Annotated in this window: 91 protein-coding genes and 2 riboswitches (2 of these 93 only partly in view); of the genes, 34 read left to right on the forward strand and 57 right to left on the reverse strand. The window is 63.7% G+C overall.

What is annotated here, in order from left to right; genetic code table 11:
* Positions 1-805 carry the 3' portion of a rhodanese-like domain-containing protein gene (locus tag ABNP31_RS23655; RefSeq protein WP_085663537.1) on the forward strand. The gene continues 5 nt to the left of window position 1, outside the view, so 805 of the gene's 810 nt are visible here — the last part of the coding sequence; its start codon lies beyond the left edge, outside the window; its stop codon occupies positions 803-805.
* 9 nt (positions 806-814) lie between these two features.
* The gene (gene asd, locus ABNP31_RS23660) at positions 815-1,678 is read left to right on the forward strand and encodes an archaetidylserine decarboxylase (protein ID WP_350012823.1); all 864 of its coding nucleotides are present in this window, start codon (positions 815-817) and stop codon (positions 1,676-1,678) included.
* A 131-nt stretch (positions 1,679-1,809) separates the two neighbouring features.
* Here the strand turns inward: asd and serB are convergent, their stop codons facing one another.
* Positions 1,810-3,024: a phosphoserine phosphatase SerB gene (serB, locus tag ABNP31_RS23665; RefSeq protein ID WP_025340836.1), complete on the reverse strand. Its 1,215-nt coding sequence runs from the start codon at positions 3,022-3,024 to the stop codon at positions 1,810-1,812.
* A 135-nt stretch (positions 3,025-3,159) separates the two neighbouring features.
* On the opposite strand from serB, the gene ABNP31_RS23670 reads away from it, so the two are divergent.
* Positions 3,160-4,617 (forward strand): AhpA/YtjB family protein, encoded by a 1,458-nt coding sequence (locus ABNP31_RS23670; protein ID WP_238066987.1) that lies wholly within the window; start codon positions 3,160-3,162, stop codon positions 4,615-4,617.
* Between the two features lie 159 nt (positions 4,618-4,776).
* On the opposite strand, the gene ABNP31_RS23675 is transcribed toward ABNP31_RS23670, so the two are convergent.
* The 9 genes from ABNP31_RS23675 to ABNP31_RS23715 all read right to left on the reverse strand — a co-directional run bounded on the left by ABNP31_RS23675 (position 4,777) and on the right by ABNP31_RS23715 (position 14,197).
* Positions 4,777-5,487 carry a PqiC family protein gene (locus tag ABNP31_RS23675; RefSeq protein WP_025340838.1) on the reverse strand — a complete coding sequence of 237 codons (711 nt, stop codon included), beginning with the start codon at positions 5,485-5,487 and terminating at the stop codon, positions 4,777-4,779.
* A 172-nt stretch (positions 5,488-5,659) separates the two neighbouring features.
* Positions 5,660-7,918 (reverse strand): DNA topoisomerase IV subunit A, encoded by a 2,259-nt coding sequence (parC, locus tag ABNP31_RS23680; RefSeq protein WP_085663535.1) that lies wholly within the window; start codon positions 7,916-7,918, stop codon positions 5,660-5,662.
* A gap of 10 nt (positions 7,919-7,928) precedes the next feature.
* Positions 7,929-8,447: a retropepsin-like aspartic protease family protein gene (locus ABNP31_RS23685; protein WP_025340840.1), complete on the reverse strand. Its 519-nt coding sequence runs from the start codon at positions 8,445-8,447 to the stop codon at positions 7,929-7,931.
* Positions 8,444-9,430, reverse strand: coding sequence for an esterase-like activity of phytase family protein (locus ABNP31_RS23690; protein ID WP_025340841.1), 987 nt, complete (start codon positions 9,428-9,430; stop codon positions 8,444-8,446). Before ABNP31_RS23690 ends, ABNP31_RS23685 begins: the two co-directional genes overlap by 4 nt.
* Complete coding sequence (parE, locus tag ABNP31_RS23695) at positions 9,427-11,331, reverse strand: DNA topoisomerase IV subunit B (RefSeq protein WP_015272020.1); 1,905 nt, start codon at positions 11,329-11,331, stop codon at positions 9,427-9,429. The genes ABNP31_RS23690 and parE overlap by 4 nt, the downstream gene beginning before the upstream one ends.
* Before the next feature lie 35 nt (positions 11,332-11,366).
* Positions 11,367-11,975: a YqiA/YcfP family alpha/beta fold hydrolase gene (locus tag ABNP31_RS23700; protein WP_238066989.1), complete on the reverse strand. Its 609-nt coding sequence runs from the start codon at positions 11,973-11,975 to the stop codon at positions 11,367-11,369.
* Positions 11,976-12,250: 275 nt separating this feature from the next.
* Entirely contained in the window at positions 12,251-13,051 is an 801-nt protein-coding gene (gene cpdA / locus ABNP31_RS23705) for a 3',5'-cyclic-AMP phosphodiesterase (RefSeq protein WP_085663534.1), read from the reverse strand.
* Positions 13,052-13,136: 85 nt separating this feature from the next.
* Positions 13,137-13,589, reverse strand: coding sequence for a DUF1249 domain-containing protein (locus tag ABNP31_RS23710; protein ID WP_016501905.1), 453 nt, complete (start codon positions 13,587-13,589; stop codon positions 13,137-13,139).
* Positions 13,580-14,197, reverse strand: a complete 618-nt coding sequence (locus ABNP31_RS23715) for an NUDIX domain-containing protein (protein WP_015272022.1) — start codon at positions 14,195-14,197, stop codon at positions 13,580-13,582. Before ABNP31_RS23715 ends, ABNP31_RS23710 begins: the two co-directional genes overlap by 10 nt.
* 185 nt (positions 14,198-14,382) lie before the next feature.
* Between ABNP31_RS23715 and ABNP31_RS23720 the strand changes: the two genes are divergently transcribed.
* Positions 14,383-15,129, forward strand: a complete 747-nt coding sequence (locus tag ABNP31_RS23720; protein ID WP_025340845.1) for an RsiV family protein — start codon at positions 14,383-14,385, stop codon at positions 15,127-15,129.
* Here the strand turns inward: ABNP31_RS23720 and cytX are convergent.
* Together cytX and thiC are read right to left on the reverse strand one after the other, a co-directional pair.
* Positions 15,098-16,381 (reverse strand): putative hydroxymethylpyrimidine transporter CytX, encoded by a 1,284-nt coding sequence (gene cytX, locus ABNP31_RS23725; RefSeq protein ID WP_350012824.1) that lies wholly within the window; start codon positions 16,379-16,381, stop codon positions 15,098-15,100. The genes ABNP31_RS23720 and cytX overlap by 32 nt on opposite strands.
* A 173-nt stretch (positions 16,382-16,554) precedes the next feature.
* On the reverse strand, positions 16,555-18,435 hold the full coding sequence (gene thiC, locus ABNP31_RS23730) for a phosphomethylpyrimidine synthase ThiC (RefSeq protein WP_025340847.1): 1,881 nt from the start codon (positions 18,433-18,435) through the stop codon (positions 16,555-16,557).
* Between the two features lie 154 nt (positions 18,436-18,589).
* Positions 18,590-18,696, reverse strand: a riboswitch (TPP riboswitch).
* A gap of 160 nt (positions 18,697-18,856) precedes the next feature.
* Between thiC and ABNP31_RS23735 the strand changes: the two genes are divergently transcribed.
* Complete coding sequence (locus ABNP31_RS23735; RefSeq protein ID WP_025340848.1) at positions 18,857-20,293, forward strand: TolC family outer membrane protein; 1,437 nt, start codon at positions 18,857-18,859, stop codon at positions 20,291-20,293.
* Between the two features lie 115 nt (positions 20,294-20,408).
* Here ABNP31_RS23735 and ABNP31_RS23740 read toward each other — a convergent pair whose 3' ends face one another.
* The 6 genes from ABNP31_RS23740 to ABNP31_RS23765 form a co-directional block, all read right to left on the reverse strand.
* Positions 20,409-25,178 carry a S8 family serine peptidase gene (locus tag ABNP31_RS23740; protein WP_433916064.1) on the reverse strand — a complete coding sequence of 1,590 codons (4,770 nt, stop codon included), beginning with the start codon at positions 25,176-25,178 and terminating at the stop codon, positions 20,409-20,411.
* Between the two features lie 644 nt (positions 25,179-25,822).
* Positions 25,823-26,626: a hypothetical protein gene (locus ABNP31_RS23745; protein WP_139832720.1), complete on the reverse strand. Its 804-nt coding sequence runs from the start codon at positions 26,624-26,626 to the stop codon at positions 25,823-25,825.
* Between the two features lie 544 nt (positions 26,627-27,170).
* Positions 27,171-28,589: an HlyD family type I secretion periplasmic adaptor subunit gene (locus ABNP31_RS23750; RefSeq protein WP_085663532.1), complete on the reverse strand. Its 1,419-nt coding sequence runs from the start codon at positions 28,587-28,589 to the stop codon at positions 27,171-27,173.
* Entirely contained in the window at positions 28,586-30,733 is a 2,148-nt protein-coding gene (locus ABNP31_RS23755; protein WP_330872936.1) for a type I secretion system permease/ATPase, read from the reverse strand. The genes ABNP31_RS23750 and ABNP31_RS23755 overlap by 4 nt, the downstream gene beginning before the upstream one ends.
* Positions 30,734-30,971: 238 nt before the next feature.
* Positions 30,972-32,243, reverse strand: a complete 1,272-nt coding sequence (gene waaA / locus ABNP31_RS23760; protein ID WP_085663531.1) for a lipid IV(A) 3-deoxy-D-manno-octulosonic acid transferase — start codon at positions 32,241-32,243, stop codon at positions 30,972-30,974.
* An 11-nt stretch (positions 32,244-32,254) separates the two neighbouring features.
* Positions 32,255-33,145, reverse strand: coding sequence for a LysR family transcriptional regulator (locus ABNP31_RS23765; RefSeq protein ID WP_025340850.1), 891 nt, complete (start codon positions 33,143-33,145; stop codon positions 32,255-32,257).
* A gap of 87 nt (positions 33,146-33,232) precedes the next feature.
* Here ABNP31_RS23765 and ABNP31_RS23770 point away from each other — a divergent pair, with 87 nt between their 5' ends.
* The 4 genes from ABNP31_RS23770 (at position 33,233) to ABNP31_RS23785 (ending at position 36,768) form a co-directional block, all read left to right on the forward strand.
* On the forward strand, positions 33,233-33,565 hold the full coding sequence (locus ABNP31_RS23770; RefSeq protein ID WP_008095055.1) for a DMT family transporter: 333 nt from the start codon (positions 33,233-33,235) through the stop codon (positions 33,563-33,565).
* Positions 33,566-33,764: 199 nt separating this feature from the next.
* Positions 33,765-34,940, forward strand: a complete 1,176-nt coding sequence (locus tag ABNP31_RS23775) for an NAD(P)/FAD-dependent oxidoreductase (RefSeq protein WP_238066993.1) — start codon at positions 33,765-33,767, stop codon at positions 34,938-34,940.
* A complete protein-coding gene (locus ABNP31_RS23780; RefSeq protein WP_350012826.1) occupies positions 34,937-35,749 on the forward strand; it encodes an aldo/keto reductase in 813 nt (270 codons plus the stop codon). The genes ABNP31_RS23775 and ABNP31_RS23780 overlap by 4 nt, the downstream gene beginning before the upstream one ends.
* Positions 35,750-35,799: 50 nt before the next feature.
* Positions 35,800-36,768 (forward strand): metal ABC transporter ATPase, encoded by a 969-nt coding sequence (locus tag ABNP31_RS23785; protein WP_075046548.1) that lies wholly within the window; start codon positions 35,800-35,802, stop codon positions 36,766-36,768.
* Between the two features lie 136 nt (positions 36,769-36,904).
* Here ABNP31_RS23785 and hldE read toward each other — a convergent pair whose 3' ends face one another.
* From hldE to ABNP31_RS23800, 3 genes are all read right to left on the reverse strand, one after another.
* Positions 36,905-38,326, reverse strand: coding sequence for a bifunctional D-glycero-beta-D-manno-heptose-7-phosphate kinase/D-glycero-beta-D-manno-heptose 1-phosphate adenylyltransferase HldE (gene hldE / locus ABNP31_RS23790; protein ID WP_061550410.1), 1,422 nt, complete (start codon positions 38,324-38,326; stop codon positions 36,905-36,907).
* Positions 38,327-38,456: 130 nt separating this feature from the next.
* Entirely contained in the window at positions 38,457-40,265 is a 1,809-nt protein-coding gene (gene msbA / locus ABNP31_RS23795; protein WP_025340855.1) for a lipid A export permease/ATP-binding protein MsbA, read from the reverse strand.
* A 15-nt stretch (positions 40,266-40,280) separates the two neighbouring features.
* A complete protein-coding gene (locus ABNP31_RS23800) occupies positions 40,281-41,456 on the reverse strand; it encodes an O-antigen ligase family protein (protein ID WP_085663528.1) in 1,176 nt (391 codons plus the stop codon).
* 101 nt (positions 41,457-41,557) lie between these two features.
* On the opposite strand from ABNP31_RS23800, the gene ABNP31_RS23805 reads away from it, so the two are divergent.
* A complete protein-coding gene (locus ABNP31_RS23805; RefSeq protein WP_015272032.1) occupies positions 41,558-42,163 on the forward strand; it encodes a toluene tolerance protein Ttg8 in 606 nt (201 codons plus the stop codon).
* Between the two features lie 3 nt (positions 42,164-42,166).
* On the opposite strand, the gene ABNP31_RS23810 is transcribed toward ABNP31_RS23805, so the two are convergent.
* The 9 genes from ABNP31_RS23810 to putP all read right to left on the reverse strand — a co-directional run bounded on the left by ABNP31_RS23810 (position 42,167) and on the right by putP (position 53,042).
* Positions 42,167-43,258, reverse strand: a complete 1,092-nt coding sequence (locus tag ABNP31_RS23810) for a glycosyltransferase (RefSeq protein WP_085663527.1) — start codon at positions 43,256-43,258, stop codon at positions 42,167-42,169.
* Between the two features lie 33 nt (positions 43,259-43,291).
* The gene (locus ABNP31_RS23815) at positions 43,292-44,065 is read right to left on the reverse strand and encodes a glycosyltransferase family 2 protein (RefSeq protein WP_085663526.1); all 774 of its coding nucleotides are present in this window, start codon (positions 44,063-44,065) and stop codon (positions 43,292-43,294) included.
* A gap of 66 nt (positions 44,066-44,131) precedes the next feature.
* Positions 44,132-45,088, reverse strand: coding sequence for a glycosyltransferase family protein (locus ABNP31_RS23820; RefSeq protein ID WP_085663525.1), 957 nt, complete (start codon positions 45,086-45,088; stop codon positions 44,132-44,134).
* A 48-nt stretch (positions 45,089-45,136) separates the two neighbouring features.
* On the reverse strand, positions 45,137-46,540 hold the full coding sequence (locus tag ABNP31_RS23825) for a PIG-L deacetylase family protein (RefSeq protein WP_350012827.1): 1,404 nt from the start codon (positions 46,538-46,540) through the stop codon (positions 45,137-45,139).
* Positions 46,537-47,433, reverse strand: coding sequence for an antimicrobial resistance protein Mig-14 (locus tag ABNP31_RS23830; protein WP_085663523.1), 897 nt, complete (start codon positions 47,431-47,433; stop codon positions 46,537-46,539). Before ABNP31_RS23830 ends, ABNP31_RS23825 begins: the two co-directional genes overlap by 4 nt.
* Positions 47,433-48,563: a glycosyltransferase gene (locus ABNP31_RS23835; RefSeq protein WP_085663522.1), complete on the reverse strand. Its 1,131-nt coding sequence runs from the start codon at positions 48,561-48,563 to the stop codon at positions 47,433-47,435. The genes ABNP31_RS23830 and ABNP31_RS23835 overlap by 1 nt, the downstream gene beginning before the upstream one ends.
* Positions 48,547-50,304 carry a carbamoyltransferase family protein gene (locus tag ABNP31_RS23840; protein WP_013974482.1) on the reverse strand — a complete coding sequence of 586 codons (1,758 nt, stop codon included), beginning with the start codon at positions 50,302-50,304 and terminating at the stop codon, positions 48,547-48,549. The genes ABNP31_RS23835 and ABNP31_RS23840 overlap by 17 nt, the downstream gene beginning before the upstream one ends.
* A gap of 237 nt (positions 50,305-50,541) precedes the next feature.
* Positions 50,542-51,378, reverse strand: coding sequence for a 23S rRNA (adenine(2030)-N(6))-methyltransferase RlmJ (locus ABNP31_RS23845; RefSeq protein ID WP_085663521.1), 837 nt, complete (start codon positions 51,376-51,378; stop codon positions 50,542-50,544).
* A gap of 185 nt (positions 51,379-51,563) precedes the next feature.
* Positions 51,564-53,042 (reverse strand): sodium/proline symporter PutP, encoded by a 1,479-nt coding sequence (gene putP, locus ABNP31_RS23850; RefSeq protein ID WP_015272040.1) that lies wholly within the window; start codon positions 53,040-53,042, stop codon positions 51,564-51,566.
* A 74-nt stretch (positions 53,043-53,116) separates the two neighbouring features.
* On the opposite strand from putP, the gene ABNP31_RS23855 reads away from it, so the two are divergent.
* Entirely contained in the window at positions 53,117-53,305 is a 189-nt protein-coding gene (locus ABNP31_RS23855) for a hypothetical protein (protein ID WP_139832719.1), read from the forward strand.
* A gap of 94 nt (positions 53,306-53,399) precedes the next feature.
* Positions 53,400-57,353: a trifunctional transcriptional regulator/proline dehydrogenase/L-glutamate gamma-semialdehyde dehydrogenase gene (gene putA / locus ABNP31_RS23860; RefSeq protein ID WP_238067000.1), complete on the forward strand. Its 3,954-nt coding sequence runs from the start codon at positions 53,400-53,402 to the stop codon at positions 57,351-57,353.
* 101 nt (positions 57,354-57,454) lie between these two features.
* On the opposite strand, the gene ABNP31_RS23865 is transcribed toward putA, so the two are convergent.
* The 3 genes from ABNP31_RS23865 to ABNP31_RS23875 form a co-directional block, all read right to left on the reverse strand.
* Complete coding sequence (locus ABNP31_RS23865) at positions 57,455-57,706, reverse strand: DUF3077 domain-containing protein (RefSeq protein WP_238067652.1); 252 nt, start codon at positions 57,704-57,706, stop codon at positions 57,455-57,457.
* Between the two features lie 268 nt (positions 57,707-57,974).
* Entirely contained in the window at positions 57,975-58,412 is a 438-nt protein-coding gene (locus ABNP31_RS23870; RefSeq protein ID WP_350012828.1) for a hypothetical protein, read from the reverse strand.
* Between the two features lie 105 nt (positions 58,413-58,517).
* Positions 58,518-59,081, reverse strand: a complete 564-nt coding sequence (locus tag ABNP31_RS23875; RefSeq protein ID WP_350012829.1) for a hypothetical protein — start codon at positions 59,079-59,081, stop codon at positions 58,518-58,520.
* A 373-nt stretch (positions 59,082-59,454) separates the two neighbouring features.
* Between ABNP31_RS23875 and ABNP31_RS23880 the strand changes: the two genes are divergently transcribed.
* The 7 genes from ABNP31_RS23880 to yccS all read left to right on the forward strand — a co-directional run bounded on the left by ABNP31_RS23880 (position 59,455) and on the right by yccS (position 70,770).
* On the forward strand, positions 59,455-61,257 hold the full coding sequence (locus ABNP31_RS23880) for an acyl-CoA dehydrogenase (RefSeq protein ID WP_350012830.1): 1,803 nt from the start codon (positions 59,455-59,457) through the stop codon (positions 61,255-61,257).
* Positions 61,258-61,289: 32 nt separating this feature from the next.
* Positions 61,290-62,732 carry a TldD/PmbA family protein gene (locus ABNP31_RS23885; protein ID WP_350012831.1) on the forward strand — a complete coding sequence of 481 codons (1,443 nt, stop codon included), beginning with the start codon at positions 61,290-61,292 and terminating at the stop codon, positions 62,730-62,732.
* Positions 62,732-64,051, forward strand: a complete 1,320-nt coding sequence (locus tag ABNP31_RS23890; protein WP_350012832.1) for a TldD/PmbA family protein — start codon at positions 62,732-62,734, stop codon at positions 64,049-64,051. Before ABNP31_RS23885 ends, ABNP31_RS23890 begins: the two co-directional genes overlap by 1 nt.
* 127 nt (positions 64,052-64,178) lie before the next feature.
* On the forward strand, positions 64,179-65,606 hold the full coding sequence (mdtD, locus tag ABNP31_RS23895) for a multidrug transporter subunit MdtD (protein ID WP_085587851.1): 1,428 nt from the start codon (positions 64,179-64,181) through the stop codon (positions 65,604-65,606).
* A gap of 112 nt (positions 65,607-65,718) precedes the next feature.
* On the forward strand, positions 65,719-67,056 hold the full coding sequence (dbpA, locus tag ABNP31_RS23900; RefSeq protein ID WP_230396947.1) for an ATP-dependent RNA helicase DbpA: 1,338 nt from the start codon (positions 65,719-65,721) through the stop codon (positions 67,054-67,056).
* Positions 67,057-67,193: 137 nt separating this feature from the next.
* Positions 67,194-68,375 (forward strand): NAD(P)/FAD-dependent oxidoreductase, encoded by a 1,182-nt coding sequence (locus tag ABNP31_RS23905; RefSeq protein WP_039612469.1) that lies wholly within the window; start codon positions 67,194-67,196, stop codon positions 68,373-68,375.
* A gap of 211 nt (positions 68,376-68,586) precedes the next feature.
* Positions 68,587-70,770 carry a YccS family putative transporter gene (gene yccS, locus ABNP31_RS23910; RefSeq protein ID WP_085614703.1) on the forward strand — a complete coding sequence of 728 codons (2,184 nt, stop codon included), beginning with the start codon at positions 68,587-68,589 and terminating at the stop codon, positions 70,768-70,770.
* Positions 70,771-70,901: 131 nt separating this feature from the next.
* On the opposite strand, the gene ABNP31_RS23915 is transcribed toward yccS, so the two are convergent.
* On the reverse strand, positions 70,902-71,639 hold the full coding sequence (locus tag ABNP31_RS23915; RefSeq protein ID WP_085614701.1) for a substrate-binding periplasmic protein: 738 nt from the start codon (positions 71,637-71,639) through the stop codon (positions 70,902-70,904).
* A 155-nt stretch (positions 71,640-71,794) separates the two neighbouring features.
* On the opposite strand from ABNP31_RS23915, the gene ABNP31_RS23920 reads away from it, so the two are divergent.
* Positions 71,795-72,247, forward strand: a complete 453-nt coding sequence (locus tag ABNP31_RS23920; RefSeq protein WP_085663514.1) for a GNAT family N-acetyltransferase — start codon at positions 71,795-71,797, stop codon at positions 72,245-72,247.
* 86 nt (positions 72,248-72,333) lie between these two features.
* Here ABNP31_RS23920 and ABNP31_RS23925 read toward each other — a convergent pair whose 3' ends face one another.
* The 9 genes from ABNP31_RS23925 to tkt form a co-directional block, all read right to left on the reverse strand.
* Positions 72,334-72,630, reverse strand: coding sequence for a winged helix-turn-helix domain-containing protein (locus ABNP31_RS23925; protein ID WP_013974495.1), 297 nt, complete (start codon positions 72,628-72,630; stop codon positions 72,334-72,336).
* Between the two features lie 12 nt (positions 72,631-72,642).
* Complete coding sequence (locus ABNP31_RS23930; protein ID WP_085614697.1) at positions 72,643-73,143, reverse strand: M48 metallopeptidase family protein; 501 nt, start codon at positions 73,141-73,143, stop codon at positions 72,643-72,645.
* A gap of 39 nt (positions 73,144-73,182) precedes the next feature.
* On the reverse strand, positions 73,183-75,315 hold the full coding sequence (locus ABNP31_RS23935; RefSeq protein WP_085663513.1) for a putative bifunctional diguanylate cyclase/phosphodiesterase: 2,133 nt from the start codon (positions 75,313-75,315) through the stop codon (positions 73,183-73,185).
* A gap of 309 nt (positions 75,316-75,624) precedes the next feature.
* Positions 75,625-76,689, reverse strand: coding sequence for a class II fructose-bisphosphate aldolase (gene fba / locus ABNP31_RS23940; RefSeq protein WP_016712383.1), 1,065 nt, complete (start codon positions 76,687-76,689; stop codon positions 75,625-75,627).
* A 100-nt stretch (positions 76,690-76,789) separates the two neighbouring features.
* The gene (locus ABNP31_RS23945) at positions 76,790-77,119 is read right to left on the reverse strand and encodes an MliC family protein (RefSeq protein WP_013974499.1); all 330 of its coding nucleotides are present in this window, start codon (positions 77,117-77,119) and stop codon (positions 76,790-76,792) included.
* Positions 77,120-77,182: 63 nt separating this feature from the next.
* Positions 77,183-77,434: a hypothetical protein gene (locus ABNP31_RS23950; protein ID WP_238067007.1), complete on the reverse strand. Its 252-nt coding sequence runs from the start codon at positions 77,432-77,434 to the stop codon at positions 77,183-77,185.
* Positions 77,434-78,597 carry a phosphoglycerate kinase gene (locus tag ABNP31_RS23955; RefSeq protein ID WP_024087831.1) on the reverse strand — a complete coding sequence of 388 codons (1,164 nt, stop codon included), beginning with the start codon at positions 78,595-78,597 and terminating at the stop codon, positions 77,434-77,436. The genes ABNP31_RS23950 and ABNP31_RS23955 overlap by 1 nt, the downstream gene beginning before the upstream one ends.
* 12 nt (positions 78,598-78,609) lie before the next feature.
* A complete protein-coding gene (epd, locus tag ABNP31_RS23960; protein ID WP_013974502.1) occupies positions 78,610-79,671 on the reverse strand; it encodes an erythrose-4-phosphate dehydrogenase in 1,062 nt (353 codons plus the stop codon).
* A gap of 180 nt (positions 79,672-79,851) precedes the next feature.
* Complete coding sequence (gene tkt, locus ABNP31_RS23965) at positions 79,852-81,849, reverse strand: transketolase (RefSeq protein WP_085614690.1); 1,998 nt, start codon at positions 81,847-81,849, stop codon at positions 79,852-79,854.
* A gap of 344 nt (positions 81,850-82,193) precedes the next feature.
* On the opposite strand from tkt, the gene ABNP31_RS23970 reads away from it, so the two are divergent.
* The 4 genes from ABNP31_RS23970 (at position 82,194) to ABNP31_RS23985 (ending at position 86,766) form a co-directional block, all read left to right on the forward strand.
* The gene (locus tag ABNP31_RS23970) at positions 82,194-83,186 is read left to right on the forward strand and encodes an ArsR/SmtB family transcription factor (RefSeq protein WP_025340884.1); all 993 of its coding nucleotides are present in this window, start codon (positions 82,194-82,196) and stop codon (positions 83,184-83,186) included.
* 18 nt (positions 83,187-83,204) lie between these two features.
* Positions 83,205-84,395: a methionine adenosyltransferase gene (gene metK, locus ABNP31_RS23975; RefSeq protein ID WP_015272060.1), complete on the forward strand. Its 1,191-nt coding sequence runs from the start codon at positions 83,205-83,207 to the stop codon at positions 84,393-84,395.
* Between the two features lie 145 nt (positions 84,396-84,540).
* Positions 84,541-86,241: an NAD-dependent DNA ligase LigB gene (gene ligB, locus ABNP31_RS23980; RefSeq protein ID WP_350012833.1), complete on the forward strand. Its 1,701-nt coding sequence runs from the start codon at positions 84,541-84,543 to the stop codon at positions 86,239-86,241.
* Between the two features lie 132 nt (positions 86,242-86,373).
* Positions 86,374-86,766, forward strand: coding sequence for a DUF1090 domain-containing protein (locus ABNP31_RS23985; RefSeq protein ID WP_085614684.1), 393 nt, complete (start codon positions 86,374-86,376; stop codon positions 86,764-86,766).
* A gap of 157 nt (positions 86,767-86,923) precedes the next feature.
* Here ABNP31_RS23985 and ABNP31_RS23990 read toward each other — a convergent pair whose 3' ends face one another.
* On the reverse strand, positions 86,924-87,370 hold the full coding sequence (locus tag ABNP31_RS23990; RefSeq protein ID WP_085663508.1) for a c-type cytochrome: 447 nt from the start codon (positions 87,368-87,370) through the stop codon (positions 86,924-86,926).
* Between the two features lie 119 nt (positions 87,371-87,489).
* On the opposite strand from ABNP31_RS23990, the gene mltA reads away from it, so the two are divergent.
* Positions 87,490-88,641: a murein transglycosylase A gene (mltA, locus tag ABNP31_RS23995; protein WP_085663507.1), complete on the forward strand. Its 1,152-nt coding sequence runs from the start codon at positions 87,490-87,492 to the stop codon at positions 88,639-88,641.
* A gap of 126 nt (positions 88,642-88,767) precedes the next feature.
* Here mltA and ABNP31_RS24000 read toward each other — a convergent pair whose 3' ends face one another.
* Positions 88,768-89,154 carry an MAPEG family protein gene (locus ABNP31_RS24000; protein ID WP_085663506.1) on the reverse strand — a complete coding sequence of 129 codons (387 nt, stop codon included), beginning with the start codon at positions 89,152-89,154 and terminating at the stop codon, positions 88,768-88,770.
* 28 nt (positions 89,155-89,182) lie between these two features.
* On the reverse strand, positions 89,183-90,016 hold the full coding sequence (locus ABNP31_RS24005; RefSeq protein WP_025340890.1) for an EamA family transporter: 834 nt from the start codon (positions 90,014-90,016) through the stop codon (positions 89,183-89,185).
* Between the two features lie 320 nt (positions 90,017-90,336).
* Here ABNP31_RS24005 and ABNP31_RS24010 point away from each other — a divergent pair, with 320 nt between their 5' ends.
* Positions 90,337-91,572 carry a cation:proton antiporter gene (locus ABNP31_RS24010; protein WP_085663504.1) on the forward strand — a complete coding sequence of 412 codons (1,236 nt, stop codon included), beginning with the start codon at positions 90,337-90,339 and terminating at the stop codon, positions 91,570-91,572.
* Positions 91,573-91,688: 116 nt separating this feature from the next.
* Here ABNP31_RS24010 and ABNP31_RS24015 read toward each other — a convergent pair whose 3' ends face one another.
* Positions 91,689-92,090, reverse strand: a complete 402-nt coding sequence (locus ABNP31_RS24015) for an acyl-CoA thioesterase (protein ID WP_003257757.1) — start codon at positions 92,088-92,090, stop codon at positions 91,689-91,691.
* A gap of 178 nt (positions 92,091-92,268) precedes the next feature.
* Positions 92,269-92,365, forward strand: a riboswitch (S-adenosyl-L-homocysteine riboswitch).
* 20 nt (positions 92,366-92,385) lie between these two features.
* Here ABNP31_RS24015 and ahcY point away from each other — a divergent pair.
* The 5 genes from ahcY to ABNP31_RS24040 all read left to right on the forward strand — a co-directional run bounded on the left by ahcY (position 92,386) and on the right by ABNP31_RS24040 (position 99,043).
* The gene (ahcY, locus tag ABNP31_RS24020; RefSeq protein WP_025340892.1) at positions 92,386-93,795 is read left to right on the forward strand and encodes an adenosylhomocysteinase; all 1,410 of its coding nucleotides are present in this window, start codon (positions 92,386-92,388) and stop codon (positions 93,793-93,795) included.
* 166 nt (positions 93,796-93,961) lie between these two features.
* Positions 93,962-94,807: a methylenetetrahydrofolate reductase [NAD(P)H] gene (gene metF / locus ABNP31_RS24025; protein WP_025340893.1), complete on the forward strand. Its 846-nt coding sequence runs from the start codon at positions 93,962-93,964 to the stop codon at positions 94,805-94,807.
* A 92-nt stretch (positions 94,808-94,899) separates the two neighbouring features.
* Positions 94,900-95,976, forward strand: coding sequence for a hypothetical protein (locus ABNP31_RS24030; protein WP_085614672.1), 1,077 nt, complete (start codon positions 94,900-94,902; stop codon positions 95,974-95,976).
* Positions 95,977-96,142: 166 nt separating this feature from the next.
* Entirely contained in the window at positions 96,143-96,931 is a 789-nt protein-coding gene (locus ABNP31_RS24035) for a substrate-binding periplasmic protein (RefSeq protein WP_085663502.1), read from the forward strand.
* Positions 96,932-97,150: 219 nt separating this feature from the next.
* A complete protein-coding gene (locus tag ABNP31_RS24040; protein WP_350012834.1) occupies positions 97,151-99,043 on the forward strand; it encodes a DEAD/DEAH box helicase in 1,893 nt (630 codons plus the stop codon).
* A gap of 139 nt (positions 99,044-99,182) precedes the next feature.
* On the opposite strand, the gene ABNP31_RS24045 is transcribed toward ABNP31_RS24040, so the two are convergent.
* From ABNP31_RS24045 to ABNP31_RS24055, 3 genes are all read right to left on the reverse strand, one after another.
* Positions 99,183-99,761, reverse strand: coding sequence for a YceI family protein (locus tag ABNP31_RS24045; RefSeq protein ID WP_350012835.1), 579 nt, complete (start codon positions 99,759-99,761; stop codon positions 99,183-99,185).
* A gap of 34 nt (positions 99,762-99,795) precedes the next feature.
* A complete protein-coding gene (locus ABNP31_RS24050) occupies positions 99,796-100,347 on the reverse strand; it encodes a cytochrome b (protein WP_025340898.1) in 552 nt (183 codons plus the stop codon).
* A 273-nt stretch (positions 100,348-100,620) separates the two neighbouring features.
* Positions 100,621-102,495, reverse strand: coding sequence for a flavin monoamine oxidase family protein (locus tag ABNP31_RS24055; RefSeq protein ID WP_085663501.1), 1,875 nt, complete (start codon positions 102,493-102,495; stop codon positions 100,621-100,623).
* Between the two features lie 265 nt (positions 102,496-102,760).
* Here ABNP31_RS24055 and ABNP31_RS24060 point away from each other — a divergent pair, with 265 nt between their 5' ends.
* Positions 102,761-104,167 carry an adenosylmethionine--8-amino-7-oxononanoate transaminase gene (locus tag ABNP31_RS24060; RefSeq protein WP_085663500.1) on the forward strand — a complete coding sequence of 469 codons (1,407 nt, stop codon included), beginning with the start codon at positions 102,761-102,763 and terminating at the stop codon, positions 104,165-104,167.
* A 129-nt stretch (positions 104,168-104,296) separates the two neighbouring features.
* Positions 104,297-105,016: a 16S rRNA (uracil(1498)-N(3))-methyltransferase gene (locus ABNP31_RS24065; RefSeq protein WP_025340901.1), complete on the forward strand. Its 720-nt coding sequence runs from the start codon at positions 104,297-104,299 to the stop codon at positions 105,014-105,016.
* Here ABNP31_RS24065 and trhA read toward each other — a convergent pair whose 3' ends face one another.
* The 7 genes from trhA to ABNP31_RS24100 form a co-directional block, all read right to left on the reverse strand.
* Entirely contained in the window at positions 105,017-105,634 is a 618-nt protein-coding gene (gene trhA, locus ABNP31_RS24070; RefSeq protein ID WP_013974522.1) for a PAQR family membrane homeostasis protein TrhA, read from the reverse strand.
* A 158-nt stretch (positions 105,635-105,792) separates the two neighbouring features.
* Entirely contained in the window at positions 105,793-106,266 is a 474-nt protein-coding gene (locus tag ABNP31_RS24075) for a chemotaxis protein CheW (RefSeq protein WP_039612487.1), read from the reverse strand.
* Positions 106,259-111,211 (reverse strand): hybrid sensor histidine kinase/response regulator, encoded by a 4,953-nt coding sequence (locus tag ABNP31_RS24080; RefSeq protein WP_238067014.1) that lies wholly within the window; start codon positions 111,209-111,211, stop codon positions 106,259-106,261. The genes ABNP31_RS24075 and ABNP31_RS24080 overlap by 8 nt, the downstream gene beginning before the upstream one ends.
* A gap of 48 nt (positions 111,212-111,259) precedes the next feature.
* Positions 111,260-113,314: a methyl-accepting chemotaxis protein gene (locus tag ABNP31_RS24085; protein ID WP_025340904.1), complete on the reverse strand. Its 2,055-nt coding sequence runs from the start codon at positions 113,312-113,314 to the stop codon at positions 111,260-111,262.
* Positions 113,315-113,325: 11 nt separating this feature from the next.
* The gene (locus tag ABNP31_RS24090) at positions 113,326-113,880 is read right to left on the reverse strand and encodes a chemotaxis protein CheW (RefSeq protein WP_025340905.1); all 555 of its coding nucleotides are present in this window, start codon (positions 113,878-113,880) and stop codon (positions 113,326-113,328) included.
* Positions 113,877-114,242, reverse strand: a complete 366-nt coding sequence (gene pilH, locus ABNP31_RS24095) for a twitching motility response regulator PilH (RefSeq protein WP_025340906.1) — start codon at positions 114,240-114,242, stop codon at positions 113,877-113,879. Before pilH ends, ABNP31_RS24090 begins: the two co-directional genes overlap by 4 nt.
* Positions 114,243-114,289: 47 nt before the next feature.
* Entirely contained in the window at positions 114,290-114,691 is a 402-nt protein-coding gene (locus ABNP31_RS24100) for a response regulator (RefSeq protein ID WP_003257770.1), read from the reverse strand.
* A 297-nt stretch (positions 114,692-114,988) separates the two neighbouring features.
* Between ABNP31_RS24100 and gshB the strand changes: the two genes are divergently transcribed.
* Positions 114,989-115,343: the beginning of a glutathione synthase gene (gshB, locus tag ABNP31_RS24105; RefSeq protein ID WP_085663498.1), read on the forward strand. The gene runs 599 nt beyond the window's last position; the window shows 355 of its 954 coding nt (coding positions 1-355); it begins with the start codon at positions 114,989-114,991; its stop codon lies beyond the right edge, outside the window.

Raw genomic sequence — 115,343 nt, forward strand, 5'->3', positions numbered from 1 at the left:
TGACTTTTCCGGCCTGCCCCTGGTGATCGAAGCCGCGGACCTGCTGCCGCGCCTGGATTCGCCACAGCTGATCCTGGTCGACCTGAGCAGCGCCAACCGCTATGTCAGCGGGCATATCCCCGGCGCACGCTTTGTCGAAGGCAAGCGTACCCAGCTCGGCCAGCCCCCCGCGCCCGGCCTGCTGCCGGCCCTGGGCGAGCTGGAAAAGCTGTTCAGCGAACTCGGCCACCGCGACGATGCCGTGTATGTGGTGTATGACGATGAGGGCGGCGGCTGGGCCGGGCGCTTCATCTGGCTGCTCGACGTGATCGGCCACAAGCGTTACCACTACCTCAATGGCGGCATCCAGGCCTGGCCCGCCGACAAGCTCTCCACAGAAGTGCCCGCCAGCGGCAACACGCCGGTGCGCCTGCGCATCGACAGTTCGCCCACCGCTACCCGCGAGTACCTGCAAAGCCGCCTGGGCGCCGACGACCTGGTCATCTGGGACGCCCGTGGCCCGCAGGAATTCAGCGGCGAGAAAGTGCTGGCAGCCAAGGGCGGCCACATCCCCGGCGCGATCAACTTCGAGTGGACCGCCGGCATGGACCTCAACGACCACCTGCGCATCCGCCAGGACATCGCCGAAGTCCTGCAGAAGCTGGGTATCACCCCCGACAAGGAAGTGATCACCCACTGCCAGACCCACCGCCGCTCCGGTTTCACCTACCTGGTGGCCAAGGCCCTCGGCTACCCGCGCGTCAAGGCCTACGCCGGCTCGTGGAGCGAATGGGGCAACCACCCGGACACGCCTGTAGAAGTCTAAGGAACCTGCATGAAATCCCGTTTGTTCATCATCAGCCAGTACCTGCTGCCGCACCACCTGCTGTCGCGGCTGGCCGGCTGCATCGCCGAGTGCCGCGTGCGCTGGTTCAAGAACGCCTTCACCGCCTGGTTCGCCAAGCGTTACCAGGTCAACATGAGCGAAGCGCTGGTCGAGGACCTGAGCGCCTACGAGCACTTCAATGCATTCTTCACCCGCGCCCTGAAGCCGGGTGCCCGCCCGCTGGACGAGACCCCGGGCGCCATCCTGTGCCCGGCCGACGGTGCCGTCAGCCAGCTTGGCCCGATCGAGCACGGCCGCATCTTCCAGGCCAAGGGCCACGGTTTCAGCGCGCAGGAGCTGCTGGGCGGTGACCCGGCCATGGCCGCGCCGTTCATGGGCGGCGAGTTTGCCACCATCTACCTGTCGCCCAAGGATTACCACCGCGTGCACATGCCGCTAGCCGGTACCCTGCGTGAAATGGTCTACGTGCCGGGCCGCCTGTTCTCGGTCAACCAGACCACCGCAGAGAACGTCCCCGAGCTGTTCGCCCGCAACGAGCGTGTGGTATGCCTGTTCGATACCGAGCGCGGGCCGATGGCCGTGGTGCTGGTTGGCGCGATGATCGTCGCTTCGATCGAAACCGTGTGGGCCGGGCTGGTGACGCCACCCAAGCGGGAACTGAAGACCTTCCGCTACGACGAAGCCAGCCGCGCGCCGATCCACCTGGAGAAAGGCGCCGAACTGGGCCGTTTCAAGCTTGGGTCGACTGCTATCGTGCTGTTCGGGCCGGAGCAGGTGAATTGGGCGGAGAACCTGGGTGCTGGTTCCGCAGTGCGCATGGGGCAGCAGTTGGCGGTGCCTGCGCAGGCTTGATTGCCTGATGGAACCTGGGGCCGCTTTGCGGCCCTTTCGCGACACAAGGCCGCTCCTACAGGAGATATGCGATTCCCTGTAGGAGCGGCCTTGTGTCGCGATGGGCTGCGAAGCAGCCCCGGATTCTCAGATCAGCCGCGCGCGTCGCGGTCCCGCAGGCCCAGCAGATACAACACCCCATCCAGCCCCAGGGTAGAAATCGCCTGCTTGGCCGACTGGCGCACCAGCGGCTTGGCGCGGAACGCCACGCCCAGGCCGGCCAGCGACAGCATCGGCAGGTCGTTGGCACCGTCACCCACGGCAATGGTCTGCTCCAGCTGCAAGCCTTCTTCGCTGGCCAGCTTCTGCAGCAGCTCGGCCTTGCGCTGGGCATCGACGATCGGCTCCACGGCCACGCCGGTAACCTTGCCATCGACCACTTCCAGCTCGTTGGCGAACACATAGTCGATGCCCAGGCGCGCCTGCACCTGGCGGGCAAAGTAAGTGAAGCCACCGGACAGGATCGCCGTCTTGTAACCCAGGCGCTTGAGCTCGGCAAACAGGTTCTCGGCACCCTCGGTCAGGCGCAGCGACGCACCGATCTCGTCCAGCACGCCCACATCCAGGCCCTTGAGCAGCGCCATGCGCTCCTTGAAGCTGGCACGGAAGTCCAGCTCGCCACGCATCGCGCGCTCGGTGATCGCGGCTACCTGCTCACCCACGCCAGCGGCCTTGGCCAGTTCGTCGATGACTTCGGCTTCGATCAGCGTCGAGTCCATGTCGAACACCGCCAGGCGGCGGTTGCGGCGGAACAGGTCGTCCTTCTGGAAGGCGATGTCGATGCTCAGCTCTTCAGCCAAGGCGAAGAAGTCGGCACGCAGCGCCTGGGCATCGCTCGGCACGCCGCGTACGGAAATCTCGATGGCCGCCTTGCCCTTGTCGGTCTCGGCATCCAGCGCCACACGGGCCGACAGGCGCTCGATGCGCTCGATGGTCAGGCCGTACTGGCTGATCACCGCACTCACCCGCTGCAGCTGCTCGGGGGTGATCTTGCGGCTGAGCAAGGTGACGATGTGGCGCGCCTCGCCGTGGCCATCGGCCCAGTGCTGGTAGTCCGCCTCGGAAATCGGCGTGTAGCGGGCCTGCAGGTTCAGTTCGTGGGCCTTGGCCTGCACGCTCTGCAGCAGGGAGGTAGCCACTTCGTTGTCCGGGATATCGACCAGGATGCCGAACGACAAGGTACCGTGCATGACTGCCAGGCCAATGTCGAGGATGCTCACACCGCCCTGCAGCAGGACGCCGGTGATAGCCGCAGTGAGACCGGGACGGTCCTCACCGGTGATGTTGATCAGGACGATTTCGCGCACAACCTGGCTCCGACTTCGATGAAAAATGCGCATTCTACCGATTTTCAGTGACCGTCGGGCGCCAACGATACTTTGCCGACAAAACCCGGCTCGCTATACTGCCCCACACTTTCATGCCATTAAGAGCCGAGCTCAGTGAACCGGCCCACGCCCGTCAAAGCAGACAACTTCTTCCTGATGATCTATCGCGCCCTGAGTCAACGTCGCGTGCCGCTGGCACTGCGCATCGCCTGCACCAACATTTTCCTGGTGGCGCTGGCGTTGGTGATCTACGCCTGCGTGATGGGCCTGCAGTTCAAGCAGGCCATGCACGAGCAGGCCGATGCCCTGGGTCAGAGCCTGACCACCCAGACCGCCACCTCGGCGACCGAGCTGCTGGTGGCCAACGACATCCTCAGCCTCAACGTGCTGCTCGGCAACCTGGTGAAAAACCCACTGGTGGCCCATGCAGCGATCTACAGCGTGGACAACCGCATCCTCGCCGAGGCCGGCCAGCGCCCGCGCAACAGCCTGCTGGGCGAGGCCGAAGGCCTGTACCAGACCAAGATCACCTTCCAGGACGTGACCGCCGGGCAACTGCGTATCAGCCTGGACATGAGCCAGTTCCAGCAGCCGATGCTGATCAGCCTGCAGAGCATGGGCATACTTGCCGCCATCCTGCTGGTACTGGCGCTGACCCTGAGCCTGCGCCAGGGCCGCTTCATCACCCTGCCGCTGCTGCAGCTGCGGGTGTGGCTGCGCGACCCGCAACCCTATACCCCGGCCACCGACCGCCAGGACGAGATCGGCGACATCGCGCGCCAGCTGCACGCGCGCCTGGCCCCGCCGCCGCCACCTGAGCCGGAGCCCGAAGAAGAGGACGACGAGCAGTTCGACGACCTGCACGACGCCTCCCCGGCAGCCAAGGCTGCACCGCGCGCCAAGCTGGCCGCCCAGGCGGACGAGGATGACGATGAAGCCTTCGCCGGCCTGCTGGACGACGAAAGCGCGCCCAAGGCCGCCGTGGTCGAATCCGACGAGCCGCAGTACAGCGCCGTGCTTGCCGTGCAACTGGGTTCGCAGGAGCAGCTGCGTCGCCTGCCGCGCACGCGCCTGACCGAGCTGACCGAGCGCTACCGCGATTGCCTGGAGCACGCCGCCTCGCTCTACGACGGCGAAACCCACACGCTCAACGACGGCAGCACCCTGGTGCTGTTCCACAGCCGCGACTGCGGCGAGGACTACCTGACCAACGCCATCTGCTGCGGCGAGCTGTTGCGCGCCCTGGGCCATGCCCTGCAGATCGAGGTGGCAGACAGCGGCATTACCCTGCAGCTGCAACTGGGCCTGGCCCTGGGCAACGACCTGCAAGGGCTGGAGCTGGTAGACCTGCTGATGGCCGAAAAGGCCCAGGACGCCCTGGCGCTGTCGCAGCACAGCCGCAACCTGTTGCTGGTGGAGCGGCAGATCAGCGATGACACGCTGATTCGCCAGCGCGCCCGCATTCGCCCGATTGCCAGCCCCGAGGGTGCCTGCTGCGTGGAGCGCCTGATGGAGCCCTACCCGTCGATGCTGGAGCGGCAGTTGGCGCGGATGCACGAACGCCGGGTCTGATACCGGTCTGGCCTCTTCGCGGGTAAACCCGCTCCCACAGGGCCTGCACCAACCTGTGGGAGCGGGTTTACCCGCGAAGAGGCCAGCACAGACAGTACAAAAATTGCAGATACGAAAAAGCCCGCATCGTTGCGGGCTTTTTCGTATCTGGCAGTTGGATCAGAACCGATAGACTTCCATATCGGTTCGAATCGGCGCAGCCATCGGGATCTTGGATTTCTCCGGCGTCTTTTTCACCTGCACCGGAGCAGCCGGCTTTTTTGGCGACTCTTCGGCAATCGCCGGCTGGTTGGCCAGCGGCTTGACCGCAGTGCTCAGCTGTTCGGCCAGCTTCTGCAGCAACTGGCCCTGGGCCTGTACCTGCGACGCCTCGCTGCCCGCGTGTGGCTGCTCGAGGTGAACGATGCGGTTGTCACGCACATGACCACGGCGGTCCAGCAGGCGCCACTGGGCATCCAGGACGGCCGGCTGGTCCTTGCCCGAGTCCAGGCGAGTAATCGACAGCAGTACTTGTACATCCGGGTTGAAACCGGTCGCCGCCGGGGCCAGCACCACGCGCTGGCTGTCCAGGCGCCAGGCGAGTTGGCGCACCAGCAGCTGGTCGATATCCGACGAAAGGCTGCCGGCCCAACGACCGTCGGTCGCCGAACTCAGGCTGCCATCGGCCTGACGTTGCAGGAACGTTTCACGTTGCAGGTAATCGGCAACCGATACCGGGCCGAGCACCACGGCCATGCCCGCACTCTGCGAAGGCTGGCCAGGATCACCACTGTCGAGCTGGTACAGGGCAACCGGCTGGTGCATGGTGCACCCGCCAAGGCCCAGCAGGCCAGTCATCAACAGCGCAAATGGAAGGCGCAGAAATTTCATCATCCCATCCAGGCGGTCGCCAAAAGGCCAACCGCAGTGATACACATAGATTCAAACGGGCACACGGCCACGCCGGCACCGCAAGGGCCATATCATCCGCGAAATAACCGTCCGACTCCAGCATTTCTGCCCGGAACGACGCTGAAATTGCCGTTCCAGACATTTCAACCGGTTACGCCGGCACTTCCACCTGCAACCCATCGACCCGCTGGAACCCGCGTGGCAGCTTGCTGCCGCGCCGTCCGCGCTCGCCCTTGTAATGCTCCAGGTCGTCCGCTTTCAGAGATAGGGTACGCTTGCCGGCTTGCAATACAAGTGTCGCGCCATCGGCAATCACAGCCAGATCGGTAACAAATTCTTCACGGCTGGCTACCCGGTCGCCCGGCACCCCGATGATCTTGTTGCCCTTGCCTTTGCCCAGCTGAGGCAGGTCGCTGACCTTGAACACCAGCAGACGGCCTTCGGTGGTCACCGCCGCCAGCCAGTCCTGCTCGCGGTTGGCCACCGGGCGCGGGGTCATGACCTTGGCACCGTTGGGCAGGCTGAGCAAGCCCTTGCCGGCCTTGTTCTTGGCCTGCAGGTCTTCACCCTTGACCACGAAGCCATAGCCGGCGTCCGAGGCCACCACGTACAACGCATCGTCGTCCGGCAACAGCACGCACTCGAAGGTGGCCCCCGGTGGTGGCGTCAGGCGACCGGTCAGCGGTTCACCCTGCCCACGCGCCGACGGCAGGGTGTGGGCGGCCAGCGAGTAGCTGCGGCCAGTGGAGTCGATGAGCACGGCAAACTGGTTGGAGCGCCCGGCGGCGGCGGCCTTGAAGCCATCGCCGGCCTTGTACGACAGGCCGGTGGCATCGATGTCGTGGCCCTTGGCGCAGCGCACCCAGCCCTTCTCAGACAGCACCACGGTGACCGGCTCGGTCGGCATCAGTTCGTTTTCCGACAGCGCCTTGGCCTCGGCACGCTCGACGATCGGCGAGCGGCGGTCGTCGCCATAGGTTTCGGCATCCTTGATCAGCTCGCTGCGTACCAGTTTGCGCAGCTTGGCATCGCTGCCCAGCAGGGCGAGCAGTTTGGCCTGCTCTTTCAGCAATTCATCCTGCTCGCCGCGGATCTTCATCTCTTCCAGGCGCGCCAGCTGCCGCAGGCGGGTCTCGAGGATGTAGTCGGCCTGGATTTCGGTCAGGTCGAAACGGGCGATCAGGGCTTGCTTGGGCTGGTCCTCGGTACGGATGATGTGGATAACTTCATCCAGGTTGAGGAACGCGGTCAGCAAACCTTCCAACAGGTGCAGGCGCTTCTCCACCTTGTCCAGGCGGTGCTGCAGCCGGCGACGGACGGTAGTGGTACGGAACTCCAGCCACTCCAGCAGCAGCGCTCGCAGGTTCTTCAGCTGTGGCCGGCCGTCCAGGCCGATGATGTTGACGTTGACCCGGTAGCTGCTTTCCAGGTCGGTGGTGGCGAACAGGTGCTGCATCAGTTCATCGGCATCCACGCGGTTGGAGCGCGGAATGATGACGATGCGGCACGGGTTCTCGTGGTCCGACTCGTCACGCAGGTCGGCGACCATCGGCAGCTTCTTGGCCTGCATCTGCGCTGCGATCTGCTCCAGCACCTTGGCCCCGGAGACCTGGTGCGGCAGCGCGGTGACGACGATGTCGCCATCCTCGACGCGGTACACGGCGCGCATGCGGATGGAGCCGCGGCCGCTTTCGTACATCTTGAGGATTTCTGCCCGCGGCGTGACGATCTCGGCCTCGGTCGGGTAGTCCGGCCCCTGGATGTGCTCGCACAGCTGCTCGATGGTGGCCTTGGGCTCGTCGAGCAGGCGCACACAGGCCGTGGCCACTTCACGCAGGTTGTGCGGTGGCACGTCGGTGGCCATGCCCACGGCGATACCAGTGGTGCCGTTGAGCAGGATGTTGGGCAGGCGCGCCGGTAGCACGGCCGGCTCCTGGAGGGTGCCGTCGAAGTTGGGCACCCAGTCCACGGTGCCCTGGCCGACTTCGCTGAGCAGCACTTCGGCGTAGCGCGAAAGACGCGCTTCGGTATAACGCATGGCGGCGAACGACTTCGGATCGTCCGGCGCACCCCAGTTGCCCTGGCCGTCGACCAGGGTATAGCGGTAGCTGAACGGCTGCGCCATCAGCACCATGGCCTCGTAGCAGGCCGAGTCGCCATGGGGGTGGAACTTGCCGAGCACGTCACCGACGGTACGCGCCGACTTCTTGTGCTTGGCATCGGCATCGAGCCCCAACTCGCTCATGGCGTAGACGATGCGTCGCTGCACCGGCTTCAGGCCATCGCCGATGTGCGGCAGGGCGCGGTCCATGATCACGTACATGGAGTAGTTGAGGTAGGCCTGTTCGGTGAAGTCAGCCAGCGAGCGGCGTTCCACGCCGTCCAGGCTGAGTTCCAGTGAGTCGCTCATGCGGGCCTCGTCATTTCAGGTTCTGGCGCAGCAGCATGGTGCCGCCGCGCTGGGTAAATTCAAGTTGTTTCAGGGCACTCATGCCCAGCAATACGGTCTGCCCGTCCAGGCCCGGCACCACGATGGCGCGCACGTCCTGCAGGCGGATATCCCCCAGTTGCAGGCTGGCCAGGCGCGTGCGGTAGCCTTCTGTACGGCCGTTGGCGGTACTGAGCTGCACCGGGCTGCCACGCTCCAGGCCCAGCTCGCGGCCCAGCGCCTCGGGGATGGCCACGTCGGTGGCACCGGTGTCGAGCATGAAATGCACCACCTGGCCGTTGATTGCGCCATCCATCACGAAGTGGCCCTGGCCGTTGCCCAGCAGGCGCACCTCGATAAAGCCTTCGCCATGCGACGACTGCACCTGGGCATTGGGGTTGCGCTGGCTGTCTTCCCATTGGCCGAAGAAACGCGTGGCAAGGAACAGCGCCGCCGCCCAGGCGACGATCATCAATACCTTGCCAGCCCGCTTGCCCGGTGCCTGGCTCATGGCTTGGCGCTCCATCCGCCTTCCGGCGCATCGAAGCGCCAGACGATCGGGCGTGCCTCGCCATCGGCGCGGGCGCCGTTGTTGTTGTCCACACCGATCCAGGCGCCCTTGGCATCGATCACCAGGGCCTCGGCCAGGCCGAACGGCTGTTGATAGCGGCGCGACTCGACCAGGGCATCGGCAGCGAACGACCAGCAGCGCTCGACCTTGCCACTGTCGGTATCCCGACGACAGACCCGGTAGGCGTTGCGTTCGAGGGTGAACAGCTTGCCTTCGAACCAGGCAAGGTCAGCGAAGTCGCGCGACAGTGCCTGGGCATTGGGCATCTGCGCCGGCTGCATTTCAACGCCAGCCTCGCTCAGCAGCACGCAGCTGCGGCCACAGGTCCACACCGATTGCTGGCGCTCGATGGCCACCAGGCCCCGCCGCTCGCGCTCGGCGGCCAGCCACAGGCGGTCACCCGCCGGGTTGATCGCCAGGCCTTCGAACAAGGCGTTGAAGTTCAGCAGCATGCCGCTGGCCCGGGCCTGACGAACCATGGCCGGGTCGATCTTCAACCAGTCCGCTTCGCCTTCCAGCGGCAGTTGCAGCACCGCGGCATGCGCCTCGCTGACCAGGTACAGGTTACCCGCCTGGTCACAGCTGATACCTTCGAAATCCAGCTCGCCACCACGAATATACGACGCCGCCCAGTTGCGCGACTTCAGGCCCCACGGCAGGCCACTTTCCGGCACCGCTGGCGGGGTGAAGGTGAGCGGCTGCGCGCGCCAGGTCGGGTTTTGCTGGTCGAAGCGGTAGATACGGTCGTCGTCGCGGTCGGACACGCCCCACAGCCCGCCCCGGCATTCCACCAGGCCAGACAGGTTGCCACCGCGCATGCCTTCGATCGGGTGCTCGGCGCTCAGCTTCAACTCTGGCCAGTTGCCCGCCAGGCTCGGCAGGGCAACCAGCGCCAGGCAGGCAGCCAGAAGCCGCCGAATCAAACCATGACCTCGGCCAGGTTGCCCTTGGTTTCCAGCCAGCTCTTGCGGTCACCCGCGCGCTTCTTGGCCAGCAGCTTGTCCATCAGCTCGCAGGTGGCCTGCACATCGTCCAGGGTCAGCTGCACCAGGCGCCGGGTGTTCGGGTCCATGGTGGTCTCGCGCAGCTGTGGCGGGTTCATCTCGCCCAGGCCCTTGAAGCGGGTGACCTGTGGCTTGCCGCGTTTCTTCTCGGCCACCAGGCGATCGAGAATACCGTCGCGCTCGGCCTCGTCGAGGGCGTAGTAGATTTCCTTGCCCAGGTCGATGCGGTACAGCGGCGGCATGGCCACGTACACATGCCCGGCCTCGACCAGCGCGCGGAAGTGCTGGACGAACAGCGCGCACAGCAGCGTGGCGATGTGCAGGCCGTCGGAGTCGGCGTCGGCGAGGATGCAGATCTTGCCGTAGCGCAGCTGCGCAAGGTCAGTGGCCCCCGGGTCGACGCCAATGGCCACGGCGATGTTGTGCACTTCCTGGCTGGCCAGGACTTCGCCACCGTCCACTTCCCAGGTGTTGAGGATCTTGCCACGCAGCGGCAGGATCGCCTGGAATTCCTTGTCGCGTGCCTGCTTGGCCGAGCCACCGGCCGAATCACCCTCGACCAGGAACAGTTCGGCGCGCATCGGATCCTGGCCGGCGCAATCGGCCAGTTTGCCGGGGAGTGCCGGGCCCTGGGTGATGCGTTTGCGTTCGACCTTCTTGCTGGCCTTCAGGCGGCGCCCGGCGTTGCTGATGGCCAGCTCCGCCAGTTGCATGCCCAACTCGGGGTGGGCGTTGAGCCACAGGCTGAAGGCATCCTTGACCACGCCGGAAACGAAGGCCGCCGCCTCGCGCGACGACAGGCGCTCCTTGGTCTGCCCGGAGAACTGCGGGTCCTGCATCTTCATCGACAGCACGAAGGTGATGCGTTCCCAGACGTCTTCCGGCGCCAGCTTCACGCCGCGCGGCAGCAGGTTGCGGAACTCGCAGAACTCGCGCATGGCATCCAGCAGGCCCTGGCGCAGGCCGTTGACGTGGGTGCCGCCCTGGGCGGTAGGGATCAGGTTGACGTAGCTTTCCTGGATGCTGTCGCCGCCTTCTGGCAGCCACAGCAAGGCCCAGTCCACCGCCTCCTTGTTACCGGCCAGGCTGCCGCAGAACGGCTCGTCGGGCAGGCGCTGGAACTCGTTTACCGAGTCCACCAGGTATGAGCGCAGGCCGTCCTCGTAGTGCCATTCGACCTTCTCGCCGCTGGCCTTGTCCTCGAAGCTGACCAGCAGGCCCGGGCACAGCACGGCCTTGGCCTTGAGCACGTGCTTGAGGCGGCTGATGGAGAACTTCGGCGAATCGAAGTACTTGGGGTCGGGGCTGAAGTACACGCTGGTACCGGTGTTGCGCTTGCCGACCGAGCCGACCACTTCCAGCTCGCTGGCCTTGAAGCCATCGGCGAAGGTCATCTGGTATTCGTTGCCGTCACGTTTGACGCGCACGCGCACCTGGGTCGACAGGGCGTTGACTACCGAGATGCCCACGCCGTGAAGGCCACCGGAGAACTGGTAGTTCTTGTTGGAGAACTTGCCGCCGGCGTGCAGTTTGGTGAGGATCAGCTCGACCCCGGAAACGCCCTCTTCCGGGTGGATGTCCACCGGCATGCCGCGGCCATCGTCGCTGACTTCCAGCGAGTGGTCGGCATGGAGGATGACCTGCACCGAACGGGCGTGACCGGCCAGGGCTTCGTCGACACTGTTGTCGATGACTTCCTGGGCCAGGTGGTTGGGGCGGCTGGTATCGGTGTACATGCCCGGCCGCTTGCGGACCGGGTCAAGGCCCGAGAGGACTTCGATGGCGTCTGCGTTATAGGCGCTAGCGCTGGGAGTGGCCATAGGGTCTCGTCGTCAGTCTGGTGAATGCAAAAAAGTCAAAATACAGAAAAATCGAGCGCTGCGTACTGCCCACGGGCAATGCCGGCAAAGGCCAGCAGTGCCGGCAGGCGCTCGGCGAAGCCCTGGAAGCTGTGGTCGCCACCGGCCTGGATGCGCAGGGCACAAGCACGGTAATAGCGCTCGGCGTGGCGATAGTCCAGGGTTTCATCGGCGGTCTGCAGCCACACTTGATAGCGGCTGGCGTCCACCGGGGCTGGTACTTCCAGCTCGGCCAGGGCCTGCACGTGATCGTGGGTCAGCTCCCAGGCTTCACCGGTGTAGTGATTGTGCTGGGGACCCAGGTAGCCGTCGAAATGCTTGTGCGGTGTTACCGCCGGGTTCACCAGCAGGGCCTTGAGGCCGTGGCGCTCGGCCAGACAGGTGGCATAGTAGCCGCCGAGCGAACTGCCCACCAGCAGTGGCGCGCCCAGCTCGGCGATGGCCGCTTCGAGCTGGGCGATGGCCTGCCGTGGGTGGTGGTGCAAGGCGGGCACCCGCAATTGGGCCGACAGGCCCAGTTGCTGCATCACGGCCTCGAGTTGGCGCGCCTTGGTCGAAAGTGGCGAGCTGTTGAAGCCATGGATATAGAGGATGGAACCCGACATGCTGCCCCCGGAATCTGTGGCTTCGCGCCCGGTGATATGGGCGCAGGGACGCGCAGTGTAGCGCGTTCGCCGGGTTTTGACGCAGTGTCACGGGTTTCGCAACAATTTCTTCACCGAAGTCGCAACCACAGTTCCCTGTAGGAGCGGCCTTGTGTCGCGATGGGTCGCGAAGCGGCCCCCGGGTTTCAGCTGCGCCACAAATATTGCCGGGGCCGCTCTGCGGCCCATCGCGACACAAGGCCGCTCCTACAATTGACCGCGTCTGCAGCCGCAGCTCAATAGCCAGGGCTATCGAAGTCGAGCTTCACTTCGAAGTCCAGTGCCCGCTCCACACCGGTCTCCAACCGCCCGTCGGCGTGCAGGCGCAGCCAGCGGTATCCAGGCTGCTCCTCGCTCACTTGAAAATCCTCGCTACGCGCCGCGAACTGGATACAGGTCGACGGAGTGGCCAGCAGGCGCAGGCCGTCGCGCACTTCATCCCATTCCTGGTGCACATGCCCCCACAGCAGCGCCCGCACCTGTGGATAACCCTCGACGATATCGAACAGCGCCTGGGCATTGCGCAAGCCGATCGGCGCGATCCAGGCACAGCCGATATCCACCGGCTGATGGTGGAAGCACACCAGGCAATGCCGTTCACCCGCCTCTCGCAAGGCCGTTTCCAGCGCTGCCAGCTGATCACCCTCCAACAGCCCATGCGTCGCCCCGGGTACGGCCGTGTTGAGCATGACGATGCGCCACGCACCGATATCGGTCACCGCCTGTACCAGCTCCGGCGCCACTTGCGCCATGACTCGGGCCTCGTCATGGTTGCCAGGCAACCAGCGGGTGGGTACGGCAAATGGCGCGGTCAGCTCACGGAATGCTTCATAGGACGCCACGCTGGCGTCCTGGGACAGGTCGCCAGTGCACAGCAGCAGGTCGACAAGCGGTTGCTCCCGCCGCACCTGGGCCACTACATGGCGCAGGCTGTCACGGGTATTGAGGCCCAGCATGCTGCCGGCCGGGTCGGCGAACAGGTGGGCATCGGTCAGTTGCACCACATGCACGGGGCGCGATTGGTCTGGCTGCGGCAACGGCCGTCTCCTCGAACGGATTCAGCGCGAATTATGGCTGCACAACGGGTGCTAGCAAACACCCACGAACGACCTGCGTCACACTTCAGCGAACGCTCGCCAGTTCGTGACCACAAGCCAGGCAGTGGCTCAGCCATTCACCGAGGAACAGGTTGAGCTGGGCCTTTTCGTCCGGCTGGTGCATGGCCTCGTTCGGATACGGGTAGATGCTGCGCAGGCGCCGGGTGTGTTCGGCACTGACCACTTCGGCCATGCGCGCATCGTGGTACACCTGCACTTCCAGGTGCGGCACCGGCAACCATGGCAGGCTGTGCTCCTGGCGCACGTGCAGGGTGGTGGTATACGGGCAGGCCAGCACCACGTCGAGCACCAGCACGCCGAGCATCTGGTCGCCCTGGGTCATGCCGATGCGGCGCGAGCTCTGGGTGGTGCGCATGTCGGGCAACAGGCGCATCAGCCGGGCGTAGTTGGCCTCGCAGGCTGCCTGCAGCCCGACCAGGTCGACCCGATAACGCTCGCGCAGCAGGTTCACTTCCACATACCTCGTACTTCGTCACGGTTCAGCGCCAGCCATTGCAGGCCGATGATGGTCGCCGCGTTGCAGATGCGCCCGTCGCGCACCGCCTGCATGGCATCCTCGAACGACCACACGCGCACGCGAATGTCCTCGCCCTCTTCTTCCAGGCCATGCAGGCCGCCCGCCCCTTCACTGCTGCAACGGCCGAGGAACAGGTGAACGTATTCGTCACTGCCGCCGGGCGACGGGAAGTAACGGGTCATCGGCCACAGGGCGCTGAAGGCCAGGCCGGCTTCTTCTTCGGCTTCGCGGTGGGCGACTTCCTCGGGTTGCTCGTCCTTGTCGATCAGCCCGGCCACCATCTCGATCAGCCAGGGGTTGTCGACCTTGTCCAGTGCACCGACACGGAACTGCTCGATCAGCACCACTTCATCGCGCAACGGGTCGTACGGCAGCACGCACACCGCATCATGGCGCACAAACAGTTCGCGGCTGATCTCGCGGCCCATGCCCCCGGCAAACAACTCGTGGCGCAGGCGTAGCTTGTCGAGCTTGTAAAAGCCCTGGAAGCAGTTGGCCCGCTCGATGATTTCGAAGCCCTTGGGCACTGAGTTCAACGCGTCTGACATGGAAATCCTCATTACCTCGAATACCGCATCGCGCCATCCTACTCTGCACGCCTGCCGGTTTCATCCCTTTCCGGCAACCGTTCGCGCACTCGGGACAGCGCGCCTTCTCTCTGTTAGCTTAGTGGCGAACTGAAGGCCGCGCAGACGGTCAAAGGCCGACTTTTCCCTGTTCTGCAAGGATCCTCATGACACTTGTCAAACTGACTTCCGTGGCTGTGCTGGCCCTGGCCCTGGGTGCCTGCCAAAGCCTGTTCACGCCCAACTACCGGGCGCCGCTCGAGGTCAAGCGTGATGCCTGGGAGCATGTCAAACCCGGCTGCAGCGAAAGCGACTGCCCACTGGTGAACATCGACATGATCCACTTCCCGGCCTTGCCCAAGCTCGATGGCATCGTCGAGAAACGCCTGCTGCAACTGACCGAAGACAACCAGCGCGGCAACGCACCGACCAGCCTGCAAGCCTACGAGCAGCAGTACCTGGCCAGTGCCGACAAGCGCAACAGCAGCTACCTGCAGGCCAAGGTACGCGAGCAGCATGACGGACTGGTGATCATCGAACTGTCCAGCTACCTGGACAGCGGCGGCGCCCATGGCATGCCCGGGCGTGGTTTCATCAACTATTCGCGCAAGCTGGACAAGGTGCTGACCCTGCAGGACATGCTGGTGCCTGGCCAGGAAGACACCTTCTGGAAAACAGTCGAGGAGTCGCACCGCGCCTGGCTGATCAGCGTAGGCATGGACAAGGACGCCGAGTTCATCAAGACCTGGCCGTTCAAGCAGTCGCCGCACGTCGCCCTGACGTACGGCGCGGTGGTGGTCAAGTACGAGGTCTATTCAATCGCGCCCTACTCCATGGGCCACGTGGAGTTGAAGATCCCGTACCCACGCCTGAATGGCGTGCTCAAGCCCGAGCTGTTTCCCGGCCGCGGCTGAAGCTCAACAGCCCGTGCAGTAGCCCTGCCAGTAGCAATGCTGGCAGGGTCGCACCCAGGTCGGGCGCTTGCGCGGCGATCAGATGGTACGCGGCAACGCCCACCGCCCAGGCCAGCAGTGCCTGCCAGTGCAAGCCATGCACCTGTGCCGGCAAGCGACGGCGACGGATCACGTAATGGTCCATCAATACCACACCGAACAGCGGTGCAAACACCGAGCCGATCAGCAGCAGGAAGTTCTCGTACTGTGCCAGTGGCGCCAGCAAGGCGATCAGCGTGCACAGCACGCCAATGGCCAGCGCCAGGTGCTCGACCTTCAGGCGCACCAGCACGCCGGTGGAAACGGCTGCCGAGTGAATGTCGGCAAAAGCCTTTTCCGACTCGTCCAGCAGAATCAGCAGCAGTGGAATGCCCATGCCGGCGCCCGCCAGGGCCAGCAGCAGGGCGTTGGCTTCGCCACTGCCGGCGAAGGCCAAGGTGTAGCCCACACCCAGGCTCATCAGCCAGGTGTTGCCGATGAAGTAGCCCAGCACCGTACCGCCGAATACATGTTTGCCGTTACGGGCAAAACGCGAGTAGTCGGCGATCAGCGGCAACCACGACAGCGGCATGGCGATGGCGATGTCGAAGCCCACGGCCAGCGACATCGAACCGTCACCGGCACGGTCCCACAGTGCCGCCAGGTCGGCCTTGGCGAACAGATTCCAGGTCAGCCACAGGCAAGCGCCCAGCAGCAGCCAGATGCCCCAGGTGCGCAGCACCTTGCGCACGAACGCCAGCGGCCCACCGACCGCGAGCAGGGTGGCCAGGGCGCCAAAGCACAGGGTCCAGAGCACAGGGCTGTTCCAGGCGCTGGCTTCGCCGAACGCCCGCGCGCCCAGCAGGCTGGCGGCATCGCGCATGACGATGATCTCGAACGCGCCCCAGCCCACCAGTTGCAGCAGGTTGAGCAGCGCCGGCAAACGCGCGCCGTGGCCGCCCAGGCTCAGTTTCAGGGTGCCCATGGCCGACAGGCCGGTATCGCTGCCGATGACACCGGCAGCCCCCAGCAGCAGCACACCCACACCGGTGCCCAGGGCGATAGCCAGCACCGCGCCGGCAAGGCCCAGGCCAGGGGCCAGCATGGCGCCGACCTGCAGCACCATCAGGCCGATGCCGAGGGAGAACCATAGCGAGAACAGGTCGCGGGCGCCGAAGATGCGCTGGGCGGTGGGGACCGGGTGGTCGGGGGAGAATTGGCTGGGGGTGGTCATGCTTTGACACTCGGCAAGGTATTGGATTAGACGCGGTCGCTGTAGGAGCGGCCTTGTATCGCGAAAGGGCCGCAAAGCGGCCCCAGGCTTTCAGCTTCGCGGCTGAAATTGCCGGGGCCGCTTCGCGGCCCATCGCGACACAAGGCCGCTCCTACAGAGGGCAGCGCTGCGACTTAGACTTTGTGATACAGCTGGCTGCCTTCCTGGCGGAACCGCTCGGCCTGCTCACGCATGCCTTGCTCGACCGTCACATCCACGGTTTCGATCTTGGCGGCGTATTCGCGCACTTCCTGGGTGATCTTCATCGAGCAGAACTTCGGCCCGCACATCGAGCAGAAGTGCGCGACCTTGGCCGATTCCTTCGGCAGGGTTTCGTCGTGGTAGGCACGGGCAGTGTCCGGGTCCAGGCCGAGGTTGAACTGGTCTTCCCAACGGAACTCGAAGCGTGCCTTGGACAAGGCGTTGTCACGAATCTGCGCACCCGGGTGGCCCTTGGCAAGGTCGGCGGCATGAGCGGCGATCTTGTAGGTGATGATGCCGGTCTTCACGTCATCCTTGTTCGGCAGGCCCAGGTGCTCCTTGGGCGTGACGTAGCAGAGCATCGCGCAACCGAACCAGCCGATCATCGCCGCACCAATGCCCGAGGTGATGTGGTCGTAGCCAGGAGCGATATCGGTGGTCAGCGGGCCGAGGGTGTAGAACGGCGCCTCGTCGCAGCACTCCAGCTGCTTGTCCATGTTCTCCTTGATCAGCTGCATCGGCACGTGGCCGGGGCCTTCGATCATGCACTGCACGTCGTGCTTCCAGGCGATCTTGGTCAGCTCGCCAAGGGTTTCCAGCTCACCGAACTGCGCGGCATCGTTGGCGTCGGCAATCGAGCCGGGGCGCAGGCCGTCGCCCAGCGAGAAGCTGACGTCGTAGGCCTTCATGATTTCGCAGATTTCGTCGAAGTGGGTGTACAGGAAGTTTTCCTTGTGGTGCGCCAGGCACCACTTGGCCATGATCGAGCCACCACGGCTGACGATGCCGGTGACGCGCTTGGCGGTCAGCGGCACATAGCGCAGCAGCACACCAGCGTGGATGGTGAAGTAGTCCACGCCCTGCTCGGCCTGCTCGATCAGGGTGTCGCGGAACAGCTCCCAGGTCAGGTCTTCGGCCACGCCGTTGACCTTTTCCAGGGCCTGGTAGATCGGCACGGTACCAATCGGCACCGGCGAGTTGCGGATGATCCACTCACGGGTTTCGTGAATGTGCTTGCCGGTGGACAGGTCCATGACCGTGTCCGAACCCCAGCGGATGCCCCAGGTCAGCTTGGCCACTTCTTCCTCGATCGAGGAACCCAAGGCGCTGTTGCCGATGTTGCCGTTGATCTTCACCAGGAAGTTGCGGCCGATGATCATCGGCTCCACTTCCGGGTGGTTGATGTTGGCCGGGATGATCGCGCGGCCACGGGCGATTTCCTGGCGAACGAACTCGGGGGTGATTTCTTTCGGAATGTTGGCCCCGAAGCTGTGGCCGGCGTGCTGCTCGTCGAGCAGGCCGGCGGCGCGTGCCTCTTGCAGCTTCATGTTTTCGCGGATGGCCACGTATTCCATCTCGGCGGTGATGATGCCCTGGCGGGCATAGTGCATCTGCGAGACGTTGGCGCCCGCCTTGGCACGGCGCGGGTTGCGCACGTGGGCGAAACGCAGCTTGGCCAGTTCGGCATCGTTCAGGCGCTGCTGGCCGAAGTCGGAGCTCAGGCCGGCCAGGCGCTCGGTGTCACCGCGTGCCTCGATCCACGCCGAACGCACGTCGGCCAGGCCCTTGCGCACGTCGATGACAACGTTGGGGTCGGTGTACGGGCCGGAAGTATCGTAGACCAGCACCGGGGCATTGGACTCGCCACCGAAATCGGTCGGGGTGTCGTCCAGGCTGATTTCACGCATGGGCACGCGGATGTCCGGGCGCGAGCCTTCGACATACACCTTGCGCGAACGCGGGAACGGTTGCACGGACTGCTGATCGACTTGTGCCGATTCGCTGAGGTTGATCGCTTTTTCTTGTTTGGTCATCACAGGCTCTCCAGACGGCTTCCTAGCAGTGGAATGTCGGGGTGAACCTGAAAGGCGCGGACGCACCCTTGATGGGTGCAGTGCCGGATATGGGGGTGCCTGAAGCTGCATGCAGCTGCGACATTCCCGGACCTGGCACAAGAGGCTCCCCGGGAAGGCGAGCAATCTTGTTCCCTACGCAGGCGCTAACCTGATCAGGTTCAACGGGATCCGCAACTTTGCGATCTCAGCCTTTGCTTCAAGGCACCCCGACAAGAACATGCGCAGTCTAGACTGGAGTGGTCGGCAAAGCCAAGCAGGTAAATGCGCGGATGATGAAAGGCACCCCGAGCGATTGTTGCCGGGTGCGCATGGCACTACACTGGCCCATCGCTCGATACTCAACAGTTCAGTAATTCAATTTCGTACAAGGATTGCCTCTATGCTGCGCAAACTCTCACTGGCAATAGCCGTGTCTTGTGCGTCCAACGGAGTGGTCTGGGCAGCGGACGTGCCCACTACAGTGAAAACCGACCTGGTCAGCGTTTATCAGGAAGCGGTCGACAACAACGCTGACCTGGCTGCGGCCCGCGCCGATTACGGCGCCCGCCGTGAAGTGGTACCGCAGGCTCGCGCCGGGTTGCTGCCCAACCTTTCGGCCGGTGCCGAAATGCTGAACACCCGCACCAAGCTGGACGAACCATCGGCCACCAGCAACCGCAGCGGCAATACCTGGAGCGCGACCCTGGCGCAGCCTATCTTCCGCGCTGACCGCTGGTTCCAGTTGCAGGCGGCCGAGGCGGTCAACGAACAGGCGGCGCTGGAGCTGTCGGCGACCGAACAGAACCTGATCCTGCAAACCGCGCAGAATTACTTCGCCGTGCTCCGTGCCCAGGACAACCTGGCCGCGACCAAGGCCGAGGAAGCTGCCTTCAAGCGCCAGCTGGACCAGTCCAACGAACGATTCGACGTCGGCCTCTCCGACAAGACCGACGTGCTGCAATCCCAGGCCAGCTACGACACGGCGCGGGCCAACCGGATCATTGCCGAGCGCCAGGTACAGGATGCCTTCGAGGCCCTGGTGACCCTGACCAACCGGGAGTACACATCGATTCAAGGCGTGGTCCATACCCTGCCGGTGCAGGTCCCTACGCCCAACGACGCCAAGGCCTGGGTCGAAACCGCCGGGCGCCAGAACCTCAACCTGCTCGCCACCAACCACGCGGTCGTCGCTGCCGAGGAAACCCTGCGCCAGCGCAAGGCCGGCCACGCGCCGACCCTGGACGCAGTTGCCAAGTACCAGAAGGGTGACAACGACAACTTCGGTTTCACCAACCCCGCACCGGCCCCCGTTTCGCGCTATAGCGGCGACGTGGAGCAGACCAGCATCGGCCTGCAGCTGAACATCCCGATCTACAGCGGCGGCCTGACCAGTTCGCAGGTGCGCGAGGCCTACCAGCGCCTGAGCCAGAGCGAGCAGCAGCGTGAAAGCCTGCGCCGCCAGGTGGTGGAAAACACCCGCAACCTGCACCGCGCGGTAAACACCGACGTGGAGCAGGTGCAGGCGCGCAAGCAGTCGATCATCTCCAACCAGAGCGCGCTGGAAGCCACCGAGATCGGCTACCAGGTGGGTACCCGCAATATCGTCGACGTGCTTGACGCCCAGCGTCAGCTGTACACCTCGGTGCGCGACTACAACAACAGCCGCTATGACTACATCCTCGACAACCTGAGCCTGAAGCAGGCGGCCGGCACCTTGAGCCCGCAGGACCTGCAGGACCTCAAGCGGTACCTGAAGCCAGACTACAACCCGGACAAGGACTTCCTGCCGCCGGACCTGGCGGCTGCAGCGGCGAAGAACTTCGAGCGCAGGCCTTGAGATAGGTGTTGGACCAGTCGCGGGCAAGCCCGCTCCCACCGCGGGGTAACCTGGGGGAGTTGGCGTGCCGGCGATAGGGCCATCAAATATCACTCCAGCCGCTACAGGACAGCGACTAGGCCGCTACGGCAATCGTCGAGTCGATGCGTTGAGCCGACATATCCCCGATCAGCGCAGAGCCAGCCGGCTCAGGGGCAAACGCAGCCATTGCATCCACAAGATTTCCCAGGCTCGGCAGCGAGTGCTCGACAGCAAACAGAGATGCCCCCGCTGAAAGGGCCAAGGCCTCAGACATGGCAACCATTTCAGAGGTGACTATTGCCGGCTGCGCAAAGATGAAGTCCTCCGCTGTCACTTGCGCAACTTCGAGCGCATCCAGGTACAGTATATTCACGATACCTTCCTGCCCCGGCACTGCCTGGGTATCAACGGCCACACCATGAATCTGTGCAAAGTCATTTAGCATGAAGCGCTCGACTTTGCTGACCTGCAGATCCTCGAAGCGACTGATGCCTACCTGGCTGAGGTCAATCTTGTCGATACCGTGCCGGAACCCCCGCAGGGTGTTCTTGTAATCGCTCACACCTTCTTGTTTTGTCACCAGGAACACGCTGGGCGCAACCGTTGGCGGGGCATAGATCGTGCCTGTCAGAGAAGCCACCAACTGCCCCGATTCGTCGCTGGCAAGCGACACGCCATCTGCACCACCGGTAAGCAGAACATTCGCGTTGGCAGGCGGCGACGTCTGCACTTCAGGGTTGCCCTCGAAGTAACCTGGCGCAGCAGTGAATGCGTCAAGGAAGCGAAAGTTCGCTGGCTGCAGTTCGGCGATCGGTTTGTCCGCAAGCGTGAGCTTCTGCCCATCGCCAAGGTCTAGCACAGCCGCATTGCCGTCCTGTCGCATCTGCAGGTCAGCAAACCCTAAACCACCAAAACCGACCAGATCGATCACTTCACGCGAAGTTTCGAAGTGCTCGAGTACATCGTTTCCGGCTGCACGCCTGTGGATAACATAGCGGTCAGTACCCTCCCCGCCCTTGAGCAGGTTGTATCCACGGCCACCATCCAGTAATGCCCCGGCGGGCCCAGCGATCAAGGTATCGTCGCCGTCGCCACTGATGAGGTTCTGCACCGAACCAGAGGCTATGGTCAGCGCCACTCCGGCGATATTGGCACTGCCACTGGCCAAATCCACCGAAATACTGCGACTTACCGCAGCCGCATTCAACGTATTACGCCCGCCAGCGGTGCCGCTGATTGCGTCGTCAAGCAGCGCTCGCCCGGCGTTTTCTGCCACCAGGTTCGCATAGTCATCGGTGAAGTAATAAGTATCATCGATGGTGCCGGGGCTGCCAACGAGGCGCAACGTCCAGCGATCGAGTGTCAACGGCAAACCAGCATCGGCATTGCGCACCTCGAGTTTCCACTCCCCTGCTGAGCGCTCTGCGCGATGATGGGTCGACATGAACCCATATTTGAACGCTCCTGAGCGCGAATCGCCCAGATCGTCATCACCGGAGCCCGGTGCCTTGCCCGTACGATCGAGCAGCACGCTCCTCGTGCCGCCAGGCGACACCAGCGTGAGCGTCATGTCACCCAGACGGCCCACCATCGAATGGATATCGACCTCCACATGCTCCACCAGCACATCAGCCGGCAGGGTCAAGGACAAAGTCGCGACCTGCCCCGCCGCAACTTGGTGGGCAAGCGGCTCACTGGCAGCGGTCAGCACCCGTTCATTGGCCTTGGTCGCCTGGCTACCCCATGACTCGGCAAGACGCACAGCCGCACGGGCGTCGACCATACCAAAACCGTAGTCGTGACTGGTGTGCATGCCACCGCCATTCCAGTTGCGCCCTGCGTTGTAGGCCCATTGGGTGGATGCGTCATCCACCTTGCGCGCAGACAGTGCGAGGATCTGCTGGACGTCCCGATAACCGAGCCCCAGATTGGCCTGCAGCATCAACGCCACCACGCCTGATACAATCGGCGCAGCGAAACTGGTGCCTTGGGTCGTGCTATAGGCGCTGCCCACCGATGCACCGCGCTCCGCTTCAAGGCTGACGCCAGTGGACAACACATGGCTTCCTGGTGCGGCGACCAGCAAGCTGGAACCTGGGTTGGAAAAGGGTGCAGTGGCAGCTTGCAGCACCGAGAGGTCTGCCTTTGCATTGATCGCCGCTACTTCGATGGCGTGGCGGTTGTTGTTGGTCAGCGAGCCCTGGGCACTACCACCTTTGTCGCGCTGGTTGCCGCCAGAGGCGACGACGATGGTGCCAAGCCCGCCACGACCATTGGTGGCCGCAAGCGTAGTACTGAAAGCGAGCGCCAGAGCGGTATCGACCTTGCCTTCCGGAACATTCCCCAATGCGAAGTCCTTTTTGAACCCCCAACTGTTGTTGGCAATGTCGTAGTTGACCATTTGCCCCAGGTTGGTCAGGTCGTCGCCTTTGTTGGCCAGGTAGTGCCCGCCGATCTTCGCATCGTATGCAATGCCGATTCCCCCTTGATCATTGCGCGCTCCAACCATGACACCCGCCACTTGGGTGGCATGATTGGACGCCAGGGCAGCCAGCGTGCCATTGGTACGTTGGGTTTGCAGCCAGATGGGGTCGATATTCGCCTTGAGATCGGGGTGCTCGATATCGAAGATTTCCGGCGCGACGGCAAATTCACCGCCAGGCTCGAACTGCCCGATCCTCACGCCCTTGCCCGTGAAGTCACGCCATACTGGCGCGACATCGATCTCGTCCAGATACCACTGCCGCCCAGAGAGCGGGTCACCAGGTGATCGCTCATGGCGCAACGTTACCGTCGCGCGCAAGGGTGCCGATGCACCGCTGCCCACCTCGGTAACACTCATGGAGGCGTTGCCGGCCGCATCGACCAGGTCGTAGCGGAAACTGACATCACCGTCATGGCCAGGCAACGGCGTGACCTCCACATCACCCTGCTCGTTCAGCCGCACTGTAGCGCCCTTGCCCGTACTGACCGACGCGATGCGCAACGGCCCACTGCTGTTGAATGGCTGGTCGTTGGCCAGCAGCGCCGTCGCAGGGACTATCAGCGCGGTGTCAGTGGTGGTGAAGGTAGCCAGTTGCTCAGGCGACAGCCTGTCGCCGATTGGCATGGCGCCCGCGCCGAGAAGATCGATAGCGGCAATATCGGCGAAGCTGAGCTTCTGGATGTTGCTCAGGGTCAGGCGGCCGTCTCGCCCCGTTACGGTGTCGGTGATCTGGTGACCCGATTCGGTACGCGTGATCAGGTACTCGTCGTGTGCACCATGCAAGCTGACCAAGTTGGTTCCCGCGCCTCCATCGATCGTGGCATCGCCCCGACCGGCTTCGATCACGTCATCGGCCGCCCCACCCGTAATCCGATCCGCGCCACCACCAGCGTAAATAATGCTGCCGCCCGCCGAGGCCTGGATGCGATCACCATTTGGGCCTGCGTAGATAACGGACTTGCCGGTACCACCAATGATGTCGTTGCGGCCGCTGCCACCGACAAGCACATCGTCGCCACCGCCACCGATCAGCAAGCTATCGCCCGAGCCGCCCTTGATGAAAACTCCGCGTTGACCGCCGCTGGCGATGATGTCCCTACCCCGCCCTCCTTGCGCGATGGTCAACCCGGCCTTGGCCATGTTCAGCCCAACGCCCTGCTCCCCCACGATCAGCGCCGTGTCACGCCCGCCATTGCCGTGCATGTTCGCCCAGTCGTCACTGGCACTGATCACGAATACATCATCGCCCGCCCCGCCGCGATAGGTATTGCTGCCAGCGCCGCCGACCAGCCAGCTGCCACCCGGGGCTGCGGTCAAGACATCATCGCCTGCGGCGCCGTACAGCGTGTCCACGCCGAGCGCGGCGGCGTCCAGAGTGCTGCCTTGAGGACTCTGGCTGATGTAAGCCCGCCGCGAAGTGGGCCCGCTTGATGAAGTCAGTACCGTACCGCCCCCTTGGGCCTCGATCCGATTGCCGACGGTATCAGCGAGGAACTTCACCGCCAGTACTTCCCGGTCCTCGCCATTGATGGTGAATGCACTGCGGGAGAGGACCTGGTTACCCTGACGTGCTTCCCCCACCGGCTCGACCTGACCGAGCTTGATTTGGCTGATGCCATGCTCCTTCAATGCCTTCAATTCTCCGGCATCGGCACGCCCGTCATGGTTGCCATCGACCCAAACCTTCAATTGTGCCCAGACAGCATCTTCAACGTTGATAGCGCCATCGGCGTTGGCGTCCACGCTTGCCAGGGCGGCGAAGCCATCTTTGAACGGTGTTTCGCCGGAGTTGCCATCGCTACCGGCTTTGCCTCCGTAGTATTCGGAAAACAGTTGGCTGATGTTGCTCACCTGCCCGGTGCCTTTGTCATGTACCAGCATGCCGGTCACACGATCTGCCCAGCCTGTACGACGTAACGTACCGCTGTTATCGACATCGAACAGCACGCCGTCCTCGATACCGGCCAAGCCCACACCTTGCCCGCTCAGATCGAGTAACAGAGGGTCGACGAAGGTGTTCACCGTGGTCATCGCCGCCAGCCCGTTGAGCACCACTGCGTTACGCAGGCTGAAGTCAGGCTGTTCGCTACCCTCCCGATAGAACTGGGCGAGGTGCTGGTTCGGCCGCACGTTGGGGTCGAGCTGGATCTCGCCGGGGCGGATACCACCGGTGGCCAGGCTGCCCAACTGGGCGGAGGTGAAGTCGGTGTTGTCGAGGGTGCTGTCGGTGAAAGCGATGCTGTGGGTCAGGCGGCGGTTGACGTAGCCGCTGGAGACGTCGTTGCGGATGTCGTCTTGGCCTTGGAGGTCGCGACGGGATTCAGTTGCGGGGGTAATTTCGATTTTGAGCGTTTCATTTGAAATAGGCTCAGAGACCATCAAAGCTGAGAGGCTGGCCTCGATGGAATTGAAAACCGCATTGGCCGTAGCGTTTATCAAGTCAGGGACCCCTGAGGGTGACTCGACTCGGGAGATCCACTCTTTCGCAAGTAAGCGATTCTCGGCATCTGTAATTACTGATGCCATTGCCATCATTCGATGAGTACGTAAAGAAAGCAGCCCTTCGTCTATAAAATTACCTGACGAAGAAAGCACGATCCGCCAATAGTCTTCTTTGCTAGCATCCGCCATCACATTGAATACTGGGTGCAAGGTCCAAGCCTTCTCGGGGTACCCCAGAGAAGTGAAGGTTTCAGCGTGAAAAGCTGACACTTCACTTTGCCGAACTTGCTCAACTATAGGACCATCAGCAACCTTATCCGCTAGTATCCTTAAGTACCCCCGCGCCATTGCGACTCTAATCGTATTCACATCACTATCTGACATTGGCCGCCCTGCATCCGCAGCCACCATCTTCATATAGTTTATTGCCGCAACACCTGCAACTGAATCGCCACGAGCAACGCCATTTGCGAGAACTGCATATTTATCCCCCTTAGCAGCCAACAGGTCGTACATCGCTGACGGCCCCTTACCCTCAAGAGCGACACTTGCCTCTTCAATATCTGCAACCTCGAGCCTGATCATTTAACTCCTCCTTGTTTTACACTTCGTTTTAGAAATTCCTCAACTCTATTTACCATACTCCTCCACCCCCCTAGCTTACCCCGCAGAAACTTAACACTCACAAGAGCATCCCCACCAGAAAGCACAAACTTCAAATCGCAGTAAGAATTATCTTCATCATATGCCCTTACACAATAAACTATGTATTGCATGCGCCCATCCTTTTCCAGCCAGAAAAAGTCCTGCTTATCTCCAGGAAAAACTCTACTGACACCCTCTACATATGTCATTCCAATGTCTGGTTCGTAACCTGCCTGTTCAACCGCCGTTATCGGGGTTGCCCGAAGATAACTTTTGAGTCTCTTTTCTAACCCGGTCGCCCCATGAACCCAGGGCTCGACGGCAACGGTCACGCCGCCAAAACTGAAAGATGTTGCCTCACCGTAAGGGACAGGCTGCATCTCCGGCCAACTCATTGCCATATAGAGCGAGACCAAATTTGCACCACAGCCTTTTTTGTTGTTTACGAAACCCGGCTCCCAGGAACTCTCACCTTCATATTCTGGCCAATAGATTACATATTTCCTAGGAAGCTCATAAACAACACCTGAGATCTTTCCACACACCATTGGACTAGGGGCAGTGAATTTCTTGGGCGCCCAATTCGAGGTAGTAGCAACGACAACTAACAGCCAGGCGATACATAGAAATAACAATAGCTTGCTGAGGCGCCACAGCACACGACCAAAAAATCTGCCCATCGCACTCAGATTCCCGAGTAGCATCTTCAAAAAAAACAAAAAATATTTGAACGTAACCATCACTCCCCCTAGAGCCAGCCTACCTATATCAGGCACTAGGCCAACTGAGCTTCAGACAATTCATAAGCGACTTTGAAATTCCTTTCGCACAGCACGGATATCCTGCCCCTAGCTCCGAAAGTATCTGAACCCATGAGTCCACCAGCATGAAAACCTGCTATAGCAGCCAAAATTACTGCGCAGGGTACATCGCCGACAGGCCTTCATTTTTCAGCAAGACCCTCGCAAGTTCTATATCAGAATGGCTTAGCCTCGTCACCCCCCCTATTTTTCATTAAACTTCAAGAAATTCTTGGATTGCAAAGCTATTTCATTCCATTTATCTAGCTTATCCCACCCACATTCGATCTTCACAATACTTTGCCTGTCCTCAGATGGTGCAATTGGCCTTGGTTTTTCACTGATCATGACATATCCGAAAGCCAGCCCCGCACAACCAGCAGGAACACATAAAGCGACTGCAGCACTAACTCTAAGTGCATTCCATACAATCTCGTATAGCATTATCCAGCCGCCTTTTTTTGCGCTCGCTCCGAACTCATTTTTATCGCTCCACTAGACTTTCATTCATATGCCGCTGCAGCGGGCTCAGGAAATAACTTATAACTTTCCGCCTATCTACAATTACTTCCGCACGCACAGACATTCCCGCTGTCAACGGCATATCCTTTTCCCCTATGCGCAACGTTTCCTTACCCAATTGGACCCGAGCGCTATAGACCAAGCCCCGCCGCTCGTCCTCAATGGCGTCATGTGAAATGCTCTGAACTACACCAGGCACAACCCCGTACTTGGTAAACGTGAACGTCTCGACTTTCACTTCCACCGGCTGCCCCGGATACACAAAGCCGATATCCTTGTTCTCGACTTTCACTTCCACTTCCACCGGCTGGCCCGTTGGCACAATGACCATCAATGTCTGCGCGGGCGTAACCACACCACCTTGGGTATGGATGGCCAGTTGCTGGACGGTACCGTCAACGGGTGATGTCAGAACCTTGAGGCGATGGCGCTGCTCGGCCTTGTTCAATTCTTGTTCAAGGGTTGCAATGCGCCGCTGCGCATCACCGTGAAGATCGAGCATGGCTCTGCGCAGCTGGGCAATGGCACCGCTTCGACGGTGCTGAGCAGCAAGCCGTGCAGCGTTCAACTCGTCGATGCGTGAGCGCTGGAGTGCCAGTTCGCGCTCTTGCTCCAGGCGGGCCTGTTCCTTTTCCAGGTAGGTGTGCTTGGCCACGGCCGATTCACTGAACAAAAGCTTGTAATCCGCCGTCAGTTGGCGGGTGATAACCAGCAGTTGCCGGAGCGCGTCAGCCCGGCCTTGGGCAGAACGGATTTCGGCAGCGCGTTGACCGATTTCGGCATCAGCCTGTTCCAACGTGGCCTGAAGCTCGAGGTACTGCCCTTCCAGCCAGCGTTGCGCGCTTGCCTGCTGCGCGGCCGTGGCCTGCGGTATCAGTGGTGCCAGGGAAGCAGGCGCGTCATCGCCGTCCAGCGCACTCAGCAGTGTGCTGGCTCGTGCCTGGTCGATCCGCGCCGCCAGCAGTTCGCTGCCCAAGCGCTTTACATCGGCCTCGGTCAACTGCCCTTCCAGCTCGACCAACGCATCGCCTTTGCGCACTGTCTGGCCATCGACGACGTGGATCGCCTGCACAACCGCGACCTCGCTGGCCTGGATCAGCTTGCTCCTGCCGCTGGGTACGATCTTGCCCTCGGCACTGGCAACGACGTCGATCTCACCGATACAAGCCCAGACAAGTGCCAGCCCGATGAACGTCAGCAGGCTCCACTGCAGGTAGCGCGGCAAGGGATGTACTGGTGTTTCCTGCAGGGACAGTGCCGCTGGTAAAAAGGCCAGCTCATCCGGCTCATGGATGGGGCCATCCATGCGTCGGCGCTGTCGCCAGGCCCCTCGCCACGCTTCCCGATAGCGCTCGAAAAGCTCCTTGAAGGCCGTGCTCATACGGCAGCCCCAAGTTGCAGCCGATACAGATAGGCGTAGGTGCCTTGTGGCTTGCCCACCAACTCGTCATGAGGCCCTTGCTCGATGATCTGCCCGCGCTCCATGACCACGATACGGTCGGCGTGACGTACAGCCGAAAGCCGGTGGGCAATTATGATCACCGTGCGCTGCGCGCAGATCCGCGCCATGTTCTGCTGGATGATCCGTTCGGACTCATAGTCCAGCGCACTGGTGGCCTCGTCGAAAATCAGGATGCGTGGGTTGCCGAACAGCGCCCGGGCGATGGCAATGCGCTGTCGCTGGCCACCTGACAGGCTGGCACCGTGCTCGCCGACCAAGGTTTCATAGCCATCCGGCAATTCGAGGATGAACTCGTGGGCCCCCGCCAGCGTCGCTGCGGCGATGACCTCTTCAAGCGGTGCCGCCGGGTTGCCAAGGGCGATGTTCTCGCGCACGGTGCGCCGAAAAAGCACGTTCTCCTGCAGCACCACACCGATCTGCCGACGCAGTGAAGCCACATCGGCTACCGCCAAGTCGGCACCGTCGAGCAATACCCGCCCCCGCTCGGGTGAGTACAACCTCTGGATCAGGCGTGTCAGCGTGCTCTTGCCTGACCCCGAGCGACCTACAATGCCAACCACTTCTCCGGCAGCAATCTTCAGGCTGACATCGCGCACGACTTCGCCCCCGTCCGGCCGGTAGCGAAAACACACACGATCGAGCTCGATCTGCCCGACTAGTGCTGGCAGCACCGTACCCTTGCCCTGGTTGACCTCGGTACGGGTGTTGAGAATGTCGCCCAGGCGTTGAATCGATACGCCTGTCTGCTGGAAGCTGGTCCAGAGTTGAGCCAGCCGGATAATGGGTTGCGAGACGCGCCCTGCCAGCATGTTGAAGGCGATCAGTTCGCCCACCGTGAGTTCGCCGTCGATGACCAGGCGAGCCCCCAGCCACAACGTGGCGACCGTGACCAGCTTGCCGATCAGGCCTACGCTCTCATTCGCGAGGTTGGAAAGGTTCTGGGTCTTGAAGCTGGCCGATACATAAGCAGCCAACTGATTGTTCCAGCGCCGGGTAATCTGCGGTTCCACGGCCATCGACTTCAGCGTATCGATGCCGTTCACCGCCTCCACCAGAAATGCTTGATTCTCGGCGCCGCGCTGGAAACTCTGATCGATCCGCGCCCGCAACAGTGGGGTAACGACCAAGGATACGAGAAAATATAAAGGCAATGAGCCGACGACCACCAACGTCAACCAGCCGCTATAAAGGAACATGACAGCGATGAAGACCACCGTGAACACTACATCCAGCAACAGCGTGACACTGTTGTTGGTCAGGAAACTTCTGATGTTCTCCAGTTCTCGTACTCGGGCAACCGAGTCACCGACTCGCCTGGCCTGAAAGTAGGCGGCGGGAAGATCGATCAAGTGCCTGAACAGTCTTGCACCTAGTTCGACATCAATCCTTGACGCTGTATGAGCTGCCACATAAGTACGCAAACCACTCAGCAATGTTTCAAATAGAACCACGACCAACAAGCCCAGGGCGATAACATCCAGTGTGGTCAACCCACGATGCACCAGTACTTTGTCCATTACCACCTGGAAGAACAGAGGTGTCAGCAACGCCAATATCTGAATGACCAAGGAGACAACAAGCACTTCGCCAAATAGCCGCCTGTACTTCACCACGGCCGGAATGAACCAGGTCAGATCGAAACGCGACAGCCCATGCGGCAACTGGGCATCGGAGCGAACCAGAATGAGTTCTCCCGACCAGCGCATGGCAAGTTCTGCCAAGGTCAGCGCTTGTGGTGCACGGGAACCTGGGGCTTGCACCAGAACCTGCTCACCTTCCGCGCGAGCAATGATGAAATACTCACCACGCGTATCCACGGCTATGGCAGGCAATGGCGCATGCTTAAGCCGATTCGGATCGATGCTGCGATGCTTGGCCTTGAGACCTAGTTGCTGAAATGCCCGGAGTATTGCGCCAGTCGAGAATCGCTCACCCGCTGGTGCATGGTCGTGCTGCAACTGCTCGGCAGAGACGGCTATATCATGATAACGCGCCAGCGTGATCAGACAGACCAGCCCACTTTCAATAGCGCTGGTATTACACCCATAAGACAAATCAGGCACCACGCCACCTCATATAAAAACTGAACATGAGGCGATACTAGCCTGAAGCAATAGGACAAGCGTCCTACAAGGCTCCGACAGATGCGTGGGACACTTCTGACTTTAAAGCAATATTCGTAGGAAATTTCCTATCGACAATAGATTCAATGTAGGACGTTATACCTAGCGTCGTAGGAAAGAATGACTAAAATTAATCATATCCACTCTAGAATGGGCATTTGAGTGGATATGTCGGTAATCAACGGATCAAGGCACCCAGCCCATCGAGCAACCGCTGCAAAGCCCCTTGATTGGCCCGCATTACCGCCCTGCCCGCCTCGCCCATGCGCTGCGCGTCCTGCGGCAACTCGACCAGCCGCCGCACCGCTTCGGCCAGCCCGTCGGCATCGTCCACCTGCTGCAACGCCCCCGCCTCTCGCAGCATCGCGCTGATTTCGAGGAAGTTGAACACATGCGGCCCCATCAGTACCGGCAAGGCCAGCGCCGCGGGCTCCAGCGGGTTGTGCCCGCCGGTCGCCACCAGGCTGCCACCGACGAAGGCAATGTCGGCCAGGGCATAGAGGAACAGCAGTTCGCCCATGGTATCGCCGAGCAATACGCGAGTCTGCGCATCAACCGGCGTGCCGGCAGAGCGCCGCACGGTGGTGAACTGTTCGCTGCACAGCGTATGCACCGCTGCGAATCGCTCGGGGTGGCGCGGCACCAGGATCAGCAGGGCATCGCCATGCACCTGCAACAACTGCCGATGTGCCTGCAGGATCAATGCATCTTCACCTTCGTGGGTGCTGGCGGCGATCCACACCGGGCGCTGTTCGGCCCCCCACTGTTCACGCAATGCCTTGGCACGCGGCAACAGTTGCTCATCGATCTTCAGGTCGAACTTGATCGAACCGGTGACCTGCACGCACTCCGGACGCGCGCCCAGGTCACGAAAACGCTGGGCCTCGGTTTCGGTCTGCACGGCAATCAGGCTCATCTCGGCCAGCATCGGCCGGGTCAGCCTGGCAAAGCGCCCATAGCCACGGGCCGAGCGCTCAGACAAGCGTGCGTTGGCCAGCGCTACTGGAATGCCGCGCTTCGCACACTGGTGAATGTGGTTGGGCCACAGCTCGGTTTCCATGATGATGCCCAGCTTCGGCTGCACATGGTCGAGAAAGCGCCCTGCCGCCCAAGGCAGGTCGTAGGGCAGGTAGCAATGCTGCACGCGAGGTTCGTCGGCGAACATGGCGCGAATACGCTCTGAACCGGTGGGGGTCATGCAGGTAAGCGTGATTGGCAATTCCGGGTAGGCCTTGAGCAAGGCGCGCACCATCGGTGCCGCCGCAATGCTCTCGCCCACCGATACCGCGTGTACCCAGATGCCGCCCCGGCGCATGGCCGGCAGCCTGAAAGCAAAGCGCTCGCCGATGCGTTGGCCATAGGCCGGCGCCTTGCGCGCGCGCAGGTAAAGGCGCAGCGCAACCAGCGGCAGGCCCAGGTGAAACAACAAGGTATAGAGAGTTCTGTTCATGGCCGCGGAGTTTACCCGATCGCGCGCAGGTGCACCGCAAAGCGCTCGGCCAGCCACTGCGCGGCAGGCCCCAGTGGCTCGTCGCGGCGCCAGGCCAGTTCCACCACCAAGGCCGGTGGCCGCCACTCGCTGTCCAGTTCGACCATGTGCGCCTGGTAGGTCGGATACTGCACCACGTGCCGCGGCAGCCAGGCCCAGCCCAGGCCGCGCATCAGCAGTTCGGCCATGGCGTAGAAGCTGTCGGCGCGCCACACCTGCGGGCTGATCGCCTCGCCGCCGGGATAGCCGCTTTGCTGCGGGGCAATCAGCAATTGTCGGTGACGCGCCAATTGCTGCCGGGTAACCCGGCCTTCGCCGGCAAGCGGGTGACCGACCGCGCACACCGTGACCATTTCCACACTGCCCAGGGCGCGCCGCTCCAGCGAGGCCGGGATGCTCTCGTGGTGGAAGAACAGGCCAAGATCAGCGCGCCGCTCCACCAGCTTGCGCGCCACGTCGCCCTGGGCACCGCTGGCCAGCTGCACCTCCAGGAATGGGTAGCGGCTGGCCAGCTCGTCGAGGCTGTCGATGACCGGCTGGTAGGGCATGGCTTCGTCCTGGGCGACCCGCAACAAGGCCTCCTGCCCGCGCATCAGCGCCAACGCACGGCCATCCAGACGCTCGCACTGGCGCAACAGTTCGCGGGCATCTTCCAGCAGGGCGCTGCCGTTCTCGGTCAGCTTGGGTTGTCGGCCACTGCTGCGCTCGAACAAGGTGACCCCCAGGTCGGTTTCGAGCAGGGCGATCGCGCTGCTGATCGCCGACTGGGCCTTGCGCTGTTCGCGGGCCACGGCAGAGAACGAGCGCAGTTCCGCAACGCGCAGGAAGGTACGCAACTGTTCAAGGTTCCACTGCTCGGCCATCGACCTATCTCCAATAGTGATAGGTAATGACTTTACCCCATCCAGGTTACGTCTAGAATGCCCGACCAGTTACCGGAGGATCCCGCCATGAATGCCTACACCTACCTCGCGATCGCCATCTGCGCCGAAGTCATCGCCACCGCTTCCATGAAAGCGGTGAAAGGCTTGAGCACGCCCTTGCCGTTGCTGCTGATGGTGGTTGGCTATGGCATTGCGTTCTGGATGCTGACCCTGGTGGTTCGCAGCATTCCGGTGGGGATCGCCTATGCCATCTGGTCGGGGCTGGGGATTGTACTGATCAGTGTGGCGGCGCTGGTGATCTATGGGCAGAAGCTGGATGTGCCAGCGATGCTGGGGATGGCCATGATCGTGGGTGGGGTGGTGGTGATTCAGCTGTTTTCGAAGACTGCTGGGCATTGATGTTTGCCTGATGGATTTTGGGGCCGCTTCGCGGCCCTATCGCGACACAAGGCCGCACCTACAGGGACCGAGGCATACGCGGGGCCTGTAGGAGCGGCCTTGTGTCGCGATAGGGCTGCGCAGCAGCCCCAGGATCGCAAAGCCCACATCGGCCCGACCCTGTATACTTGCCAGCTGTCCCAGTCTTCGAGGTACCGCCATGCCATCCGCCATTTCCACTGACGTGCTGATCGTCGGCGCCGGGGTCGCAGGCCTCTGGCTCAATGCCCGCCTGCGCCGGCTGGGCTACTCGACAGTACTGGTGGAACGCGCCAGCCTTGGCGGCGAGCAGACCATCAAGTCCCAGGGCATCATCCATGGCGGCACCAAGTACGCCCTGCACGGTGCCCTGACCGGCGCCTCGGAAGCCATCGCCGACATGCCGCGACGCTGGCGCGAAGCGCTGAGCGGCAGCGGCGAGCTGGACCTGACCCGCACCCACCTGCTGTCCGACGCCCACTATCTGTGGTCACCAGGCACCCTGGCCGGCAACCTCACCAGCTTCTTCGCCAGCAAGGCCGTGCGCGGCCGGGTCGACCAGGTGAAGGGCGAGCAACTGCCGCCGGCGCTGCAGGACCGCGCCTTCAAGGGCAAGGTCTATCGCCTGGCCGAACTGGTCATCGACGTACCCAGCCTGCTGGCCAACCTGGCCGAACTGGCAGGCGACAGCCTGCTGGCCGGTGAGCGCATCGAGCCACTGCGCGAGGGAGACGACCTGGTCGGCCTGCGCGTCGACGAGCGCGACATCCGCGCCCAGCGCATCGTGCTCAGCGCCGGCGCCGGCACCGAAGAGCTGCTGCATGCCCTGGGCCTGAACCAGCCAGCCATGCAGACACGCCCGCTACATATGGTGATGGCCAAGGGTGCCAACCTGAAACCGCTTTACGCCCATTGCCTGGGTGGCGGGCCAAAGCCACGGGTGACGGTTACCACCCACCCCGCCGCCGATGGCCAGTGGGTCTGGTACCTGGGCGGCGACCTGGCCGAAGCCGAAGGCGTTGCCCGCGAGCCGGCTGCGCAAATCGCCGCGGCACAGAAAGAGATCGCCAGCCTGCTGCCATGGGTCGACCAGAGCCAGGTGCGCTGGGCCACCCTGCGGGTCAACCGTGCGGAACCGGCGCAATCGGGCTTGGTACGCCCGGACAACGCCTTCCTCGCCGACCAGCAACGCCTGCTGGTCGGCTGGCCGACAAAGCTGGCCCTGGCACCGGACTTCAGCGACCGGGTCATCAGCCACCTGGAGCGCGACGGTATCCGCCCACAGGCACAGGCCGACCTGGCCGACCTGCCACGCCCACCGCTGGGCGTACCGGCCTGGGAGCAACTGCTGCCATGAGCCTGCCGACCCTGCACGACTTCCATCGCCCCTTGGGCAGCACCGGTTTCAAGGTTTCGCCGCTTGGCCTGGGCACGGTCAAGCTGGGCCGCGACCAGGGCGTGAAGTACCCCACCGGCTTCACCATCCCCGGCGATGACGAAGCCCGCCTGCTGCTGGCCCAGGCCCGCGAGCTGGGCATCAACCTGATCGACACCGCCCCGGCCTACGGCCGCAGCGAAGAGCGCCTGGGCCCGCTGCTGCGCGGCCAGCGCGATGAATGGGTGATCGTCAGCAAGGTTGGCGAAGAATTCGACAATGGCCAATCGCACTTCGATTTCAGCGCCGCCCACACCCGCCGCTCGGTGGAGCGCAGCCTGCGGCGCCTGGAAACCGACCGCATCGAGCTGGTGCTGGTGCATTCCGACGGCAACGACCTGGCGATCCTGGAACAGCAGGAGGTCTACCAGACCCTTGCCGAGCTCAAGCAGGATGGCAAGATCCTCGGCTTCGGCCTGTCCGGCAAGACCGTGGCCGGCGGCCTGAAGGCGCTGGAGCAAGGCGACTGCGCCATGGTCACCTACAACCTCAACGAACAGGCAGAACGCCCGGTGCTGGACTACGCTGCCGAACACGGCAAGGCCATCCTGGTGAAGAAGGCCCTGGCCAGCGGGCATATCTGCCTGGCCCCCGGTGTTGACCCGGTGCAGGCCAGCTTCGAGCTGCTGTTCGCACACCCCGGCGTCAGCAGTGCTATCGTCGGCACCATCAATCCGTTGCACCTGGCCCACAACGTGGCCACCGTCGCCCGTATCCTGGGCCAGCATTGAGTTGCCCCAGGCCCGCGGGCCTGGACTGACCCGACGCAAGGAGGAGCCTCGTGGCGCGAACGCTGATCCGCAAGAACCCGAGCAACTTCAAGACACTGCCGCTGCATGTCGAGGCCACGCCCGAAGGGCTGATCTATCAGAGCATCGGCATGCCGCTGAACTTTGCCCAGATCCAACAACGGCGCAAGGCCATCCAGTTGCCCGACGTGCAGCGCTTCGTGATCGAACTGGCCAACCTGGGCGTGTCGGTGCGGCTGACCCTGCATTGGCAGAACCGCGATTATTGGGTGCTGGTACGTCAGCGCCGGCAAGACCGTGGCGATGTGGTGCTGAAACTGATTTCCGGCTATGTGCCGGCGCAGGAGCTGAACCTGCCATTGCACACGGCCGTGCAGGAAGTGGCCGAGGAATGCCTGCTGGAAACCCCGGAAGGCTGGCTGGGCGGGCGCTTCAACGACACCTGGTTGCCGGTGCCCTACGCTGCCGCCCTGCACTACCGCGAAACGCCGCACTTCGTGCTGGCCCCGGAGTCCGGTGCCGCGCGCCCGGTGCACTGCGGCAAGCTGATGCTGCTGGAACGGCCACGGGCGTATGTGCACCTGCCCACCGCCTCGCTGCAACTGATCTACGACATGCGCCTACAGGTACCCCGGGACGCCAAGAAGCTCAGCCTGTTCCACGTTGATGAGCGGCTGGAGGGCGACCAACTGGTGGCGCGGCTAAACCGCAAACGGCCAGACCTGTACCTGATGCCATTGAAGGACGGCCAGCCACTGGCTGAACTGTATACGGTAAAGAAAGATGAACTGGTGCCGGCGAGCACGCGCGGGCTGTACCTGGCCGAAAGTTTTGCCCGGCAGGAAGGCTGGGTGGTCACGGACGAGCGGGTGCGCTGGAAGGATTGGGTGAAGCAGCAGGGGTTGGTGGAGAACAAGCCGGTGCGGGCATCGCACCTGCAGCGGTTTGGCGACAAGGCGCGGGAACTGCTGGAGCGGGCGCGGACCTCATTGCACAAGTAAGACTCTGGGGCTGCTTCGCAGCCCATCGCGACACAAGGCCGCTCCTACAAAGGATCGCGCAAGCCTTGAAGTTGCGTGGCCTGGTGTAGGAGCGGCCTAGTGTCGCGATGGGCCGCAAAGCGGCCCCCGGGGTCGATCAGTTCTTGCGAATCTTCTCGACGATCGCCGTGGTCGAGCTGTTCTCGACCAGCCCCAGCACCTTCACGGTACCGCCATAGGCCTTGACGATATCGGCACCCACCACCTGGTCGATGCCATAGTCGCCACCCTTGACCAGCACGTCCGGCTTGACCTGGCTCAGCAGGTTCTCCGGCGTGCCCTCGGGGAAGCTGATGACCCAATCCACTGCCCCCAGCCCGGCCAGTACGGCCATGCGCCGGTCGACGCTGTTGATCGGCCGGCCCGGCCCTTTCAGGCGGCTGACCGAGGCATCGTCGTTGACCGCGACGATCAGGCGATCGCCCTGGGCCCGCGCCTGCTCCAGGTAGGTGACATGCCCGGCATGCAGGATGTCGAAGCAGCCGTTGGTGAAGACGATCTTCTCTTTGTGCGCCCGCGCGTCGTCGATGGCCAGCAGCAGTTGCTCCAGGCCCAGCACGCCGCGCTCGGAGCCTTCCTCACGCTGGATCGCCCGGCGCAGCTCGGGGGCGCTGATCGCAGCCGTACCCAGCTTGCCGACCACGATGCCCGCCGCCAGGTTGGCCAGGGCCACGGCGTGGGGCAGGTCCTCGCCGGCAGCGATGGCCGCGGCGAGGGTGGAGATGACGGTATCACCGGCACCGGTCACATCGAACACTTCACGCGCCCGCGCCGGCAGGTGCAGCGCCGGCTGGCCGACGCGCAGCAGGGTCATGCCGTGCTCGCCACGGGTCACCAGCAAGGCGCCAAGGTCCAGGTCCTGCAGCAGCTGCAGGCCCTTGGCGACCAGCTCGGCCTCATCGGCGCAACGGCCGACGATGGTCTCGAACTCGCTGAGGTTGGGGGTGATCAGGCTGGCGCCACGGTAGATGGAAAAGTCCTTGCCCTTGGGGTCGGCCAGCACCGGAATACCTTTGGCCCGCGCCGCCTGGATCAGGCTCTGGTGGTTTTTCAGTGCGCCCTTGCCGTAGTCGGACAGGACCAGCACCTTGACGCCCTCGAGCAGGCTGTCGACCTCCGCACCCAGCGACAGCGGGTCGGTGGCGAACGGTTCTTCGAAATCGATGCGCAGCAACTGCTGGTGACGGCTCATGACCCGCAGCTTGACGATGGTCGGCTGGTGCGCGATGCGCTGGAACACCGAGCGCACGCCTGCAGCCTGCAGGCTGTTGGCCAGGCTGTCGGCGGCCTCGTCCTGGCCGGTGACGCCAATCAGCGAAGCCGGCGCGCCCAGGGCGGCGATGTTCAAGGCAACGTTGGCCGCGCCGCCGGGGCGATCCTCGATCTGATCGACCTTGACCACCGGGACTGGCGCTTCAGGCGAGATACGCGAAGTACCGCCATGCCAGTAGCGGTCGAGCATGACATCGCCGACCACCAGTACCGGGGCTTGATCGAAACGCGGCATGGACAACTTCATGGGCAACCCATATGGAAATAATGAACAGGGGCAGGATATTAGCACAGGGTAGACGACGGCTTTATGGCCAGATCACCCCAGGAAAATTCCCGTGACAATCGGGGCCGCGATGGCCCCGATCAACGAGGGGTCAGGTGATATCGGCCTTGGCCGGCTCATCCAGGCCCATGGCATGCAGGCGGGCATAATGGCCATTGGCCGCGAGCAGCTCGGCATGGGTGCCGCGCTCGACCAGCCGGCCCTGGTCCATGACCAGGATCTGGTCAGCCTTCTCGATGGTCGACAGGCGGTGGGCGATCACCAGCGTGGTACGGCCCTGCATCACATGGTCCAGGGCAGCCTGGATATGCCGCTCGGACTCGGTATCCAGCGCCGAGGTGGCTTCGTCGAGGATCAGCAGCGGCGCGTTCTTCAGCAGTGCCCGGGCGATGGCCAGGCGCTGGCGCTGGCCGCCGGAGAGCAGCACGCCGTTTTCACCCACTTCGGTATCGAAGCCTTTTGGCAGCCGGTCGACGAACTCCTTGGCGTAGGCATCGGCCGCAGCGGCTTCGATGTCGGCGCGCGGGGCGCCGGCCAGGTCGCCATAGGCGATGTTGTTGGCCACGGTATCGTTGAACAGGGTGACATGCTGGGTCACCTGCGAAACGTGACGACGCAGGTTGCGCAGGCGATAGTTCTCGATCTCCACGCCATCGAGCAGGATCTGCCCCTGGTCGTGGTGATAGAAGCGCGGGATCAGCGCCGCCAGGGTCGACTTGCCGCTGCCGGAGCGGCCGACCAGGGCAATCATCTGGCCCGGCTCGGCCACGAAGCTGATATCGCTCAGCACCTCACGCTCGGTACCCGGGTAGGTGAAGCTCAGGTTGCGCACTTCCAGGCGCCCTTCCACCCGCTCCTTCTCGACGGTGCCGCTGTCCACTTCAGGCGCTTCGTCCAGCTGCTCGAAGATGCTTTCGGCACCGGCCAGGCCCTTCTGGATGGTGGAGCTGACTTCCGAAAGCTGACGAATCGGCTTGGGCAACAGGCCGGCAGCGGTGATGTAAGCCACCAAGTCACCGGCAGTGGAGTCACCGCGCAGGAACAACACCAGGAACATCAGCGCGGCCATGGCGGTGTAGATCACCAGTTGCAGCATCGGCGTGTACAGCGAGCCGGTCTTGGTCATTTGCAACTGCTTGTCGGTGTTGCTCTGGCTGGCCTTGCCGAAACGCTGCTCTTCGTAGGCCTCGCCGCCAAAGCTGCGCACCACGCGGTAGCCCTGGATGGTTTCCGAGGCAACGTGGGTGACGTCGCCCATGGCCACCTGGATCTTCTTGCTCTGCTTGCGGAATTTCTTGCTGGCGACGCTGACCATCACCGCAATCACCGGCAGGATGGCAACCATCACCAGGGTCAGGTGCCAGTTCATCCACAGCAGGTAGCCGAACAGGAACACCACGGTCAGGCCTTCGCGGATCACCACCTTGATCGCATCGGTGGCGGCACCGGTGACCATGGTCACGTTGAAGGTAATGCGCGAGATCAGGTGCCCGGAGTTGTGGTTATCGAAGTAGCGGTTAGGCAGCACCAGCAGCTTGTTGAACAGTTCCACACGCAGGTCGTGCACCAGGCACAGGGAAACCTTGGCCAGGAAGTAGTTGCCGAGGAACGAGCCCAGGCCCTGCCACGCGGCGATCAGGATGATCAGCAGCGGTACAGCCTGCAGCAGTTGCAGGTCGCGCAGGTAGGGGACGTTGGGGAACAACACCGCTTCGGGGTTGCTCAGCCCATCGACGAAATATTTCAGGATCCCGGCCAGCATCGGCTGGGTCGAGGCAAAGATCACGAAACCGATGATGCTCAGCAGGAAAATGCCGACATAGGGTTTCACATAGCTCAGCAGCCGGAAGTAGATCTTCAGGCTGGAGGTGTGTTCCGCCGGTCGCGGTGTTTCGGCCATTATCAAGCTCGCTGTTCAGGTTGAACCGGAAATTTTACCACAGGCATCATTTTCGGCACTCCCCCATGGCAGCAACATGGCCAGGCCCACGGGCAGCCAGCTGATGAACCATTCGGCACGTGGCGTACCGGTAAGGCTGGCGGCATCGAACTGCATGGCCAGGGTGGAGTACACCCAGAAACCAAGCAGGATCTTGCCGAACAGCGTGCCGCGTGCGCGGACGATTTCGCCCAGGGTGTACAGCCACACCATGACCCACAGCAGCATACCGGGCAGGCCCATCTCCACTGCGATGTGCGTGAACATGTTGTGGGTATGGTCGAAGTGCTTGCCCACTGCACTCACGTCGTAGGCAGCGCCCAGGCCAAGGCCGGTCCAGGGATGCGCGGCGATCATGTCGACCACGGCATGGAAGATTTCCGGCCGGTAGGACGAACCGCGCTGGGCGATCAGGTCGTACACGAGATAGAAGGCCAGGCCGGTGGCGATGGCCGCCAGCACGGCAAACACCCGGCTGTGGCGGTCACGGAACCACAGCGGGGCCAGGATCACGGTGAGCACAAGGGCCAGGATTGCCCCACGGCTCTGGCTGAGCATGGCAAACAACCCCAGGCACGCCAGCGCTGCCAGCCACAACAACTGCAGGCCACGTTGCCGCGGCGGCTCGTAAAGCAGGAAGAGCACGGCCGCACCGATGACGTAGGCGCCCAGGATCGGGTGCGATATCTCGCCGATGCCCTCCAGGCGGGCCAGCAAAGGCATGCCCAGCACGCCGTAGAAATGGATGACCGAGACCAGCGCGGCAACGGCCAGCAAGGCGCTACCGGCCAGCAGCAGCTGACGAATGCGGGCCTGGCCAAGCTGGCCCAGCAGCGGGAACGCCAGCAGGAATACCAGGATGTAGAGCAGGCGCTTGGCCTCGCGCCCCGGGTTTTCTGCGGCCGACCAGACCAGGCTGAGCCCGCTCCAGGCCAGCAGCAACAACACACTCCCCCACAAGGCCGGCTGACGCCGCCAGGCCTGCACTATTACTTGCCTTGCGGACCACGCCATTACCAGCGTCGGCAACCACAGGAACAGCACCAGGCCTTGCTGATAGACCTTGTTGCTCGGTGCCAGGGCAATCGCTGCCAGGAACCAGACCAGACCAAACCCCAACCAGGCTTGCGCCCAGTTTTTTTGATACAACATCCTTTCCCCCGATGAATCAAAGACACCATCCAATGGTGCTACAACATTATTTTCGGCATTATTGCCGGTCATTCTGTTCGCCCGACGACAAGGCTCTATTCATGCAATGCTCCCGGCTCCCCCAGGTCGACTTCGATCAGCTGACACAAGGCGCACAGGTGCTTGAGGCAGATAGCCATGGCGCCAAAGTCTACCTGCTCGCGGATGGTAATTTCCTCAAGGTTTTTCGTAGGAAGCGGCTGATTTCATCTGCACTGCTGCGCCCGTACTCGCAGCGCTTCGTCGACAACGCCGCACGCCTTGCACAACTGGGCATTCCCACCCTGGAGGTGATCAGCCAGCACAAGCTCGACCTGCCAGGGCGTACCGCCGTGCTGTACCGCCCGCTGCCAGGGCGCACCTTGCTGCAGATGTCGCGCGATGAGGGTTTCAGCTGGGACACCTACCTGCCGCGCCTGATCGAACTGATCCGCCAGCTGCATCGCAGCGGCGTGTACTTCCGCTCGTTGCACCTGGGTAATGTGGTAGTCACCCCCGACCAGCAACTGGGCCTGATCGACGTGGCCGACATGCGCTTCCTGCGCCCGCCGCTGTCGGCGCGCATGATTCGGCGCAATGTGCAGCATATGGTGCGCTACATCGAGCGGGAGAACCTGGGCGACCGCTTCCCCCTTGCCGCTTTCGAGGCAGCCCTGCTGGCGCGTTGAGCGTCAACTGCGCAGCAGGCTCTGCGAACCGTTGCAGAATGCCTGCCAGGCCTGCTCCGGGGCCAGCGCCTGGCGCTGCCGCGCTGCTACCGCCGGGGCACTGAGCGACGCACAACGCTCGATTGCCTCGGCCCAGGCATTTTCATTGGTAACGGGCAGGTAGCCACCGGTGTCCTGCAACTGCTCACGGAACACCTGCAGGTCGCTGCACACCACCGGCACGTCGGCCATGACCGCCTCCTGCACCACCAGCCCCAGGCCTTCGGAGCGCGAAGGCACCAATAGCCAGTCGAATGCCCGGTACAGCTGCTGCAGGTCGTCTCGGTGACCACTCAGGTGAACACGACCAGCCAGGCCAAGCGCATCGATACGAGCCTGCAGCACCGCACGCAGAGGGCCTTCGCCGATGATTGCCAACTGCAGGTCCGGCTGGCGCGCACTGGCCTTGGCGAACGCCTCGATCAGCATCTCGAAACCTTTGCTCTCCACCAGCCGCCCGACCGCGCCCAGCATCACTCCTGCTACCTGTGGCAACTGCAGGGCCTGCCTGGCCGCGTCCCGGCTCAACAACGGTTCGGCGAAAGCCAGTGGATCAAGGGCCATGCGCAAGGTCTGCACCGGCCTGCCCAGGTCGTGTTCGAGTGACGTGGCAAGTGTCTGCGAAACGGCGGCGATGCTCAGCCGCTCGGCCGGGAACATGCGCAGCAGGCGAACATCGCTGGCACTCAGGCGCGTCTTGCCGTGGAACAGCACCTTGGCACGCACCTGCGGAACCTGCTGCAACAACGGCAACACCAACCGCGCCACACCGACACCGTCGAGCAGCACGACTTCAGCCTGGGCCTCGTTCAGCGCCTTGCGCAAGCGCATGCGCAACCATGGGCGCAACAGGCGCCAGAAGTGCCGCCCTTTCAGCGCCCGTGACGGCATATGCCACTCCCGGGTCGAGCCAAGCCCACAGCAGAGCCCGCTACCCAGCAGCAGCCAGTTACTGATCCGGGCATCGGACCCCGCGTGCGACAGCACCTGCCGATGCACCTTGTGGATGGACATGTACGGCGTTCCACCCGCCCACATCATATTGACGATGTTCATGGGCCCTCTCCCGCTCATGTCAGGTGGGACACTTCATTGAACAAAAATGGTGATTCCCATGCCAATCACGGCACCCGCCACCAGCGTCAATGCCAACTTTATCCGATCACGTTTACGACGTTTGGCCTTGCGCTCCACTTCGATGGGCAAGGTCACGTGATTACCAAATCCAGTGTGCAATACTGCATCACCCTCCAAGGTGACCGCTGTCAGGTTTAACTCAGCATAGCGTCGGGAAAGTGCCTTCTCTCCAGCATAGGCGGCAAATGGCGCACAACGCTGGTAATCGCTCAAACGACGCAGCCCGGGGTTGAGCGAAAACGCCTGCCACTCGGCCTTGTCGGACAGCAGCGGGTAGCAAGGCACCCCGGCGATCACCTGGCGATCGCCCAGGTGGATGTAAGGGCTGTGGACGGCCAGGTCATGGGCATGGCTGCGCAGCCACACCTGCAACAGGTCGGGGCTGACCTCCAGGATGGCCCGGGAGTCTTCGACGAAGCCCTGGCGATAGAAGTGCCAGTCGTCCTCGCAGTGAAAGATGTAGGGCGTCTTGACGTGGCTGTAGGCCAGGTCGATAGACGGCAGCTGGCCCAGCTTGGGCCGGTTGACGAACACCTTGCAGTGCGGTTTCCAGTGCTCAGGCACAGCGGCATGCACGGCATCGTCACCGGAGTCTTCGGTGATGAATACTTCGCGAATGGGCGCGGTATTGTAGCGATCGAAACTCTCAAGGGTATCTTTGAGCAGATCGAACCGCCCACAACTGGTCACGACGAGCGTGACGTCACTCTCATTTGAAAAGCGCACCGGACTCCCTCCGCATTGCGACTATCGACTTTCAACGCCCGCTCCGCAGGCGCGAAAGTTCTTATGTTAGATGCCCAGCTTCAGGCGCAGCCGCTGCCATGCAGACAACGGCGGATGGGGCCTGAGCGCCGGGCGCATGTGGTCGACGATGCTACGTCCAACTGCGCCGAAACTGAAACGGGAAACCGCCAGATGGCGGCCATTTTCTGCAATCTGCCGGGCAAGTTCAGGTTCCGCACGCAAGTGGCAGAGCTTTTTCTGAAGGGTCGGGATGCTGTCATAGAACACCACGTTGTGCATGTCCTGCAGGCCCAGCGCGCGGTTCTCTTCCTCGCCCTGGTCATACGCCAGCAACACACAGCCACAGGCCATGGCTTCGAAGTTCTTGATCATGTATTCGCCCATGCCGACGTCGGCACTGACGAAGAAGCGGATCCGGTTGAGCGTGTTGCAGTAGTCCTCACCCGACTTGGTACGGGTCACCACCAGGTTCTCGACGCGGCCCAGTTCGTCCAGCAATGCCTTGCGGCCGCTGTAGGCCACGCTGTTGGTGCTGCCGACGAAGGCCAGTTCGATGTCGCGCTCACGCCCTTGGTCGGCAAGCAACTGCTCGTCGTAGCCCTTGGGCACGAACACGGCGTCGAAACCTTCCTGGCGCAGGCGTTCGCTGACCATGTAGCCGGAGCTGATCACCCGCGCCCAGGGCAGCTTGCGGTAATGGGCGCTGAACTTCCCGGTGTACTTGCACGGGATGTAGTTCTGGTAGGCATCGTGCTCGAGGATGACCAGGTTCGGCACGGTACGGATGAACGCCGCCTGGCGGATCTCCTGCTTGAAACGCAGGAAGAAGACAATGCGGTCATAGCGCTCGACCTGCACTTCACGCTTGAAATAGCGGCGCAGGTTGCGCTGGTCTTCGCTGGTCAACCAGCGCAGGTCGCACTCGCAGTTGGCCGCGACGCCATCGTACAGGCGGTCGAGAATCGCCCGCTGTTCCTTCTGCACCAGAAATAGGACTTTCATTGGGTTCCTTGGGCGCTCTGCGCCATCGCGGTCAACCATGGGGCGCGGCTACAGCTCACGCCGCCAGAACAGTTCATGTCGGCGCACGGCCTTGCGGAAGAATTCGTTCTCGCCGTAAGGCGACGGCCGCCGCCCGGCCAGCCAGCGCTGCAACAAGCGGCGCAGGCGGCGCTTGAACGGCGCCGGCGGCTGCAGGTCGTGCATCATGCCCAGGGCCATGGCCTTGTCGCGCTGGGTTGCCAGGTCCAGTACCAGGCTGCAAGGTGCCCACGCCTGGGCAGCGCTCAGCTGCGGCGGCAAGGCCACGCCGTCACCACTGTCGCCCATCGGCCAGCGGTCGTTGTCATGCAGGTGGTTGGCGTAGCACAGCAGGGTTTGCGGCTGCCAGGCCAAGCCTTGCAAGGCTTCCAGCACCGCTGCCTGGGCACATATGTGGTCAGGGTGCGGGTCGAGCTGCGGGTGCGGCATCACCAGCACCTCTGGCTTGGCCATTTCCAGCAAGGCCCGCAGGTCGGCCAGCAGGTTGCGCCAGGTCGGCGCGCCATCGTCGTCGGCCGGCAGCGGGAACGGGTTGAACCGGCGGAATACGCGAATGTCGGCGAGGTCGGCCTCCCGGGAAGCGGCCGGCTGGTCTGGCGCAGCCTGCATGGCAGGTAGTTGCAGGCAGAAGTAGCCCAGCTGCACGCAACGCGATTCCGCCACACCGGCCCAGCGTGGCACGGCGATACTGTCCCAGGCCCGCAGGCGGCCCTTCAGGCGCGCGGCCTCGGCCTTTGCCAGGCCCATCTGCTGATAGTGTTCGGCCTCGATCTCACCGGCGGTCAGGGTCACTACCCAGGTTTCGTCGGCCTGGCTGTAGAGCCCGTAAGCGGCCAGTTCGGCATCATCGGCATGCGGCGCGATCACCATCACCCGGCGCCGTTGCAGCTCGACCGCCGGGGTTATCCACAAGCGCGGCTGGCCCGACAGCCGGCAATGCCGGCCACGCAGGCGCAACGCGCCAGCCTGCAGAGGTGCGGCGAGGCCGGTCAAGTTGAGGAAGCGCACGCCATCGACGCCGCGCTCGAAGGTTTGCCGATCGGCCTGCTCGCCAGCCATCAGCTCGACCTGCGGGTCGAGGAAGCGCCCCAGCCAGCTGCTTTTTACCCGCAGTTCGAGAATCAGGGTTTCGTTGCCCTGCAGCACGCAGTCAGCCTTGAGCAGGCCGCCGCTCAGGCTGGCAGGAGCCTCCCGGGTCTGCTCGCCGAAGTCGTAGGCGTAGTCCTCGCCAGGCGCATAGAACAGGTGGTCGGCAAACCAGGCTTCATGGGCCGCCCACAGCAGCGGCAACAGCAACAGTGGCAACCACCACCAGCTGAACACACCTACGGCCACCAGCGCTACCAGGCCCGCCAGCAGGCCCAGGCGCTTGTTGCGCCGGTGGCGCTTGAGCAGCTGCTGCTTGCGACTCACGCCTGATACACCGGCACGGGGTTGCACCAGCGGTCCTTGTACTCGCGGTCGGCACGGCCGAACGAGAACCGCAGCGGCTTGTTGCGCGCACGGGCGTCTTCCCAGGCGGCCTGGGTATTGAGGAAGCTCAGCACGCTGCCGGGGCTGAAGGCCTTGGTTTCAGGGTCGACACCGCCATTGATGTACTCGACGCTGATCCATTCCGGCGCTTCGACACGGTAAACCAGCTGGATGGCAATCGGCTTGCCGTCCAACAGCAGCACCGAGCCGATCAGCAGCTCGCGCAGGCGCTCCAGCACCTCGGCCATGCGCTCGGCGCCGGTGGCAGGGAAGCCCCAGCGGCGCAGGAACAGGTCGCAGTACATGCTGGCGATTTCCTGCGCGCTGAAGTCGCTGATCGGGCGCACCACACCGCCCGCCTCTTCCAGCAGGCGCAGTTCGCGGCGCTGGTTGTAGCGGAACTTCTTCGACAGGTCTTCGTGGGCGCGGGCCATGGCCAACTGTTCCTTCTGCGCCTTGAGGCCGCTGAAGCGCCCCTGGTTCAGTTCGGACAGGTAGCGCGCGGCATGGCGCAACGGTGCAGCGGCATCGGCCGCCGCCGGCAGGATGATCTCGGCATTGCCCAGGTCGAACAGGGCCTTTTTGCCGGCACGCTTGAGCACATCCTTGGACAGCGCAAGGTGGCGCCCCCAGGTGGGGATGGCGGCCTTCAGCTCGCCGGCCTGGTGCCAGCCCAGGTAACGCACCGGGATCTGTGCCAGGTCCGCCAGCTGCTCGACCACCAAAGGATGGGTGGCGACACTGCCACCAAAGTGGGCCCATGCCTCGGCGTAGGCCTTGGCGTCGATAACTTGCCAACCGCGTTCGCGGAAGGCCTGGATACGGTTGAGCATCAGGCCTGCCCCACCAACGCACGGACTTGCGGCAGCTGCCAGAAGGCCTCGCGCACCGCCTGGTCGGAGAAGCGCTCACGCAGGCGCTGCAGCATGTGCTCGGCACAGGCCTGGCGCTGCTGCCCATCGAGCACGGCCATGTGCTTCAGGCCCTGGGCCAGTTGCCCGGCATCGCCCAGCGGGAACAGCACGCCAACACCCTCGACCACTTCGCGAGCACCACCACAGGCCGTGGCCAGTACCGGTACACCGGCGACCATGGCTTCGAGCAGGACCATGCCGAACGGCTCATGGTCGGAGCTCAGGGCGAATACATCGAACGCCTGGAAGTAACGGCGCGCATCCGGCACCTGGCCAAGGAAGTCCACTTGCCCGGCAATGCCCAGCTCGGCGGCCAGGGCCTTGAGCTTGGCTTCCAGGCGCCCCTTGCCAAGAATTGCCAGGCGGGCGCCCGCCGGCAGCCCCGGTAGCGCTTCGGCAAAGCCACGCAGCAGGGTGGCCTGGTCCTTGTCCGGGTGCAGGCGCCCGACGTTACCGACAATCCACGCCTGCGCATCCAGGCCCAAGGCCTGGCGGGCCTCGGCGCGTGGCACCAGAGCCGCTTGCAGGGCGTCGATGTCGATGCGGTTGTACAAGGTCTGGATACGCTCTGCCGGCCACTGCGGCAGACAGCGGCGCATGTCGTCACGCACTGCATCCGACACGCCCAGCAAGCTCAGGCGTTTGCTGAACAGGTTGGCGAAGATGCGTCGCCCCTTGCGCTCGTAATCACCGAAAGCATGGTGCACGCCGATCACCGGCAAGCTGGTGCCCAGCAACGCCACGTAGATCGGCTTGAAGCGATGGGCAATGCAGAAGGCGAAATTGCGCTCGGCCGCGATCCGCCGCAATGCACGGATGGCGCCGAGTTTCAGGCCGCGCACGGCCTTGGAGCTGAACTCCAGGAACAGCACCTCGTCCGACGCGCAGCCAGCCGCTACCTGCGGGTCGGCGGCGCCGGTGAGGAACACCGTGGTGACCTGGTAGCCACGCCCCTGGAACAGGCTGGCGTACTGACGGGCGCAGTCCAGGAACGGCCCGTCATAGCCATGGCAGAACTGCAGGATGCGCGGTTCAGAGCGGCTGGTCATACGGGGCCGCGCCGTCCTTCACAACCAGGATGTCTTCCATGATCAGGTACTGCAGGTCCGAGCCGAAGAACATGTTCAGGGCGTCGGTCGGCGAGCAGATCATCGGTTCACCACGGCGGTTCAGCGAGGTGTTCAGCGACACGCCGTTGCCGGTCAGGTCTTCCAGTGCCTTCATCATGTCGTAGTAGCGCGGGTTGTACTCGCGCTTGAGCACCTGGGCACGCGAAGTGCCGTCCTCGTGAACCACTTCCGGCACGCGGGTCTTCCACTCTTCAGCCACTTCGAAGGTGAAGGTCATGAACGGCGCCGGATGGTCGACCTTGATCATCTGCGGGGCGACGGTGTCGAGCATCGACGGGCAGAAAGGTCTCCAGCGTTCGCGGAACTTGATCTGCTCGTTGATGCGGTCGGCTACGCCAGGCACGCTCGGGCAACCAATGATCGAACGGCCGCCCAGGGCACGGGGGCCGAATTCCATGCGGCCCTGGAACCAGGCCACCGGGTTGCCATCGACCATGATCTTGGCGATGCGCTGCGGCATGTCGTCGAGCTTGCGCCACTTCGGCGCGTTCGGGTGACGGGCGCAGGCAGCGATCACGTCTTCGTTGGAGTACGAAGGGCCGAGGTAGACGTGTTCCATCTTCTCGACCGGCACGCCACGGGCGTGGGAAACGTAGGCGGCAGCACCCACCGCGGTACCGGCGTCACCGGAAGCAGGCTGGACGAACAGCTCTTTCAGGTCTGGGCGGGCGATGATCTTCTGGTTGAGCTTGACGTTCAGCGCGCAACCGCCAGCAAAGGCCAGCTTGCCGGTTTCACGCAGGACGTCGCCCAGGTAGTGATCGATCATCTGCAGGGCGATCTTCTCGAACAGCGCCTGCATGCTGGCCGCGTAATGGATGTACGGCTCGTCGGCGATGTCGCCTTCGCGCTTGGGGCCCAGCCATTCGATCAGCTTCGGCGAGAAGTAGAAGCCCTTGCCCTTCTCTTTATAGCGGCGCAGGCCAATGACGTTGGCGTATTCGGTGTTGATCACCAGTTCGCCGTTTTCGAAGCTGGCCAGGCGCGAGAAGTCGTACTTGCTGGCGTCGCCATACGGCGCCATGCCCATGACCTTGAACTCGCCATCGAGCATCTCGAAGCCGAGGAACTCGGTGATTGCGCCGTACAGGCCGCCCAGCGAGTCCGGGTCGAAGAACTCCTTGATCTTGTGGATCTTGCCGTTTTCGCCGTAGCCAAAGAAGGTGGTGGCGTATTCGCCTTTACCGTCGATGCCGAGGATTGCGGTTTTTTCCTTGAAGCCCGAGCAGTGGTAGGCACTGGAGGCGTGGGCCAGGTGATGCTCGACCGGCTCGATCTTGACCTTTTTCGGGTCGAAGCCCAGTTGCTCCAGGCACCAGACAATCTTCTTGCGGTAGCGCTTGTAGCGACGGTTGCCCATCAGGATGGCGTCGAGGGCGCGGTCCGGGGCGTACCAGTAGCGCTTGGCATAGTGCCAGCGCGCTTTGCCGAACAGGCTGATCGGGGCGAACGGGATGGCTACCACGTCGACGTCGGATGGCTTGATGCCTGCCTGTTCCAGGCAGAACTTCGCCGACTCGTAGGGCATGCGGTTCTTCGCATGCTTGTCACGCACGAAGCGCTCTTCTTCGGCGGCGGCAATCAGTTTGCCGTCAATGTACAAGGCCGCGGAAGGGTCATGGCTAAGGGCGCCGGACAGGCCAAGAATCGTCAATGCCAAGGGATTAGCCTCTTCATTCGGTAGAAATGCGCCAGCGGCCTCTTGGGCGGGTGGCGGCTAAAGGGCGGGATTATAACGCAAACATCAGGAACTGCGCGGTCGTTGTAGGAGCGGCCTTGTGTCGCGAAAGGGCCGTGTAGCGGCCCCAGGCTTTCAGCTTCGCAGCAGAAATTGCCGGGGCCGCTTAGCGGCCCTTTCGCGACACAAGGCCGCTCCTACAAGGGATCGCAGCGCAGCTTATTCAGCGATCAACCAGTCCATGCGGAAGCTGCCGGCGGTTTGCGCCAGCTCTTTGGCCAGCCATGGCAGCAGCTCCCTGAGCTCTTCTTCCAACCCCCACGGCGGGTTGGCGATGGCCAGACCTGAGCCATTGAGCCCCTGCGGGCTGTCCTGGTGGTGCACATACAACTCGACCCGCAGCAGTTTCGGTGCGCCGGTGCTGGTCAGGTCCTGGTAGAAGCGGGTCAGCGAACGCTGGTCCTTGATCGGGTACCAGATGGCCGCGACGGTCTGGCGCATGCGACTGATCGCCTCTTTCATGGCGGTAGTGCAGCGCTTGAGCTCGTCAGCCTGCTCGAACGGCGGGTCGATCAGCATGATCGCGCGCTTTTCCTGCACGGGCAGCAAGGCCCGCGGCACATGCCAGCCTTCGCCCAGGTGCACGACCACGCGTGGGTCTTTCTTCATGTTCTCTTTGAGCAGCGGCCCGTCCTCGGGATGCTTCTCGTTGAGCAGGGCGCGGTCCTGCTGGCGCATCAGGCGGCGGGCCAGCTCGGGCGAACCGGGGTAGTAGCGCAGCTCGCCATCGGCATTCAGGCGCTTGATGATACGCAGATAGTCGTCGGCCATGGCCGGCAGGTCATCGCGATTCCACAGGCGGGCGACACCTTCCAGGTACTCGCCGGTGCGGGTTGCCTGGTCGCCCTGCAGGTCGTAAAGGCCAAGCCCTGCATGGGTATCGATATAGGCGAACGGCTGCTCCTTGCGCGACATCAGGGCGATGAGGCGGGTCAGCACGATATGTTTGAGGACGTCGGCGTGGTTGCCGGCGTGGAAGGCGTGACGATAGTTCATGGCAACTCCTGCGGGGGTGGCAAGTTTACCTTGCCTTGCAGGCGGAGTCAGGCCTGGCTGCTGATTGGCGACGGCATCTTCGCGGGTAAACCCGCTCCCACAGGCACCTCACAGAATTTGAGTTCTGTGCAATCCCTGTGGGAGCGGGTTCACCCGCGAAGCAGGCGCCGCCGACTCAACGGGTATTACTTGTCAGCGTGATACGCCGCATCAGCAGTCTCGAAGCGCTTGACCATTGCCTGCGACGGGCTGCCCAGCTTGCTCACCACGAAGATGGCGATGCTGGCGAACAGGAAGCCCGGGATGATTTCGTACAGCCCGAGGGTGTCGAAGTTCTTCCACAGGATCACGGTCAGTGCGCCCACCACGATACCGGCCAGTGCGCCGTTACGGGTCATGCCTTTCCACAGTACCGAAATCAGCACCACCGGACCAAAGGCAGCACCGAAGCCGGCCCAGGCGTAAGCCACCAGGCCCAGCACGCGGTTTTCCGGGTTGGAGGCCATGGCGATGGCGATCAGGGCGACGGCCAGCACCATCAGGCGGCCGACCCACACCAGCTCGACCTGCGAAGCGTTCTTGCGCAGGAAGGACTTGTAGAAGTCTTCGGTCAGGGCGCTGGAGCACACCAACAGCTGGCAGCTCAGGGTACTCATCACCGCCGCCAGGATGGCCGACAGCAGTACACCGGCGATCCATGGGTTGAACAGGATCTTGGCCAGCTCGATGAACACACGCTCGTGGTTCTCGGTGACCGGGCCCGCCAGATCAGGGTGCGCCGAGAAGTAGGCGATGCCGAAGAAGCCCACGGCGCAGGTACCGGCCAGGCACAGGATCATCCAGGTCATGGAGATACGGCGAGCGTTGGCGATCGACTTCACCGAGTCGGCGGCCATGAAACGCGCCAGGATGTGCGGCTGACCGAAGTAGCCCAGACCCCAGCCCATCAGCGAGATGATGCCGATGAAGGTGGCGCCCTTGAGCATGTCGAAGTTGGCCGGGTTGACCGCATCGATGGCAGCGAAGGTGGTATCGAAGCCGCCGGTGGAGATCAGCACGATCACCGGGGTGAGGATCAGCGCAAAGATCATCAGCGAAGCCTGCACGGTATCGGTCCAGCTCACCGCCAGGAAACCACCGACGAAGGTGTAGGCGATGGTCGCGGCGGCACCGGCCCACAGGGCGGTTTCGTACGGCATGCCGAAGGTGCTCTCGAACAGACGGGCACCGGCAACGATGCCGGAGGCGCAATAGATGGTGAAGAACACCAGGATCACGATGGCCGAGATGATCCGCAGCACGCCGCTGTTGTCTTCGAAGCGGCTGGAGAAGTAGTCCGGCAGGGTCAGCGCATCGCCGTTGTGCTCGGTCTGCACGCGCAGACGACCAGCGACGAACAGCCAGTTCAGGTAGGCGCCGACGGTCAGGCCGATGGCAATCCAGGCTTCGGACAAGCCTGAGAAGTAGATGGCGCCCGGCAGGCCCATCAACAGCCAGCCGCTCATGTCGGAAGCGCCGGCGGAAAGCGCGGTGACCACGCTACCCAGGCTGCGACCGCCGAGGATGTAGTCGGAAAGGTTATTGGTGGAGCGATAGGCGGCGAAGCCGATCAGCACCATTGCCGCGATATAGACCACGAAAGTGATCGTTAGTGGATTGCCCATGCGTGTGCCCTGGCGTTTGTTTTTATGTCATGCACAACCGCAGCCATGGCGGTTGCACCCAGGCGGCGAATCCTATGCAACAACGCAAAGCGGGTGCAACCATTTTTCATTTGCAAGTTGCACCTTCTCGTGCATTTTCAGACAAATCTGATTTTTTGCTCCTTTTGGGAACAACAACTCCGCTTTTCATAATAAAACGCACCGAAAACGACCCTTTTCCGGGCATGGAAATGACGGTCGGACGAGTTGCACCTTTTCCATGAAAAATTCGGGTTGCACCTGGTTGCACCCGAATTGTCCTACAGCTACTCTTGGCGCCAGCTTAGGCCACAACCGTGGCAATAACGAGGATAAGAAATGGCGACGACCACCCTTGGGGTCAAACTCGATGACCCAACCCGTGAGCGACTCAAGGCAGCTGCGCAGTCGATTGACCGCACCCCGCACTGGTTGATCAAGCAAGCGATCTTCAACTACCTGGAGAAGCTCGAGGGTGGTGCCACCCTGACCGAACTCAACGGCCATGCCAGCAACCTGGCCGACGACGCCGGTGAGGTCCAACCCGACCACAGCCACCAGTGCTTCCTCGAGTTCGCCGAGAGCATCCTGCCGCAGTCGGTGCTGCGCTCGGCGATCACCGCCGCCTACCGCCGCCCCGAGCAGGAAGTGGTACCGATGCTGCTGGAGCAGGCGCGCCTGAGCGCCCCGCTGGCCGAAGCGACCAACAAGATGGCCGCCGGCATCGCCGAAAAACTGCGTAACCAGAAGAGCGCTGGCGGTCGTGCCGGCATCGTCCAGGGCCTGCTGCAGGAATTCTCGCTGTCGTCCCAGGAAGGCGTGGCACTGATGTGCCTGGCCGAAGCCCTGCTGCGCATCCCCGACAAGGGCACCCGTGACGCGCTGATCCGCGACAAGATCAGCACCGGCAACTGGCAGCCACACCTGGGCAACAGCCCGTCGCTGTTCGTCAACGCCGCCACCTGGGGCCTGCTGCTGACCGGCAAGCTGGTGTCCACCCACAACGAATCCGGCCTCACCTCCTCGCTCACCCGCATCATCGGCAAGAGCGGCGAGCCGATGATCCGCAAGGGCGTCGACATGGCCATGCGCCTGATGGGCGAGCAGTTCGTCACCGGCGAAACCATCGCCGAAGCCCTGGCCAATGCCAGCCGCTTCGAGTCCAAGGGCTTCCGCTATTCCTACGACATGCTCGGCGAAGCCGCACTGACCGAGCACGACGCACAGAAGTACCTGGCGTCCTACGAGCAGGCCATCCACTCGATCGGCAAGGCCTCTCATGGCCGTGGCATCTATGAAGGCCCGGGCATCTCGATCAAGCTGTCGGCGCTGCACCCGCGCTACAGCCGCGCCCAGTACGAGCGCGTGATGGAAGAGCTGTACCCGCGCCTGCTGTCGTTGACCCTGCTGGCCAAGCAGTACGACATCGGCCTGAACATCGACGCCGAAGAAGCCGACCGCCTGGAGCTATCGCTCGACCTGCTCGAGCGCCTGTGCTTCGAGCCTTCGCTGGCCGGCTGGAACGGTATCGGCTTCGTCATCCAGGCCTACCAGAAGCGCTGCCCGTATGTGATCGACTATGTCATCGACCTGGCCAAGCGCAGCCGCCACCGCCTGATGATCCGCCTGGTGAAAGGCGCCTACTGGGACAGCGAAATCAAGCGCGCCCAGGTCGAAGGCCTGGAAGGCTACCCGGTCTACACCCGCAAGGTGTACACCGACGTGTCCTACGTCGCCTGCGCCCGCAAGCTGCTGGCCGTGCCAGAAGCCATCTACCCGCAGTTCGCCACCCACAACGCCCACACCCTGTCGGCCATCTACCACATTGCCGGTCAGAACTATTACCCGGGCCAGTACGAGTTCCAGTGCCTGCACGGCATGGGCGAGCCACTGTACGAGCAGGTGGTCGGCAAGATTTCCGAAGGCAAGCTGAACCGTCCGTGCCGCGTCTATGCACCGGTCGGCACCCACGAAACGCTGCTGGCCTACCTGGTGCGTCGCCTGCTGGAAAACGGCGCCAACACCTCGTTTGTCAACCGCATCGCCGACCACTCGATCTCCATCCAGGAACTGGTCGCCGACCCGGTCGCCAGCATCGAGCGCATGGGCACTCAGGAAGGCAGCATCGGCCTGCCGCACCCACGCATCCCGCTGCCGCGTGAACTGTATGGCAGCGAGCGGGCCAACTCGGCCGGCATCGACATGGCCAACGAACACCGCCTGGCATCGCTGTCCTGTGCCATGCTGGCCACCGCTCATAACGACTGGAAAGCCACGCCACTGCTGGCCTGCGCCGCCAGCGAAAGCGCAGCCGCACCTGTGCTGAACCCGGCGGACCACCGCGACGTGGTCGGCCATGTTCAGGAAGCCACTGTCGCCGACGTCGACAACGCCATCCAGTGCGCACTGAATGCAGCACCGATCTGGCAGGCCACCCCGCCAGCCGAGCGCGCTGCCATTCTGGAGCGCACCGCCGACCTGATGGAGGCCGAAATCCAACCGCTGATGGGTCTGCTTATCCGCGAAGCGGGCAAGACCTTCGCCAACGCCATCGCCGAAGTGCGTGAAGCCGTGGACTTCCTGCGCTACTACGCGGTGCAGGCACGCAACGACTTCAGCAACGACGCCCACCGCCCGCTGGGCCCGGTGGTGTGCATCAGCCCGTGGAACTTCCCGCTGGCGATCTTCACCGGCCAGGTGGCCGCAGCGCTCGCCGCCGGCAACCCGGTACTGGCCAAGCCGGCCGAGCAAACCCCACTGATCGCTGCCCAGGCCGTGCGCCTGCTGCTGGAAGCCGGCATCCCTGAAGGCGTGCTGCAACTGCTGCCAGGCCGCGGTGAAACCGTCGGTGCCGGCCTGGTGGGTGACGAGCGCGTCAAGGGCGTGATGTTCACCGGTTCCACCGAAGTGGCCCGCCTGCTGCAGCGCAACGTCGCCGGCCGCCTGGACAACCAGGGCCGTCCGATCCCGCTGATCGCCGAAACCGGCGGCCAGAACGCGATGATCGTCGACTCCTCGGCACTGACCGAGCAGGTGGTGATCGATGTGGTGTCCTCGGCCTTCGACAGCGCCGGCCAGCGTTGCTCGGCACTGCGCGTGCTGTGCCTGCAGGAAGACTCCGCCGACCGCGTGATCGAAATGCTCAAGGGTGCCATGGCCGAAAGTCGCCTGGGCTGCCCGGACCGCCTGGCCGTGGACATTGGCCCGGTGATCGACGCCGAAGCCAAAGCCGGCATCGAGAAGCACATCCAGGGCATGCGCGAGAAAGGTCGCTCGGTCTACCAGGTGGCCATTGCCGATGCTGCGGAGCTCAAGCGCGGCACCTTCGTCATGCCGACCCTGATCGAGCTGGAAAGCTTTGACGAGCTCAAGCGTGAAATCTTCGGCCCGGTGCTGCACGTGGTGCGCTACAACCGTCGCAACCTGGACCAGCTGATCGAGCAGATCAACAACTCCGGCTACGGCCTGACCCTCGGCGTGCACACCCGCATCGACGAGACCATCGCCAAGGTGGTGGAAACCGCCAACGCCGGCAACATGTACGTCAACCGCAACATCGTCGGTGCAGTGGTGGGTGTGCAGCCGTTCGGTGGTGAAGGCCTGTCCGGCACCGGCCCGAAAGCCGGCGGCCCGCTGTACCTGTACCGCCTGCTGTCGACCCGCCCGGCCGACGCGATTGGCCGCCACTTCCAGCAGCAGGACGGCGAAGGCAAGCCTGACCGCGCCCTGCACGAACAGCTGATCAAGCCGCTGCACGGCCTGAAGGCATGGGCTGAGAGCAACCAGCTGACCGACCTTGCCACGCTGTGCAGCCAGTTCGCCAGCCAGTCGCAGTGCGGCATCGCCCGCCTGTTGCCAGGCCCGACCGGCGAGCGCAACAGCTACACCATCCTGCCGCGTGAGCACGTGCTGTGCCTGGCCGACAACGAAGCTGACCTGCTGGCGCAGTTCGCCGCAGTGCTGGCCGTTGGCAGCTCGGCGGTATGGGCGGATGGCGAGCCGGGCAAGGCCCTGCGTGCCCGCCTGCCGCGAGAGTTGCAGGCCAAGGTCAAATTGGTGGCGGACTGGAACAAGGATGAAGTGGCGTTCGACGCCGTGATCCACCATGGCGACTCGGACCAGCTGCGCGGCGTGTGCCAGCAGGTGGCCAAGCGTGCCGGGGCGATCGTGGGTGTGCACGGGCTGTCCAGCGGCGACCACCAGATTGCGCTGGAGCGCCTGGTGATCGAACGGGCGGTGAGTGTGAACACTGCTGCTGCCGGTGGTAATGCCAGCTTGATGACCATTGGCTGACGCTGAGGGTTGTTAACAAAAAAAGGAGAGCTTCGGCTCTCCTTTTTTTATGGGGGCTGGGGTTGGGCTGACAGGTGTTCATTCAACCTGAAGCCAAACCCTCACTGCTTCATCCCCAACTCAGTATCATCCATCAGTGCCTTGGCCATCGCACTCAGGTAATGGGCAGCCCAGATCATCATTGGCTTCTCATCCATCAGCCCGGTAATGGTCAATTCGCGGACATAACCCATCAACTCCGACGACTGCTCACGGGCGTCCCTGCACGGGATGCCAGGCTCGATGCGGATTGGGTGTCTTCTGTTGTCATTGTTCAATCCCCTGATAATTCTCGAGTGCCTGGCCGGGCCTATTCGCGGGCGCGCCCGCTCCCACAGGATCACCACAAGCTTCATGACTTGCACCGTACCTGTGGGAGCGGGCATGCCCGCGAAAGGGCCGGCTCTGGCGACACATCATTAAGCCTCAGTGCGAAGTTCGCGACCTAGATTAGGATCTTCGAGTGAATCTGCGTTCAGGGGTGGATCAGGAACTATCACCACCTGCTGTCAAACAAGAGGGTGGCAGCTGTGCATGGGTTGACAGACCGGTAGAAAAATCCAAAAACCCCGGCGCACACCGTTACCCGCGCTTTCGCCAGAGCCACAATAGGCACCAGCCTTTCCCAGCCTCCGAAGTCAGCATCAGCCCAATCCACACCGAGTTACTGATACTGGAAGCCAGCATCGGCAACAACAGGATTATGGATATCGACGGAACGATAAAAAAGATGCGAAAGGGGATCTGCACCATCGCCAAGTAGACAGCCAACCGGCAACGCATTAGAAACAACCCGCAGGTCGCTATCAACGAAAGCTGCAGAATCAGGTCTAGCCAGACGATTAGCTCTAGCCCTCCTCCCCAGATCTGCATGTTGCTCAATGCGTCCTTGAAATCCGTCCAGAAAGGTATGGCACCTCGCTCCGTACTGCGGAAAACATAAAGGCAGATGTAGAACGCGTCCATGCCTCCCCAAAACAGGAAAGCGATCGCATGCCAGCTCAAGTTCGAGTTCTTCAATATGCTCCCTCTTCGAACCGCGCCGGAATACCGAGCTTCGCAGGGGCGGCCTTTCGCCGCGAAAGGGCCGCAAAGCGGCCCCGGCAAATTCTGCTGCGACGCTGCTCAAGCCATGGACGAAAGTGTGATCAAAGCAAACAGCTGCGCTGCTGTAATTACGGCAGCCAGCAGCATCCACAACCAATTGGCCAGCGTGAAACGGCTGTTGGCCACTCCTGCCTCATCCCCCGCGCTGAAATTGGCGCCTTTCTGCATGGGCACCAGAATGACCAACCAAGCTGCTTGAATGACTACACCCGTAAAATACGCCGCCCACAACTGATCATCCAGAATCACACTGGCAGCCACCCAGGCAGCACACATACCGTAGTAGCCCAGCGCGAGCCCCAGAATGGACCAAGGGTAGGTTCTGCCTGACTCGCGAATATGATCATTCACCCTTTTCAATAACGGGTAGATGAAGAACACTGCAAAAGCGCTTCGCCAGAATGGGCTGACCTTTTCTCCTGTCCTCACTCCATGCAGCTTCCAGCTCTGATAAAAGCAATACAGCCAGTAAAAACCAAGGGTGAAGAAGGTCATTACGCCAAACTTCAGGGGCGAGACTACGAAGAAGGGAAGTTGCTTGCCCTCGAAATCAGTCAAGTCGTTCTTGTGGACATCACTCATCAGAAAAGCCTCATTGCGAACACCAAAGCACACATTCAAGGCCAAATGGCATTCGATCCGCAGTAGTCCAGTTCCACTCTGACTTGTGGGAAACGTCTCTACATTTTCCTGCGCCTGCTCCGGCCCTTTCGCGGGTAAACCCGCTCCTACAGGTGCAGCGTTGATGGCTGGGGCTGCGCAGTACTTGTGGGAGCGGGTTTACCCGCGAAAGGGCCCGAACAGGCAAAACAACAACTGCCCCCACCCCGCGTGATCTGTTCGACCAACCACCAGGCATCCCGGAGTTCTCAACCCATATCACCCAAACCTATTAACCTGTCCCCCACCCCACCACCCTCCTACACTCGCAGCATCCCGCCTCTGGACCGCGACCATGCCCGAGACCCTGCTCAGCCCCCGCAACCTCGCCTTCGAACTCTACGAAGTCCTCATGGCCGAGGCCCTGACCCAGCGCCCGCGCTTCGCCGAGCACAACCGCGAAACCTTTGACGCGGCGCTATCAACTGCCCGCACCATCGCCGAAAAGTTCTTCGCCCCGCACAACCGCAAGGCCGACGAAAACGAGCCGCGCTACGTGGATGGCCGCGCCGAACTGATCCCCGAAGTGAAACCCGCCGTCGACGCCTTTCTCGAAGCCGGCTTCCTCAACGCCAACCGCGACTTCGAAGCCGGCGGCATGCAGCTGCCGAGCCTGGTCTCGCAGGCCTGCTTCGCCCACTTCCAGGCGGCCAACGCCGGCACCACGGCCTACCCGTTCCTGACCATGGGCGCGGCCAACCTGATCGAGAGCTTCGGCAGCGATGAACAGAAACGCCTGTTCCTGCAGCCGATGATCGAAGGCCGCTACTTCGGCACCATGGCCCTGACCGAACCCCACGCTGGCTCGTCACTGGCCGATATCCGCACCCGCGCCGAACCTGCCGGTGACGGCAGCTACCGGCTCAAGGGCAACAAGATTTTCATCTCCGGCGGTGATCACGAGTTGTCGGAAAACATCGTGCACATGGTGCTGGCCAAGCTGCCGGATGCGCCGCCCGGCGTGAAGGGCATCTCGCTGTTCATCGTACCCAAGTACCTGGTCAACGAAGATGGCAGCCGTGGCCCGCGCAACGATGTGCTGCTGGCAGGGCTGTTCCACAAGATGGGCTGGCGCGGTACCACCTCCACCGCGCTGAATTTCGGCGACAACGGCCAGTGCGTCGGCTACCTGGTCGGCCAGCCGCACCAGGGCCTGGCCTGCATGTTCCAGATGATGAACGAGGCACGCATCGGTGTCGGCATGGGCGCAGTGATGCTCGGCTACGCCGGCTACCTGTATTCGCTGGAGTACGCCCGCCAGCGCCCGCAGGGTCGGTTGCCGGACAACAAGGACCCGCACAGCCCCGCGGTGCCGATCATCGAGCACAGCGATGTGAAACGCATGCTGCTGGCACAGAAGGCCTACGTGGAGGGCGCCTTCGACCTGGGCCTGTATGCCGCGCGCCTGTTCGACGACACCCAGACTGCCAGCGACGACAGCGCCCGCAAGCAGGCGCAGGAGCTGCTCGACCTGCTGACCCCGATCGTCAAATCCTGGCCCTCGACGTTCTGCCTCAAGGCCAATGAACTGGCGATCCAGATCCTCGGCGGCCACGGCTACACCCGCGAATACCCGGTTGAACAGTACTACCGCGACAACCGCCTGAACCCGATCCATGAAGGCACCGAGGGCATCCAGTCGCTCGACCTGCTGGGCCGCAAGCTGGCGCAGAACAATGGCGCCGGCCTCAAGCAGTTGATCCGGTCGATCGCGGCCACCGGCGAGCGCGCCAGCCACCATCCGAACCTCGACCCGCTGCGCCAGCCGCTGGAGCAACTGGTCAACCGCCTGCAAGGTGTGACCCTGGCCTTGCTGGGTGACCTGGCCCAGGGCAAAGTCGCTGGAGCCCTGGCAAACTCGGCCCTGTACCTCAAGGCCTTCGGCCACTGCGTGATCGGCTGGCGCTGGCTGGAACAGGCGATTCATGCCGAACTCGGCCTGCTCAAGGGCAACCCCGCCGAGCGCGACTTCTACCTTGGCAAGCTGCAGGCCGCGCGTTATTTCCTGACCTGGGAAGTACCTGGCTGCCATAATGAGCTGGCATTGCTCGAGGCGCGCGACGACACTTGCCTCACCATGCAGGACGAGTGGTTCTAAGGGGGAGCCACCGTGTACACGGAGGCTTCCACATGTTCGATACCAGCGCCCTGCTGCGCCAGCGCTTTGCCGCGCTGCGCAGTACGGCCGAGTTGTTTTCCCTGCGCCATGTGAAACAGTCGCACCAGGCGCTGTCGGTTCGCCGCAACGTCGCGGAACCACCCTTCTTCAGCCAGGACGAGGGCGCCATGCTCACCGTGCGGGTGAGTGGCGTGGAAGCCTATTCCGCCACCGCCGACCTGTCCCAGGCCGGCCTGCAGCGCGCGCTGGAGCAGGCCGAGGCGCTGGCCCGCCAGATCGCCCGGTACAACCTGCTGGACCTGCGCGAACAACCGGTGACCAGCGCACGCCACGACCACATTTCGCCCAACTTCGACCAACCCGTGCCCAACCTCGCCGACTGCCTTGGCCTGCTTGCTGCCGAATCGGCCAGCGTGCCCAAGGACAGCCGCCTGGTGGACTGGCAGGCCAGCCTGGGCCTGAGCCTGGTCGAGCAGACCTACCTGAACTCGGCCGGCGCCGAGCTGCGCCACGCCCAGCGCTTCCTGTTCCCGGGCCTGGGCGTGACCGCCAGCGATGGCCAGGACAGCCAGAGCCGCAGCCTGGGCCGCGACAACTTCGGCCAGCAGGGCGGCTTCGAGATCATCGAGCGCTGCGGCCTGGTCGGCGCTGCCCGCCGGGTGGCCGACGAGGCGCTGCAGCTGCTGCTGGCACCGAACACCCCCAGCGGCCCGCGCGACCTGCTGTTGATGCCGGACCAGATGATGCTGCAGATTCACGAATCCATCGGCCACCCGCTGGAGATGGACCGCATTCTCGGCGACGAGCGCAACTACGCCGGCACCAGCTTCGTCAAGGCCGGTGACTTCGGCCACCTGCAGTACGGCTCCGCGCTGCTCAACGTGACCTTCGACCCGACCATCGGCGAAGAGCTGGCCAGCTACAGCTTCGATGATGACGGCACCCCGGCCAGCAAGCAGTTCCTGATCCGCGATGGCCTGCTGCTGCGCCCGCTGGGTGGTGCGCTGTCGCAGTTCCGCTCCGGCCTCGACGGCGTGGCCAACAGCCGCGCCTGCGGCTGGAACCGTGCGCCGATCGACCGCATGGCCAACCTCAACATCGAGCCGGGCGACCAGAGCCTGGATCAGCTGGTGAAGGGCATCGAGCACGGCATCCTGATGCGCACCAACCGTTCCTGGTCCATCGACGATGCGCGCAACAAGTTCCAGTTCGGCTGTGAATGGGGGCAGTTGATCGAAAACGGCGAGCTCAAGGGCATCGTCAAGAACCCCAACTACCGTGGCATCTCCGCGCAGTTCTGGCGCAACCTGGCGGCGGTCGGCGACAGCAGTACCTTCCAGGTGCTGGGCACGCCCAACTGCGGCAAGGGCGAACCCAACCAGGTGGTGCGGGTCGGCCACGCCTCGCCGGCCTGCGTGTTCCGCCAGATCGACGTATTCGGAGGAGACGCCTGATGAAATACGCTTTCGAAACCCTGGTCGGGGATGTGCGCAAAGCCCTGCAGACGGGCGAACAGTTCACTCTCGGCTACAGCGCCGAACAATCGCAATTCGTGCGTTTCAACCATGCCAAGGTGCGCCAGGCCGGCACCGTGAACCAGGCCGGCGCGCAACTGCGGCTGATCCGCGATGGCCGCCAGGCAGAGCAACAGGTGACCTTGAGTGGTGACACGCAACTGGATAGCCAGCGCCTGTTCACGGCCCTGGAGCAACTGCGCCAGACCTTGCCACTGCTGGCGGTCGATCCGTACCTGCGCCTGGACGAAAGCGCCTGGCACAGCCACAGCCAGCAGGAGCAGCCGCTGCCCGAACTGAGCGATGTGCTGACCTTGCTCGAGCGCGAAGCCGGCGACCTGGACCTTGTCGGCATCTACGCCGCCGGCCCCATCTGCCGGGGCTTCGCCAGCTCGTTCGGGGCCTTCGGTTGGCACCAGGCCAACAGTTTCAACTTCGACTGGAGCCTGTTCCACGAAAACGGCGAGGCGGTGAAGGCCAATTACGCCGGGCAAGTGTGGAGTGCCGACGACTTCACTGCACGCCTGCGCCAGGCGCGGGAGCAGCTGGGTTTCCTTGGCCGCCCTGCCGTCACGCTGAAACCTGGCAGCTACCGTGCCTACCTGGCCCCGGCGGCCATGGACGAAATAGCCGGCATGCTGTGCTGGGGCGGCTTTTCCGCACAGGCCCTGGCCACTGGCAACAGCGCCCTGCAGCGCCTGTACAACGGCGATGCGCGGCTGAGCCCGCTGGTGAGCTTCACCGAGCAGGTCAGCGGTTCGCTGAGCCCGGCGTTTTCCGATGAAGGCTCGCCGCGCCTGGATGTGCCGTTGATCCAGCAAGGCGAGGCCCGGCAGCGATTGATCAGTGCGCGCAGTGCGGCCGAGTTCGAGCTGCTGGCCAATGGCGCCGATAGTTACGAGTCGCCGTGTGCGCTGAGCCTGGCAGCAGGTAGCCTGCCAAGCGAGCAGATCCTGGAGCGGCTCGGTACCGGGCTGTACATCAGCAACCTGTGGTACCTGAACTATTCCGACCTGCCGGCGGCACGCATGACCGGGCTGACCCGCTTCGCCACCTTCTGGGTGGAGAACGGGCAGATCCAGGGCCCGGTGAGCACCATGCGCTTCGATGACAGCCTGTACAGCTTGCTAGGTAGCCAACTGGAGGACCTGACGCAGGAGCGCGAGATGATTCTGTCGACCAGTACCTATGGACAGCGCAGTACCGGGTCGAGTCATTTGCCGGGGGCACTGGTCAAAGGCCTGACTCTGACATTGTGACTGGACTTACCGGCCCTTTCGCGGCTAAAGCCGCTCCCACAGGATCTCCACTGCCCTTGAATGTGGTGATATCCCTGTGGGAGCGGGTTCACCCGCGAAGAGGCCGGCACTGACAAACGAGGAAGTCATGCCCGAACGCACCCCGCTGGACCCTGTCACCGCCCGCTGGATCCCTTGGGTGGTGGCCATCGCCTTCTTCATGCAGTCCCTGGACGGCACCATCCTCAACACTGCACTGCCAGCCATGGCCCGCTCGCTGGCCGAAGACCCGCTGCGCATGCAGGGCGTGATCATCGCCTACATGCTCACCGTGGCCCTGCTGATCCCCGCCTCAGGCTGGATCGCCGACCGCTTCGGCACCAAGCGCATCTTCTTCAGCGCCATCCTGCTGTTCAGCTTCGGCTCGCTGCTGTGCGCCGCCGCCAACAGCCTCGGGTTCCTGATCTTTGCCCGTGTCGTGCAAGGGCTGGGCGGTGCGCTGATGCTGCCGGTCGGGCGCTTGGTAGTCCTACGTGCCTACCCGCGCACCGAGCTGGTGCGCATCATGAGCTTCATCACCATCCCCGGCCTGCTCGGGCCGCTACTGGGCCCTACGGTTGGCGGCTGGTTGGTGGAAATACTGAGCTGGCACTGGATCTTCCTGCTCAACCTGCCGGTCGGCCTGATCGGCTGCTACGCCGTGTGGAAGTTCATCCCCGACCTGCGCGGCGCCGAGCGCACCACGTTCGACGGCCCCGGGTTCCTGCTGTTTGGCGCAGCGATGGTATTGATCACCATCGCCATGGAAGGCCTGGGCGAACTGCACCTGCCGCACCTGCGGGTGATGTTGCTGCTGTTCGCCGGCATGGCCTGCCTGGCGGCCTACTGGCTGCGCGCCGGGCGCGACCCGGAGCCGCTGTTCTCGCCCAGCCTGTTCCGTGTGCGCACCTTTGCCATCGGTATCCTCGGCAACCTGTTCGCCCGCCTGGGCAGCGGCGCCCTGCCGTTCCTGGTGCCGTTGCTGCTGCAAGTGGCGCTGGGCTACTCGCCGGCCCAGGCCGGCATGAGCATGATCCCGCTGGCGGCTGCGGCGATGCTGGCCAAGTCCATCGCCCGACCACTGATCGAACGCTTTGGCTACCGCATCATCCTCACCGGCAACACCCTGCTGCTGGGCCTGCTGCTGGCCAGCCTCGGTCTGGTCGACGAACAGACGCCCTATGCCGTGCTGCTGATTCAGCTGGGCCTGCTCGGCGCGGTCAACTCGATGCAATTCACCGCGATGAACACGGTAACCCTGATCGACCTCGACGACGCCAGCGCCAGCAGCGGCAACAGCCTGCTGTCGGTGGTCGCGCAGCTGGCCCTGAGCCTGGGCGTGGCATGTGCGGGTGCATTGCTCGGCGGCTTTACCGCAGCCGGCAGCGCCGATGGCGTGGAAACCACCTTGGGCGCATTCCAGCTGACCTTCGTCACCATCGGCGTGATGGCCATGCTGGCGGCGGCGATCTTCCTGCAACTGTCGCCGACGGACGGAAGGCGTGCCCGTCGTCCGGAACAACACATGGAGTCGTAGGGCGAATGGCCACGAGGCTGGTAGACTGTGCGGCATTTTTCGCTTCGCAACGCAGGCCCGCCTCGTGACCACCGAATCCACCGCCTTTGCCACCTTGCCGCTGTCCACTGCCATGCTGGCCAACCTGGACGCCCTCGGCTATGCCTCGATGACACCAATCCAGGCCCAGAGCCTTCCGGTCATCCTCAAGGGGCAGGACCTGATCGCCCAGGCCAAGACCGGCAGCGGCAAGACCGCCGCCTTCGGCATCGGCCTGCTCAACCCGATCAACCCGCGCTACTTCGGTTGCCAGGCGCTGGTGCTGTGCCCCACCCGCGAGCTCGCCGACCAGGTGGCCAAGGAGCTGCGCCGCCTGGCCCGCGCCGAGGACAACATCAAGATCCTGACCCTGTGCGGCGGCGTTTCGCTGGGCCCGCAGATCGCTTCGCTGGAGCATGGCGCACACATCATCGTCGGCACCCCAGGGCGCATCCAGCAGCACCTGGACAAGGGCACCCTGGTGCTCGACGGGCTGAACACCCTGGTGCTGGACGAAGCCGACCGCATGCTCGACATGGGCTTCTTCGATGCCATCGCCAGCATCATCGGCAAGACCCCGTCGCGCCGCCAGACCCTGCTGTTCTCGGCCACCTACCCGGCCGGCATCAAGCAACTGGCCGCCGACTTCATGCGCAACCCGCAACAGGTCAAGGTCGAGAGCCTGCACGCCGACAACCAGATCGAGCAGCGCTTCATCGAAATCGACCCGCAACAGCGCCTCGAGGCCGTCACCCGCGTGCTCGGCCACTACCGCCCGCAGTCCTGCGTGGCGTTCTGCTTCACCAAGCAGCAGTGCGAGGATGTGGTCGCCCACCTGACCGCCAAGGGCATCGTTGCCCAGGCCCTGCATGGCGATCTGGAGCAGCGCGACCGCGACCAGGTGCTGACCATGTTCGCCAACCGCAGCAGCTCGGTGCTGGTGGCTACCGATGTGGCCGCGCGCGGCCTGGACATCGATGGCCTGGACATGGTCATCAACGTCGAACTGGCACGTGATGCGGAAATCCATGTGCACCGTGTGGGCCGCACCGGCCGTGCTGGCGAGAAAGGTATTGCGGTCAGCCTGGTGGCACCGGCCGAAGGCCACCGCGCCCAGGCCATCGAAGACCTGCAGAAGAGCCCGCTGCGCTGGGACCAGCTGGACAGCCTGAAGCACAAGGGCGGCGAGCCGCTGCTGCCGCTGATGAGCACCCTGTGCATCGCCGCCGGGCGCAAGGACAAGCTGCGCCCGGGTGACATCCTCGGGGCGCTGACCGGTGACGCCGGCATCCCCGGCAAGCAGGTGGGCAAGATTGCGATCTTCGATTTCCAGGCGTTCGTGGCCGTTGAACGGCCGCTGGCCAAGCAGGCCATGCAGCGCCTGAACAGCGGCAAGATCAAGGGGCGCTCCCTGAAAGTCCGTATCGTCTGACCTAATTTTGGGGCCGCGTTGCGGCCCTTTCGCGACACAAGGCCGCTCCTACAGGGGATCGCAAACTCCTGTAGGAGCGGCCTTGTGTCGCGAAAGGGCTGCAAAGCAGCCCCCAGCAATCCTGAAGAGGTAACACCGTGCACTCCACCGACGTGATCATCCTCGGCGCCGGCGCCGCCGGCCTGATGTGCGCCCAGCTCAGCGCCCGCCGTGGCCGCCGGGTACTGGTGCTCGACCACGCCAACAAACCGGGCAAGAAGATCCTCATGTCCGGCGGCGGCCGCTGCAACTTCACCAACATGTATACCGAGCCGGGCAACTTCCTCTCGCAGAACGCACACTTCTGCAAGTCGGCCCTGGCCCGCTACACCCAGTGGGACTTCATCGAGCTGGTGTGCAAGCACGGCGTGGCCTACCACGAGAAGAAGCTCGGCCAGCTGTTCTGCGACAACAAGGCCAGTGACATCCTCGACATGCTGCTGGCCGAATGCGATGAGGCCGGCGCCGAGATCCGCATGCACACCAGCATCGAGCAGATCGAGAAGACCGAAGGCGGCTACCTGCTGCAGACCAGCGGCGGCCAGTTCGCCTGCCAGTCGCTGGTGATCGCCACCGGCGGCCTGTCGATCCCGACCCTGGGTGCCACCGGCTTCGGCTACCAGGTGGCCCGCCAGTTCGGCCACACCCTGCTGCCGACCCGCGCCGGGCTGGTGCCGTTCACCATCACCGAGCCCCAACTGAAGGCACTGTGCACCGAGTTGTCCGGCACCTCGCTGGATTGCACCGCCAGCTGCAACGGCACCAGCTTCCGCGAGAACCTGCTGTTTACCCACCGCGGCCTCAGCGGCCCGGCAATTTTGCAGATCTCGTCGTTCTGGGAGGCCGGCGACACGGTCGAGATCAACCTGCTGCCCGACCGTGATGCACTGACCTGGCTGCAACAGATGCAGGCCGAACGCGCCAACGCCGAGCTGAAGACCGTGCTGGGCGAGGTGTTTACCCGCAAGCTGGCCAACCTGCTGGCCGAGCAGTGGTTCGAGTCCCGGCCGATGAAGCAGTACACCCCGGCGGAACTGGCACAGATCGCCGAAAAGCTGGCGAACTGGCAAGTGGTGCCGGCCGGCACCGAGGGCTATCGCACTGCCGAAGTGACCCTGGGTGGCGTGGATACCCGCGAGGTATCGTCCAAGACCATGGAATCGCTGAAGAGCCCCGGGTTGTATTTCATTGGTGAAGTGCTGGATGTGACTGGCCACCTGGGCGGTTTCAATTTCCAGTGGGCCTGGGCCTCCGCCAACGCCGCGGCGCAGTTCGTGTAGAGTAGAATCCATTCAGCAGCACGGAACGCTTCTTGCTGGCCCGTGCTCAGTGTCGGAATTTGGGCCGCTTCGCGCCCCTTCGCGGGCACGCCCGCTCCCACAGAGTTCCGCGTATCCCCTGTGGGAGCGGGCGTGCCCGCGAAGGGGCGCGAAGCGGCCCCGGTAACCGTCTCTGAAAGGTATTTCTCTGATCACTGCCTAGCAGGCCATCATGTCATCGAGCTCGTTCCGTCAGTCACTGCGTCGCCTGTGGGGTCAAGACAAGTTCAGCTACAGCATCCGGGTCACCATCGCCCTCACCGGCAGCCTGGCCCTGTGCTGGTACCAGAACGAAATGGCCCTGCTGATTCCGCTGTTCCTCGGCATCATCGCCAGCGCCCTGGCCGAAACCGATGACAGCTGGCAGGGCCGCCTCAGCGCCCTGGCCGTCACCCTGGTGTGTTTTGCCATCGCCGCACTGGCGGTCGAACTGCTGTTCCCCTACCCGTGGGCATTCGTCATTGCCCTGGCCTTGGCGGCCTTCGGCCTGACCATGCTCGGTGCCCTGGGCGAGCGCTATGGCGCCATCGCTTCAGCGACCCTGATCACTGCGGTGTACACCATGATCGGCGTGGACCAGCGCGGCGGCCAGGTCACCGACTTCTGGCACGAACCACTGCTGCTGGTAGCGGGTGCGGCCTGGTACGGGCTGCTGTCGGTGCTGTGGCAGGCGCTGTTTTCCAACCAACCGGTGCAGCAGAGCCTGGCCAAGCTGTTCTTCGAGCTGGGCAGCTACCTCAAGCTCAAGGCCAGCCTGTTCGAACCCGTCCGCACCCTTGACGTCGAAGCCCGGCGCCTGGAACTGGCCCAGCAGAACGGCAAGGTGGTGGCGGCACTCAACGCAGCCAAGGAAATCATCCTGCACCGGGTGGGCAACAGCCAGCCGAACTCCAAGGTCAGCCGCTACCTCAAGCTGTACTTCCTGGCCCAGGACATCCATGAACGGGTCAGTGCCTCGCACTATCCCTACAACGCCCTGACCGAGGCTTTTTTCCACAGCGACGTGATGTTCCGCTGCCAGCGCCTGCTGCGCAAGCAGGGCTCGTCCTGCCAGGAACTGGCCCGCTCGATCCGCCTGCGCCAGCCGTTCGTGCTGGCCAGCGGTTATCCCGAAGCCCTCGAAGACCTCAACGCCTCGCTGGAACACCTGCGCATGCAGAACAACCCGGCCTGGCGTAGCCTGCTTCGCTCGCTGCGGGCGCTGGCGGCCAACTTGGCGACGCTCGACCGCCTGCTCAGCGCCGCCAGCAACCCGGACAGCCTTGCCGACACCAGCGATAGCAGCCTGCTCGACCGCTCGCCACGCTCGCTGAAGGATGTGTGGACCCGCCTGCGCACCCAATTGACTCCGACTTCGCTGCTGTTCCGCCATGCCCTGCGCCTGCCGCTGGCGCTGTCGATCGGCTATGGCATGGTGCACCTGATCCACCCCACCCAGGGCTACTGGATCATCCTCACCACGCTGTTCGTGTGCCAGCCCAACTACGGTGCGACCCGGCGCAAGCTGGTGCAGCGGATAGCCGGCACCGCCGTCGGCCTGACGGTGGGCTGGGCATTGTTCGACCTGTTCCCCAACCCGGTCATCCAGTCGTTGTTCGCCGTGGTCGCCGGGGTGGTGTTCTTCGTCAACCGCACCACCCGCTACACCTTGGCCACGGCCGCGATCACCCTGATGGTGCTGTTCTGCTTCAACCAGATCGGCGATGGCTATGGCCTGTTCCTGCCGCGCCTGTTCGATACCCTGGTCGGCAGCCTGATCGCCATCCTCGCGGTGTTCCTGTTCCTCCCCGACTGGCAGGGGCGGCGGTTGAACAAGGCGCTGGCCAATACCCTGGCCTGCGCCAGCGTGTACCTGCGGCAGATCATGCAGCAGTACGCCCACGGCAAGCGCGATGACCTGGCCTACCGCCTGGCCCGGCGCAACGCCCACAACGCCGACGCGGCGCTGTCCACCACCCTGGCCAACATGCTGATGGAGCCGGGGCATTTCCGGAAGGAGGCCGACGTCGGCTTCCGCTTCCTGGTGCTGTCGCATACCTTGCTCAGCTACCTCTCGGGGCTGGGCGCGCACCGCGACACCGCCTTGCCGGCGGAGGTGCAGGAGCAGTTGATCGAAGGTGCCGGGCAAAGCCTGGCCAGCAGCCTGGACGAGATTGCCAACGGCCTGGCCGCGCGCCTGCCGGTGGCGATTCACAGTGATGCCGAAGAAGCGCTGGCCAATGCCCTGGAGCAGATGCCGGAAGAGCTGGACGAGCACCAGCGGCTGGTGCAGACGCAGTTGGCGTTGATCTGCCGGCAGCTGGGGCCGCTGCGGACCCTGGCAGCGCATTTGATCAAGGAAGGTGCACCGGCCTGAGTTGTACTATCGCCTGTGCCGGCCTCTTCGCGGGTGAACCCGCTCCCACAGGAACCCCACAAGTTTCCAGTCCTGTGTAATACCTGTGGGAGCGGGTTTACCCGCGAAGAGGCCAGAACAGGCGATATAGATCAGAAGCCATGCTGGCGCATGAGCCGCGCATAGCTGCCATCCGCCTTCATCGCTGCAATCGCCTGCTCGAACCGCTCGACGATCCGCGCATGCTCCGGGTTTTTCAGGCTGACCAGGATATGCAGGGTGTTCTCCCCCAACGGCGGCTCCACCAGCATCACCCCATCGCGTACCTCAGGCAGTTCGCGCTGCAAGTTGTAACGGGCCACGTACTCGTCTTCCACCGCCAGGTCCACCCGCCCCGCCGCCAGCATGCGTACCGCAGAGGGAAAGTTGCGCACCGCCACCTTGTGCAGGCGGGTGTCGCGGTCGAACTCGGGGGAATAGGCGTAATCACGCACCACAGCGATGCTGTAGGGATACAAGTCTGACTGGCGCTTGTAGCGAAACGCCTCGCCCTTGCGTTGCAACAGGCGAATGCGGTTGACCAGGTAGGCTTTGGAAAACTGCCCGATGCTGGCGCGCGAGTCGTTGTACCAGGCGTTGATCAGCACGTCGTAACGCCCCTCGCTCACCCCCAGCAGGGCCCGCGCCCACGGTGCCTCTTCGACCCCACTGGTGTAGCCGGCCCGGGCCAGCGCCGTGGTGACGATGCTGGTCGCCAGGCCACCGCCCGGCATGCTGGCATCGGTGAACGGCGGCCAATTGTCGGCCACCAGGCGTAGCTTTTCGTAACCCGGGGCGGGTGTTGCAAGCATCATTGCCAGCAACCCCAGAACACAAAGCAGTGGCCGCATGCTCACGTCCTTTCGCAATGGAGGGCACACACTGCCGACGAGATTACACAAAGCCGTCGCCGAGGGCAGCGGCCAATAGTGTCATTTAGCCTCTATTTTGGCCGTGACCCATACATCATGCGATGATCGACGGCCCACTCAAGGAGTTCGCGCCAATGTCCATCGACTGGCTCTGCAAGCACCACACCGATCTCAGCAAGGACCAGCTCTACGCCATTCTGCAATTACGCACTGAAGTGTTCGTGGTCGAGCAGCGCTGCGCCTACCAGGAAGTCGATGGCCAGGACCTGACCGGCGATACCCTGCACCTGATGGGCTGGCAGGATGACAAGCTGGTGGCCTATCTACGCCTGCTCGACCCGCAATCCCAGGGTGGGGATGTGGTGATCGGGCGGGTGGTGACTGCACTTGCGGCGCGCGAGCTGAAGCTGGGGCACCCCTTGCTGCTCAAGGGGTTGGAGGCAGCGGAGCATTGCTGGCCTGGGGTGCCGGTTTACCTGTCGGCGCAGGCGCACTTGCAGGGGTTCTATGCCCAGCATGGGTTCGCGGTGGTGGGCGAGGAATATCTTGAGGATGACATTCCGCATATCGGGATGCGCAAGGGTTGAGATCGCCGGGGGTGCTTCGCACCCCTTTCGCGACACAAGGCCGCTCCTACAAGGGAACGCGATTACCTGTAGCAGCCCCCAGTGGATCAGGGATACCCCAGCACTTCGCGAACCTGCCGCAGGTGCTGGATGATCCACTGCTTGTCGATCGCTCCCCAGTCATGAATGCGGTAATGCCCGGCGTGGTTGCGCGCGCCTTCCTGCTGTTCGAACTCGCAGACGATATCCAGGTCGGCCAGCGCCGCAATGGTGTCCTGGGCGGTGCGCCGGGGCATGCCGGTGGCCTCCATCAGGGCCGGCACGCTGGTCGCGGTCTGGCTGTCGATCAGCCAGGCCACGTACAGGCGGCGGTAGAAGCTGCTCTTGGTCTTGCTCACTTCCATGCTGCGTGGTCCTTAACAGTTGCCCGGCAGCTCCCGATAGGTCAGGTAGACGCGCAGGTCGAATTCCAGTTGGTGGTAGTCCGGCTCCATGTGCTGGCAGAGCTGGTAGAACGCCTTGTTGTGGTCGCGCTCGCGCAGGTGTGCCAGTTCGTGCACCACGATCATGCGCAAGAATTGCGGCGCGGCCTCCTTGAACAGCGAGGCAATGCGGATTTCCTTCTTCGCCTTGAGCTTGCCGCCCTGCACCCTTGATATCGCCGTATTCAGGCCCAGGGCCCGATGGGTCAGGTCGAGACGATTGTCGAACAGCACCTTGTCCAGGTTCGGCGCGCTGCGCAGGTATTGCTGGCGCAAATCCTGGGCATAGCCATACAGCGCCTTGTCGTTCTGCACGTCATGGCGGTCGGGGTAGCGGCGCTGCAGGTACTCGCCCAGGCGGTCGCTTTCGATCATCTCCCGCACCTGTTGCTGCAGGTGCGGGGGGTAGGCTTGCAAGTATCGTAATACGGTCATGGCGCTGCATTCGGTGTAACGAATGCCGATTCTAGCCAATCATGGCCCCGGCCAGGAGAAAATCGCCGGGAAGCTGCTGGCATCCGTGGCGGTCATCGGGTATGCCACCAGGAACCCCTGCACGTACTCACAGCCATTGGCCTTGAGCCAGGCCGCCTGGGCCGGGGTTTCCACCCCCTCGGCGATCACCGTGATGCTGTAGTCGGCGCACAGGCCGATGACGCTGCGCACCAGCGCGGCATCCACCGCCGAGTCGGGCAGGCGCGCGACCAGGTGGCGGTCGAGCTTGAGGGTATCGATCGGCAGGTCGCGCAACATGCGCAACGAACAGTCGCCGGCACCAAAGTCATCCAGCGCCACCCGCATACCCAGCTCGCGCAAGCGGTGTATCTGTTTCACCGCCGCATCGATGTTGTACATCAGCGAGGTTTCCGCCACCTCCACTTCCAGCTGCGCCGGGTCCAGCTGGTAAAGCTGGATGACCCGGTGCAGTTCGTCGACCAGGCTTGGCATGGCGAACTGCGCACGGCTCAGGCTGATACCCAGCACCAGGTCCGCCGGGAAACGCTGGCACCAGGCCTGGCGCTGAGCCGCGCCCTGGCGGTAGATCCAGCTGGCCAGGCGGTTGATCAGGCGCGCCTCTTCCAGCAACGGGATGAACAGCCCCGGCGGCACATCGCCGACACTGGGATGCTGCCAACGCAGCAAGGCCTCGAAGCCACGCAAGCGGCCATCGTTGAAGCCAACCTGCGGCTGGTAAACCAGAGTGAAGTCTTGCTGCTCCACGGCCGTGCGTACGCTGTCCTCGAGCATCAGCCGCGAACGCGCCCGGCCGTTGAGCTCCTGATCGTAGAAGCGATACTGCTGGCGCCCCGCCTGCTTGGCCGCGTACATCGCCGCATCGGCCGCACGCAAGAGGCCTTCGACATTGGCGCCGCAATCCGGATAGGTGGCGATACCGATGCTCACCCCAAGGCTCACATCCAGCCCTTCCACCTGGTGGCTGATGGAAATACGTTCCAGCAACCGCTCGGCATAGCGCCCGGCCTGCTCCGGGTAAGGCAGGCTGTCGAACAGTGCGGTGAACTCGTCCCCGCCCATGCGCGCCAGCAGCGCTTCACTGCCCAGGCAATCCTTGAGCTGTTCGGCTACCCAGTGCAGCACCCGGTCGCCCGCGTCGTGGCCGAGCGAGTCGTTGATGCGCTTGAAGCCATCCAGGTCCATGTACATCAGCGCCTGCGCCTTGTCCGAACGCTCGTTGCGCAGCAGCGCACCTTCGGCGGCCTGGTAGAACCCGCGGCGGTTGAGCAGGCCGGTAAGCGGGTCGGTGACGGCCTGGTACTCCAGCTGCTGGTGCAGGTTGCGCACCACCGACATGTCCAGCACGGTGACCACCATGGCCTGCTGTTCTGCCGGCAGTGGCGCACAGGACAACGCCACCGGCACCAGCTCGCCGCCCAGGGTGCGCAGCTGGGCATCATGCACGCGGAAGATGCGCCGCCCCAGGTAGGCCTGGTAGAAGTCCGATTCGTTCCACAGGCTGGCACTGGTCAGTTGCACCAGGTCGAGCAGATGGGCGCCCTGCAACTCCTGCACCGGCGCTGACAACAAACGGGAAATGGCCGGGTTGGCAAAGCTGATGATGCCTTGGGCATCCACCACCAGAATGCCCTCGGCGGCGTTCTCCAGGATCGATGCGTTGAAGGCCCTGGCCGCTTCCAGCTCGCGGGTCAGCCGCTGCAGCATGCGCCGGTTGCGCTGCTGGTCGAGCAGGGCCTGGACCTTGGGCTTGAGGATTTGCGGGTCGAACGGTTTGAACATGTAGTCCACGGCGCCGCTGGCGTAGCCCTTGAGCACGGCCGCTTCGGACTGTTCGTTGGCGGTGAGGAAAATGATCGGGGTCAGCCGGGTACGCTGGCTGCCGCGCATCAGCCGGGCGACTTCGAAGCCGTCCATCTCCGGCATCTGTACATCCAGCAGGACCAGGTCGACATCGTGCTCGAGCAACGCGCTCAGGGCTTCCATCCCCGAGTTTGCCGTCAGCACCTGCCAATCCTGACGGGCCAGCAATGCCCGCATGCTGATGAGGTTTTCGGGGTAATCGTCTACCACCAGAAGAACCGAGCTGCCATCCAGTGGCTGAGGTTGGGGGTGAGGGTGAGCGCCATCCATGCTGCTTCTCTATTATGTGACCGACTTCAAGATACGGTTGGATCCACTAGTACTCTAGACCTGAGCGGATAACACGCAATGCAATCAGAACGCTATCAGTGCCTCAACTATACGGTAGCCGACTAACGGTCGCTTTGCCGGGAATATGTGCCGCCCTCTTCGCGGGCATGCCCGCTCCCACATGGAGGGTTTGCATGCTCCCTGTGGGAGCGGGCGTGCCCGCGAAGAGGCCATCACAGATGCAAGGTTCTAACACCCAAAAATGAAAAAACCCGCATCGCTGCGGGCTTTTTCATTAATGCCAGAAGATCAGTTGACCTTGGCGGCCAGCTCACCTTTCAGGTAGCGCTGGTACATGCCTTCCAGGGAGATCGGCTTGATCTTCGAGGCATTGCCAGCGGTGCCGAAGGCTTCGTAACGGGCGATGCACACGTCACGCATGGCCTTGACGGTTTCACCGAAGAACTTGCGCGGGTCGAACTCGCTCGGGTTCTGCGCCATCAGGCGGCGCATGGCGCCGGTGGAAGCCAGACGCAGGTCGGTGTCGATGTTGACCTTGCGCACGCCGTACTTGATACCTTCGACGATTTCCTCGACCGGTACACCGTAGGTTTCCTTGATGTCGCCGCCGTACTGGTTGATGATCGCCAGCCACTCTTGCGGTACCGAGGACGAACCGTGCATCACCAGGTGGGTGTTGGGGATGCGCTTGTGGATTTCCTTGATGCGGTCGATGGCCAGCACGTCACCGGTTGGTGGCTTGGTGAACTTGTAGGCACCGTGGCTGGTACCGATGGCGATCGCCAGGGCGTCGACCTGGGTCTTCTTGACGAAGTCGGCAGCCTCTTCCGGGTCGGTCAGCATCTGGCTGTGGTCCAGCACGCCTTCGGCACCGATGCCGTCTTCTTCACCGGCCATGCCGGTTTCCAGCGAACCCAGGCAGCCCAGCTCGCCTTCTACCGAAACGCCGCAGGCGTGGGCCATGGCAACGGTCTGCTGGGTAACGCGGACGTTGTACTCGTAGTCGGTCGGGGTCTTGCCGTCTTCACCCAGCGAGCCGTCCATCATCACCGAGCTGAAGCCCAGCTGGATCGAGCGCTGGCAGACGTCAGGGCTGGTGCCGTGGTCCTGGTGCATGCACACCGGGATATGCGGGAATTCTTCGATGGCCGCCAGGATCAGGTGACGCAGGAACGGGGCACCGGCGTATTTGCGGGCACCGGCCGAAGCCTGGACGATCACCGGGGAGTCGGTCTTGTCGGCCGCTTCCATGATGGCGCGCATCTGCTCGAGGTTGTTGACGTTGAAAGCTGGTACGCCGTAACCGAACTCGGCGGCGTGGTCCAGCATCTGGCGCATGCTAATGAGTGCCATTGTGTATCTCTCTCCCGACAAGCGTCGTTTGTTTCGTGCAAGCCTGCCGCAGGGGCGGTTGCTGTTCAAGTAGTGTGGGCCACCCTCGCGGCCCGGCCAGTCACGGTGCCTTGCAGCCCCGCCCAATCAGATCGTTGGTTGCCACCCAGTACACCAGGCCTTCTTCGCCCTTGGTATGGAAGGCCAGCATGCCATCGCTGTACAGCGCACCCGAGGCACCCGGCTCGGCCTTGAGCCGGTAGACCTGGTCGCCGCCACCAAGGCGCACATCGACCTGGTCGCGCTGCGCATCGGCGAAGCGCCACAGCACTTCAGCCTGGGTGTCGCAGACCCAGCGGGTCCAGTCGTCTGCCGGGGCGGGTTGCGCCGGCTTCAGCAGCGAGCATCCTGCCAGTGTCGCCAGGGCCGTCACGGCCAAAAGCGCTTTCATTAAATATCCTCTAGATGACCACGCAGCGGTCACTTGGTTGCCCGGCCCGACGAAATGCCGGGTTCAAGGGCAACCCGGCGCCTTGCGCTGGTGGTCTTCGTCGTACTTTTCCAGGCCTTCCGGGCCCACGCGCTTGCTGATGACCGGCACGGTCTCGGCCTGCCACTCGGACTGGTAGCAACCGCCCCTGGGCGGCTGCACCGGGTCGGCATCCGAGGCCGGGCTGCCGGCGCATGCGCTCAGCAGGCCAGCCAGCATCATCACAGGCAATTGCTTGACCATCAGGCCGCTCCCTTTGCCAAGCGCCGACGTCATCAGGCCTTGGCCCGCTCTTCCAGGATTGCCACGGCCGGCAGGACCTTGCCCTCGACGAACTCGAGGAAGGCGCCACCACCGGTAGAAATGTAGGAGATATCGGCGCCAACGCCATATTTGTCGATGGCTGCCAGGGTGTCACCGCCACCGGCGATGGAGAACGCAGCGCTGTCGGCGATGGCCTTGGCCAGCACCTTGGTGCCGTTGCCGAACTGGTCGAATTCGAACACGCCGACCGGGCCGTTCCACAGGATGGTCTTCGACGACTTCAGCAACTCGGCGAAATTGGCAGCGGTTTGCGGGCCGATGTCCAGGATCATGTCGTCAGCGGCAACGTCGGCAATGGCCTTGACGGTGGCTTCGGCGCTCTCGGCGAACTCTTTGGCAACCACCACGTCGACCGGCAGAGGCACGCTGACCTTGGCGGCGATGGCCTTGGCGGTGTCGACCAGGTCAGGCTCGTACAGCGACTTGCCCACCGGGTGGCCGGCTGCGGCCAGGAAGGTGTTGGCAATGCCGCCACCGACGATCAGCTGGTCGCAGACCGAGCTCAGGCTGTTCAGCACGTCCAGCTTGGTGGAGACCTTGGAGCCGGCAACGATGGCTGCCATCGGCTTGGCCGGGGCCTTCAGGGCCTTGCCCAGGGCATCCAGCTCGGCTGCCAGCAGTGGGCCGGCAGCAGCGACCTTGGCGAACTTGGCAACGCCATGGGTCGAACCTTCGGCACGGTGGGCAGTACCGAAAGCGTCCATGACGAACACGTCGCACAGAGCGGCGTATTTCTGCGCCAGCTCGTCGGCGTTCTTCTTCTCGCCCTTGTTGAAGCGCACGTTCTCGAACAGTACCAGGTCACCAGCCTTGACCTCGACACCGTCCAGGTAGTCGGCAACCAGCGGTACGTCGCGGCCCAGGGCCTTGCTCAGGTAGTCGGCGACCGGCTTGAGGCTGTTCTCGGCAGAGAACTCACCCTCGGTCGGGCGGCCCAGGTGCGAGCAGACCATTACCGCCGCGCCCTTCTCCAGGGCCAGCTTGATGGTCGGCAGCGCTGCCAGGATACGCGCGTCGCTGGCTACCACACCGTCCTTCACAGGCACGTTGAGGTCTTCGCGGATCAGTACGCGCTTACCTTGCAGGTCGAGGTCGGTCATCTTCAACACGGTCATGAATGCAGTCCTTCAGGGCTGTTTGTTGCGGGTTGGGTGGACGACGTGCAGATAGTGTTCGGCAACGTCGAGCATACGGTTGGCGAACCCCCATTCGTTGTCGAACCAGGCCAGCAGGTTCACCAGGCGGGGGCCGGAAACACGGGTCTGGCTGGCATCGACGATCGCCGAATGCGGGTCATGGTTGAAATCACAGCTGGCGTGGGGCAACTCGGTGTAGGCCAGCAAGCCTTTCAGCGGGCCTTCCAGCGCCGCCTCGCGCAGCACCCGGTTGACTTCGGCCGCGCTGGTATCGCGGGCGGTCTGCAGGGTGATGTCCAGGCACGAGACGTTGACGGTCGGTACGCGTACCGCTTTGGCCTGGATTCGCCCGGCAAGTTCCGGAAGCAGGCGCTCGATGCCACGCGCCAGACCAGTGGACACCGGGATCACCGACTGGAAGGCCGAGCGCGTGCGGCGCAGGTCTTCGTGGTGGTAGGCGTCGATCACCGGCTGGTCGTTCATCGCCGAGTGGATGGTGGTGATCTGCACGTACTCGATGCCGAATGCCTGGTCCAGCACGCGCAGCAGCGGCACACCGCAGTTGGTGGTGCACGATGCGTTGGACACCAGGCGCTCGTTGCCGGTCAGGCAGGCCTGGTTGACGCCGTAGACCACCGTGGCATCGACGTCGGCCTCGCTGGCCATTGGCTGCGAGAACAGCACCCGCGGCGCGCCGGCGTCGAGGAAACGCTGGCCATCGGCGCGGGTGTGGTAGGCGCCGGAGCACTCCAGCACCAGGTCGATGTCCAGGGCGGCCCAGTCGATGCCTTCGGGGGTGGCACTGCGCATCACCTTCACGCAGTCGCCATTGATATGCAGACAGTCGCCATCGACCTTCACCTCACCGGGGAAACGCCCGTGGGTGGAGTCGAAGCGTGTCAGGTATTCCAGGCTGGCCTGGTCGGCCAGGTCGTTCAGCGCGACGATCTCGAAACCGGCCTTTGCCCCCCGCTCGAACAGCGCGCGCAGGACACAGCGGCCGATACGGCCATAACCGTTGAGTGCAACTTTGTAGGGACGCAGGTGGGGCATTCGTTGGCTCGCTAACGCATGATGGCTGTTGGGGCCGCATTGCGGCCCATCGCGACACAAGGCCGCTCCTACAAGGAGCTGCATGCGCAGTACCCTGTAGGAGCGGCCTTGTGTCGCGATGGAGGGCGAAGCCCTCCCCCTTGCACGACCTGGAGGGCGTCACTGCCCTCCATTGATTCATCAGTCTTCCAGCAGCTCTTCGGCAGTACCGAGGATGTTCTCCAGGGTGAAGCCGAACTCTTCGAACAGTGCCGAAGCCGGCGCCGACTCACCGTAGGTGGTCATGCCGATGATACGACCTTCCAGGCCGACGTACTTGTACCAGAAGTCGGCGTGAGCGGCTTCGATGGCGATACGCGCACCTACTTCCAGCGGCAGCACGGACTGCTTGTAGGCAGCGTCCTGGGCATCGAACACGCTGGTGCACGGCATGGAAACCACGCGCACCTTGCGGCCTTGTTCGGTCAGCTTGGCGTGCGCCTGAACAGCCAGGCCCACTTCGGAACCGGTGGCGATCAGGATCAGCTCAGGCTCGCCGGCGCAGTCCTTGAGCACGTAGCCGCCGCGGCTGATGTCGGCGATCTGCTGGGCGTCGCGGTCCTGGTGCTGCAGGTTCTGGCGCGAGAAGATCAGCGCCGAAGGGCCGTCCTTGCGCTCCAGGGCGTTTTTCCAGGACACGGCGGATTCCACCGCGTCGGCTGGGCGCCAGGTGTCCAGGTTCGGCGTGCTGCGCAGGCTGGTCAATTGCTCGATCGGCTGGTGAGTCGGGCCGTCTTCGCCCAGGCCGATGGAGTCGTGGGTGTAGACGTGGATCACGCGCTGCTTCATCAGTGCCGACATGCGCACGGCGTTACGGGCGTATTCCATGAACATCAGGAAGGTCGCGCCGTAAGGCACCAGGCCACCGTGCAGGGCAACGCCGTTCATGATGGCGGTCATGCCGAACTCGCGCACGCCATAGAACACGTAGTTGCCGCTGGCGTCGTTGGCTTCTACACCCTTGCAGCCCTTCCACAGGGTCAGGTTGGAGCCGGCCAGGTCGGCCGAACCGCCGAGGAACTCTGGCAGCAGCGGGCCGAAGGCGTTCAGGGCGTTCTGGCTGGCCTTGCGGCTGGCGATGGTTTCGCCCTTGGCGGCCACTTCGTTGATGTAGGCCTGGGCCTTCTCGCTGAAGTCGGCCGGCAGCTCGCCGCTGTCACGGCGCTTGAACTCGGCAGCCAGCTCCGGGTAGGCCTTGGCGTAGGCGTCGAAACGCTGGTTCCAGTCGGCTTCGGCCTTGGCACCGGCAGCCTTGGCGTCCCACTCGGCGTAGATCTCGGCCGGGATTTCGAACGGGCCGTGGTTCCAGTTCAGTTCCTTGCGGGCCAGGGCGATTTCGTCGTTGCCCAGCGGTGCACCGTGGCAGTCTTCCTTGCCCTGCTTGTTCGGCGAGCCGAAACCGATGATGGTCTTGCAGCAGATCAGGGTCGGGCGATCGCTCTTGCGAGCGGTCTCGATGGCGGTCTTGATCTCGTCGGCGTCATGGCCGTCGACGTTGCGGATCACCTGCCAGTTGTACGCTTCGAAGCGCGCCGGGGTGTTGTCGGTGAACCAGCCGTGCACTTCGCCGTCGATGGAAATGCCGTTGTCGTCGTAGAAGGCGATCAGCTTGTTCAGGCCCAGGGTGCCGGCCAGCGAAGCGACTTCGTGGGAGATACCTTCCATCATGCAGCCGTCGCCGAGGAACACGTAGGTGTTGTGGTCGACGATGTTGTGGCCGTCACGGTTGAACTGGGCGGCGAGCACTTTTTCGGCCAGGGCGAAGCCCACGGCGTTGGCGATACCCTGGCCGAGCGGGCCGGTGGTGGTCTCGACGCCTGGGGTGTAGCCGTATTCCGGGTGGCCCGGGGTGCGGCTGTGCAGCTGGCGGAAGCCTTTGATGTCATCGATGGTGACGTCGTAGCCGGTCAGGTGCAGCAGCGAGTAGATCAGCATCGAACCGTGGCCGTTGGACAGCACGAAGCGGTCACGGTCGGCGAAACTCGGGTTGCTCGGGTTGTGCTTCAGATAGTCGCGCCAAAGCACTTCGGCGATATCCGCCATGCCCATGGGGGCACCTGGGTGGCCGCTGTTGGCCTTTTGCACGGCATCCATGCTGAGGGCACGAATGGCGTTGGCACGTTCACGACGGCTGGGCATCGCTGATCTCCTGGGGGGCTTGAATAGGTGGTGTCACGAAAAAAGGCGGCCATTTTCGCCCACTGGGGGGGCTTGGGGCAATGACGTATGGTCGCAGTCGGGGGATTTTCCTCTGATTGGCACTGATTTCGGGGCAAAATCTGGAAATCGGTGCCGGCTTCTTCGCGGGTGAACCCGCTCCCACAGGTTCAGCACTGCCCTCAGCCTTGGTGCGACCCTGTGGGAGCGGGTTCACCCGCGAAGAGGCCCGAAAGGGCAACCCCGCACTCCGCCCATCAGCCAATATCAAAACTTTTTGATATTGGCCTTGCTAGGGCAACGATGCCTGTCTAGACTGCCGCACCATGAACCTCCGTGCGCAATCGATCCCCGAGCAACGCGAAGCATTGGCTGCCCTGTGCAAAGCCAGTGGCGACGAGTTGCGCCTGAACGTATTGCGCGCCCTGGCCAACGACTCGTTCGGCGTGCTGGAGCTGGCGCAGATCTTCGACGTGGGCCAGTCGGGCATGAGCCACCACCTGAAGGTACTGGCCCAGGCCGAGCTGGTGGCGACCCGCCGCGAGGGCAATGCCATTTTCTACCGCCGCGCCCTGCCCGACAGCCTGCGCCTGGGCGGTCGGCTGCACGCGGCGCTGCTCGAAGAAGTGGACGACCTGGCCCTGCCGCCTGACGTGCAGGCGCGCATCGCCCAGGTGCAGCAACGCCGCGCAGCCACCAGCCAGGACTTCTTCCTGCGCGTGGAAGAGAAATTCCGCGCCCAGCAAGACCTGATCGCCGGCCTGCCGCAGTACCGCGAAAGCCTGCTGGCGCTGCTCGACAAACTGAATTTCGACCCGGCCGCCAGCGCCCTCGAGGTCGGCCCCGGTGACGGTGGCTTCCTGCCCGACCTGGCCCGGCGCTTCGCCCAGGTCACCGCCCTGGACAACAGCCCGACCATGCTCGAACTGGCGCGCCAGGTGTGCCAGCGCGAAGGGCTCGACAACGTGAACCTGCAGTTGGCCGATGCACTGGGTGCAACGGATGTGGCCGCCGACTGCGTTGTGCTGAACATGGTGCTGCACCATTTCAGCGACCCGGCCCTGGCCTTGCGCCAGCTGGCCAAACGGGTGAAGGCAGGCGGCAGCCTGCTGGTAACCGAACTGTGCAGCCATGACCAGGGGTGGGCGCGCGAAGCCTGCGGCGACCTGTGGCTTGGCTTCGAACAGGACGACCTGGCCCGTTGGGCCAACGCCGCCGGGCTGGCCCCCGGGGACAGCCTGTACGTGGGCTTGCGTAACGGTTTCCAGATTCAGGTCCGCCATTTCCAGCGGACGGCTGGCGACATACAACATCGGTAAATTTCAGGAACCTTCGAGATGAGCGAATACTCCCTTTTCACCTCCGAGTCCGTGTCCGAAGGGCATCCGGACAAGATCGCCGACCAGATTTCGGACGCCGTCCTTGATGCCATCATCGCCCAGGACAAATACGCCCGCGTAGCCTGCGAAACCCTGGTCAAGACCGGTGTCGCCATCATCGCCGGCGAAGTCACCACCTCCGCCTGGGTCGACCTGGAAGAGCTGGTGCGCAAGGTCATCATCGACATCGGCTACAACAGCTCCGACGTCGGTTTCGACGGCGCCACCTGCGCCGTGATGAACATCATCGGCAAGCAGTCGGTGGACATCGCCCAGGGCGTCGACCGCTCCCGCCCGGAAGACCAGGGCGCCGGTGACCAGGGCCTGATGTTCGGCTACGCCAGCAACGAGACCGACGTGCTGATGCCGGCACCGATCTGCTTCTCGCACCGTCTGGTCGAGCGCCAGGCCGAAGCGCGCAAATCGAAACTGCTGCCATGGCTGCGCCCGGACGCCAAGTCGCAGGTCACCTGCCGTTACGAAAATGGCAAGGTGGTCGGTATCGACGCCGTGGTGCTGTCGACCCAGCACAACCCTGAGGTTTCGCAGAAAGACCTGCAGGAAGCCGTGATGGAGCTGATCGTCAAGCACACCCTGCCTGCCGAACTGCTGCACAAGGGCACCCAGTACCACATCAACCCGACCGGCAACTTCATCATCGGTGGCCCGGTGGGCGACTGCGGCCTGACCGGGCGCAAGATCATCGTCGACTCCTACGGCGGCATGGCCCGCCATGGTGGTGGCGCGTTCTCCGGCAAGGACCCGTCCAAGGTCGACCGTTCCGCCGCCTACGCCGGCCGCTACGTGGCCAAGAACATCGTTGCCGCCGGCCTGGCCGAGCGTTGCGAGATCCAGGTGTCGTACGCCATCGGCGTGGCCCAGCCGACCTCCATCTCGATCAACACCTTCGGTACCGGCAAGGTCTCCGACGACAAGATCATCCAGCTGGTGCGCGAGTGCTTCGACCTGCGTCCTTACGCCATCACCACCATGCTCGACCTGCTGCACCCGATGTACCAGGAAACCGCTGCCTACGGCCACTTCGGCCGTACCCCGCAGCAGAAGACGGTCGGCGACGACACCTTCACCACCTTCACCTGGGAGCGCACCGACCGCGCCCAGTCGCTGCGTGACGCTGCCGGCCTGTAAGTTTCCTACAGCGCTGGACGAAAGCCCCTGCCGAGCAATCGGCAGGGGCTTTTTTGTGACATATGGGCTGACAAACGCTGCATGGCGACCCGCACGCTACCTGCCTAGGCTGAGGGTTCCCACCCGCCATGCAAGGATGCTGGCCATGCCGCTTATGCTGCTATTCGCCGTACTGCTCGCACTCCAAGCCCCATTGATTTGGGCCAGCCAATGCCCCAACTGGAACCCGCAACAAGTTGAAACTGAAGTGGCCCAACTGCGTGCCACGCTCGCCCACTGGGACGACCACTACCATCGCCAGGGCATTGCGCTCGTACCCGATGAGCTCTATGACCAGAGCCGCCAGCGCCTGGCGCACCTGCAGCAATGCTTTGGCATCGCGGCCACCCCGTCCCCGCTGGCCAGCGCTGGCGGGCCAATCCCGCATCCGGTGCCACATACCGGCGTCGACAAGCTGGCCGACCGCCTGGCTGTAGAACGCTGGCTGGCCGGCAAGGCCGACGTCTGGGTGCAGCCAAAGGTCGATGGCGTAGCGGTATCCCTCATCTACCGACAGGGCCGGCTGGTGCAGTTGATCAGCCGGGGGGACGGCGTGCAGGGGTACGACTGGAGCCGCCACATCCCCCTGCTCGACGCAATCAACCGGCAGCTGCCCCAGGCCATCGACCTGCAACTGCAGGGCGAACTTTACCTGCGCCTGGATACGCATGTGCAAGCCCAGGCAGGCAGCGCCAATGCCCGAGGGACGGTTGCCGGGCTGCTGGCTCGCAAGCAGCTGAGTGGTGAGCAAGGCGAGCGCATCGGCCTGTTCGTGTGGGACTGGCCGCAAGGCCCCGAGCAGCAGGCCGAACGCCTCGCGAAGTTGGCGGAACTGGGCTTTGCGCACAGCCAGGATTACAGCGTCGCCATAGAAACAGCGGACGATGCCGCGCACTGGCGTGAGTACTGGTACCGCTCACCCCTGCCCTTCGCCACCGATGGCGTGGTGTTGCGCCAAGGCGTCCGGCCGCCGGCCGAGCGCTGGCAGGCCAAGGCACCCTACTGGATCGCGGCGTGGAAGCACCCGTACACGCAGGCCCTGGCCGAAGTGCGCGAAGTACGCTTCCGCGTTGGCCGCACAGGCAGGGTCACGCCAGTGTTGCACGTGCTGCCAGTTACCCTGGATGACCGACGAATCACCCAGGTGAGCCTGGGCTCGCTGGCTCGCTGGCTCAAGCTCGACATCCGCCCCGGTGACCAAGTGGCCGTCAGCCTTGCCGGGCTGACCATCCCGCGCCTGGAGCAAGTGGTGCACCGCGCCGCCGAGCGCCAACCGGTAACCGCACCAGCGCCCGGCCAACATCATGCCCACAGTTGCTGGCAGGCCAGCGAAGGCTGCGAGGACCAGTTCATCGCCCGCCTCACCTGGCTCAGCGGCAAGCAGGGGCTGGCCCTGCCGCGCACCGGCCCCGGCACCTGGCGCCGACTGGTGGCTGCCGGGCTGGTGACCTCGATGATCGACTGGCTGCATCTGGATGCCGAGCGCCTGGGCCAGGTAGCCGGTATCAGTGACGCAACGGCTGCGCAGTTGCTGGGCAGTTTCGAGCAAGCCCGCTCACGACCCTTTGCCCAATGGCTGCGCGGGCTGGGCGCGCCCACCCCCACCGGCATGCAGGTGACAGGCGACTGGCTGGAGCTTGCTGCCCGCACAAACCTTGAATGGCAAGCCATGCCCGGTATCGGCGAAAAGCGCGGTCAACAGCTTGCAGGATTTTTTGCGACCACCGAGGTTCAAGCCATTGCAACGCAGCTGGCCAAGGCAGGGATCGACGGATTCCGGATCGACAGGCAAAGCATCGAGCAATGATTATTTACCAATTTACCCGTAGGAAAATCCCGAGATTAAGCCGGAAAACCCCAACAAGGGTTTCTAAATGGGCAAAACCAAGGCAGGATTTCCCCCAACTTTTGCTGCCCCGCCCCGTCAAGGAGGCTTTTCATGAAACGTATTTCGACCCTTTTCCTGCTCGCGACACTGGGCCTGGCCGCTGGCGCCGTACAAGCCGCCCAGCCGGATGCCGGCCTGACCGGTTGCGCCGCCAAGCGTAGCGCCATTGAGAACCAGTTGAAGATTGCCCGTGACCACGGCAACAACGATCAGGCCGCGGGGCTTGAAGAGGCACTGCGAGGGGTCGACAACTGCACCGATGCCGGCCTGCGCAAGGAACGTGAGCAGAAGGTGCTCGACGCCCGTCACGAAGTGGCGCAGCGGGAAAAGGACTTGAAGAAAGCCGAGAAGAAAGGCGATTCGGAGAAGATCAACAAGCGCAAGGACAAGCTGGCAGAGTCGCGCAAGGAACTGCAGGAAGCGGTGGAAGATCTGGATCGCTGAGGCCCCGACCGGGCAAACGCGATCATTGTAGGAGCGGCCTTGTGTCGCGATGGGCCGCAAAGCGGCCCCGGCGATTTGTGCATCAGCTGAAATCCTGGGGCCGCTGCGCAGCCCTATCGCGACACAAGGCCGCTCCTACACAGGGCAATGCAGTCCATCAATGATTGCGGAATTCCGTATGACAGGCCTTGCAAGCCGCTTCGACCTTGTCCATCGGCACCTTCAGCTGAGCAGCGTCCAGCGGCTGGCTGCGGGTGACATCGACCAGTTCGCCAGTGACGCCTTCCAGCTGCCGGGCCAGGTCATGAAAGCGTGCCTGACGCTCCCATACCTCGGCACGCGCGCTACTGTCGCCACCATCACGCGCCTGTGGGAAGTGCTGCCAGGGCTGGTGCGAAAGGTTGTCCAGCTTCAGCGCACCGTCGGCAAACTTCACCCCGTCGAACGGCAACCGCCCACGCAACATGCCGCCCAGGTCTTCGCTTGTCTTGAGCATGTCCTTGAAGATCACCTTGCGCTTGCCCAGCGGGGAGTTCGGGTCAACCCGGTCACAACCACCCAAGGCCAGTGCGGCCAACAGAACAACGGTCAATCGCTTCAACATCACGGTCACTTCGGCCTACGCAAATGGGCGGCCAGTATCGCTGCCCAGCGGCCAAAGACCAATAGCCACATAAAAAACAGGGGCGAATATCCGTGTTCACCCATGACAGGAACGTACTCATGAAATCTGCCCTGCGCCATCTGGCCTGGACACTCCCGGCGCTGGCCCTGCTGGCCGGCTGCAACGGTGGCGAAAGCGCCAAACCTGAGCCCCATGCCATCGCCACCTACGCCAATGCCACCTGGCAGGACCTGCCTGCCGTCAGCGACAGCGACCTGGTGGCGGGTTTCCAGGCCTGGCGCAACGGCTGTGAAAAGCTCAAGCGCGACACCGTCTGGGCCAGCACCTGCGAAGCAGCCGCCAGCGTGCCCGACAATGCCTTGCAGGTGCGCGCCTTCCTGCAACAGAACCTGCAGGTATACGGCCTGCGTTCGGCCGAAAACAATGCCAACGGCCTGATCACCGGTTACTACGAACCGGTCTACCCTGGCAGCCTGAGCCAATCGGCAACCAACCACGTGGCGGTCTACGGCATCCCCGACGACATGATCGTGGTCGACCTGGCCAGCGTGTACCCCGAACTCAAGGGCAAGCGCCTGCGCGGTCGCCTCGATGGCCGGGTGCTAAAGCCTTACGACACCGCCGAGGTGATCAACCGTGACGGCGTCAAGGCACCGGTGCTGGCCTGGCTGACCGACCCGATGGACCTGCAGTTTCTGCAGATTCAGGGTTCCGGCCGGGTACAACTGGAAGACGGGCGCCAGCTGCGCCTGGGTTACGCCGACCAGAACGGCCACCCCTACCGGCCGATCGGGCGCTGGCTGGTGGAACAGGGCCAGTTGAAGAAGGAGGAAGTGAGCATGGGCGCCATTCATGCCTGGGCCCAGGCCAACCCACAACGGGTGCCGGAACTGCTCGCCAGCAACCCCAGCTACGTGTTCTTCAGCACCCGCCCGGACAGCAACGAAGGGCCACGCGGTTCGCTGAACGTACCGCTGACCGCTGGCTACAGCGTGGCCATCGACCGCAAGGTGATTCCGCTGGGCAGCTTGCTGTGGTTGTCCACCACTCGCCCGGACGGTACGCCGGTGGTACGCCCGGTGGGGGCCCAGGATACCGGCGGGGCAATTACTGGCGAGGTGCGCGCGGACCTGTTCTGGGGCACTGGGCCGGAAGCTGGAGAACTGGCCGGGAACATGAAGCAGCAGGGGCAGATCTGGATGCTGTGGCCCAAGGGCAAGCCGCTGCCCGAGGTGCCGAAAGTGCCTTGATCGGCGGTGGATTCTTCGCGGGCTCGTCGGACCGCCGCACCGCCGCTCCCACAGGTACACCACAGGATTCAGGGGCTGTGATGTACCTGTGAGAGCGTGCAAGCCCGCGAAGAAGGCGACGCGGTCTCAGATGGAAACCACGAAGAAGGCCACGATTATCGCCATCCCGGCAAACCACACCAGCGATCGCAGCATGGCCCAGTCGGCCAGGTAACAGATGATGTAGAGCAGCCGGCTGGTGATGTACATCACCCCCAGCACATCCTGGGTCACCTGCTCGGCATTGCCGACGATATCCGCCACCAGCACCGCCGCGGCAAATGCCGGGAAGGCCTCGTAACTGTTCTGCTGGGCAGCATGCGCGCGCCGCGGCAGCCCGGACAGGGTATCCAGGAACGCACGCGGGTCGTGGTTGTCGCGCAGTCGGAAGCGGCCACTACCGGCCTTGGCGATCAACGCGCACAGTGGCGGCAAGAGCAGCGCGATCAGGATGCACCACAGGGCAACAGTCATGGACAGGACTCCTTGTTCAGTCTTCGGGTCAAAGCTTCATTACCAGCATGCCGGCCAACACCAGCCCGCAAGCTAGGAGTCTCGGCCCGCCAAAAGGTTCTTTCAGGTAGCGCATGCCCAGCAGCACCACCAGAATCACACTCAACTCGCGCAACGCCGCCGCTTCGGCCACCGACCCGAGGTGCATGGCCCACAGCACCAGCGCGTAACTGAGCAGTACACACAGCCCCACTGCCAGCCCCAGGCGCCACTGCAGGCGCCAGAACAACACGAACGGCGCACGCCGCGCGACGCTGGCCAGCAACGGGAACGGCCAGGCACTGAGCAAGGTCAGCCACACCAGGTAATCCCAGGGTTTGCCCCACAAGCGCACGGCCTGGCCGTCGAACCAGGTGTAGCAGCCAATACACAGGCCGATCAGGGCAACCACCGGCAGCATCGACCAGGGCAGCCGGTCACCGCCACCGCCCTGCCACAACAGGCAGGCCATGCCACAGGGGATCAGCAGGATGCCGATGATCTGTTGCTGGCTCAGCGATTCGCCGGCAAAGGCCAGGGTCAGCCCCAGCACCACCAGCGGCGACAGCCCGCGCATCAGAGGATAGACCAGCCCCAGGTCGCCCACGCGGTAGGCCTGGATCAACAGGAAGCGGTACAGCTGCTCGGCCAGCGCCGACGCCAGCAGCCAGGGCCAGATGTTGGCCGGCGGTACCTCGACGAAGGGCACCGCCAGCACCGCGAAGGCCAACGCCACCGTATCCATGCTGGCGATCACCAGCAGGCGCTCGCCGCTGAATTTGATCAGGGTATTCCAGGTCGCATGCAGCAGGGCAGCGACCAACACCAGGGAAGTTGCCAGCACGCCTTCTTATCCTTGTGGCTTTTTATGTTGGTGAATATACAGCGCTCGAGGGGACCATTGTGGGAGCGGGCATGCCCGCGAAGAAAGCAACTCGGTGCATGGCACCGGCTTTGCCGGTGTTCGCGGGCATGCCCGCTCCCACAGAGACCGCGCCAGCCTTCGGGTTTTGCACAAGTCAGGGTATGCGATACAACCTTCTGGATGGGAACGTTTCAAACGAATCCGGTCAAACCCTGTGTCCCGAACCCCGCGCCAGGTCATCAAAGAACTGCCCGAGCCATTCGGGTTACGACTTGGAAGCCACTGTTACAGGATTCGGGATGCTTGAACTAGTTGCCGCGTTTATCTGCCTTACCACCCTCCTCACCTATGTAAATTACCGTTTCATCGGCCTGCCCCCTGCCATCGGCGTGATGGTCACGGCGCTGCTGTTTTCCCTGATGCTGCAGGGCTTGAGCCTGATCGGCTTCCCTGGCCTGGAAGCGCGCGTCGAAGGGCTGATGAACCAGATCGACTTCAACGACCTGCTGATGCACTGGATGCTGGCGTTCCTGCTGTTCGCCGGCGCCTTGCACGTCAACCTCTCCGACCTGCGCAGCTACCGCTGGCCCATCGGCCTGCTGGCCACCGTCGGCGTACTGATTGCCACCGTGGTCATCGGCTACCTGTCGCACTGGGTGTTCGCCCTGTTCGGCTGGCAGGTGCCGCTGATCTACTGCCTGCTGTTCGGTGCGCTGATCTCGCCCACCGACCCGATTGCCGTGCTGGGCGCGCTACGTACCGCCAATGCCTCCAAACCGCTGAAAACCACTATCGTCGGCGAGTCGCTGTTCAACGACGGCACTGCGGTGGTGGTGTTCACCGTGTTGCTGGGCATCATCCAGCTGGGCGAGACGCCGAGCATGACCGACACCGCGATCCTGTTCGCCCGCGAGGCCATCGGCGGCGTGGTGTTCGGCGGCCTGATCGGCTACGCCACCTACCGCATGATCAAGAGCGTCGAGCAATATCAGGTGGAAGTGATGCTGACCCTGGCGCTGGTCATCGGCGGCTCGGCGATGTGCTACGAGCTGCACGTTTCGGCGCCGATCGCCATGGTGGTGGCCGGGCTGATCATCGGCAACCTGGGGCGCAACCTGGCAATGAACGACATGACCCGTCGCTACATGGACGGCTTCTGGGAGCTGATCGACGACATGCTCAACGCCTTGCTGTTCGCGTTGATCGGCCTGGAGCTGTTGCTGTTGCCTTTCAACTGGATGCACATGGTAGCCGGCGGCGTGCTGGCGCTGGCGGTGCTACTGTCGCGGTTGCTGACCGTGGCCCCGGCGATCGTGCTGCTGCGCCGCTGGCGCCCGGTGCCCAAGGGCACGGTACGGGTGCTGACCTGGGGTGGCCTGCGCGGTGGGGTGTCGGTTGCCCTGGCACTGTCGCTGCCACTGGGCGAGGAACGTGACCTGCTGCTGTCGATCACCTACATCGTGGTGCTGTCGTCGATCCTGGTGCAGGGGTTGAGCATCGGGCGGGTGGTGCGCAAGGTCAGCGTCCAGCCTTGAGAATGCAGGGGCCGCTTTGCGACCCATCGCGACACAAGGCCGCTCCTGCAGGAGATTGCATTCCCCTGTAGGAGCGGCCTTGTGTCGCGATGGGCTGCAAAGCAGCCCCCGAATGTTCATTCCACTGCAGAATCCGGGAACTGGTCCTGGATGTACTTGATCTCGGTCCGCCCATGCGCCGCCGGCAACCCGTCCTCGCCAAGGTTGACGAAGACCATCTTGTCGACCGTGAGGATGGCCTTGCGGGTGATCTTGTTGCGCACTTCGCACTTGAGGGTGATCGAGGTGCGGCCGAACTCGGTGGCGGTGATGCCCAGCTCGATGATGTCGCCCTGGCGCGAGGCACTGACGAAGTTGATTTCCGATATGTACTTGGTCACCACGCGCTGGTTGCCCAGCTGGACGATGGCGTAGATCGCCGCCTCTTCGTCGATCCAGCGCAACAGGCTGCCACCGAACAAAGTGCCGTTTGGGTTGAGGTCTTCGGGTTTAACCCACTTGCGGGTATGAAAGTTCATCTGTACTCCTGACCTGCTTGGCTAACGTGTAGCAATGATGGCAGAGCGGCCGCTGTCGCTCCATTGAACATCGACTATCGTCGCGATTAATCGACAGAAAACCTTGGGCAAGCCGGCGGGCGCGGCTATAATCTCCGCCGCTTCACATGGCCGCCCACAGCGGCGCCATGCCCGCCACCTGTCCGAGGGGCGCTGCAGCAGGCTAGGCCTGTCAGGCTCGGATGGGGCGTTGCTCGCTCTCGCGGGCGCTTAACGCACAACGGCGCCCATTCGCACACTACGAATGGAGGCTCTCATGAGCGCTGCAAACATGCCTGCTGGTTTTACCGATTACAAAGTCGCCGACATCTCCCTGGCCGCCTGGGGTCGTCGCGAAACCATCATCGCCGAATCGGAAATGCCTGCACTGATGGGCCTGCGTCGCAAGTACCTGGCCGAGCAACCGCTCAAGGGTGCGAAGATCCTGGGCTGCATCCACATGACCATCCAGACCGCCGTGCTGATCGAAACCCTGGTTGCCCTGGGTGCCGAAGTGCGCTGGTCGTCCTGCAACATCTTCTCCACCCAGGACCAGGCCGCCGCGTCCATCGCCGCCGCCGGTATCCCGGTGTTCGCCTGGAAAGGTGAAACCGAGCAAGAGTACGAGTGGTGCCTGGAGCAGACCATCCTCAAGGATGGCCAGCCATGGGACGCCAACATGGTCCTCGACGACGGTGGCGACCTGACCGAGCTGCTGCACAAGAAGTACCCGCAAGTGCTGGAGCGCGTGCACGGCGTGACCGAAGAGACCACCACCGGCGTGCACCGCCTGCTGGACATGCTGGCCAAGGGCGAGCTGAAAGTCCCGGCGATCAACGTCAACGACTCGGTTACCAAGAGCAAGAACGACAACAAGTACGGCTGCCGTCACAGCCTGAACGACGCCATCAAGCGTGGTACCGACCACCTGCTGTCGGGCAAGCAGGCCCTGGTTATCGGCTACGGTGACGTGGGCAAGGGCTCGGCCCAGTCCCTGCGTCAGGAAGGCATGATCGTCAAGGTCACCGAAGTCGACCCGATCTGCGCCATGCAGGCCTGCATGGACGGTTTCGAAGTGGTTTCGCCGTTCATCGACGGTATCAACAACGGCACCGAAGCCAGCATCGACAAGGCCCTGCTGGGCAAGATCGACCTGATCGTGACCACCACCGGTAACGTCAACGTCTGCGACGCCAACATGCTCAAGGCGCTGAAGAAGCGTGCCGTGGTGTGCAACATCGGCCACTTCGACAACGAGATCGACACCGCCTTCATGCGCAAGAACTGGGCCTGGGAAGAGGTCAAGCCGCAGGTGCACAAGATCCATCGCACCGGCGCTGGCAGCTTCGACCCGCAGAACGACGACTACCTGATCCTGCTGGCCGAAGGCCGCCTGGTAAACCTGGGTAACGCCACTGGCCACCCAAGCCGCATCATGGACGGTTCGTTCGCCAACCAGGTACTGGCGCAGATCTTCCTGTTCGAGCAGAAGTTCGCCGACCTGTCGGCCGAGAAGAAAGCCGAGCGCCTGACCGTTGAAGTACTGCCGAAGAAGCTCGACGAAGAAGTGGCCCTGGAAATGGTCCGCGGCTTCGGCGGCGTGGTGACCCAGCTGACCAAGCAGCAGGCCGACTACATCGGTGTCACCGTCGAAGGCCCGTTCAAGCCGCACGCCTACCGCTACTAAGCGGCCAGCTTGAAGCTTCAAGCGGCAATCAAAGGCAGACCATGCCGTTGCCGCTTGCAGCTCAAGCATAAAGGATCTTGAACGATGCCCAAGCCAGGCCGGCCATAACCGATCTGGCTTTTACTTGCAGCCTGCCGCTTGAAGCTTGCTGCCAGAGGAACGCCTGATGTCCCAGGAACGCCGTTACAGTTTCGAGTTCTTCCCGACCAAGACCGATGCCGGTCACGAAAAGCTGATGGGCGTCGCCCGCCAGCTGGCCGCCTACAACCCGGACTTCTTCTCCTGCACCTACGGTGCCGGTGGCTCGACCCGCGACCGCACGCTGAACACCGTGCTGCAGCTGGAAAGCGAAGTGAAGGTACCTGCCGCACCGCACCTGTCGTGCGTAGGCGACACCAAGGCCGAACTGCGCGCCCTGCTGGCCGAATACAAGGCTGCAGGCATCAAGCGCATCGTCGCCCTGCGTGGCGACCTGCCATCGGGCATGGGCATGGCCAGTGGCGAACTGCGCTACGCCAGCGACCTGGTCGAATTCATTCGCCAGGAAACCGCCGATCACTTCCACCTGGAAGTGGCCGCCTACCCGGAGATGCACCCCCAGGCCCGCAACTTCGAGGCTGACCTGGCCAACTTCGTGCACAAGGTCAAGGCCGGTGCCGATAGCGCCATCACCCAGTACTTCTTCAACGCCGACAGCTACTTCTACTTCGTCGAGCGCGCGCAGAAGCTGGGCGTGGACATCCCGGTGGTACCCGGCATCATGCCGATCACCAACTACAGCAAGCTGGCGCGCTTCTCCGACGCCTGTGGCGCCGAGATCCCGCGCTGGATCCGCAAGCAGCTGGAAGCTTATGCCGACGACACCGCCAGCATCCAGGCATTCGGCGAAGAAGTGATCACCCGCATGTGCGAACAGCTGCTGCAAGGCGGCGCACCGGGCCTGCACTTCTACACCTTGAACCAGGCCGAGCCGAGCTTGGCGATCTGGAACAATCTGAAGCTGCCGCGCTGAAATTTTTTGCAAAATCTGTTTAAGATTTGATTAAGGCTTTGGTCATAGACTAAAGCCTTATTCATTTTCCGGTTACACAGGTCTTGCCTGCCATGCAGCCCCTCCAGCCATCGCGTCCACAGCTCGTCTACCTGGCTTTTGGCCCGGCAACCTACCATCAGGAAGCCTGCTTCAGCATCGTCAGCGCCCTCGCCCATCTGGGCACGGCAGCAGGCGAAGCCATGGACATCCAGGTCTACACCGACAACCCGCAGCCCTATGCCGGCCTGCCGGTCACCGTACACCTGCTGGACGAAGCCACGCGTCAGGCATGGAACGCCCCTCACGGTTATCACTTCCGCAGCAAGCATGTGCTGTTGCGTCAGGTGCTGCAGCAACACCCGCTGGCAGTGCTGATCGACACCGACACCTTCTTCCGCAAGTCGCCGCTGGAGCTGTTCGCCCGGGTGGCCCCAGGCCGCCTGCTGTGCAATGCCATCGGTGCGCGCTACGGCAGCAACCAGAAGTGCCTGCTGTACAAGAACCTGCTGGCCATCCTCGAGTCCAGGGGACTGGCCGATTGCCAGATGCCACTGGTCAACTCGGGGGTGATCGGCCTCAGCGCCGAAGACGCCGGCACCCTGGACCGCTCCATCGCCATGATGGACGAGTTCCACCCCCTGGCTCGCGAGGCTTATACCCTCGAGGAGTTCTGCCTGGCGGTGGCAGCCTACCGCACGCTGGAGCTGGCCGAATGCACAGATGTCATCCACCACTACTGGAGCCGCAAGGCGCAGTTCCGCGCCAAGATCCAGGCCTGGCTGCGCAAGCACGGCCATGACCCGCTGAGCCACGCGGCGCTGGCCGACGTGTCCCTGGTCAATGACCAGCTGCCACGGCCGCCGGCCCTGCAACGCCTGGGTTACAAGGCGCTGAGCATGACCCTGCCCAGCCACGAGCGCCAGTTCGCCCGCGAGCTGCTGTATGGCTGCTACCCCTACCCCAATGAGTTCGACCGTGCCTGCGCGCCGGCCTGGTGGGACAAGGCCCTGGAAAACCTCAACGCCCGCCATGGCCACATGGAGCCCGAGCAACTGCGCCAGTGCCTGCGCCACCCGGGGTTGCGCCTGTCACTGGGCGAGCGGCGCAAGGATATCGAAGCGCATCTGCTGAGGTCATCCCACACTTGAGTGAACCTGTGCCGGCCTCTTCGCGGGTAAACCCGCTCCCACAGGATCTCTGCTGGCTTGCAGGCTCGTGCTGTACTTGTGGGAGCGGGTTTACCCGCGAAGAGGCCAGCACAGGAGAACATCATCCTCACTGGCCTTGAACAGGCCGAGCGCGTAATCTCCGGCCATGCCACACGTCGCCCGTCTGTTCTGGATCCTGTTGCTCGCCTGCCTGAGCCCGCTGGCCCTGGGCGAGCGCCTGCGCCTGGTGACCGACGACTGGGCACCCTATGCGTACCAGCGTGACGGCCAGCCGCGCGGCATCGACTACGAAGTCACCACCCAGGTGTTCGAACGCCTTGGCGTCGAGGTGGAGTGGGAGTTCCTGCCATGGAAGCGCTGCCTGGCAATGATCGAGCAGGGCTTGGCCGACGGCATCATGGATATCTTCCAGACCGAGTCGCGCCAGCCCTACCTGGTGTACGCCCCCGAGCCCATGTCGGAGGTCGAGTTCGTCCTGTTCCAGGCCCGCGCACGTCCCCATGCCGTCAAGGCGCTGGATGACCTTGCCGGCCTCACCGTCGGCACCTCACCCGGCTACGCCTATGGTGCCGCGTTCAACGAGGCCGCACATTTCAGGCGCGAAGCCGCGCCTACCCATGAAGCCAACTTCGGCAAACTGATGCTGGGCCGCATCGACCTGGCAATCACCGACCGCAGGGTCGGCCATTACCTGCTGCGGCATCTGGGCCTGCAACAGCAGGTCGAGGAGCTGCCGCTGGTGATCAGCCGCCAGGCGCAGTACCTGGGGCTGGCGCGCAAGCCGGGGCGGGAGGCACTGGCCCAGGCCTTCGCCGTGGAACTGCGGCGCTTCAAGCAGGAACCGGCCTATGCAGCGATCAGCAGCCGCTACACAGGCGACATCGGAAACATTCTCAACGCCGTTGAGCAGCAGGAAAGCAGCACAGCGCGATAGCTCTGTTATACTCGGGCCTTCCCGCCCGGCTCACGCCCGGACGCTCGGCCTCGCAACAGGCATCCCGATCGGCATCGACGCGCCTTCGCGTCCACCCTCCGCTAACCGGATGTGCAGTGAAAGCCCAGCTGGACCGGACGCGATCGCATCCCACCGATGCCCGTCGCGCCAGGCAGAACATCCCAAACGGGCCCAGCCCACACGAGAACAGGATTGCCCATGTCCTTTGCTTCCCTCGGTCTCTCCGAGGCTCTTGTCCGCGCTATCGAGGCTGCGGGCTACACCCAGCCGACCCCCGTGCAACAGCGGGCGATTCCCGCCGTGTTGCAAGGCCGCGACCTGATGGTCGCCGCACAGACAGGTACTGGTAAAACCGGCGGTTTCGCCCTGCCGATCCTCGAGCGCCTGTTCCCGGCCGGCCACCCCGACAAGTCGCAGCGCCATGGCCCGCGCCAACCTCGCGTGCTGGTCCTGACCCCGACCCGCGAACTGGCAGCCCAGGTGCATGACAGCTTCAAGGTCTATGCCCGTGACCTGCCACTGGTCAGCGCCTGCATTTTCGGCGGCGTCGGCATGAACCCGCAGATCCAGGCCATTGCCAAGGGTGTGGACGTGCTGGTCGCCTGCCCGGGCCGCCTGCTCGACCTGGCCGGCCAAGGCAAGGTTGACCTGGCCCACGTGGAAATCCTGGTGCTGGACGAAGCCGACCGCATGCTCGACATGGGCTTCATCCATGACGTCAAGAAGGTCCTCGCCCGCCTGCCGGCCAAGCGCCAGAACCTGTTGTTCTCGGCCACCTTCTCCAAGGACATCACCGACCTCGCCGACAAGCTCCTGCACAACCCGGAGCGTATCGAGGTCACCCCGCCGAACACTACCGTCGAGCGTATCGAGCAGCGCGTCTACCGCCTGCCCGCCAGCCACAAGCGCGCACTGCTGGCGCACCTGATCACCCAGGGTGCCTGGGAACAGGTACTGGTGTTCACCCGCACCAAGCACGGTGCCAACCGCCTGGCCGAGTACCTGGAAAAGCACGGCCTGACCGCCGCCGCGATCCACGGCAACAAGAGCCAGAACGCCCGCACCAAGGCTCTGGCCGACTTCAAGGCCAACAGCGTGCGCGTGCTGGTCGCCACCGACATCGCCGCCCGTGGCCTGGACATCGACCAGTTGCCACACGTGGTCAACTTCGAGCTGCCGAACGTCGAGGAAGACTACGTCCACCGTATCGGCCGTACCGGCCGTGCCGGGCGTTCGGGCGAGGCCATTTCCATGGTCGCGCCGGATGAAGAGAAGCTGCTCAAGAGCATCGAGCGGGTGACCAGGCAGAAGATCCCGGACGGCGACCTGATGGGCTTCGACGCCAGCCAGGTAGAGGCTGAAAAGCCTGAAGTACGCGAACGCCAGCAGAACAACGGCCGTGGTGGCCGCAACCAGCAGGCCCGCGGCGAAGGCGGCAAAGACGCCAACGGCGGCCGCAAGGACAAGGGCAAGGATAAAGGCAAGGCCAAGCAACAGGCTGCTGACAAGCCGGCCGACAAGGAAAAGAGCGGCGACAAGCAACAGCAGCAACGCAAGCCGCGTGACAAGAAGCCGCGCCAGCAGCAACAGCAGGCCAGCAACAGCAGCGTGCCGAAAGTGCCTGTCGACCGTGATCCAGAAGAGTTCCTGGACGACGATATCGACAACTTCGGCAACCGTGCCGACTATGTCAGCCCGTACCAGGGCAAGAACCAGGGCCGCAATCGCCGCCCGGGTGGCAGTGCCGGTCAAGGTCAGGGCCAGGGTAATGGCCAGCGCAGCAACGCCGGTGGCCAGGGTCGCAATAGCGGCCAGCCGCGCAGCAGCGGTGGCGGTGGCGGCGAGAAACGTCCGGCCCGCGCCAACAATGGTGGCGGCGCCCGTCGTGATGGTGGTGGCCGTGGTCGCCCGGCCCGTGACGATGCTGCCCGGCAGGAACCGGCCGTGCGCAACCCGCGCCAGCCGGAAAAACAGCCAGTGATCATCCGCAAGGAGTCCAAGCTCGACCGTTATCCGACGCCAGAGCAACTGGATGACCTGCCGAGCCGCCCGCGCGGTGAGCGCCCGGCGCTGTTGACCCGCAAGGGCTGACAGAAGCACCGAGGGGGCTGCTTCGCAGCCCTATCGCGACACAAGGCCGCTCCTACAGGGTTACGTAATTCCCTGTAGGAGCGGCCTTGTGTCGCGATAGGGCCGCAAAGCGGCCCCCTCAGTCTTCAGCAGGTAAGAATTACTTCTGCTTCACACCTTCAACACTGATATCCAGGTCCAGGGTCTGCGAGGTAGCGCCCGGGCCCTTGATGCCGAAGTCGTTCAGGTTCAGCGTGGTGGTGGCGTTGAAACCAGCGCGCTCGCCGCCCCATGGGTCCTTGCCTTCACCGTTGAAGGTAGCCTTGAAGGTGACCGGCTTGGTCACACCGTGCATGGTCAGGTCGCCAGTCACGTCAGCAGTCTTGTCGCCAGTCGGCTTGACGCTGGTGGAGACGAACTTGGCTTCGGGGTACTTCTTCACGTCGAGGAAGTCGGCGCTGGAAATGTGCTTGTCACGCTCGGCGTGGTTCGACCACAGGCTGGCGGTTTTCAGGTCGACCTTGATCTTGCTGGCTTCAGGCTTGGCGCTGTCCCAGGTGAAGTTACCGTCGAAGTCCTTGAAGGTACCGTGAATGAAGCTGTAGCCCAGGTGGCTGATCTTCCAGTCAACGAACGCGTGCTGGCCTTCCTTGTCGATCTTGTACTCGGCAGCCATGGCCTGGCCGGCGGAGAGCAGAGCGGTACCGAGCGCCAGAGCGGCAAAAGTCTTTTTCAACATCCTTACTTCCTTCCTATGCAATTGAGGTTGAGAGTCAAGCTTTGCGGCCCAGCATGCGGGTCAGGGTCGCGTCACGGTCGATGAAATGGTGCTTGAGCGCTGCCAAGCCATGCAGCACGGCAAAAATCACCAAGCCCCAGGCCAGCCAGAGATGAATCACGCCAGCCAGGTCTGCCTGGTCGGGCAGGTCGCTGACCAGTGCCGGCACTTCGAACAGGCCGAACACCGGAATGCCGACACCGTCGGCGGTAGAAATCAGGTAACCGGCAATCATTACCGCGAACAGCCCCAGGTACAGGGCCAGGTGGCCCAACTTGGCTGCCAGGCGGGTAAGTGCGCCGTGGTTGGCCGGTGCCGGTGGTGGCGGGCTGATGAAGCGCCAGACCACCCGCAGCAGCATCACCGCCAGCAGCACCAGGCCGATGCTCTTGTGCAGGTCCGGGCCGGCCTTGCGCCAAGGGCTGTAGTAGTCGAGGCCGACCATCCACAGGCCCAGGCCGAACAGGCCGAAGACTGCCAGAGCCACGCCCCAGTGCAGGACGATGCTGACCACGCCGTAGCGAGAAGATGAATTGCGCAGTTGCATGTTGACGTGTTTCCCCGTGAAAGCTGTGCACAGACTAACGCGTAACGCATCGAATAAAAGCGTAAAAAATTGCTTTGGTTTATCGAGAAATCCGATATGTATTCTGTAAGCTTCCCATTAAGGAAACATTAACGATAGTTGGGTAATCAGCGGTTGCCAGTGCCGGCGCTTTCGCGGGTAAACCCGCTCCCACAGGGTCGGCGCAGTTCCTGATACATGTGCCGGACCTGTGGGAGCGGGTTTACCCGCGAAAGGGCCGGCACTGTCAATAAATCAACCGGCCTTGGCTTGGGTATTGGCTACAGCTTTCTTGGCCGGTTCGGACTTGGCAGTCGCTTTCTTGGCCTCGGCAGGCTTGTGGGCCGGTTTGTGCGCCGGTGCATGCTTGCCAGATGCAGCCTTGGTAGCAGCAGGCTTGGCCGCCGCCTCCTTGGCCACAGGCGCTGGCGCAACCGGGGCCGGTGCGGCTTGCGGCGCTGGCGCAGGTGCTGGCGCCACTTCCTCGGCCTTGGCAATAGGCTCGGCCTTCACCTCAGGCTTGTCCGCCCAACCAAACAGGCGCTTGAAGAAGCCCGGCTTATCCTGCTTGGCCTCATCGACCGGCTTCGGCTCGGCCTTGACCGGGGCCTTGTCAGCCTTGTCAGCCTTGTCGCCCTTGTCGGAAGAACCACCGAACATGTTGGAGAAGAACCCGCCCTTGCTCTCCTTGGCCGCCACGGCGCCTGCAGCTGCTGCCGCCGCCACCGGTGCCGCCTTGGCCGGGTCGAACGACTTGCCGGCCAGCAGGTCCTGCACCTGGCTGGCCGCGCGCTGGCCACTGCGCAGGGCGCCTTCCAGGGTGCCTGGGTAGAGGGCGTCGGTATGCTCACCGGCAAAGGTGATGCGCTGCACCGGGCGCTCCCACAGGCGCCAGTACTTGCTGATCTGGCCCGGGCCATAGGCCAGGTAGGCGCCGCCGGTACCGGCGTCGGTGCTGTAGCGCTTGACCTCGTAGCCGGTGAACGAGCCACGGGCCTGTGGGTAGAACGCATGCAGGCGGATCAGTACCTGATCGACCATCTGCTTGTCGCCGAACGCCTGCAGCAGACGGGCGTTGTCGCCCGACAGGTTGATCACCACGTTGGCGCCACCCTTGAGCGCGGGTTCGATCCACAGCATGCCCAAGCCTGCGTTACTGAAGATTTCGCCCGACATGCGCGCGCGGCTTTCCCACACCGGCTTCTTGAACTTGAGCATCAGCTGGTCGCGCCAGCCATAGTTGGTGCCCTTCAACGCCGCCAGGTGCTGGCTGTCCAGGCCCGGGGTCATCTGGATCTTGGCCAGGGCGCGCAGGGGCACGGCCATGACCAGGTAATCCGCCTGATAGCCGACGCTGCCGACCTTGACCGTGACACCGTCCTTGTCCTGAACGATGGAGGTCACCGGCGAACTGGTCTTGATGGTCTTCAGTTGCTTGACGAACGCCTGGGCCAGCACCGGGCTGCCGCCGGGCAGGCGCGCGGCACGCAGGTCACGGTCGCTGACGCCGCGATACACGCGGTTCTGCTGGGCAAAGTACAGCAGCGACAGGCGCGATGGCTCATCGTAGCGGGTACGGATCTGCTGGTTGACCAGCTGACGGGCGGTGGTCGGCAGTTGCAGCTTGTCCAGCCAGGTAGAGACGTTGATCTGGTCGAGGGCGAACAGCGTGCTGTTGGCTTGCGGGTTCAGCGGGTCGTCGATCGAACGGGCCAGGTCATCGAGGGTTTTCTCGTAACGTTTGAGCGCATCGGCAGTAGCCGGCTGCTTGGTGGCCAGGTCGGTGGCGCTGAAATACTCGCCGTCGATCAGGTAACCGGGGGTACGCACGAACTCCGGTGCCGGCAGTGTTTCAAGTTTGAAACGGTCGAGGTACTGGTTGAGCACCGGCTGCGCCTTGGCGTTGCCGATCCACTCGCTGGTGGCCAGGCCCGAGCGCCCGCCCATGCCCGCCTTGGCTTCCAGCAGCGTCACCTGCCAGCCTTTGTTCTGCAGCTCGTAGGCAGCCGTCAGGCCCGCCAGGCCGCCACCCACGACGATCGCCGAAGGTGTCTTGTCCTTTGCCAGCGCGGCGCCGCTGGACACACCAATCAATACCAACGCGCACAGGCGCACCCAAGCAGCAGCCATGTCGGCGAACTCCGAGTCAGGGGGTTACAGAAACGAGGAGAGGCAGGAATGCCCCGGGAGAGATGCGTTAAGAATACGTCAGGTCCGCCGACCCTGCCAGCGCAGTGACATCAAGTCCTTTTCGCCACTGACATTTTTGCCTGCAGCGATTCCACGCGGTGGCAAGCTCAGCTGGCAAGCCGATGAGAAGCGGCGGTTGTCCTGCCCTGCGGCATTGCTTAGGCTTACGCGGTCGAACCAAGCCGCAAAGCCAGGAGAAGTGCCCATGGGCCTCAATGATCAGTGGATGCAACGCGACCTAAAGGTCCTGTGGCACCCCTGCACCCAGATGAAAGACCACGAGCAGCTGCCGCTGATCCCGATCAGGCGCGGCGAAGGCGTGTGGCTGGAAGACTTCGAAGGCAAGCGCTACCTGGATGCGGTGAGCAGCTGGTGGGTCAACGTGTTTGGCCACGCCAACCCGCGTATCAACCAGCGCATCAAGGACCAGGTCGACCAGCTGGAGCACGTGATCCTGGCCGGTTTCAGCCACCAGCCGGTGATCGAGCTGTCCGAGCGCCTTGTAGCCATGACCCCCGCCGGCCTCGACCGGGTGTTCTATGCCGACAACGGTTCGTCGTGCATCGAAGTGGCGCTGAAGATGAGCTTCCACTACTGGCAGAACGTCGGCAAACCGGGCAAGAAGCGCTTCGTCACCCTGACCAACAGCTACCACGGCGAAACCATCGCCGCCATGTCGGTCGGTGATGTGCCGCTGTTTACCGAAACCTACAAGGCGCTGCTGCTCGATACCCTCAAGGTGCCCAGCCCCGACTGCTACCTGCGCCCCGAGGGCACGAGCTGGGAAGAGCACTCGCGCACCATGTTCCAGGCCATGGAACAGACCCTGGCCGAGCACCACGCCTCGATCAGCGCGGTGATCGTCGAACCGCTGATCCAGGGTGCCGGCGGCATGCGCATGTACCACCCGGTGTACCTCAAGCTGCTGCGCGAGGCCTGCGACCGCTACGACGTGCACCTGATCCACGACGAGATCGCCGTGGGCTTCGGCCGCACCGGCACCATGTTCGCCTGTGAACAGGCCGGCATTCGCCCGGACTTCCTGTGCCTGTCCAAGGCCCTGACCGGCGGTTACCTGCCGCTGGCCGCCTGCCTGACCACCGACAAGGTGTACCAGGCGTTCTACGACGACTACCCGACCCTGCGCGCGTTCCTCCACTCGCACAGCTACACCGGCAACCCGCTGGCCTGCGCCGCGGCGCTGGCGACCCTGGACATCTTCGAGCAGGACAACGTGATCGAGGCCAACAAGGCCCTGGCCACCCGCATGGCCAGCGCCACCGCGCACCTGGCCGACCACGCACATGTGGCCGAGATTCGCCAGACCGGCATGGCCCTGGCCATCGAGATGGTCCAGGACAAGGCCGGCAAGGTTGCCTACCCGTGGCAGGAACGTCGTGGCCTGAAAGTGTTCGAGCACGCCCTGACGCGTGGCGCCCTGCTGCGCCCGCTGGGCAGCGTGGTGTACTTCCTGCCGCCCTATGTGATTACACCGGAGCAGATCGACTTCCTGGCAGAAGTGGCCAGCGAAGGCATCGACATTGCCACCCGCGATAGCGTCTGCGTGGCCGTACCGGCCAACTTCCACCCCGACTTCCGCGACCCGGGCTAAGCCCGGAAGCCCGCCGCGTACTCTGTGGGAGCGGGTTCACCCGCGAATGCAATAGTGGAGTCACCGCCGCATTCGCGGGTGAACCCGCTCCCACAGGGACCACCTTCTCCCTTTAGCTTGAGCTCAACCATGAGACTGTCCCGCTTTTTCATCGACGCCCCCCTGAGCCTTGGCGAGCATGACCTGCCCGAAGCCCAGGCCCACTATATCGGCCGCGTTCTGCGCATGGCCCCCGGCGACGCCGTGCAGCTGTTCGACGGCAGTGGCCAGGAATACCGCGGCCAGTTGCTCGAAGTGGGCAAGAAAACCGTGCGCGTCAGCCTCGACCAGGCCCTCGCCGGCCAAGCCGATTCACCACTGCACGTGCACCTCGGCCAAGGCCTGTCCCGTGGCGAGCGCATGGACTGGGCGATCCAGAAAGCCACCGAGCTGGGCGCCAACGAAATCACCCCGATCGTCAGCGAACGCTGCGAAGTCCGGCTGAAGGACGAGCGCGCCGACAAGCGCCTGGCCCACTGGCGTCAGGTGGCGATCAGCGCCTGCGAACAATGCGGCCGCTCGACCTTGCCGGTCATCCACCCACCAGTGACCCTGGCCGAGTGGCTGAACAGTGCCAAGGCCGAGCTGAAACTGGTCCTGCACCCGGTGGCCGAACCACTCACCAGCCATGCCAAGCCGGCCACCCTGGCCTTCCTGATCGGCCCCGAAGGCGGCCTGAGCGAAGCGGAGGTCGACCAGGCCAAAGCTGCCGGTTTCCACGCCGCACGCCTCGGCCCACGCGTGCTGCGCACCGAAACCGCACCGGTGGTGGCACTGTCGGTGGCACAGCAACTGTGGGGCGACTTTTAACTAACGCACGTAGAACGACACCGCCACGAAGTGCATGAGGCTGCCGGCGATCACGAACAGGTGCCAGATGCCATGCCAGTGGCGGAATCGGCTGTCGAAGGCGAAGAAGATGATGCCGACGGTGTAGAACACCCCGCCGGCGGCCAGCCAGGCAAAGCCTGCGCTGCCGAGCGAGTGCAGCAATGGCTTGACCGCCACCAGCACGATCCAGCCCATCACCGCATAGATGATGATCGACAGGATGCGCGCCTCGGATCGCGGCTTGATCTCCTGCAGCATGCCGATCACCGCCAGCCCCCAGACCACCCCGAACAGGCTCCAGCCCCAGGGCCCGCGCAGGCTGACCAGGCAGAACGGCGTGTAGCTGCCGGCGATCAGCAGGTAGATCGACAGGTGATCGAGCTTGCGCATGATCACCTTCGCCCGCCCGCGAGTGCTGTGGTACAGGGTAGAAATGCTGTACAGCAACAGCAAGGTGCTGCCGTAGATGGAGAAACTGACGATCTTCCACGGGTCGCCCTGCAGGCCCGCGACCACGATCAGCCAGATGGCACCGATACAGGCCAGGACAGCACCGACCAGGTGGGTCCAGGCGTTGAAGCGTTCACCGTAGTACATGCAAACACAGACCTCCTGAGGTGGGCTGGGTTCCTGTTTCCTTCTGTTCCGGCCTCTTCGCGGGTAAACCCGCTCCCACAGGGATCCCACGATACCTGCGGGTGGCGCCCTACCTGTGGGAGCGGGTTTACCCGCGAAGAGGCCCTGTGCCTTGCATCCTACCCAAGCTCAGGTTGCAGTTCCGCGTCACGCACCAGCCGTTCCAGCCCGACCAGGTCCGGCACCCGTGCCACCTGCTCACCCACCTGCACCGCCGCCAGCTCCAGGCGGCCCAGCGCCACGTCCACGTAGTTCAGCTGGCTGTCGAGCTTGCACGAGCGCGGTATGTCCTGCAGCAACAACGCCAGGTAACGAAGGCCGGTATCACCCAGAGCATTGAGCACCACCACGCGGGCCCGCTCGCCGCAGGGTGTCTCACCACCGCACGCGGCTTCGAAGCCGATCAGCGGCAGGCGCTGCTGGCGCCAGTCGATCCAGCCCAGGTGCCAGGCCGGCTCGCCGCGTTGGCACACCAGGTTGCGCTGGCCACTCAGTTCGGCCACCGCCACGTTGGGCAACACCAGGGTACGGTCGCCCAACGGCAGCAAAAGCCCGGTCAGGCTGCTGCGCTGGCCGGCGATCAGTTCAAGCATGGGGCTGGCTCCAGTGGGCAATGCTCTGCAACAGGACCGACTCCTGGTACGGCTTGCCCAGGTATTCGTTGACGCCGATGGCCATGGCACGGTCGCGGTGCTTCTGCCCGGTGCGCGAGGTGATCATGATGATCGGCAAGTCTTTCAGCCGCTCGTCACGGCGGATGCGTGTGGCCACCTCGAAGCCGTCCATGCGCGGCATCTCGATGTCCAGCAGCAACACATCGGGGCGGTGTTCTTCCAGCAGTGCCATGGCATCGACCCCGTCCTTGGCCGTCAGCACACTCATGCCGTGGCGCTCCAGCAGGCGGCTGGTGACCTTGCGCACGGTCACCGAATCGTCCACCACCATTACCAGCAACGCCCGCCGTGGCGCCGGGCCGAACACCTGGCGCCGGGCCGCACCGCCGCCCGGCAGGCGCGCCAGGCGCCGCTGCTGGCCACGCAACTGGCCCAGCAGGTCGAGAATCAGTACCACCCGGCCATCGCCCAGCAGCGTCGCCCCCGACAACCCGGCAACCGCGGCAAACTGCGGCCCCAGGCTCTTCACCACGATCTCGCGGCTGGGCGACAGGCTGTCGGCCTGGATGGCGAACGACTGCTCCTGGGAATGCACCAGCAGCACCGGCAGCGGCACGCTCTGCCCGAGCAATGCCGGGCGTGGCATGCCCTGCAGCAGCTCACCCAGGTAGCGCAGCTCGTATTCGTGGCCGGCGTACACATAACGCGGGGCGTCCAGCTGGTAGCACGCCGCCAGTTCGGCCGGCGGCACGCGAACGATGCCCTCGATGGTGTTCAGCGGAATGGCGTACTGCTCTTCGCCCAGGTGCACCATCAGCGCACGGTTGACCGACACGGTGAACGGCAGGCGGATCAGGAAGCGCGCGCCCTTGCCCTGGGCCGACTCGATACTCATCGAGCCACCCAGTTGCTTGACCTCTTCGTGTACCACATCCATGCCCAGGCCACGCCCGGAAATCTGGGTGATCTTCTCGGCAGTGGAAAAGCCCGGGCGCAGGATGAACTGGAGGATCTCGTGATCGCTCAATTGCGCCTGCGGGTCCAGCAGACCGCGCTTGATGGCCTTGCGGCGCACCGCTTCCAGTGGCACGCCGGCACCGTCGTCGGTCATTTCGATGACGATGTCCGCGCCTTCGTGCAGCAGATTCAGGTGAATGGTGCCCTGCTCCGGCTTGCCGGCGGCCAGGCGCATTTCGCGGCTTTCCAGGCCATGGTCGACGGCGTTGCGCAGCATGTGCTCCAGCGGCGCCACCATACGTTCGAGCACGCTGCGGTCCAGTTCGCCCTCGGCATTGCCCACCACCAGCTCCACCTGCTTGCCCAGTTCGCTGGCCACCTGCCGTACCACGCGCTGCAAGCGCGGCACCAGGCGCTCGAAGGGCACCATCAGGGTCGCGGTCAGGCCTTCCTGCAACTGACTGTTCACCCGCGCCTGCTGCTGCAGCAGGCTGTAGGCTTCCTGGGCGCGCTGTGCCAGGGTTTCCTTGAGGTCGAGCAAGTCCGAGGCAGACTCGAACAGGGCCCGCGACAGCTGCTGCAGTTGCGAGTGGCGGTCCATTTCCAGCGGGTCGAAGTCGTCATAGGCATCGCCTTCGAACTGCTGCCGGCTGGACATCCGCCCTTGGGTCTCGATATCCAGGCGCAGCAACTGGTCGCGCATGCGTTCGAGGGTGGTTTCCATCTCGTTGAGGGTGAACTGCGCATCGTTGACCTGCTGCTCGATGCGCCCACGGATGATCGAGTGCTCACCGGCCAGGTTGCCCAGGTCGTCGAGCAGCTCGGCATCGACCTTCACCATGTCGCCCGGCGCCCGCTCCGGCGCCGCCGCCGGCGCCTCACTGGTCGCGGCCTCGACCGGCCCCTGGCCGGCGGCGCTGTCGGCCAGGGCCGAGAAGCTGAAGTTGCGGATGTAGTCGATCAGCGCGGTGGCGGCATGCAACGGCTGCCCCAGGCGCACGGCATCCAGCATGTGCGCCAGGCGGTCATGGCAGTTCTGCAGCAAGGCGAACAGTGGCGCGCTCGGCGGCATACGGCCAGCGGCCAGCAGCTCGTAGAGAAACTCCAGCTCGTGGGCCAGGTCGCCGATCGGCGCAATTTCGACCATGCGCGCCACACCCTTGAGGGTGTGCAGGTCGCGCATCAGGTTGTCCACCTCGACACTGTTGCGCGGGTCGGCCTGCCAGCGCGCCAGGGCTGCGGCGGCACTCTCGACGATGTCCGAGCTTTCTTCGAGGAAGACTTCCAGCAGCTCTTCGCCTGGGCTTTCCGGCTCTTCGATCAGCGGCTCGGCCACAGCCGGCAGCAAAGGGTTGTGCGCCGGCCCCAGGCCAAGGGTATCGGCCAGGTCCATGTCCGGGTGCAGTGGCGTGACCGTGTCGATGCCCACCAGGCCAGTGGCCTCCGGTGCCAGAGCCTGGCCCAGCAGGTTGCGCAGGCTGTCGACCAGCTCCGGCCTTGGCGGGATGTCCTGCCCGGCCGCCACTTCGTCGAGCATGTCCAGCAGGGCTTCATGGGCCCGCTGCACGTGGGCGAAGAAGCGCGCATCGGCGGGCAGGCTGCCCTCCTCCACGGCGCCGTACAGGTCGAGCAAGGCCTCGCACACGTCATCCATCTGCCACAGGTCGGCCAGATGCGCGGCGTGGCCCAGGGTGGTCAGTTCGTCGAGCAGGGTGTCCAGCGCATCGCGCTGGCCGGGCTGTTCCTGCCAGCGCGACAGCAACGACTCGGCATCCAGCAGGATATCCATGGCCTGGGCCAGGAAACTGGCGATCAACTGCGGGTCGCGCTTGCTGCGCCGCGCATGCTGCGGGTCGTCATGCAAGCTGGCCAGGTGCGCGTCCACCGCCTGGCCGACCTGCTCGATCAGCTCCGCGGCACCGGGGATGGCCGCCAGCGGCGTGCTGTCGAGTTGCGCCAGGCCCAGGTGGAACAGCGAGCGAGCAGCTTCCAGCCATTCGATCTCGGCCATTTGCAGGGGCAGTTGGTGGCCCTTGTATTCACGAGCCAGGCGGTCGAAGGCGGTGGCCAGTTCGGCGACCGGCATCACCCCGGCCATGGCGGCACTGCCCTTGAGCGTATGCAGGGCGCGCTGCAGGCCATCGCTGACCTGCGTATCGTGGCCGTCGGCGCCCTGCAGGAAAGCATCCAGGCTGGCCAGGTGGCCCTGCGCCTCGCTGCGGAAGATGTCGAGCAATTGCGGGTCGAGGCCGTCGATGTCGGCCGCCACCGGGGCATCGTTTTCGGCCAGGGCATGCAGGTGCCCGGCCAGCTGCTCGATTTCCGTCAGTTGTGGCAGCTGGCCGGCGGCAAAGTCGGCCAGCAGGTCGGGCAGGTAGACGAATGCCTGCTGCAGGGCCACCACGCCTTCCGGGCTGAGCACGCTGCGGCCCTCGAGTACCCGGTTCAGCAGGTGCTCGGCGCCCCAGGCCAGCTCGGCCACCGCCTCGGCATGCACCATGCGGCCGCTGCCCTTGAGCGTATGCAAGGCGCGGCGCACTTCTCCCAGTGCCTCGCGCTGCTGGTTGTCGGCACGCCAGCGCAGCCAGTGGCGCTCGATTTCGGGCAGCAGTTCACCGGCCTCGTCGAGAAACACTTCACGCAACTCGTCATCGATGCCATCAGCGCTGCCATCGTGGCCCGCGGTGGCCTCGACCAGCGCGCAGTGCACACCCAGCGTCGCCAGGCTGGCGCGCGCCATGTCGATGAAGGGCTGGCCATCCGCCAATGGGTCCGCCACCCGCCATTGCAGGTAGCATTCGGCAGCGCTCAGGGCCTCGGCCAGGTGCGTCAGCTCATCGGCTGGCGGCTCCACTTCCAGGTGCTGCAGCCAACGCTGCACATAGCTGGCGCAACCGGCAAACAGCTCGGCCACGGCCGGCAGCATCAACATCGCCAGCGCACCGCGAATCTGCTGCAACAGCCCAGGCAAGGGTTGCAGGCGTTGCCGCGGCCAGCCGGACTCCAGGCAATCGCCGATCAGGTCCTTGGCCTGCTGCAGCACGTTCAGCGACTCGTTCAACACCAGCTGGCGGATTTCGGCCAGGTCCGAGCCAGGCAGGCCGCCCTGGCCGTTTTCCTCCAGCGGGCCGACCATGCCATTGAGCGTGGCCTCCACGTACAGCAGGGCCCCCGCTACATCCATCAACACCGCGTCGTCCACGGCCCGCTCGCCCTGGGCCAGGGCCTGCAACGCCAGCACCTGGTCGATGATCACCCGGCGTGGCTGCTGGAAGCCAAGCACCGCCAGGGTGTCGGCCACGTGGCGCAGCGGTGCCAGCAGGGCATCGAGCTGCTCGCTGTGCTGGCGGTCACTGCGTACGAACTGGTCCAGGCGCTCCTTGATGCGCATCAGGTCGTCGCACAGCGCGGTCACCACCGAGCGCAGGGCATCGCGGCCCGGCCCGGCCTGCAACTGCTCGCGCCAGTTGCCCAGCGACAGGTCGAGGTTGGCCAGGTCGTCGGCACCGGCAAAGCGTTGGGTGGCGCCGCTGATCAGGCTGGCCTGGGCCAACGGCTCCTCGCCACGGCAGGCACGCAGTTGGTTGAGCAGCGGCAGCATCACCAGTGGCAGGTCGTGGCGGGCGCCGCGCAGGCGCTCCAGATACGACGGCAATTGCTCCAGGCCGCGGAACAACGCGCCCAGGCAATCACCGCGGGGGCTGACCTGGCCATCGGCCAGGGCCCTGGCGAACAGCTCCAGTTCTTCAGCCAGGCGCGTGGCGCCGCGCAGTTCGAGCATGCGCAGGCAGCCGTGCACCTGGTGCAGGTTGTCGACCACGAATGCCAGCATCGACAGGTCGCCAGGCTCGCCGGCAAAGCGCTCCAGCGCCTGGCGCGCCTGGCCCAGGCAGTCGAGGATGGCGGCCTTGGTCCAGGCCAGCGCCACTGTGTCGTGGCGCTCGGGGCTTACAGCTGCTACAGCCATGGGCACTCCTCGGCGCGGCTTTTCAGTAGAGCTCATCAGTAGGGCTATTCACTTGGGCTCTGCTGGTGGCGGCAGGGTGAACCCGGACACCGAACGGCGCATCTCGCTGGCCATGCGTGCCAGGTGGCGGATGCTGTCGGCGGTGGCACCGGAGCCGGCGGAGGTCTGCGCGGTAATCTGCTGGATGACTGCCATGGTGTGGGAGATCTGCCCGGCAGACGAAGTCTGCAGCTGGGCGGCATCGGAGATGCTGTGGATAAGGTCGGCGAGGTTCTGCGATACGCCTTCGATCTCGGCCAGCGCCACCCCGGCATCCTGGGCCAGGCGGGCACCGCGGACCACTTCGGCGGTGGTCTGCTCCATGGAGATGACCGCCTCGTTGGTGTCGGCCTGGATGGTCCGTACCAGCGCTTCGATCTGCCGGGTGGCCGACGACGAGCGCTCGGCCAGGCGCTGCACTTCGTCGGCGACCACGGCGAACCCACGGCCGGCCTCGCCGGCCAGCGAGGCCTGAATCGCCGCGTTGAGGGCGAGGATGTTGGTCTGGTCGGCAATGTCGTCGATCAGGCTGACGATATCGCCAATTTCCTGGGAAGACTCACCGAGGCGCTTGATCCGTTTGGCGGTGTCCTGGATCTGCTCGCGAATGTTGTCCATGCCGTTGATGGTGTTGTGCACCACCTCGTTGCCCTTGTTGGCGATCGCCACCGAGCGCTCGGCAACCTTGGCCGACTCGTAGGCATGTGCCGAAACCCGGTCGATCGACTCGACCATGTCGCCGACCGCCTCGGATGCCTCGCTGATCTGCTCGGCCTGGTGTTCAGAGGCCTTGGCCAGCTGGCGTGCGGTGTTCTGTGTGTCCTGCACGGCGGCAGCGACCTGCACGGCGCTGTGGTTGATGGTGGCGACCAGGTCGCGCAATTGGTCCACGGAATAGTTGATCGAATCGGCAATGGCGCCGGTGAAGTCTTCGGTCACCGATACGGTCACGGTCAGGTCGCCGTCAGCCAGCTCTTCGATTTCGTCGAGCAGGCGCATGATCGCCTGCTGGTTGCGTTCGTTCTTTTCCGCTGTCTCGCGCAGCTGGCGGTTGGTGGTGCGCACCATGACCAGGCCGATGAGGATGATCGAAGCCAGCGCCAGCAGGCCCAGGACATAGCCGCCGACAGTGTCGAGGGTGCGCCCGCCGGCCAGGTTCTCGAAACCGTTGGCCAGGTGCGAGGCCTCGTCGAGCAGGGTTTGCGACAGGCTGAAGATGTTGCCGGCAGCCTCGCGTACGCGGAACAGTTCTGGTGAGGTTTCGAGGATTTCATCCACCGAGCCGGCAACGAACTGGAACAGCTCGGCAATTTCAGCCAGGCGCGCACGGGCGTCGGCGTCCTCGACACGGGTCACCTGGATCGCCGCGCTGCCACTGAGCATGCCCTCCAGCACCTGGCCGAAGCGCCCGGCATCACGGCCAAAGGCATCCGCCGCCTGGGCCGCGGTGTCGTCACCGGCCAGCACAGTGTTGACCGAGCCGAGGATGCGTTCGGCCAGCAGCAACTGGCGCTGGGCCACGGCCACCTGGCTGGCCGGGGCGCCGCTCTGCAGCAGGATCTCGACCACTTTCTCGTATTCCACCTGCAACTGCGGCACGGTCTCGGCCAGGGTCGCCGCCACCTGGTGCAGCGACAGCACGGTCTGCTCGCTTGCCAGGATGGTATCGGTGTTCTTGCGCAGGTTTTCCCAGTCGCGGCGTACCGCTTCCATCTCGTCACGCACCATGGGCGGCGCGGGTGGCAGGCCGGTGGACTTGTCACCTTCACGCAGGTAGCCCCAACGCCGTTCGAAATCGTTGCGCGCGTCCGACAGCAGCTTGAAGGCCAGGGCCTTGCCGGTGGCGGCTTCGGTGGCGTTCTTGGCGATGCGCTGCGACAGCACCCGCAGTTCGCCGGCGTGGCCGATGTACTGCTTGTCGTAGTTGGACTGGGTGTTCAGGTAGGCAAAGTTGGCGAACAGCAGGATGATCGACAGGATCAGGATCAGGAACAGCACGGTGATCTGCGCGATGCTGCGGGTACGTGGGGTCACGGTGGTGACGGGGGTGGCAGGCTTGTTCACGTTCGCAGGTCCTATAACGCCACATCGAGAAAGCCCGGCGCCTGGGCCAGGGCGAAGGGGCTGAAGATCGCCCAGTTGCGTTCACGCGGGAAGTGCCCCTGCACGAAACGCGCAGCGGCGCGGATCAGGGGCTGTGGTGGCGACAGTTGCAGGCTGTCCAGGGCAAAGTGCTGCAGGCCCAGCACCTCGTCCACCAGCAGGCCGACGAACAGGTCCTCGTGGTCCAGCACCAGCACCCGCCGCTGCTTGCCCGGGGCGGCGTGGCCCAGGCCGAAGAAGCTGCTCAGGTCCATCACCGGCAACAGCCGGCCGCGCAGGTTGGCTACCCCGCACACCCACGGCTGCACGCCGGGGACGCGGCTGCTGCGCGGCTCGCGCAGCACCTCGGCCACCTCGCCCATGGGCGCGACGAACCATTGCCCGGCAATGCGAAAGCCGATGCCGCTCCACTGTTGCAGTCGGTTGTCCTGCGGCGGCTGGTCGGCGACCAGCAGGCGGCAGCGCCGGTCGATGTCCAGCAACAACTCGAAGGCGGTCAGCGACGCGCCCTGCGGGCGGGTGGTCAAGCCCCCAGCACTTCTTTGAGCTTGGCGATCAGCGCGTCCTCTTCCACCGGTTTGGTCAGGAAGTCACGAGCGCCCTGGCGCGTGGCCCAGATACGGTCGGTTTCCTGGTCCTTGGTGGTGACCACGATCACCGGGATGGCGCTGGTTTCCGGGTCCTTGCTGAGCTGGCGGGTGGCCTGGAAGCCGTTCATGCCGGGCATGACGATGTCCATCAGCACCGCGTCGGGCTTGTCCTGCCGGGCCAGGGCCACGCCATCGGCACCGTTGTTGGCCTTGAGCACCTGGTAGCCGTGCTTTTCCAGCCATTCGGTCAATCGGTACATCTCTGTCGGCGAGTCGTCGACAATCAGAACTCGGGCCATGCTGGTTCCCCATCAGGAAAGAAAGACCGTGCCATGGCGGGGCGCGGTCAGGGTGCGTGTTGTTGGGCTGCGGCAAAACCGGGCACGTGGGCGCGGATCGCGTCGAGCAGTTCTTCCTTGCTGAACGGTTTGGTCAGGAACTGGTCGGAGCCGACCACCCGGCCGCGGGCCTTGTCGAACAGGCCGTCACGTGACGACAGCAGAATGACCGGGGTGTCCTTGAAGGCACTGTTGTGCTTGATCACCGCGCAGGTCTGGTAGCCGTCCAGGCGCGGCATCAACACATCGACGAAGATGATGCTGGGCTGGTGGTCGACGATCTTGGCCAGGGCATCGAAGCCATCGCTGGCGGTGATCACCTCGCAGCCCGCTTCACCGAGCAACATCTGCGCGGTGCGGCGGATCGTGCGCGAATCGTCGATCACCATCACCTTCAGGGGTTGTTCCATCACTTGGGCTACCGTCGCTGCTTATGCCGAATTCCTGGGGCCGCTTCGCGCCCCTGTCGCGACGCAAGGCCGCTCCTACAAGGGACCGCAATCTCCTGCAGGAGCGGCCTTGCGTCGCGATAGGGCTGCGCAGCAGCCGCAAAGGCCTGTTGTATAGCGCTATGACTGGCATTTTTAGCACACTCCGGGTGGCCGTTCCATCTGCGGCGCCCCTTGACCGGCGGCGTTCACGGCGCCACCCTGAGCCACTTTTCTTTCGATCCATCGCGGCCACGCGCCGCCAAGAGGAACCACCCCATGAGCGTTCGCCTCGGCATTGTCATGGACCCCATCGCGTCCATCTCCTACAAGAAGGACAGCTCGCTGGCCATGCTGCTGGCCGCCCAGGCACGCGGCTGGAGCCTGTTCTACATGGAACAGCAAGACCTGTACCAAGGCGAAAGCAAGGCACGCGCCCGCATGCGCCCGCTGAAGGTGTTTGCCAACCCGGCACGTTGGTTCGAACTGGGCGACGAACAGGACTGCCCCCTCGCCGAGCTGGATGTGATCCTGATGCGCAAGGACCCACCTTTCGACATGGAGTTTGTCTACAGCACCTACCTGCTGGAGCAGGCCGAGAATGATGGCGTACTGGTGGTCAACCGCCCGCAGA

Source organism: Pseudomonas asiatica, assembly GCF_040214835.1.
Classification (GTDB): Bacteria; Pseudomonadota; Gammaproteobacteria; order Pseudomonadales; family Pseudomonadaceae; genus Aquipseudomonas; species Aquipseudomonas putida_Z.

Bases quoted from the DNA above. Each gene is read 5' to 3' on its own strand.
- asd (WP_350012823.1), top strand. From the start codon at position 815: ATGAAATCCCGTTTGTTCATCATCAGCCAGTACCTGCTGCCGCACCAC.
- ABNP31_RS23675 (WP_025340838.1), bottom strand. From the start codon at position 5,487: ATGAAATTTCTGCGCCTTCCATTTGCGCTGTTGATGACTGGCCTGCTG.
- parC (WP_085663535.1), bottom strand. From the start codon at position 7,918: ATGAGCGACTCACTGGAACTCAGCCTGGACGGCGTGGAACGCCGCTCG.
- ABNP31_RS23685 (WP_025340840.1), bottom strand. From the start codon at position 8,447: ATGAGCCAGGCACCGGGCAAGCGGGCTGGCAAGGTATTGATGATCGTC.
- parE (WP_015272020.1), bottom strand. From the start codon at position 11,331: ATGGCCACTCCCAGCGCTAGCGCCTATAACGCAGACGCCATCGAAGTC.
- ABNP31_RS23700 (WP_238066989.1), bottom strand. From the start codon at position 11,975: ATGTCGGGTTCCATCCTCTATATCCATGGCTTCAACAGCTCGCCACTT.
- ABNP31_RS23715 (WP_015272022.1), bottom strand. From the start codon at position 14,197: ATGTCAGACGCGTTGAACTCAGTGCCCAAGGGCTTCGAAATCATCGAG.
- ABNP31_RS23720 (WP_025340845.1), top strand. From the start codon at position 14,383: ATGACACTTGTCAAACTGACTTCCGTGGCTGTGCTGGCCCTGGCCCTG.
- cytX (WP_350012824.1), bottom strand. From the start codon at position 16,381: ATGACCACCCCCAGCCAATTCTCCCCCGACCACCCGGTCCCCACCGCC.
- thiC (WP_025340847.1), bottom strand. From the start codon at position 18,435: ATGACCAAACAAGAAAAAGCGATCAACCTCAGCGAATCGGCACAAGTC.
- ABNP31_RS23735 (WP_025340848.1), top strand. From the start codon at position 18,857: ATGCTGCGCAAACTCTCACTGGCAATAGCCGTGTCTTGTGCGTCCAAC.
- ABNP31_RS23740 (WP_433916064.1), bottom strand. From the start codon at position 25,178: ATGGTCTCTGAGCCTATTTCAAATGAAACGCTCAAAATCGAAATTACC.
- ABNP31_RS23745 (WP_139832720.1), bottom strand. From the start codon at position 26,626: ATGGTTACGTTCAAATATTTTTTGTTTTTTTTGAAGATGCTACTCGGG.
- ABNP31_RS23750 (WP_085663532.1), bottom strand. From the start codon at position 28,589: ATGAGCACGGCCTTCAAGGAGCTTTTCGAGCGCTATCGGGAAGCGTGG.
- waaA (WP_085663531.1), bottom strand. From the start codon at position 32,243: ATGAACAGAACTCTCTATACCTTGTTGTTTCACCTGGGCCTGCCGCTG.
- ABNP31_RS23765 (WP_025340850.1), bottom strand. From the start codon at position 33,145: ATGGCCGAGCAGTGGAACCTTGAACAGTTGCGTACCTTCCTGCGCGTT.
- ABNP31_RS23770 (WP_008095055.1), top strand. From the start codon at position 33,233: ATGAATGCCTACACCTACCTCGCGATCGCCATCTGCGCCGAAGTCATC.
- ABNP31_RS23775 (WP_238066993.1), top strand. From the start codon at position 33,765: ATGCCATCCGCCATTTCCACTGACGTGCTGATCGTCGGCGCCGGGGTC.
- ABNP31_RS23780 (WP_350012826.1), top strand. From the start codon at position 34,937: ATGAGCCTGCCGACCCTGCACGACTTCCATCGCCCCTTGGGCAGCACC.
- hldE (WP_061550410.1), bottom strand. From the start codon at position 38,326: ATGAAGTTGTCCATGCCGCGTTTCGATCAAGCCCCGGTACTGGTGGTC.
- msbA (WP_025340855.1), bottom strand. From the start codon at position 40,265: ATGGCCGAAACACCGCGACCGGCGGAACACACCTCCAGCCTGAAGATC.
- ABNP31_RS23800 (WP_085663528.1), bottom strand. From the start codon at position 41,456: ATGTTGTATCAAAAAAACTGGGCGCAAGCCTGGTTGGGGTTTGGTCTG.
- ABNP31_RS23805 (WP_015272032.1), top strand. From the start codon at position 41,558: ATGCAATGCTCCCGGCTCCCCCAGGTCGACTTCGATCAGCTGACACAA.
- ABNP31_RS23810 (WP_085663527.1), bottom strand. From the start codon at position 43,258: ATGAACATCGTCAATATGATGTGGGCGGGTGGAACGCCGTACATGTCC.
- ABNP31_RS23820 (WP_085663525.1), bottom strand. From the start codon at position 45,088: ATGAAAGTCCTATTTCTGGTGCAGAAGGAACAGCGGGCGATTCTCGAC.
- ABNP31_RS23830 (WP_085663523.1), bottom strand. From the start codon at position 47,433: ATGCTCAACCGTATCCAGGCCTTCCGCGAACGCGGTTGGCAAGTTATC.
- ABNP31_RS23835 (WP_085663522.1), bottom strand. From the start codon at position 48,563: ATGACCAGCCGCTCTGAACCGCGCATCCTGCAGTTCTGCCATGGCTAT.
- ABNP31_RS23845 (WP_085663521.1), bottom strand. From the start codon at position 51,378: ATGAACTATCGTCACGCCTTCCACGCCGGCAACCACGCCGACGTCCTC.
- putP (WP_015272040.1), bottom strand. From the start codon at position 53,042: ATGGGCAATCCACTAACGATCACTTTCGTGGTCTATATCGCGGCAATG.
- ABNP31_RS23855 (WP_139832719.1), top strand. From the start codon at position 53,117: ATGCAACAACGCAAAGCGGGTGCAACCATTTTTCATTTGCAAGTTGCA.
- putA (WP_238067000.1), top strand. From the start codon at position 53,400: ATGGCGACGACCACCCTTGGGGTCAAACTCGATGACCCAACCCGTGAG.
- ABNP31_RS23875 (WP_350012829.1), bottom strand. From the start codon at position 59,081: ATGAGTGATGTCCACAAGAACGACTTGACTGATTTCGAGGGCAAGCAA.
- ABNP31_RS23880 (WP_350012830.1), top strand. From the start codon at position 59,455: ATGCCCGAGACCCTGCTCAGCCCCCGCAACCTCGCCTTCGAACTCTAC.
- ABNP31_RS23885 (WP_350012831.1), top strand. From the start codon at position 61,290: ATGTTCGATACCAGCGCCCTGCTGCGCCAGCGCTTTGCCGCGCTGCGC.
- ABNP31_RS23890 (WP_350012832.1), top strand. From the start codon at position 62,732: ATGAAATACGCTTTCGAAACCCTGGTCGGGGATGTGCGCAAAGCCCTG.
- mdtD (WP_085587851.1), top strand. From the start codon at position 64,179: ATGCCCGAACGCACCCCGCTGGACCCTGTCACCGCCCGCTGGATCCCT.
- dbpA (WP_230396947.1), top strand. From the start codon at position 65,719: ATGCTGGCCAACCTGGACGCCCTCGGCTATGCCTCGATGACACCAATC.
- yccS (WP_085614703.1), top strand. From the start codon at position 68,587: ATGTCATCGAGCTCGTTCCGTCAGTCACTGCGTCGCCTGTGGGGTCAA.
- ABNP31_RS23915 (WP_085614701.1), bottom strand. From the start codon at position 71,639: ATGCGGCCACTGCTTTGTGTTCTGGGGTTGCTGGCAATGATGCTTGCA.
- ABNP31_RS23920 (WP_085663514.1), top strand. From the start codon at position 71,795: ATGTCCATCGACTGGCTCTGCAAGCACCACACCGATCTCAGCAAGGAC.
- ABNP31_RS23925 (WP_013974495.1), bottom strand. From the start codon at position 72,630: ATGGAAGTGAGCAAGACCAAGAGCAGCTTCTACCGCCGCCTGTACGTG.
- ABNP31_RS23930 (WP_085614697.1), bottom strand. From the start codon at position 73,143: ATGACCGTATTACGATACTTGCAAGCCTACCCCCCGCACCTGCAGCAA.
- ABNP31_RS23935 (WP_085663513.1), bottom strand. From the start codon at position 75,315: ATGGATGGCGCTCACCCTCACCCCCAACCTCAGCCACTGGATGGCAGC.
- fba (WP_016712383.1), bottom strand. From the start codon at position 76,689: ATGGCACTCATTAGCATGCGCCAGATGCTGGACCACGCCGCCGAGTTC.
- ABNP31_RS23945 (WP_013974499.1), bottom strand. From the start codon at position 77,119: ATGAAAGCGCTTTTGGCCGTGACGGCCCTGGCGACACTGGCAGGATGC.
- ABNP31_RS23950 (WP_238067007.1), bottom strand. From the start codon at position 77,434: ATGACGTCGGCGCTTGGCAAAGGGAGCGGCCTGATGGTCAAGCAATTG.
- ABNP31_RS23955 (WP_024087831.1), bottom strand. From the start codon at position 78,597: ATGACCGTGTTGAAGATGACCGACCTCGACCTGCAAGGTAAGCGCGTA.
- epd (WP_013974502.1), bottom strand. From the start codon at position 79,671: ATGCCCCACCTGCGTCCCTACAAAGTTGCACTCAACGGTTATGGCCGT.
- tkt (WP_085614690.1), bottom strand. From the start codon at position 81,849: ATGCCCAGCCGTCGTGAACGTGCCAACGCCATTCGTGCCCTCAGCATG.
- ABNP31_RS23970 (WP_025340884.1), top strand. From the start codon at position 82,194: ATGAACCTCCGTGCGCAATCGATCCCCGAGCAACGCGAAGCATTGGCT.
- metK (WP_015272060.1), top strand. From the start codon at position 83,205: ATGAGCGAATACTCCCTTTTCACCTCCGAGTCCGTGTCCGAAGGGCAT.
- ligB (WP_350012833.1), top strand. From the start codon at position 84,541: ATGCCGCTTATGCTGCTATTCGCCGTACTGCTCGCACTCCAAGCCCCA.
- ABNP31_RS23985 (WP_085614684.1), top strand. From the start codon at position 86,374: ATGAAACGTATTTCGACCCTTTTCCTGCTCGCGACACTGGGCCTGGCC.
- ABNP31_RS23990 (WP_085663508.1), bottom strand. From the start codon at position 87,370: ATGTTGAAGCGATTGACCGTTGTTCTGTTGGCCGCACTGGCCTTGGGT.
- mltA (WP_085663507.1), top strand. From the start codon at position 87,490: ATGAAATCTGCCCTGCGCCATCTGGCCTGGACACTCCCGGCGCTGGCC.
- ABNP31_RS24000 (WP_085663506.1), bottom strand. From the start codon at position 89,154: ATGACTGTTGCCCTGTGGTGCATCCTGATCGCGCTGCTCTTGCCGCCA.
- ABNP31_RS24010 (WP_085663504.1), top strand. From the start codon at position 90,337: ATGCTTGAACTAGTTGCCGCGTTTATCTGCCTTACCACCCTCCTCACC.
- ABNP31_RS24015 (WP_003257757.1), bottom strand. From the start codon at position 92,090: ATGAACTTTCATACCCGCAAGTGGGTTAAACCCGAAGACCTCAACCCA.
- ahcY (WP_025340892.1), top strand. From the start codon at position 92,386: ATGAGCGCTGCAAACATGCCTGCTGGTTTTACCGATTACAAAGTCGCC.
- metF (WP_025340893.1), top strand. From the start codon at position 93,962: ATGTCCCAGGAACGCCGTTACAGTTTCGAGTTCTTCCCGACCAAGACC.
- ABNP31_RS24030 (WP_085614672.1), top strand. From the start codon at position 94,900: ATGCAGCCCCTCCAGCCATCGCGTCCACAGCTCGTCTACCTGGCTTTT.
- ABNP31_RS24035 (WP_085663502.1), top strand. From the start codon at position 96,143: ATGCCACACGTCGCCCGTCTGTTCTGGATCCTGTTGCTCGCCTGCCTG.
- ABNP31_RS24040 (WP_350012834.1), top strand. From the start codon at position 97,151: ATGTCCTTTGCTTCCCTCGGTCTCTCCGAGGCTCTTGTCCGCGCTATC.
- ABNP31_RS24045 (WP_350012835.1), bottom strand. From the start codon at position 99,761: ATGTTGAAAAAGACTTTTGCCGCTCTGGCGCTCGGTACCGCTCTGCTC.
- ABNP31_RS24050 (WP_025340898.1), bottom strand. From the start codon at position 100,347: ATGCAACTGCGCAATTCATCTTCTCGCTACGGCGTGGTCAGCATCGTC.
- ABNP31_RS24055 (WP_085663501.1), bottom strand. From the start codon at position 102,495: ATGGCTGCTGCTTGGGTGCGCCTGTGCGCGTTGGTATTGATTGGTGTG.
- ABNP31_RS24060 (WP_085663500.1), top strand. From the start codon at position 102,761: ATGGGCCTCAATGATCAGTGGATGCAACGCGACCTAAAGGTCCTGTGG.
- ABNP31_RS24065 (WP_025340901.1), top strand. From the start codon at position 104,297: ATGAGACTGTCCCGCTTTTTCATCGACGCCCCCCTGAGCCTTGGCGAG.
- trhA (WP_013974522.1), bottom strand. From the start codon at position 105,634: ATGTACTACGGTGAACGCTTCAACGCCTGGACCCACCTGGTCGGTGCT.
- ABNP31_RS24075 (WP_039612487.1), bottom strand. From the start codon at position 106,266: ATGCTTGAACTGATCGCCGGCCAGCGCAGCAGCCTGACCGGGCTTTTG.
- ABNP31_RS24080 (WP_238067014.1), bottom strand. From the start codon at position 111,211: ATGGCTGTAGCAGCTGTAAGCCCCGAGCGCCACGACACAGTGGCGCTG.
- pilH (WP_025340906.1), bottom strand. From the start codon at position 114,242: ATGGCCCGAGTTCTGATTGTCGACGACTCGCCGACAGAGATGTACCGA.
- ABNP31_RS24100 (WP_003257770.1), bottom strand. From the start codon at position 114,691: ATGGAACAACCCCTGAAGGTGATGGTGATCGACGATTCGCGCACGATC.